The sequence below is a fragment of the Bacteroides sp. AM41-16 genome (genome assembly GCF_003603495.1).
Lineage (GTDB): Bacteria > Bacteroidota > Bacteroidia > Bacteroidales > Bacteroidaceae > Bacteroides > Bacteroides uniformis.
Genome location: NZ_QTNE01000013.1, coordinates 57,672 through 151,202, shown reverse-complemented (window position 1 = coordinate 151,202; position 93,531 = coordinate 57,672). Strand labels below are relative to the sequence as shown.

Here is a 93,531-nt window from a genome sequence, read left to right as displayed (position 1 = left end):
TAACTGAATCCCGTTTCTATTTACACAAAATTATGGATACTGCCAAAAAATCCCTGGCCTCAAAGAAGCCAGGGATTCTAATGTTATTTCAAGGTTTCTCTAAATAAGTCCTCCATAATAAAGGACTTATTTAGGAATACATTGATTAGCGTTTGTTTACAGTCATGCCAAGTTCGATAACACGTTCGTGCTTGTACATGTCAACAACTGTAATCTTCAATGTAGAAGGAACAGCAGCTGTCGGGTTAGTTGCCTTAGAATTTACGGTGAAACCAGTGATTTTACCTTCCTCGATGTTTACAGTGAAGTATTCATCCACTTCACCGTTGGCATTGGATACCAAGTGGGCTTCCTTAATTTCCAATGACTTTTCATAAGGTGCGCTCAAAAGTGCACTATATTCACTGTCACGAGAGCTGATACCCTTAATATACTTAGCATACTCTACAGTAACATCTTTACCATAAGTCAGTTCTGTGCTATAAGGTAATGTCGCAGTAGCTTTCAAACCAAGGTCATCCTTAGTAGCCCATCTCCAAGTGTATGTATCGTTGTAGATGCAATTGAATACAGTCGGGAAAGAAGCAGCGTCGATAGTGTAATTAACAAAGGCACCATCTTTCTTCTCAGAAGAAATCTTACCATAGTTGTACACTGCAGTTGTAGCATGCTGAGTCTTATTGTCAATGTACTTTTCAACTACAGACAAAGTTTCTGCACCAGTTACACCATTGTCAACAGTCTTATCACCGTTTACCATAGCAGCAGCAAATGTTATCAGATAATCCTTTGCTTCACCCTTACCGAAGTTGAATACTTGTTTCATTTCCATTGTACCTTCTATAGCCTTCTTAGCAGTCCAATCGTTAGGAATCAAGTAGCAGTTGTAAACGCCTTGAGCATCCAGCTGGTTAGTCTTGATAGAGAATCCTTCCGGCAATGTAGTCGGCAATACTTTCTGTACAGAAATGGTACTTTGTGACAAGAATGTACCTTCAGCATCAAAGAATTTAACGATACCTTCGTAAACCTTGTCATTCTTCATTGTCTGGAGGTCAACTGTAGCTGTCAATTTAGCGTTTGCGATATCTTCAATCTTAGTAGCCTCAGTCTTACCGTCAGCTTTGTAGAATGTGAATACAATACCATCAAGTACATTAGCAGTTTCTGTGATATTAATCTCATCCTTAGCATAAATGCTCAAGTCGAACTTGGCAGCACCGGCAGGAACTGTGAATTTAGCCAGGCCTGCATAAGCGTAAGTAGTCGGAGCATCGACATATGCAGTCGGAGTGATTACGTATTTAGCTTCACTAGCTATTTCAGAACCATTACCAGCCTTCACCCAAACGATTACTGATTGTTCAACTCCGGTATAGTCGATAGTAACCACCTTCAAAGGTACTACTACGCCCTTGGCATAAGCACCACTAATTGTGATATCGAATTTGTTGTCTTTGCTAACAGTTTCTACACCTGCAATAGTCAAGCTTTTGATAGCAGCTTTGTCTGTTGTAGAAAGAGCCTTATTATCAATATCAACAACAACATAGCTACCCATGATAGGGCTGGTTCCTTCTTTTGAAGCAACATTGATTTGGAATGCTTCACCACTTGCTACAGGGTAACATTTCTCTGTATTAGGTGTCGCAGTAGCAGATGGATTTTCATAAGCTGTCAAATCCTTTTTAACTTCTATCGTAGATTGAATAGTTGAGTTCTTTGCAATCTCATCTGCCTTAGTATAAGTTTTCAGTGCTGATTTCGCAGTAATATCATAAGTTGATGTTACAGTTCTTGCATCCTTAGTTGCTGCAAGTGCAAATAGGACGCTCTTATCCTCACTTACTACTTTTTTACCAAAAGCTTCGAGATCAGCCTCTTTGTTCAGTTCTACTTTAACTTCGTAGAGACCGTTAGAAACAGATCTGGTCAACAAGCCGTCGTATGCTTCTGTGCTGAGTGTAATATCACTGAGAGCTTCACCCTTGCTATTGATAAGAGAGAACATCTCGTTTGTCACAACAGCATTTACGGGAGCTACAGAAATCATGAAACTAGCCGGAGTTGTGTAAATCTCATTGGCATTGATTGTGAAGCTGCCAGTAAATCCTTTACCGAATTCGTATGATTTTGCATCTTTCACGCTGGCGTTCGGATTCAGCTTAGCAGGAAGCTGTGCATAGTTCAGTTCCAGTTTCGGATTTGCTGTCTGAAGATCCAGACTTGTAATCATCTCCGTAGTCAAGCCTGTCAGTTTCGTAACCTTTTCAGTCAAGTCATTGATTGTTGCCGCAAGTTCCTTCTTTGCAGCATCGAACTTAGAATCGATAGTAGACTCCAACTGTGCCTTTACTTTGGCTACTTCATCTTGAGCAGCCTTAATTGCCTCTGTTTTTGCATTGGCAGCATCAAGAGCGGCTTGAGCGGCAGCTTTCTCAGCTTCTGTTGCAGTAGATGCAGCGTCATTAGCTTTCTTCACAGCTTCTTCTGCTGAAGTCTTTGCAGCTGCAGCTTCTGTTTTTGCGGCATCCAAGGCTGCTTGCAAAGCTGCGATTTGAGAAGTCATATCTTCCTTAGTCGCAAGCTTGTCAATTTGTCCTTGCAAATTCTCGATGTCATCATCGTAGTCCTTACAAGACGTAAACGTTCCTGCAGTGCCCACCATTAAGGCACTGAACAGGATTACACTTAGAAACTTCTTGTTCATAATTGAAAACTTTAAATTTATAAATTTAAAAAATAAAAAAGTGAATAATCTCTCATTTTCATTCCCTTTCACATAGCTGTTGATTATATGATTTTTTCCGTTACTTCGCAGGTAATGAAATCTTGTTAATTCCATTAATAATCAAGGAATAAGGATAAAATAGGTTGGGTTTGTTCAAAATAGTAAAAATCAGCCCGTTAGGATATTGGAAAGAGGATTGAAAGTCCAGAAAAGTGACAGTGGGAAAGTGATGAAATGAGGCTTTCAAAGAATGAAAGTGTGTATTTTTCAGTTCAAAAGGTTGAATGACAGTATATTGATAGCACCGATTGGAGCTCCGTAAAGACAACGCCATTCCGTTCCTCAAAACTCATTTTGAAGACTCCGGAAAATGCGCAACAAATCTATTCTATCCTATCAAAAGAAGTAACGTTTTTTATACTGTACACGCTCCGCTTCTTACAAAAGAAATTACCCTCTGGTTGGCCTCGTCAATCTTTCTGTTGCTGAAAGGCTTCAGATAGGTTTCCGTCACCGTGATGGAGGAGTGCCCCATGGCTTCCGATATGATTCCGGGGTGTATCTCGCAATGGTAAGCCATTGTAGCCCAGGTGTGTCTGGCTGCATAGGTGCTGAGTGCCGACTGCATTCCCAAGCACTGCCTGAGTACTGCCAGCCGCTGGTTGAATGCCCTGAGTGCCGACTGGTATTCCCGGTATGCGGCTTCCGATCCTTCCTCACTTTGTAATATGGGGAATAAATAAGGAGAGTCCTTGTCCTTGTTTGCTATTATTCTCACCATCTGCATGGCTTCGGGTGTGAGTGACACGGTCAGCGCCCGTCCCGTCTTCCGTCGTCTGTACGATAGTATATTTCCCTGCAGGTCCCTTTTGTGCAGGTATGCCAGATCCACGAAAGGTATGCCCCTGAGCATGAACATGAGTACGAAGAAAATCCTTGTTTTTTGCTGTGCGTTTGGGAGCGTCCCTCCTTGCAGGCTCCTTTCCGTCTCCCTTACCAGGCTGCTGATGTCTGATGCTTCGAGCGCCTTCTTCCTGTCTGCCCGTGTGCCGGTATACACATGCTCAAACAGTCTGGGTACATACCGTATGTACTTTCTGTCCACCGCCCGATGATACACCGAGCGTACCGTCTTGATGTAGGTGGACACAGTGTTCCAACTGCAATTCCTCTGCCTGAGGAAGTTTTCGAACCTCTTCAGTACGGTCGGGCTCAGTTTGCGCATGGGCATCGGTTGCCATTTGGTGAATGCCGAGAATGCATTCACCGCTGACTGGTAGATGTGTGCCGTCCCCCACCTGCCGCCTTCCCGGAGTTCCCCGATGACTGAGGAGAACATCTCTTGTAAGGTAATTTCATTTCTATTCATTTCCAATTTATTTATAAAAGGTTTACCTTACAAGTATATACAATAAAATGAAGCAAAACAGAAGTTTATAATGTATTTCTTCATTTTAGCCAGTCTTTCAGAATGAACTCAAATATATTTCTTATATTTGCGAAAAAAGTCGCATTGAAAAAAGTCGCAATATGAATAATCCATTTAAATTCGGTACAATTGTAGACGGTGAATACTTTACGGATAGAGTAGCGGAACAAGAAAAAGTAAGAGAGATACTTGCAAGTGAGAATCACCTGATACTTATTAGCCCACGACGTTTCGGCAAGACCAGCCTCGTTCAAAAAGTAACGAAAGGATTGTCACGTCCCGTTTTTCAGTTGAACCTGCAGTTGGTAACAGGCACTGCCGACTTTGCCGCACGATTATTGTGGATTATGCTTCAGCAATATCCTATGGAACGTCTGAAACATCTTATCACTCACTTTCGTTTTATCCCCACCATTTCAACCAATCCCATGACGGATGGCATAGAAGTTTCATTTCAGCCGTCAATGGATGGCTTCATTCTGTTAGAGGATGTATTCACACTGATTGATAAACTGGGAATGAAGAATCCACACAAGAAACCGATTGTAGTACTGGACGAATTCCAAGAAATACGTACATTGGACAAGAATCTGGATAAAAAATTGAGGTCTATTCTACAGACTTACAACCATGCCAATTACATTTTCTTAGGTAGCCAGGAATCGATGATGCAGGAAATCTTCGAAAAAAAGAAATCCCCTTTCTATCATTTTGGATATTTGATGAAGTTGGGTAAGATTCCTCAAGATAACTTCTATGAGTTTCTCAAGAATGGCTTTCTTCTCTTGGGTGAGGATATGGATGCTGAAACGATAGGCCGCAGCATTCTGTCGTTCACCAATTGTCATCCCTATTACACCCAGCAACTGGCTTACCAGACATGGAATAACTGGAAACAAAACGGTTACAGTGATACTTTGGTGGAAACTGCCATTACGGAGTTGACCCATGTACACGATATGGATTATGAACGTTTATGGAGCACTTTCAATAAAACAGATAAAAAAGTCTTGATAGGCTTAACTATGCAGATGGGGACTCCGTCCAGTCTTCCTTTTCTACAAGCTGTCGGTATTGATTCTCCAAGTACAGCTTTCAGTAGCTTGAAGCGACTTGGACAACAAGGATATGTGATACGTAATGAGGGGTATGAACTGGATGACCCTTTCTTCAGAAGGTGGATTGAAGTAAAGAGAGAAGGGCGATAGAAAGAGGAAATCCTTGTTGGGTTTCGTATCATTTCAGCATATTGAGTTTTATGCTTATCATGTCTTTATATGATATTTGCATCTCCTCCGGTAGAAAAGAGAGACTGATGAACTCCATCCATTTGGTTTCTACTTTCAAGAGTTTCTTGAAGAGGTTTTCTATTACTTTTTCGTCCAATCCCGACGCCCGTATGGACGTGACAAAGTCAGCCTTCTTTAATTTACGTTTTTTGCCGTTTAGTGTAAGTGCAAGTTCTTCGGTGTCTTCAGGCATCACCAATGCGGTAGACAGCATGTCATATGCTGGTGTGAGCGTATATACCTCTTGTTGGGGACTATAAAGCGAGAAGTTCTTCAAATGCATGTCGGCATTACCGGTTATCCATGAAAAGACGACTTGCTCCCAGAAATTCACCAGGTCCAATTTGGGAGCGGATGAATATCTCAGCACTAACTTCGCAATCTGTTCATAAGAACCTTTGTATTTTTGTTCAGTGAGTTTTTCAGAAAGTTGGCACATGTCTTCCATAGCCAATTTCCCTCCTTCATTCGTGCGGTCTATGCGCCGGGTGATATAGCATAATTCACCATCCTCAAAGCGGATGAGGCTATGCGGCACAACTCGTATCTTGGCTATCTCCGCAAGATGCATTGTCAGATCCTCTAATTCGGGAAGATTGCCGAACCGTTCGGTTTGCGGCTTCAAAATATAGCGCCCCCATAAGCCTACAATCGTAAATCGTCCAGGCTCGTTTTTACTTCCTTTGTTGATATCCAATGATAATTTGGCCTGCACTCCGGTCAGTGTGGTCTGACTGCGAATTACCTGCCTTGCCAAATCGTTGAGATTATTGTGCGTATAAGGCAATATAGGCGCCTCTAGTGTCCCGAATATCTTTTTTGAGCAAGCCTTGTGGAAATCCCTCTCATTTCCATTCAGTTCTTTGTAGCAATACAGACATTTTGCCATTTTTAATCCTCCTCATTTATAGGTTCGATACCCACTGCACCGATACAGTCTTTACAGCACGCCAGCAACAGTGACATTCGGTCACGTGCATCTATTTTCCAGTTCTTTTCCGCAATGTCAAGCAGCCATCCTTCGGGTATCAGCCCGTCGAAAAAAGGAAACAGCACTTTGTCGTGATAGGCTTTCTCTGTCAAGGGTAATGTGAGACTGACAGCTTCTGCAACATCCGACTGCAGGAATTCCGTATCGTACTGGAAGGTATAGCCATCCTCATCCTCTGTGAGGATACCGGCTTTTATTCCTCGGAGATTTATCAATGCCTGCTTCATCATTCGTCAGTTTTAGTTATAGGTACTGCGCCAACTTCGCTGCCGAACAAAGACAGTAGCTGGTTTACCTTGTCCAACCGCAGCGTCTGTTTGCCTTGCTCCAATTCACGGACAAAGCGCAAGCCTACTCCTGACTTTTCCGAAAGTTCCACTTGGGTCAGATTGTACTGCTTACGCATCGCTTTTACATATTTGGATAATGTTGTTTGTTCCGTATATTCCATTTTTATACCCTTTGGGGTACAAAGATAGAATATATTTTCGTTATTACACCCATAAGGGTATAAAAAGATTAAAGGAGAAAGAGATTATATCTTTTCGGGTATAAATTAGCTAGAATAAGTTTATGAATCTATCCATTTCCTGTCTACCTATTTCTGGCTTTACTCTTAAAGCCTGCCAGTCCTTCACTGCTTCAACGGCCTCTGTGATAATTCTTTCAGTGGCTTTTGGGCTAAGCATATAATCTCTTATGAGAATCACACTATATTTCTAGGCCGGCTTTGCTTGATTCTGCTGAGTACATAAGAAGATAGCTTGTTATATTGTTCAAACTCTTATAAATTCTTGTCACTTTTGCTGCGTACAACTGTCTAAATGGTGAATTGCTGAAAAAAGCAAGAGGCTGTCTCAAAATGCACTTGAGATAGCCTCTTCTATGCAAATGTTTTACTCTTCAGTTTATTCCTGATATTTCACTTTTGTTCCCAAAGCATCGTGGCGCATTTCGCGCTCACTTCGGTAAAGCTTTTCATCTTTTAAATAATAGTATTCCTGATAACCTCCAAATTCGATATTGGCATACTCTAAGTGGTCTTCGGCCTTGCAAGACTTCCATGTACCTTCATACTTCACTGAATCAGAGAAAGTGATGAGGGTGGTTGAGTCTGCACGGAGTTCAAACCTCACGCCATTTTCCGTTATGAATGTACCGGCGAAAGAATGAGTAGACTCTGTACTGTTAGTATTGGTACAAGAATATAAAAAACCGAAAGCTATTGTCAACATAGCCAAAATCGTTCGTCTCATTGTTCTTTTGTTTTTATAGAAAAGAGAGTGCTTCTTTTCCGGAAACACTCTCTTTTATTAGTTATCTGCAGTGATGATTATCTTTGAGCAGGAGTACCAGAGTTCTTCTTAACATCAACTTCGAATGTCAAAGTGAATGTCTTCCACTTGTAACCGAACTTCACAGGGATGAACAATTTGTAATCCCAGTTAACCGGAGTACCGCTGTAGTTGTTGTAAGTCAGAGTTTCATCTGCCTGGTTGTAAACAACCTTGGTATTAGAAGGCAGAGGACCGTTTGTTACACCATCAGTCGGAACCAAGTTACCGTTAACCAGTTTCAAGTTAGACTTGATTTGGTCTGTCATCCATTCGCCCGGAACTACTTCGTAGAATTCCCACAAAGCTTTCTGCAAGCCGGTAGTATTGGCTACAATATACTTCTTGCCTGATTCGTCAGCATTCCAAGAAACATAAGTGAAAGCACCCTTAACGTCAATTGTACTACCACCTACAGTTGCATCAGTAAAGTTCTCAGTTTCACCTGTAGTTACTGTCAACGGTTCGATGATAAATGCATCATATTCCTTGATAGTTGCAGTGTGGGCAGCAGCCAGCAGAGAACCAGCAGCACAAGCATCTTTGTAGCATACGTCGGCAACCAACTTGATGGGGACATACTTGCCTACGAGAGCCTTGGCAGCTTCTGTCGGAGCGTCGCCGCTACGCGGTGCGTGAGTCGGGTTTACTTCTTCCAACTTGATGTTGTAAGTGATTTCATTGGCATCCAGCTTGTTGGGAGCGTAGTTCACAATCTCAGCAGCTTTCTTGCCGTCGATGTACAGGATTGTTCCGTCAGGACTTACAGTCGCAGTCTTTTCAACAACGCTTGTACCGTTGAAATATTCGTACTTGTAAGCAGAATTGGCAGCTTCCAGTTTTTCTTTGTCGAACACGAAGCGGGCACCTTCCTCTGAATAAGCACCACCTTTCACACCCTGGTGGCCGCTGGCAGCATAAGGATACAGTCCGGAATAGAAGAACTTCTTACCGGCACGCAGTGCATCGGCATACCAGATTGCGCCGCCCAAACCGGTTGTCGGTTTAACTCCGAGGTCGTTCAGGAAACCGTTCAGCAAGTCTGTGTAGATGTTACATGTCGGGTTATTCTCTGTATTGTTAGACCATGCCGGATTGGATTCCTCGGTATTGTAAACAATCGGGTTTACATTGAATGTGGACCATTCATTGTCGTTCTTCCAGTAGCGGCCATCGTAACCCCAGAGGTTGAATACCGGCTTGTAGATAGTACGTGTCAAAGTAATCTTCAATGTAGGATATGCACCTGTAGGATCGGAGTAGTAGCAAACCTTGCTGAAGCTCATCTTTTCCTGGTTGTTCCAGTTCGGATACTTCTTAACGATGTCTGCATGAGTCAGTGTCCAGATGATGTTGTAAGATTCTACACCAGCTTCAGAGTTGGCAATCACAGAAGCCGTACCTTCGCCGGCACCCTTTGTACCATCAAATTGAGTATAAACGGCGTGGAATTCCTGCTTGGTCATACCACCTTCTTTAGCCTTGTCGTAGATGTCCTCATTCATTTCCTGAGTACCGATGCGACCGGTGTAGTTGCTGCAGTAATAGATAGAATCAGCAAAAGCATGAGACAACTCTCTCTCGCCAGCTTCTTTCACCCATTTCACTTTCAGGTAACGCATGGCAACCAAAGCATTGTTTACTGTATCCACCAGTTCCACGCGAACGATAGGCTCACGACCTACAGCTGTTGCAGAAGTACCTTCGACAGTGTAAACCTTGGAAGACATGATACCGTTTTCGTGAGAATCCAGCTTGGCAAATTTCTGCTGGTCTGTCTTGTTGGTGTTACCATCTACGCCACCCAATGTGTTATAAGGAGCAGTAGGGATGTAGAAACGGAATGTCAGACCATAATCCTTGTAGTTTGCCAGATTTGCATGGTTAGCGTGGTTAGTTTTAGCATCTTTAGCGTCTGTAACACAAACCTTCACCAATTTCTTCAAATCAAGCGGCTCGTTATAAGGTTGCTTAAAGTCTACATATTCGTTGGCTTTAGATTCGTATACGCATACAGAGTCATGATAGTGTACATAGAAGTCTTCTTTGCCGTCGTTCTGGATTTCATCGGCAAACTTACCGGTCATAGTTTTGCTAAAGTCAGTTTTGCTATTAACCAGATACGGAACCTTAACCTCTTCGTGCAGACGTACATATTCAGAGTTCACATACACCTTAGTACCTTGTTCGTCAAAAGCTTTCTTTTCAGCAGCTGTATAGTTTTCAGCAGCGATAGGAGCTTTCAAAGATGCCATGTAGAACTTTTCCTTGTCGCCGGCAGTCGTTGCAGCGATAGAACCCTTGACTGTCTTTTTGAATTTTACTGTCAGCACGTCCTTATTGATGTCGTACTTAACCGGTTGAATCGGGCTGTTAGTCTTAATATCAGCACCGGTAGCCTTGGTCATAATATTTTCAGATGTGATGCAATCAAATGAGGGCAATTCAATATCTGAAGTACGGACACCTACGCTGGGGCTTACATGGAAATAAGCCTCGTTGTAATCTGTAGAAATAAAGTTAGCTGTAGCAGCAGCATTTACGTGGTCCAAAACCGGAGTCGTAGTGTGGTCTTGAGTTGTATGCTTAGCCATAGCCTGATACTTCTGCGGGGTATATTGCAGGGTAGTCAGCGTGATGGCGGCAATACCGTTGATGTGGCTGGTAGGGATTACGGCCAGGCTGGTCAGACGATGACCAATCAGGGACATCACCTCAGCACTTACCTTGTCAATTTCAGCAGCCAAGTCCTTCAGCTTCTCGTCTGTAACGAAGTCGCCTTTCAATTCTTCTTTCAGAGCCGCAATCTTTTGGTTTACGATGTCCAAAGAAGCCAACTTGTCGATTTGGTCTTGCAGTTCTTTCTTCAGAGCTTTCAAGTCGTCATCAGAAACACCACCTTCTGCCGAACCGGCCTTGTCCAAAGCTTCCTGAGCCTTGTCCTTAGCTTCGTTGGCAGCTGTTTTAGCATCGTTGACAGCTGTCTCCAAAGTCGAAACTTTTGCAGCCAGCTCTTCAAGTGAAGCTTTCTTGCCCAGTTGTTCCTGCAAGTTCTTGATGTCGTCATCATAGTCCTTACAAGACGTGAACGTTCCTGTCGCACCTATCATCAAGGCACTGAACAGGGTCACACTTAGAAACTTTTGTTCATAATTGAAAAACTTTAAATTTATAAATTTAAAAAATAAAAAGTGAATAATTTCTCATTTCCGGCATTCCTTTTCCCACAATGCTTTTGTTAAAAAATTCCGTTACTTCGCAGGTAACGGAGGAATTTTCCGTGCAAACATAATCGTTTTTCTATAAATGAGCAAATAATAATGCTGTTTTTTTATAATTAATCGAAAAATCTGCATTTAAGCGCACTTTTTTGTTAATGGAATTGTTGTTGCCCCAGCTATTAGCGTATTTGTACGTGTGTTCTGTATTACAGAGGAGTTACCCTTATACATATTATAAATAAGAAATGTATAATTAAAATTGAAGATGAAAGAGATTACCTTACAAGAAATGCTGTCAACTATTATTGGAGAGCTTCGGAAAAATGGAAGATGGGGAACAGCCCATATTTACCAATCCACATTGAATGTGTTTTCCGTATTCAACAACTATCAGAATTTGCATCTGCGCAAACTGAATTCAGTGGTTTTAAAACGTTTTGAAATGTACCTGCGTCAACGGGATTGTAGTTGGAATACCGTTTCCACCTATATGAAAGTCATTCGCTCGGCTTACAATCGAGCTGTAGATTTACGATGTGTCCGTTATACTCCTAGATTATTTGAACATGTGTATACAGGAACTAAAGCAGACAAGAAAAGAGCTTTGGAAGCTTCGGATATAGGAACTTTAGTTCGCGGGACAGAAATGGATTTGTCCAAAAGGATTCCTTCCTCAAGCCTTCAAAAGGCCAAAATGCTATTTGTTTTTATGTTTATGATGCGTGGTCTCCCATTTGTCGATTTAGCTTTCTTGCACAAGAAAGACCTGCAAGGGAATGTATTATCCTATCGTAGAAGAAAAACTGGTCACACCTTGCGGGTACTTCTGTCCCCTGAAGCCTTGCAGTTGGTACGCATGGTGTCCAATAAGGACGAAAACTCACCTTATTTATTTCCAATATTACATAGCAAGGAGGGTACCGAAGCGGCTTATAAAGAGTATCAATCAGCTCTGAGACGTTTTAACTATCAGTTATCAACTTTAAAAACACATTTAAACATGAGTTCACATCTTAGCTCGTATTCGGCAAGACACACATGGGCTACAATGGCATATTATTGCGAGATTCACCCTGGAATTATTTCTGAAGCGATGGGACACTCATCGATAAATGTTACTGAAACCTATCTCAAACCCTTCAACGACAAGAAGATTGATGAGGCAAATGAGAAGGTAATTTCTTTTGTGAAAAGCAATGGAATTTCGGCATAGTTTTTTTGCTTTTTATTGATAGAATAGTCTAAATATGTACTTATTTATTCCTCCCGCAAGAGACTTCTCTTGAAGGGAAGGATCGCCTTGTTTGTTTCTCAGCCACCTTTTCTTATATCAAAGTACTACAAAATAAGACTTTATATTTTCCCCTGTCTTGCAAACCTTTTGAGTCTCTTTCACCTCAATCTTATTTCTTAGTCCTATTATAAGAATTCCACCTATAAGCCCCTCCTTATCTTTATTCATTTAAAATATTATAAACAATTATAGATGTATCGAAACTGTATTAAACATCTTTTTATATAATTGATTAAATATAGATTCCCGTTACCTGCGAAGTAACGGAAAATTTTAACAAAAAAATAAGAGAAAGTAATACCAAATATGCGAGATTATTCACTTTTTATTTTTTTAAATTTATAAATTTAAAGTTTTCAATTATGAACAAAAAGTTTCTAAGTGTGATCCTGTTCAGTGCCTTAATGGCTGGTACTGCAGGAACGTTCACGTCTTGTAAGGACTATGATGATGACATCAAGGACTTGCAGGGACAACTGGACAAGAAAGCTTCACTTGATGAATTGAACTCTAAAGTAAGTGCTTTGGAGACTTCTATCGCTGAAGCCAAAACTGAAGCTTCTAATGCTAAAACAGCAGCACAAGAAGCACTGGACAAAGCTAAAGAAGCATTGGACAAAGCAGGACAAGGTGGATCTTCTTCTGAAGAAATTGCAGCCTTAAAAGCCGCTCTGGAGAAAGCGCAGGCAGACTTGCAGAAGCAAATTGACAAAATGGCCTCATTGGAGACTGTGGACAAGAAAATTGCAGATTTAAAGAAAGAGCTTGAAGGAGGCTTCGTTACAGACGAAAAATTACAAGCTTTGGCTGCAAAGGTTGATGCCCTGACCGCTGAGGTGGTTAAATTGATTGGACACCGTCTGACTAGTCTAGCTCTGATCCCGACTCAGCATATCAACGGTATTGCTGCTATGACTTTTACCACTTTGCAGTATACTCCTCAGAAGTATGAGGCAATGCCTACACATACGTCTGATCCTTCGGGCCACACTAACCGTCCTGTGTTAGACCACAAAGATGCCGGTACAGCCCGTTACATCGCTACTGAGAAGAATAAGGCTTATTTCCATGTAAGCCCGAGTGTAGGTGTTCGTACTCAAGATATCCTGACTCCGTCATTTGACTGCATCAAGTCTGAAAATATAATGACAAAGAATGCTGACGGTACAACAATTACAAACAATAGCCCGATCGAAGTTACAGGTCACAATATTGACAAGGAAGGTGTACTGGAAGTTACATTCAAAAAACATTCTGATTTCTTAGGTCAACAGCTCTCTACCACTAAGGAAGGCAATAAGGAGAAATTCTATATGGCTTCTTTGAAAGCTCCTATTTCTGCAGAAAACTATACAGAAGACGAAGCTAAGGATGTTGAAGCTGGTACTATTGATGGCGTTTATGTAAACTCTGAATATGCTCGTATTGAAGAGCTTATCAAATTGCCGTATTTGGCTAACAGCAGAACTGATTTTGGAGAAACCATAACAGGTGAATTCGCAGACGAAATACAGAATGATGGAAACGGTGATTTCTATGTTCACTATCATGACTCAGTATGTCTGTATGAATCAAATGCAAATGCTTTAGTTGACTATTACCAAGCTTATGACCAACCTCTTGATTTAAAGAAATTGGTAAAAGTTTGTGTTAGTGACAAAGCCAATGATCATGCCGCACATGAGGATTTGGTAGACTACAAGGACTATGGTCTGACATTCCGTTTCCGTCTGGCAGAAGCCGCTTATATTCCTGAAAACGACAATGACAACAAGACTGACCAACAAAAATTTGCAGAAATCGATTCTCCGATGAATGGTAAAATGTCTGCTAAAGTATATGACATCTCTGGATCTGCAACAGCCGTAGGTCGTGAGCCTATTGTTTGCGTAGAATTGATCGACTCTGTAAATGGCAATGCATTGGTTGCTCAACGTTACTTGAAGGTTAAATGGACAATGGAAGGAAAAGAACTGGCAGTTCCGTTCAACCCGGTATTGTTCTCTTGTAAAGTTAAGAACCTTGTCGATACAGAAATGATGAATACCATGATTTACGACAAGGCTAAAGAAGGTGGTATGACAAAGAACGAATTCCATGCTATCTATACTGAATTCATTGTAGGTGAGGGAGCTGGTACAGCTGAAGATTTGAAAGATCCGGAAGAAGGCGTTGAGTCTCACAATATTTTGTGGACATTAAACGAAGAAGATCTTGGTGTGTTCTGGCCTGGTCAGCAAGAGAAGACGTTCACGAAGACTGTTATCTACAAAGATCCTAAGGGTATCAATGCTGATATTACCGTTGTGATGACAAGAACTGTCTATATGCCTGCTTTAAATGTATGGGGCCACATGGGTACATACTGGAAAGGTGAAAAGGAATATAAGATATTCAACATCAACCCGATCGTTTATGGAACCAAAGAATCTAATCCGGCATGGAATGTTGTTGACGGTACTAACCCGACATGTAACATCTATACTGACTTGTTGAACGGTTTCTTGGATGACAGAGGTGTGAAACCTACTGAAGGTGCTGCTGGCGCTATCTATTATACAGATAAGAATGTAGCTAATACGAAGTTCTATTATCCTGCTTTTGGTCCGATGCAACCTGACCACACTATGCCTGAAAATGCTAACGGCATTTACTATGCAGAAGAAGGCGTAAGATTCGTATTCGATAAGGCAAGAATCGCCAACTATACTTATATTTGGAACGATGGTACTGAAGTGAAGGCTGAGTTGAGAAACAATGATACAGAATTGTGGATTAAGGGAGAATTAGCAGCAACAATCGTAAATCACAAGGCTAACCTTTTGAACGCAGACGAGCTGACGTACAACATCAAGTTGCAAGAAGCTGTTCCTGATCATGCTGTTACAGATTTCACTAATCAACCGACAGAAGCTGCTAAGGCATTGGTTGGTAAGATGGTTCCCATCAACTTGGTTGCTGATCTCTGCAATAATGCAAAGAATGTAGGCATTGTTAAGCAATACGAAGCAAATATTATTGAGCCGTTGCAAGTTAAGAAGGGCGAAATCGACAACTTCGTTGACGCCAAGAACGAAGGTAGCTCAATTGATGTAACTGGTGCATTCACTTACTACTCTTGGAATGACAACAAGCAGATTGTGGAAAACACAACTGGTCTGCCAAAAGCATTGTATGACTTCTATCAAGTAAGAGAAGCTGTTTGGCCGTTGAAGGCTGGTTCTGACAATATTCTGGATGTTACTAAGATCAAGACTAACTTGAAACTGACTGACGGTAACTTGGAACCAGAAGAAGGTTATACAAATGGTAAGTTGCCTGCAAACATTGAAATCAGATATGAAGAAAAAGATATCGATGGTGACGGTGACAAAGAAAAAGTCTTGACTTATTACAACTATAGCGGTACTCCGGTTAACAAAGCTTATAAGCTGTTTATCCCGGTTGAATACGGTTATAAGTGGAAAACTCTCATCAATGTTTATGAGATTACTGTAGCTCCTAACTCTGGAACTCCTGGTACACGATAAGTAAAGATCGTTAGATACTGATATATTAAAGGGTATTCCTTAATGGGATACCCTTTATTGATTAAATAAAAACAGATGAAGATGAAAAGATTTATTTATTCTTCAATGCTCTTGATGGGTATCTGTGTGTTAGTAGCCTGTACCGGAAAAAGCAGTAGCCATCCCTTTGGCGGCACTTTTTTTACGGAAGAAGGAGTACGCTTTGAACTTAAAGCGGATTCAACCACACTTATCCAGTTTAACGACTCGCTGACTTATGAAGGTACTTGGCAAGTCTGTAAAAGTGCAGATAATTTGGAATATGCTACAATTGAGTTTGCCGGATATCCTGCTTACTATTTCCTGAAAGACGGGAAGCTCTATCGTAGTGAACGGGAAATGCGCAATGACGTATTGGGCAGAAGAATCAATTACCCAAAATGATATAAGCTAGATATTCCATACTAGAAACGGCTATTTCCATTTTCCTTCTTAGGAAAACGGAAATAGCCATCTTTGTATATATCGACAAGAAAGAAAGGAGCATCCAGTTCATACTCTTCGTTGCGTATCACATATCTTGTTGCCCAAGCAGCTTTAAACTGCCAAAGGCAGTACTTGGAGAATCAATGCCGACACCTTGTAGAAAAGGAAGACTGGAACCCTCATCTCTACAGCTAAGCCTATCAATACCTTCTTGTCTGTTTCATCCATTGGCGGCTGAAATGAAACTTCTATGCCATCTGTCATGGATTGGTTGAAATGGTGGGAATAAAATGAAAGTGAGTGATGAGATACTCCAGGCGTTCCATAGGATATTGCTGAAGCATAATCCACAATAATCGTGCGGCAAAGTCGGCAGTGCCTGTTACCAACTGCAGGTTCAACTGAAAAACGGGACGTGACAATCCTTTCGTTACTTTGGTCTTGCCGAAACGTCGTGGACTAATAAATATCAGGCGATTTTCACTTGCAAGTATCTCTCTTACTCTTCCCTATTCCGCTACTCTATCCGTAAAGTATTCACCGTCTACAATGGTACTGAATTTAAATGGATTATTCATATTGCGATTTTTTTTCAATGCGACTTTTTTCGCAAATATAAGAAATATATTTGGGGGCATTCTGAAAGACTGGCTAAAATGAAAAATACATTATAAGCTTCTGTTTTTCTTCATTTTATTGTATATACTTGTAAGATAAACTCTTTATAAATAAATTGGAAATGAGCAGAAATGAAATTACCTTACAAGAAATGTTCTCCTCAGTCATCGGGGAACTCCGGGAAGGCGGCAGATGGGGGACAGCACACATCTACCAATCAGCGATGAATGCATTCTCGGCATTCACCAAATGGCAACCAATGCCCATGCGCAAGCTGAGCCCAACCGTACTGAAGAGGTTCGAAAACTACCTCAGGCAGAGGAACTGCAGTTGGAACACCGTGTCCACCTACATCAAGACGGTACGCTCGGTGTATCATCGGGCGGTGGACAGAAAGTACATACGGTATGTACCCAGACTGTTCGAGCATGTGTATACCGGCACACGGGCAGACAAGAAGAAGGCGCTCAAGGCATCCGACATCAGCAGCCTGGTAAGGGAGACGGAAAGGAGCCTGCAAGGAGGGACGCTCCCAAACGCACAGCAGAGAACAAGGATTTTCTTCGTACTCATGTTCATGCTCAGGGGCATACCCTTTGTGGACCTGGCGTACCTGCACAAAAGGGACCTGCAGGGGAATGTACTGTCTTACAGAAGGCGGAAGACGGGACGGGCACTGACCGTGTCACTCACACCCGAAGCCATGCAGATGGTCAGGATGGTGGCGGACAGGAACCCCGACTCCCCCTATCTGTTTCCCATCCTGCAGAGCGAGGAAGGTACGGAAGCCGCATACCGGGAATACCAGTCGGCACTCAGGGCATTCAACCAGCGTTTGGCAGTACTCAGACAGTGTCTGGGAATGCAGTCGGCACTCAGCACCTATGCGGCCAGACATACCTGGGCCACAATGGCTTACCATTGCGAGATACACCCCGGAATCATATCGGAAGCCATGGGGCACTCCTCCATCACGGTGACGGAAACCTATCTGAAGCCTTTCAGCAACAGAAAGATTGACGAGGCAAATCAGAGGGTAATTTCTTTTGTAAGAAGTGGAGCGTGTATGGTGTAAAAGACGTTACTGCTTTTGATAGGATAGAATAGATTTGTCGCACATTTTCCGGAATCTTCAAACAGAGTTTTGAGGAACGGAATGGTGTTGTCTTTACGGAGCTCACATCGGTTCTATCAATATGCTGTTATTCAATCTTTTGAGCTAAAAATACACACTTCCATTTTTTGAAGGCCTCATTTCATTACTTTCCCATTGTCACTTTTCTGGACTTCCAATCCTCTTTCCAATATCCCAACGAACAGATTTTTACTATTCTGGACAAGCCCCACCTATTTTCTCCTTATTCCCTGATTATTAACGAAATTAACAAGATTTCATTACCTGCGAAGTAACGGAATACTTGACAACAAAACAAGTATGCGAAAGGGATTTAAAATGAGAGATTATTCACTTTTTATTTTTTTTAAATTTATAAATTTAAAGTTTTCAATTATGAACAAAAAGTTTCTAAGTGTGATCCTGTTCAGCGCCTTAATGGTGGGCACTGCAGGAACGTTCACGTCTTGTAAGGACTATGATGACGACATCAAGGACTTGCAAGGACAACTGGACAAAAAAGCTTCACTTGATGACCTAAATGCAAAAGTTGCTACTTTGCAGACAGCCGTAGATGAAGCCAAAACTGCCGCAAACGAAGCCAAAGCCAAAGCTCAGGAAGCTCTGGATAAGGCTGGTTCAAGCGAAGGTGGAGTATCTGAAGCTGATTTAGAGAAATTACAAGATGCTTTGGAAAAAGAAATGGAAAAACTGGCATCTTTAGAGGTTGTTGACACTAAGATCAAAGAACTGAAGGAGAGTCTGGCAAGTGAGTTTATTTCTGAAGCTGATTTGAAGAAATTGGCTACAGATGTCGAAACTCTGAGTGTTAAAGTTATGGCTTTGATTGGTCACCGATTGACCAGCCTTACGCTGATTCCAACTACGCACATCAACGGCATTCCTTCAATTGAACTGCTGACACTGACGTATACACCGCAGGTTTTTGCTGCCAAGAACTATGCTGACCACGAAGCAGACCCGTCTAAGCACACTGATCGCCCGGTTTTGGACCACACTGCTGTAAAGGGCGCCAAGGCACTCAGCATTTCTACCGAAAAGAATGAGGTAAGCTACAAGATTAGCCCGAGCATCGGTGTGATGAAAGAAGATGTTAAGCTTCCTATGTTTGAATGCTTTACCTCTCAGAACGTAACAAAGGCTGCTCCTGAACTTTCTCAGAACAAGCCTCTCGAAGTTGTAGACTACGATGTAAAAGACGGTGTAATGACTGTTCTTTATAAGAAGAATGCAGATTACGTAGGCAAGAGCATCGGCACAACCGGTAGCGCTCACGGTGAAGGTAAACTTGAAAAGTTCTGGATGGCTTCTCTGAAGACTCCTATTGCTGACAAAAACCTGACAGATGCTGAGAAAGAAGCTGGTAAAGACGTATTTGTAAATTCCGAATACAGCCGTATCGAAGAATCTACTGTATATCCTTATTTGGCTAACAAGAAGATTGACTTCACGAAGGACTTCACGACTGATTTTGCAGACGAAATGCAGGATGGTAAATACGTTCATTATCATGACTCTCTCTGCTTGTATAAATCAGGCAACGAACAATTGGTTGATGTTAAGCAGTCATATGACAGTCCACTTGACTTGAGAACGTTGGTTACTGTATGCTATACTTATACTGACAAACAACACGCTTCTCACAAGGAATTGACGAACTACGCCGACTATGGCCTGGAATTCCGTTTCTCTTTAGCAAAAGCTAAGTATCTGCAAGGTGACCGTAAGACTGACGAACAGGCATTCGGCCGCATCTTGTCTGACGGCTACACGCTGAAGTCTGAAGTTTACGACGTAGAGTTGGGAGATACAGAATATTCCAAGACTTCCATCGGTCGCGAACCTATCATTCGTGCTGAATTGTGGGACAAGAATAATGGCAACATGATTGCTGTACGTTATATCAAGATTCGTTGGACCGGTGAAAAGGATCAAACGATTGCTGCCATTACATTCCCGAACGATACTGTAACTTGCAAGGATATGTTCCAGCAGTTGTTCTCTAAGGAAATGAACGAGAAGATCTATCATATGGTTAAGTTCGACGGTGGTCAGAGTATGAGTAAGACTCAGTTCCACAGCATCTATACAGATATGGAGATTCTTGAACTGAGAAAAGACGGCAAGAAGGTAGATTTGTCTAAATTAGCTGTTTCTAAGGTGGCTACTGACTGGCAAGAAGGTTCTGACAAAGTTGGCAAAGACGGTAAGGAAGCGATTAAAAACAATAAAGACCTTGTATTTGCTTTATTGCACGATGCTGAAGACAATACGTCTTACAACTTAGTTTGGGCTATGAACCCGAAGACTGTTGGTACATTGGCTTACAATGAGTCTACCAAGACTTATGCTTCTACATTCGAAATCGACGTTAAGTACATTGACGAAGCTGGTTTGAATGGTGATATCAAGCAGACATTCAAGCAGACAATCGTTGTTCCTGCACAGAAGTTTGCATACCAAGGTACATTCTGGAAGAATGGTAAGGGCGAAGGTGTCTTCAATGTGAATCCGATTGTTTACACTACTGCAAATGACGGTGGAACACAGAAAGACCCGCATGTATATCCGGGTATTACTGACGGTTGTACGCTGAAAGACTATAGCCACATCGAAGCTGACTTGGTTAATGGCTTTGTATACGAACCGACCAAAGAAAAGCCAGCCAACTTGGCTCAATTCATCCAGTATATTCGTGAGTGTGCAGGGGTTAAGTTTATCTTTGACGAAACACGCATGAAAGACTTGACTACTTATCCGCATTTGAAAGACTTTGTCACAAGCGATGACAAAACTCAATTGTGGTATAAGACTGAAGGTACAGCAGAAGACAAAGACAAGAGTGACAACAACAACATCGGTAGAACGGATGCAGATATTATGGATTACAAACAATCTAATGATTTGGCTGCCACTATCAATAACCTGATGGGTGCTGATGCTACAGAAAACAAGAAGAACTTGCCTTGGAATTATGATGAAACATTAGATAATAACGTAAATGAATGCTCCAGTATCATCCGTCTCCACGAAAAAGATAACTGGAACGGTACTGATGCCGCCCTCAAGTTGATTGGCAAGGAAGTTCCTGTACAGTTAGTTGTTGCATACAATGGCTTCAATGTTATTCCAGTTCAAGAATTTGAGGTACACTTCATCAACCCGTTGACTATTGACGGTTCTATCAGCGACAACTTCGTTGATGCTGAAATTGACGGTAGCTTCTTGAGCGTTGCCAAGAACTTCACATTCACTGACTGGAATAATAAGCCGGTAGCTGCTGCTGTAGCTGACAAGGCCACTGGTGATGAAGTTTATGCACATGCTTTGTATGACTACTATGCTGTGCGTGAAGTTAAGTTCTTGACTGATAAGACCACTACCAGCTTGGCTTGGAATGCTGCAACCAGCACTTATGAGCATAAGGAGGGTACTACTGACGGTAAGTTGCCGACCAATGCTTCATTGAAGATGATGAACTGGGATGAGACAAAAGCTAAGTCTACTGCTACAGAAGCTAAAGCTGACCCGACTCACTTGGCATACTTCAACAACCATGGTACTCCGGTTAACGTTGACTACAACATGTTCCTGACTGTAAATGTCAACTACAAGTGGGGTGTATTGAGCAAGGATAACCTGAAAGTCATCGTTAAGAAGGCTGCCGGTACACCGAGTGCCAAATAATTAAGAAGAGATTCTTGATATAATTTAATAAAAGGGACGTCCTCTTGCAGGGCGTCCTTTTTTTCAATCTTTCATTTATAAATATCAGATATGAAGAAAATACTATTCATTTTGACTGTGTCAGTTTCACTCATCTGCTTTTCTTCATGTAAGAAGTCAGCAGCTACACATCCTTTTCCAGGCAAATTCGTTACTGAAACCGGTATCCAATTCGACCTTCGAGCCGACTCCACCACCCTGATTCAATATGATGATTCCAGTTCGTACGAGGGTACATGGAAAGTCTATAATCAAGGAGATACACTAAAGTATGCCACTATTGAGTTTGCCGGTTACTTTAACTATTATTATCTGCGTAATGGTAAACTCTATCGCAATGAACATAATATGATACGTCAAGCTCTTGGTGAAGAAATTGAATATCAAGATTAAAACAGAAAATGGCTATTACTATTCCTCTATTCTTTGGATGAGGAAAAGAATAGCCATTTCATATGATAGTCAACCACACATTTCCAATAATAATCGTTTTATGATTATCATCTTATGATTATCGTGATATTTTCCTTATATTTGCGTGTAAACTCAATAATCATATGAAAAATCCATTTGTTACGAACGGCTATGTATCACCGGAATATTTCTGTGACAGAGAGAAAGAAACGGCTAAAATTGTCTCACTTTTGACGAATGAGAACAACATTGCATTGATTTCCCCACGCAGATTAGGCAAAACAGACTTGCTGCGGCATTGTTTTGGACAGCCGGAAATCAAGGAGCATTACCACACTTTCATCATCGATATTTATGCCACAAGCTCTGTACGCGATTTTGTGAATGTTTTCGGCAAGGCTGTACTGGATGAACTACGTCCAAAAGGAAAATCCGTATGGGGTACCTTCTTGAATGTACTGGCCTCCCTTCGTTCCGAAATAACATTCGACATGAATGGACAGCCTACCTGGGGAATCGGTCTGGGAGCTATAACTAATCCCTCTGCAACATTGGATGAGATATTCTCCTATCTGAATAATGCCGGGAAGCCTTGCCTAATCGCCATTGATGAATTCCAGCAAATAACCAAATATGCAGACGATCCCAACATAGAAGCGGCACTACGGACACATATACAACGCTGTTCCAATGCCCACTTTGTCTTCTCCGGGTCCCATAGGCATCTGATGGGGGCAATGTTTACTTCTCCGGCACGTCCATTCTATCAATCAGTCACATTGATAAACCTGCCTCCCATTTCTGTTGATAAATACGCAGAGTTCTGTCTTAAGCACTTTGAACGGGTAAGCAAACACTTGGACACATTAGTGGTAACAGAGCTATATGAGCGCTTCAATGGTATAACTTCGTATATGCAGAAGGTTATGAACATTTTATTTTCCATGACTGGAACTGGAGAAATATGTATCCCCTCAATGATAGATACTGCCATTAACGACCTTCTGGACTTTTCTGCCGACACCTATGATGCCTTATTATATCAGATGCCCGAAAAGCAACGTATTGTATTTATGGCAATTGCGGCAGAAGGGAAAGCCAAGGCCATCTCAAGCGGTGATTTTGTGCGTAAATACAAGTTGCAATCTGCCAGTTCTGTCTCTTCAGCTGTAAAAGGACTACTGGAAAAAGACTTTATTACCTATGATAAAGGCATTTACCAGGTATATGATCAGTTCTTCCAACTTTGGTTGCAAAGGAATAAGCTTTAATGGTTTCTTTCTTGAATCTTATATTCATTCTATAAACAATTTAGAAATGAGTAGAAATGCAGCAGGCTTTGCAAAATATAATTATAAGACTAAAGTAAATACCTTCAATATGGTTCCAACGGATAAAATGTTGTAGCAAATCATTGTTGTTTGAAGGATAATAACTATCTTTGTTCTAAAGACTCGAAATATGGATAGTAAAGTAACCTTATTGGATTGAGATGTCAGATTATGATTTGGAAACAGCGAATGCAATGCTGCTTACAGGCCGTTATCTCTATGTCGGTTCATGTGCCATCAAACAATAGAGAAAATTCTCAAAGCATATTGGACTAATTGCTTAATGGAAGTTCCTCTAAAGATACATTCACTATCCAGACTTGCGGAGAGAACGGGATTGGACAAGCAATTGTCGGAGGAGCAGTTAGACTTTATAGACAAACTTGAACCTCTTAATATAGAAGCCCGTTACCCCTCTTATAAAGAAAGATTAATGAAGAGCTTAACCAAAGAATACTGTGCTGAACTTTTGAGCCAAACTAAAGAGTTGCAATTATGGATAAAGAACAAGCTATAAACCTTGCCAAACGCTATAAGGAAATGGTAGCGGAGAAGTTACCATTAAAGGCCCTTTATCTTTATGGTTCGTACAGTAAAGGAAATTATAGAGCAGACAGCGATATAGATATTGCTGTGATAGTAGAACGCCTGGATGACGATTATTTTAAAGATACTCCTCTATTGTGGAAACTTAGACGCAAGATAAGTAACCTTATAGAGCCAGTCCTACTTACAGAAGATATGGACAATCCTCTTTATTGTGATATTAGAAAAACTGGAATTCTAATACAATGAAGTCTTGTTTATCACATGCCATCTATTTCTATAATTTATATTCTTTTTTACTTCCAACGCATATTCTTCTTCTAAATCTTCGTACCATACCAAGTACTGCGAAATACATACCTGAGCGTTTTTCTCTTACTTATTCCCTTCTTCATCCAATCCCTATCATGACTTAAACATTTTTCTCTTGCAGCAATAATCACTTGATATTGCAAAAAATGAAGAATATGAAATCATTGTATTTGCAGCTATAATTGTATATACTTGTAAGGTAAACCTTTTATAAATAAATTGGAAATGAATAGAAATGAAATTACCTTACAAGAGATGTTCTCCTCAGTCATCGGGGAACTCCGGGAAGGCGGCAGGTGGGGGACGGCACACATCTACCAGTCAGCGGTGAATGCATTCTCGGCATTCACCAAATGGCAACCGATGCCCATGCGCAAGCTGAGCCCGACCGTACTGAAGAGATTCGAAAACTTCCTCAGGCAGAGGAACTGCAGTTGGAACACCGTATCCACCTACATCAAGACGGTACGCTCGGTGTATCATCGGGCGGTGGACAGAAAGTACATACGGTATGTACCCAGACTGTTCGAGCATGTGTATACCGGCACACGGGCGGACAGGAAGAAGGCGCTCGAAGCATCAGACATCAGCAGCCTGGTAAGGGAGACGGAAAGGAGCCTGCAAGGAGGGACGCTCCCAAACACACAGCAGAGAACAAGGATTTTCTTCGTACTCATGTTCATGCTCAGGGGCATACCCTTCGTGGACCTGGCGTACCTGCACAAAAGGGACTTGCAGGGGAATGTGCTGTCTTACAGAAGGCGGAAGACGGGACGGGCGCTGACCGTGTCACTCACACCCGAAGCCATGCAGATGGTCAGGATGGTGGCGAACAGGAATCCCGATTCCCCCTATCTGTTTCCCATTCTGCAGAGCGAGGAAGGTACGGAAGCGGCATACCGGGAATACCAGTCGGCACTCAGGGGATTCAACCAGCGGCTGGCAGTACTCAGGCAGTGCCTGGGAATGCAGTCGGCACTCAGTACCTATGCAGCCAGACACACCTGGGCCACAATGGCTTACCATTGCGAGATACACCCCGGAATCATATCGGAAGCCATGGGGCACTCCTCCATCACGGTGACGGAAACCTATCTGAAGCCTTTCAGCAACAGAAAGATTGACGAGGCGAATCAAAGGGTAATTTCTTTTGTAAGAAGCGGAGCGTGTACAGTATAAAAGACGTTACTTCTTTTGATAGGATAGAATAGATTTGTCGCATATTTTCCGGAATCTTCAAACAGAGTTTTGAGGAACGGAATGGTACTGTCTTTACGGAGCTCCAATCGGTGCTATCAATGGACTGTCATTCAACCTTTTGAACTGAAAAATACATACTTTTATTCTTTGAGAGCCTCATTTCATCCCTTTCCCACTGTCATCTTTCTGGACTTCCAATCCTCTTTCCAATATCCCAACGGACTGTTTTTTACTATTCCAAACAAAACCGGTCTATTTTCTCCTTATTCCCTGATTATTAACGGGATTAACAAGATTTCATTACCTGCGAAGTAACGGAATACTTAGTAACAAAACAAGTATGCGAAAGGGGTTCAAAATGAGAGATTATTCACTTTTTATTTTTTTAAATTTATAAATTTAAAGTTTTCAATTATGAACAAAAAGTTTCTAAGTGTGATCCTGTTCAGCGCCTTAATGGTGGGCACTGCAGGAACGTTCACGTCTTGTAAGGACTATGATGACGACATCGAAAGCTTGGACAACCGCGTATCAGCAGTAGAAAAGCTGGTAAGTGACCTTCAAGCTAAGATTGACGCTGGATCGGTCATTACCGGCGTTGACAAAACAGAAGATGGCATTGTCATCAAATTAAGCAATGGCGAATCTTATCCTATCAAGAACGGAACAAACGGCACAAACGCTCCCGTTTGGAGTATTGTAAAAGACGCTAACGGTGACTATTGGTGGGCTAAAGACAATGTACAAACAGAGTTCCCTGCACGCGGTGAAAAAGGTGAACCGGGCAACGGTAGCGCTGGTCAAGACGCTAAAACCATCTATTACTACCCAGGTACTGAAGAAACTGGCAAGTTGCATGGCCAAGCAGAAGCTGGCTACTGGGTGAAAGTAACAGAAGAGAAGGGTAAAGATCCTTTATATGAAGTACAAACTACGAAATGGTTACCGGAAGGGACTCTTTCAGCAGTTTGGAATACAAAAGATGAAACTCTGACCCTTGGTAACATGAAGGATGAGAACGGCAAATTGGTTGAAAAGACTATTTCTCTGACTACTAAGTTGAAAGCATTGGTATTCATTCCTGATTTGTATGAAGACGGAGTAGAAGCTACTAAATACAAATATGCCAACGGTGATTTCATCGAAGCTGAAAAGAACGCAATAGAAAGTAAAGATGACCACAATGTAGCTTATGTAATCAAGAAAGGTACAAGTGCTACCAATTGGATTACTTTGAAAGATGCCACTAAGAAAACTTATTGGATGCCTTCAACCAGCGCAATGTACTATCACTTGAACCCGCTAAATGCCAAGCTGAAAGATATTGAGTGGAAATTCTTGGCAGCTACTCCGGAATATGTAGCTACAAAAGCTACTCCTGCTGTGGTAACCCCTATCTTCCAAAACGCAGGTAAGACCATTGACGGCGAAAAAATGTATGCTACATACAAACTCTCTGTAGAGGATTTGAAGAAGGGCAATTTGAGCACTCCCGGTGAAAACAACTATATTTCTATCGCAGCTCTGGAAGCAACATTGGTTAATGGCGAAAAAGAAGGTGAAGAAAAGTCTACAGTTACTTCTGACTATGCAGCCATCATGCCGATGATTCAAGGTTTTAAAGCCATTGCGTATACCGATGACAGCAAAATCGTAACAAAAAACACTTGTAAACCTGAACTGTATAAGACAGCTAAGGAAGCTATCGAAAACGTATATACTGTTCCTGCACAATACAATGGTGGTTCTATTGAATTGGCAGATTTACTGTGTATCCATCATGTAGAAAACTTTGGAGAGAAAATTACTGCAACCACTCACAAAAGCATGAGTCTTGCTGAAGCTGCCCAGCTATATAATCTGACTCTCAAGTTTGAAGCTGTTCACTATATCAGCGGTGACAATGATACAGAGGAAAATGCTTACTCTCAATTGGAAGAAGACGGTACTTTCACTCCTTGCTATGTAAACGACAAAGAAGAAAGTGTGGTTATTCCTGAAGGAAGCACAGAAAAGATTGGCAGAAGTGCTATCGGTCGTCGTCCGGCAGTATTGGTTAAACTGGTTGATGCAACAAATAATGTAGTATTAGCAGGTTACATCAAGTTGGAAATCACTGAAAAAGCCGCTACTCCTGATGCAATTGTTATTGACAAGAGCACTCCGCAGTTGCCGTACTTGTGTGGTGAACAAACTGTATCCATCACTTGGAAAGACATGTCCGGTAAGATTCTTGAAGAACTGGGTATGACCAAGGAAGAATTCACAAAGGGTTATACATTTGTAAAAGACGAAACTTATGTAGCAGACGGTAAGGGTGGCTTCATTCAAGTAACAGCTGCTAATAAATTTGCAGCAGACAATACTTACGGTGTAGTTACTGAAACTCCTGACGGTAACACTAGTACAAATGCTATCCTGAACTGGACTAGCAATAAGACTCAAAGAGACCAACTCATCAAGGATTACAAAGATCGCGCCTTGACACTTTATGGCAAGTACAAACCTGTAGCAGGTGGAACAACTTACGCTATTTACGTAGGTATCAAGATTTCCATAGCAGAATTGCCGACTACTGCAAGTTATGGTAACAAACGTGATGCGTTCTGGTATCCTGCTGAAACAGCTTTGGCTGACAGAGATACTGTACGTACCAATGTTCCTGCTCCGGATGCAGCAAACAATGTAGCAAATTATGTGAAGAATCTTGATGACTACTTCTATCACTACGTAACAGAAGCTGGAAAAGAAGTTGAAAAATCAGGCATCGAATTCATTGTATCAGAAGCTTCCAAGCCGGTTTATGGTGAAATCTGGAACAACAAAGACAAAGGTATGGAAATCAAGTACAGCTACTTGTTCTCTGCTAAGAACGATGGTCTGACTATAGGTGGAAAGAAGTTGTTTGTAAGTACAGTTGAAGCTGACAAGAGCAAGAGCAGCACTAAGTTATACTGGGGTGAAAAGAGAGCAACCGCTTCTCTCATCGCAACTCTTGATAAGACAGCCAAGACAATTACTTATGCAAACAACGATGAAGCAAAAGTATTCTTGAACCTTTTCGGTCATAACGAAAACAAGCCTAACCAACAGTTTGCCATCATCGAGGTATCCGCTGTTTATGGTGACTGCGAAATTGAACTGGCTCCCGCTTACAACTTCAACGCTCGCTTCTTGCGTCCGCTGGATATTGAAAGCAACGACAAAGCCAAGTTCTTGGATGCAGAGGCTAACGGTTCTTCCGTATTACTTGGTAACTTGTTCAAGGCCAACGACTGGCGCGACAAACCGGTTATCGTATACAATGATAAAGACAAAGTATATGAAGCTGCTAAAGAAAACAACGTTAACTTGTACGAATACTACGGTATCAGCGCAATAACTTTGGATATTGACAATGCAACTTGTGACGTTAATGTTATCGGTGAACAGAAGCCTATCAACAAGGACGTTATCAAGCTGACAATCCTTGATAAAGTAGGTGGTACTGCAATTTCTAACCCGATTGACATCAAAACTACCAACATCAGCAAGTTGAACTCTGTAGTATTGAACTACAAGAACAATATGGGTAACACTAAAGACTTCACCATCATGGTTCCTGTAAAGGTCACATACACATGGGGTACAGTAAGTGCTAAAGTTGCCATTGCTGTTGATGGTACTATTGCCAACAGATAATTTTGTAAAGAACTCATCGCATCCTAAAATGCGGTAATATAATAAAGGTGCGTCATAATAAGGTGACGCACCTTTTTATTTAACAATGCACGATTAATAAATATATCAACAATGAACAATAAACAAATCCTTTTTATGCTTCTTCTCTCAGCAAGCTTTCTACTCGGAGCATGTTCAACAAAAGGACACGAAGAGAAGATGAAGACACAGAAAGAGGCAGAAGATGAGTTTGTAGCCACTTTGACTGCTGCAGACTCAAGCGCTGTTCTTACATTATGTACACAGTGTATGGATCTTCTAAAAGCTAAAGAGACTGACAAGGCTCTTGATATGCTTTACTCCATTGATGACGCTGGTATAGCCAAACCCTTAACGATACAACAACGGGAAGCACTGACCAAACGTTTCCAGCGTTTCCCGGTAATTCGTTATCGATTGGATTACCTCAGCTTCTCTACACAAGGAAATAATGACGTGAAGTACAAAATAGAATTTACGCCACGTTCAGATTCTGACACTCCAGGTAGTAGTATGGGGTTCATGTTCAACCCCATAAAAGCAAATGGGGAATGGGTACTCGCCATCAAAGACGGTAGACAGCCTAGTCGCGAAGCTGCTACCCCACTCCATGATGATGCACCTGCCCCAGTAGATGTAATTGTAGAAAAGTAATCAAAAACACAAGAAAGGCCCTCCTTTTTGTAGGAGAGCCTTTCTTTATATTCCACAAATCGTTTTACTACATTTAGAAGAGATACGCCGCAGACACCTGCCAAGTCTTATTCTTGGCACCGATGGCATCACCCGCATTCTTCCACGTAAATGAGTCGCCCATCGGGAGCTGATAGGTCACGCCAACCTGGAGATGCTTCAGCAGCTTCACACCGGCACCCAGATTAAGTGCCACTTGAGCCTTCTTGCGGTCTACGTAATCCTTCTTCTTGAAGTCGAAGAAGAAATCGGGACCGGCTGCCACATAAATACCCAACAAACTACCCAAGCCAATGGTATATTTCAGATTTACGGGTACTTCCAGTCCTGTTTGCTTCACCTCGTCCTTGCCGCGCTGAGAGAACAGCAAAGCACCATCAACACCCAAGCCTACAATGGGAATGGTGAACTCAGCCATCGGACCAATAAAGAAACCGGTAGAATTATCCTTGTTTCCCTTATATCCGCCATCCCAATCTATTTTCGTCATATTCACACCACCCTTAACACCCCACTTCAATAGTTGGGCCTGGGCAGGCATAGCCATAAACATACAGCATACAGCTATCACGAAAGCACTAAAAATCTTTTTCATAATCAATTGTGTTTAATATTACGGGACAAATATATGCAAATTCTTCCTAAAGAAACAACGTATGTTAGCATTTGTTCATTTACGAGAACAATGAATCACAAAACGCATTACCTTTGCAACCTGAATCAAAGAAAGATACCACACAGATAAAATAAAAAGCTATGATAAAAATCAGAAAGACGCAACCCACAGACATTGCAATCCTTATGGACATCTTTGAACAAGCGAAGCACATCATGCGGAAAGACGGAAATATGCTGCAGTGGAGAGGCAACTACCCTTCCAGGGAAATCGTCATAGCAGACATCGAACAAGGAAACAGCTATGTGTGCACCGACGATACCGAAGAAATTATCGGAACCTTCGCCTTTATCCGTGGAAACGACCCCACATATACGCATATCTATGAAGGAAAATGGGTGGAAGATACGCTTCCTTACGGCGTCATTCACCGGCTGGCAAGTACAGAACACAGCAAAGGAGTGGCCAATGCCTGCCTGCAATGGTGCTACGAACAAATACCCAACCTACGTGCAGATACCCACCGGGACAATCATATCCTGCAATACATACTGAAGAAGCACGGATTCAAATATTGCGGCATCATCCTTCTGGCCAATGGAGACGAACGGCTGGCATTCCAAAAAGTAGAAGGATAGACAAGGAAACCACGAATCTTTCATTTAAAGGAGTTATCAGCCGACAAGTCGGCTTAGGAGTTAAAGCCAATACTCGTGCGTATGTATTCACAGAAGTATCGGCTTTAACTTCTTCAACTCCTGACGGAGCGGAGCGAAGTGATAACTCCTCCAATTCCTTTAAATGAAAGAACCGGGCAAGAAAACTCAAATAATCATAACCCTTCAAACATTATCTGCCATATAATTGTATATATAGCAGGTTTCCACAATGTTGTGGAAAACAAAAACAAGATAACATATGAAGGATTATAAACGTATGACAGTCGGCGAAATCGTAGCCGACAACTTCAACAATGCCGGGATATTTGATAAATATGGCATTGATTTCTGCTGCCATGGTTCCGCACTGCTTCCCGAAGCCAGTAAAACTGCCGGAGCCGATATGGAGAAGGTGATAGAAGAAATAGAGCATCTGGCTCCGACAACCTCCGAAAATATTGATTTCAAGAGTTGGCCTCTGGACTTATTGGTGGACTATATTCTCAAAATCCACCACCGTAATATCCGTACACAAGGTCCCGAGATTGAAGAACTGCTGGATAAAATATGTCGCGTACACGGTGAAAAACATCCGTCACTCTACAATGTGCAGGCTCTCTTTCATGATTCCCTCTCCGACCTCAATGCCCATCTCGACAAAGAGGAACTGGTACTGTTTCCCTACATCTATGAGATGGTAAAGGCTAAGCTGGAAAATACTCCCCTGCCCGAATTCCACTGTGGAAGCATCGAAGCTCCCATATCCGTCATGATGGCAGAACATGACATTGAAGGAGAACGCTATCGCCACATAGAGCATCTGACCAACGGCTATACAGCTCCAGAAGATGCCTGCAACAGTTACCGCCTCGTACTCCAACAGCTTAAAGCATTTGAAGAGGCCTTGCACCAGCACATCCATCTGGAAAATAATATCGTTTTCCCACGCTCCATCAAAATGGAAGCAAAATTAAGAGAACAGCCATGACACAAATCAGAATCAAACGGGTATATGAAGAACCCAATGCAACAGACGGCTACCGTGTATTGGTGGACCGGCTGTGGCCTCGCGGCATAAAAAAGGAACATCTGAAATACGATGTCTGGGAAAAGGATATTACCCCTTCACCTGAATTAAGAAAATGGTTTCACGAAGACCAAGCGGAACACTGGGAGGGGTTTGCAGCCATGTATCGCAAGGAACTGGAAAATTCGGAAGCCGCCCTTAGGTTCATTGACACCATAAAACACCACCATACCATAACCTTACTATATGCTTCCAAAGCACCGATATACAACCATGCACGCATCCTGCAACGGTTTCTGCAGGAGCACTTAGACTAATTACTCACAATCTTTACAGTAAAAGCAAAGATGAACTGTAACTCTGGAAAGGCTGTTCAACGAATTGGTGCTACAAGGACACAAACTTCTTTTTCAAGTCGTCCACTCCCATTCCCGTAAAATAATCCTCTATAAAGTCCCAGCGCTGTTCATCCGTCAGCTTATCTGTTCCGAAGAAGAAAGAGAACAAGTCAATCTGCTCCTGGAATATCTGCCCGTTGGTATCCAGAATCAGATTGCGGTAATCATCGCCAAGCGCAAGTTCCTGCAGAGTTTCGGGGTCATTGAAACGGACAAATACGCAAGGCGTACCGCCACCCTCCACACTGAACGAAAGGCAGTCAAGCATAGAAAGCAGATTAAGCAGCATATTCAAGTCCGAGAAAGGAGTGCAATAAAACACCAGGCGGTCTCCCTTACTGCCCACTATGCGTTGGCTAAACAGTTTTTGATAGCGCGACAAAAGCAAATCAAAGCCTTTGGTCACCGTAAAAGAGAGTTCATTGGAATCCTTCTTTTTCACACTGCTGATATAGCTTACACTGCGGCCTTCCTCCGTGCGACTCTCCAGCAGGGAACCGATAAAGCGTTTGGCAGAGCGCACGTCCATGCCATGCTCGGCAAAGACAGCCCGCAATTCTTCTTCATCAAAACGTCCTTTCGACTTTATCAATGACGTTTTCAGCATCGTTGTCAGGCTCTTGAACAAGGCATCCATCCGCTCACGGATGACAGTGGCATCTTCCTTCAACAACACCTCATGCTTGCCTACAGACACGGCACGGGCTCCCTCCCACAACGTTCCATTATTCAGTTTCTGTTTGAATTCCTTGTAGCCAAGCTCAGGGAAACGCTCTTCCCAAAGCGCTTCCAGACGTGCGACGTAAACCCCGTCCTCCCCTTCTACCTTTGTCAGATAGCTATGGAATTCACGGGCAAAGACATCACCCGTCTTGTCCTGGACATATCCTTCGGTCAACAGATTCTTGGGGCTGATTTCAAGCAGATGCCTTCCATAACGCTGCATCAAATCGTCTTCCAGCCAAAGCAAGGCGGTCTTGATGAGCTGTCCCAACTCCGCTTCATACTCCAGCTTGTTCTTTGTACGCGGCAGTTTCACCACAAACTCGAAATCGGACAAAGATACCATGATTTCCGGTTTTTCCCCTTTCATGCGGTACACTTCCATGAGTTTTCTCAGAATAAGCACCAGCTGTTCCTGGGCAATGTTCCCTGTCTGATGCAGACGCTTCATATAATAGAAATCCCGTTCATGGTAGTCGGTAGCGGCAATACCCTGTATCTCCGTATCACGCGCGGCACGCCCTATCTCCTGAATATAGTCGACAAACGTACTGGATGGCGCCACATGGTATACACGGTCTATATCACTGATGTCCACTCCCATACCAAAGGCTTTCGTAGCCACAATCAGTTTCTTGGTTCCTTCCTTGAACTCTTGTACAATGGCAGCTTTCTGTTCCTTGTCCTTCTTGCCATAATAGGAGGCAACCAGACGCCAGTCCGCCGGCTTCACCCACGTCTTCAAGCGCATGTCGATGCCACCCGCAAAAGGATAATAGAGCAATGTCTTGTGCCCGTCCAGGAAGTCCTCCACCCGCGCAGCCACCACGCGCTGCTTTGCCTTGTCGTATGTCTCCCCGTCCTCCATCTCCATCTGACGGATGTCAAAGCCAATATTCCGGCGCTTCACTGTACCTACATAAAGCACGCAAGGCTCCATCTGCAAGGAACGAATAGTCTCGAATATCATGTCATTACCTCCTTTCGGGTTCCAGACAGCCGTAGCAGTCAATGCAAACAACGGGAAATTATAGCCGAGAGTCTGTTTCAAAGCAGTCAGGTAGCGCCCCAAGAACCAATAGTCCACGCGGAACTCCTTGCCCCACGTAGTGACCGTATGCGCCTCATCGACCACCACCAGACCGATGCGGCGCTCGCCTACAAAATGCTTAATGTCGTAAGAGAGAAGCAATTCCGGCGAGAGATAGAACAAATCAATCTCCCCCTCACGCACCTGCCGGTAAACCTCCATCTTCTGTTCCGGCGATAAATCGGACGAGGCGTATGCCACACGCATATACCCCAGCTCTTGCAGACTTTCCACCTGGTCTACAATCAACGCCTTCAAAGGGGAAACCACAATGGTAAGCAGATTATACTCCTTCCCCAGATAGATGGCAGGAAGCTGGAACAACAAAGATTTTCCGGAGCCGGTAGGGGCAGTCAGCAAGATATTGTCTACCTGCGTTTCACCTTTCCAAGCCTTTTCAGCCTCCAGTATAACGTTCTCTATCAGCTGTCCCTGCGAAATGCAGAGTTTCTCTTTTCCCTTGGACAAGTCATCGTAAATCTCAAGATTACGAAACTGTTCGTAGCCGTAAGTCTCCTTTAAAATCGTGTTTATGGTTTCGCGGCAGTTTTCAGGCAGATGCCTTTCCTTCAAATCCGGTAACCGGCGTGTTGTTGCTTCTTGTACATTCATTATTATTGTAGTGTGGGGATATTAAAAAGAAAAGAAGTAATTCTTCAACCATAGTTATCGGTTTTGGAATTACTTCTCCCTATGTTTCAAAATATTACCAGACATACCGGTAAGTTTTTTCTTTTAAAGCGTATCAATATTCCTCCTCGTTAAAGAAAAAGTCCTCTTTGCTGGGATAATCGGGCCAAATATCTTCTATGCTTTCATAAATCTCGCCTTCATCTTCCATTTCCTGCAGATTCTCAATCACTTCAAGCGGAGCACCCGAACGCATGGCATAATCTATCAATTCATCCTTAGTTGCCGGCCAAGGAGCATCTTCCAATTTAGATGCTAATTCCAATGTCCAATACATAGTCTCTAGTATTAAAATTGTGAATATTAAGTCCTATTTCTATTTTTCGGCAAAAGTATAACAATTTATTTCACTTGCAACTATTATTCCAAAATATTTCACCTTTTTTGTCGTCTTGATTCATTTTACGGGAAAGAACGAACAAATAATCAGACAAGCGGTTCACGTAAGCCAGTAATTCCGAAGCGATTTCCACTTGTTCGGCCAGAGCAAGAATCCGACGCTCTGCACGACGGCAAACCGTACGGCAAACGTGGCAGACTGCCGCACCGCGACTTCCGCCGGGAAGAATAAAGGCTGAAAGAGGAGGCAAAAGAGTATCCAAACGGTCTATCTCCCGCTCCACCATTTCCACCTGCTCCGAGCTGATGATACTGGCTTCTTTCAGCTCCATTTTCTCCCGGTCTGTGGCCAGATGAGAGCCTACGGCAAAAAGTCTGTCTTGCACTTGCTGCAGAAAATCTTTATCCTTTCCGTCAAGCAGGTACGTGATGAGAAGACCCAGATTGGAATTTAGCTCATCCACCGTACCGTATGCCTCAAGGCGGATATGCGTTTTAGGTACACGGGTTCCACCTACAAGAGAGGTGGTTCCTTTATCTCCGGTTTTGGTGTATATCTTCATAAGGAATTAATGTTTAGGGGTTAGAGATTAATGTTTAGCAGCCAGTAAGTGGAGCTAAGCACTAATCACTAACCGCTAATCACTATTGAAACGCCTAAAGATAATCAAAAGTTGACAATATAGTCTTGTTTTATCTTTGTTTTATCGAAGAATATGATACCAAGGTCATAAAGGTCGAACGTAATACCCGCCCGCCCGTCCTGCTTCATACGTTTCCAGAGGGCAGACATCTGCGGAGTGTAACGGATACCCTCAATCACAAAAACAGACTTTCCCCTGGTACGGGTGGAACAGATGCGGAAGACCTCCTCTACAAAATCGGGATGACGATAATCGTGCAAATAAAGGAAATCAACGGGAACGCCACTCTCCAGAAAGAGCTCGGAAAGGTCGGAAGCCGAAGTATAATCTGCCCCCTCCTTCCCCGCTTTCAGATAGAGGGCAGAAGCGGCAAGCGTACCGGCATCTACAATAGTCTCCGGCTGGGTATAGTTTACCAGACGGAACAGAAGGCGTTTTACTTTCTTCGATTCGTACTTCCAACGTTTATCTTTCTCCAGCTCCAGTTGCTTCTGGGCCTTGGCCAGCTCTTCATATTTATAATAAGCCGTACTTTCGTAAATTACATGCGTAATCAGGTTAAAGGCAAAAGGAGAATGTACACCGTAGCCGCAACGGTGCCGGAAACGGTACAGCCAGATAAAAGGCCGTTTTAGAGTAAGCAAAATACGATTCATTATTTTAATGCGCTAATGTACCTTCGAAAGTCACCCCTTCACCCGAAGAATAATTCTCCGTAACAGTCAGGAGTACCTTGTTATCCTCAAAGCAGAGCGTAAGCCCAAGAGCGCTTATCCAGTTGACATAATGTACTTTCAGTTGCAAAGCATCAGGTGACGCCCACGCATAACTGCCTGCCACCTGGAAAGGGCCTTCTATACCCTTAAAACGCCCCTTTGCAGCAACCGAATACGGAGGATAGCCATCAATTGCCGCTTTCGACCATTGCTTATAGCCAAACGGAAGACTGTATGTCTTTCCGTCTTTCTCCACCACAGTCATCACTACTTCTTGCTGCTTGAATTGCAGCTCGATAGATTGCCATCCGTATTTGTTCTCTCCGAGCAGGATGCGCTTGCCTGCGTATTTCTGTGAAAGGGAGGAAGCAGCCTTTCCTTGCACTAACGGCAGTTGATAAGAACGCTGTTTCTTCTGCAGGCGCTTGTAGTCCTTACCGGGCGCTAATACCTGGTCACCGACCTCCGGCAACAAGCGGTTCCAGACCAGACGACGCTGCCGACGACCGTCTATCAATGTACATTCGGTAATAACCACTACCATATCCTTATCCGGAACAATCAGAATGTATTGTCCCAAAGCCCCGTCAGCACGTACAGCACCCGGATATTCGCAAAGCCACATCTGATAGCCATAATCTCCTATCTGTCTGGTCATCATCTGCTCCACCCAGGAAGCCGGAAGCAACTGCCTGCCTTCCCAAACACCCCGGTTCAGCAGCAGCAATCCGAATTTTGCCAATGACTCGCTCTGGATATGCAGTCCCCAGCCACCGGTATTGATGCCTTCGGGGCTTATCTCCCACGCAACGTCCGTGATATGCATCGGGATGAAAAGCTTCTGCTTCAGATAATCCAGCAAGGTCATGCCCGTCACCTTCTGCACAATGGCAGAAAGCATATAGGTACTAATCGAATCATATTCAAACTTCTTGCCCGGAGTTTTCACCGGTTTGGCAAGGAAGGTACGTATCCAGTCGGAAGTGAGGTTGCGCATATTCCAGTCGGGAGTGATACCCGACGTCATGGTAAGCAGGTCACGGACAGTCATGTCTGCCAGATTAGCGGAAACCGAATCCGGAAGAAATTCCGGGAAGAAAGCGGCGACGCGGTCTGTCAAACGCAAGCGGTTGTCTGCAATGGCAAGCCCTACGGCAGCCCCGACAAAGGTTTTGGAGCAGGAATACATGGTATGGCGATATTCCGGCGCGAACGGAGCCGGATAGATTTCTCCGATGACCTTGCCGTGACGCAGCACCACCACGCTGTGGATGTCTGTTTTCGGCAATGCCATCAGTGAATCAAACAAGGCAGTGACAGCCTTGGAAGGGACTCCTTCTGCCTCGGGTGTGGAACGTGGCAACTCATTGATTTGTGCATGAACTGCCAACGCTCCCAGCAAGCCGAGAAACAAGAAGAAAAAACGTACTCTATTTTTCATAATTATCTAAGATATTTGTTCTACATGCGCTGCAAATGTACAGCATTCGGGCGCGAAAGGCAAATTACTTGATAATTTTGTCGGGGAACTATTTTTAGACAGAAGAACAAAAGGACATATTTTACTTTATGACTTTTGTTCTTCTGTTCTTTTGTTCTTCTGTCTAAAACATCTTCTGTTCTTCTGTCCGAATCATCAGAAGAAACACACCGTCGCTTCTTCTCCCTTGTTCAAGTCCAACGAGAATGCCGGTTTCTTGTAAGTATATGTATGTCCTCCTACCGTCACTTCGGCACGGACAGCACTTGCGGGCATCTTTACTGTAAATTTACCCGGAACAAGAGCGGTAACAACAGCCCTCGTTGCCCGTCCATCCTTCCAGTCCAGGTCTATGGAAGCACCGCCACGTACGCGCATTCCACGGAAGTTGCCGGCAGTCCAGCTATCCGGCAGGGCAGGAAGCAGATGGATAAAGCCTTCATGACTTTGCAACAGCATTTCGCCAACTCCCGCCGCGCCACCATAGTTGCCATCAATCTGAAAAGGCGGATGCGAACAGAACAAGTTGGGGAAAGTGCCGCTACCATGACCTCCCGTCGCAGCATCGACAGCAGGATGCAGCAAACTCTTGAAGAGTTTCCAAGCACGGTTTCCGTCACCCAAACGAGCCCAGAAGTTTATCTTCCAAGCACGGCTCCAACCAGTACCCTCATCTCCACGACGGTTCAAGGTCATCCGGCAGGCTTCGGCAAGCTCGGGGGTGGACTCCGGCGAAATCAGGTTTCCCGGATGCAGGCCGTAGAGATGGGAAACGTGGCGGTGGTGCACATCCACTTCCTTATAATCTTCCAGCCATTCCTGCAAGTATCCTTCCTTACTGATTTGCATGGGTGGGAATCTCTTCAGGTCCACCTCAAGCTTCGCCACATAATCCGCATCACAATCCAGCAGGCGAGCGGCGGCGATGACATTAGTATAAAGCTCAGTGAGCAGTTGCACATCCATAGTGGGACCCATACAAATGCTGACGGGAGTCACGCTGTCACCCGGCACATAGAAACTGTTTTCCGGAGAAGAAGTGGGGGCAGTTACCAGCCAGCCATGCGAAGGCTCCTGCACGGTGGTGGAACTAAAGAACCGGGCGGCACCTTTCAAGACTGGATAGATACGGCGCAGATAATCCTTGTCCTGCGTATACAGATAGTGTTCCCACAAATGGGCACACAACCAAGCGCCACCGGTATTGGTAGCTCCCCAGGAGGGGTGTTCGCCGGGAGCGGTATAATTCCATACGTTGGTCATCATGTGGAGCACCCAGCCATCTGCCTCATCGCCATAGAAGGTACGCGCACTTGCCTCTCCCGAAGGGATAAGGCGCTCCATCAGCGTCGTCAGCGGCTGATAGAGTTCGGAAAGTCCGGCTTGCTCCAAGGGCCAGTGGTTCATCTGGATATTGATGTTCGTATGGTAGTCCCCGTTCCAGGGAGTCGATACTCCATTTGTCCAGAGTCCTTGCAGATTGGGCGGCAGACTGCCGGGACGGGTACTGCTGATAAGCAGATAGCGTCCGTAGTTATAGTACAGAGCAGCCAATGCCGGCGACTCCTGCTGTGTGAAGCGGAGGATGCGCTCGTTCGTCGGGAGCGTATCATCCGGCGTGGCAGGAAGCGTCAAGGAAACACGGTCGTAGAGGAAACGGTGGGCAGTGACATGGTTGGATAATGAAGAATGGAGAATGGAACATGGAGAATTAGCGGGGGTGGTGAAAGGACGGAGCAAGCTGTCGCAGACTTCCGCATAGCGTTCGCCCGGGAAGTCGGTACCGGCAGCGGCATAGGAGGTAGCGGCAGAAAGTATCAACCAGGCTTCCTGCCCGTTCTTCAAGCAGATACCATTTTCCGGGCTGACAGATGATTCACCACCGTTCTGCACGAGTTGCATCGCCACACGGTATTTCATACCGTCCAAACCGGGTTTACCGCTTTCCAACATGCCGTCCATCAAAAGGGTGTTCCCTTGGACAGTCACCAGGCTATGTTCTGCACGGCTCAAACGGGCAGAGAAGTTCAGAGTCCCTTCACGTCCGGCAACCAGATGAATCAGCATGACATCACGGTCACGGGAAACAAAATACTCACGGCGGTAATCGACATCTTCCAGCCTAAAAGCCGTGTATGCCACCGCATCGCGTAAGTTGAGCCAACGGCGATAGTTGTTTAATGGAGAATTGAGAATGGATAATGAAGAATTGTAGGTAAAATCTATATCCAAATCACCCAATACCTGATAGGTTCCATATCTCCCGTCAGTCTCCTGCTTCTTCGGAACGAAACTGCTGTACATCAGCTCCTGTGCTTCGCGGTTCTTTCCCTCAAACAGCAGTTGCCGGATGGCAGGCAGACTCTTCGAGGCATCCGGATTACTATAATCCGCCTCCATTCCGCTCCATAATGATATTTCATTCAGCACAATGTGCTCACGGAGAATGCCCCCGTCGGGCATCATGCCCAAGCGTCCGTTGCCCAAAGGAAGAGTCTCCTCCCAGATAGCGGCGGGCGATGTATAGTATAGCTGATGATTACAACTGTCGGCAGGGGTATCGGCAGCACGAAGCAGCAACGAGGCTGCAAGCAGAAATAGAGTGGCAAGTGTCTTCATATTGTTTTTTGATTCTGATTTCAGGCTACAAACTTACCGCATACATTTTGCAACATTACTGCATACACTTTGCAGCATTGCTGCATACCTTTTGCAGTGACGCTGCAAAGCAATTGCAGTAGCGCTGCAAAAGGTATGCAGTACCACTGCAAAATAGTTGCACTGATTTTGCAGTGGTTACGCACTGATTATAAGATTATTGCATTTCGAACGGAACTACACCACGGACGTCGGCAGACGAAGCGCAAACGTATGCCTTGAACTTGCCCGGTTCGTACTTCCAAGCTGCGGAAGCCTCATCGTAGAACTTCAAATCATCCGGAGTAAGGGTGAAAGTCACGCTCTTCTCCTCGCCCGGCGCCAAACCAACTTTTGCAAAATGTTTCAGTTCCTTTACAGGACGAAGCACACTGCATTTATCATCGCCTACATAAAGCTGTACAATCTCTTTTCCGGCAATGCTACCCGTATTCTTCACGGCAACTGTCACCGTCAGCGTACCGTCGGCAGCCATGGCCTTGGCAGAAGCCACCGGTTTGCCATATGTAAAGGTAGTATAGCTCAAGCCATGACCGAAGGGGAAGAGAGCCGGAATCTCCTTGGTGTCGTGCCAACGATAGCCCACCAGAATATCTTCCTTATACTCCTGCTTAATGCTGTCGCCCGGATAACTGAGTTCATCAAAAGCATGTGCACCGCAATCCGTCAACTTGGCAGGGAAAGAAAAGGGCAACTTTCCGCTTGGATTCACCGCACCACTCAGGATGTCAGCCAGAGACTTGCCACCCATGGAGCCTAAATACCAGCCTTGCACAATGGCAGGAACCCGGGATACCCACGGCATTTCCACCGCATTACCACTGAGAAGCACCAGAACCAGGTTCTTGTTTACCCCCAGCAAAGCTTCAATCAGTTCATCCTGCCCGAAAGGCAAGCCGTATTCCAGACGATCGCCGCCTTCACAATCCTGGAAGTGGTTCTTGTTCAATCCGCCTACCAGTACCACCAAGTCTGCCTTTTTCGCCATTTCCACGGCTTCTGCACGGAGTGAGTCTACCACATTCTGCGGAATTTCATCTGCACGGCCGTACATCGGACGACCGGCGGCATAGCCTTTCGCATAGGCTACCTTATCACCATAAACGGCACGCAAGCCATCCAGCGGAGATACCATATCCTTCACTTTCAGTTCGGAAGAGCCTCCTCCCTGATTCAGCAAGCGTACGGCATTATCGCCCACCACCAGGATATTCTGATACTTGGCTGCATCAATCGGCAGCAACGGGGCACCTTTCTTTATCACCGGAGCATTCTTCAACAGCACAATTCCCTCATTGCCTATCTCGCGGGCAGCGGCATAATGCTCTTCCGTAGCTACCGAACCATAGGGTTTCTGACGGTTCATCGCCGTACGGAATATCAAGCGAAGAATGCGGGAAGCCTTGTCATCTATTGTAGACATCGGCACTTTGCCATCTTTCAACATCTGGAGGTAAGGGTTGGCAAGGTAATAATCGTTATAGGTAAATACACTCTCGGACGTCAGACCGTTGGTGTAAGAACCCATTTCAATATCCAGACCGTTGACGGCAGCTTCATAGGTGTCGTGGGCACCGCCCCAGTCGGTAATGACACAGCCGTCGAACTTCCAGTCATCTTTCAGAATCTTGTTCAGTGTGAAATCGTTATGGCAAGCGTGCTGGCCACGAATCTTATTGTAAGCGCCCATAATGCTCCAGGCACCTCCCTCTTCTACTGCAGCCTTGAATGCCGGCAGATAGATTTCATACAGAGCACGGTCGCTAAGATTCACATCAATATGTCCGCGCCACAGTTCCTGGTTGTTCAGCGCATAGTGCTTGACACAAGCTGCCACTCCGTTCTTCTGCAACTCCTGGATGTAAGGTACGCACATCACACTGGCCAGATAAGGGTCCTCGCCCATATATTCAAAATTACGACCGTTCATCGGAGTACGGTAGATGTTGACGCCGGGGCCCAGCAACACATCCTTTTCACGATAGCGCGCTTCCTCACCGATGGCCTTGCCATACTTTGCAGACATGTCCGGATTCCAGGTAGCGGCCAGACAAGTCAAAGCCGGGAAAGCGGTAATGCTGTCATTGGTCCAGTTGGCATATCCCCAGTCATTCCAGTTGATTTCGGCACGGACACCGTGAGGGCCGTCGCTCATCCAAAGCTCGGGAATGCCGAGCCGCGGAACACCCGCACTGCTGAATTTACTCTGCGCATGGCAAAGGGCTACCTTCTCTTCCAGTGTCATCCGGCTGAGAGCATCCTTTACACGTGCTTCAATAGGTTGTGCATCGTCCATATAGACCGGTGTCTGTGCAGACACGGTACTGATGGAGCATGCAAGAAATAAGGTTGCTAAAAATTTATTCTTCATGTCTTAATTGGTTAATATGCTAATGTGCCAATTAGCACATCAAATTATCATTTAACTTTAATCGCCGTCGTCGCCTTCTCCAGTCCATCAGCCGTAGCCGTCACCTTGACACCACCCGGTTCACCGTTGTTCTGCAGTACCACCAGGCACTTTCCGTAGAAAGCCTTGCGGTGGTTGTCCTTGAACTTCTCCATAGAGATGGGGCTTCCGTTATCCACTCCAGCAATGAAGCCGGCACCTTCTACGGCAAAGGTCACATCGTTTTCGGCATTCGGACACAAATTTCCATCTTTGTCCAGAATCTCAACCGTAATGAAACTCAAGTCTTTGCCATCTGCCTGAATGGTACTGCGGTCGGGGCTGAGACGAATCTGCGCAGGTTCGCCCGCTGTCCGGATTTCCTGCTCGGCCACAGTCTTTCCTTCCTTGCGGGAAACAGCCTTTACCGTACCCGGCTCATACTTCACGCGCCACATGACGTGGAAATCGTCTTTTCCCTTGCTGCGCACACCCTGCGACTTTCCATTCACGAAAAGCTCCACTTCGTCGGCATTGTTATAATATGCCCACAAATCGATGTCTTGTCCCTCCGTCCAATTCCAATGCGGGAAAAGATGCAACACCGCCTTATCCGGACGCCACTCGGACTGATACATGTAGTAGACATCCTTCGGGAAGCCGGCCAAGTCGATAATGCCAAAGTAAGAGCTGCGTGCCGGCCAACCGTAAGGAGTAGGCTCACCGATATAATCGAAGCCCGTCCAGACGTATTGTCCACTGATAAAGTCGTTGTTCTTTACATGGCGCATAGTACCTTCGTGACGGTTGCCCCAAGGAACATGACAGTTGTCGTAGGAGGAGCAAGAGAACGAGGCATCATAGAAAGGCTTGTCCCAACGTTCGGGCCAGATGAACATCGAATCACTCGGCATCCGGTAGTAACCGCGTGTCATCAGGCCGGAAACACTTTCCGTTACGATGAACGGCTTACCGGGGAAGTTCACGGGAACACCTGCAAACCAGTCGTCATGGTAATTGAAGCCGATAATATCAAGCGCACCGGAACGGAACAAATGATTGTTCGGATTCGGCTCGTTGCAGCCTGCCGTCACGGGGCGCGTGGCATCGAGCTTTCTCACCATATCCGCCAGTTTCTTTGTCAGCAGTGAGTTGACGGACATTTCTCCGTCCTTTGCCAGCATATCCGCACTATGGCCGAAGTTCAAGACCAGGTTGGCCTCTGCCAGACTCAAGGTGTCGGCTTTGGCATCCGTCCACTGCTCCAGCACTTCGTTGCCGATGCTCCACATGAAGATGGAAGGATGATTGCGGTCACGCACGATAAGGTCAGTCAAATCGCGTTCATGCCATTCGTTGAAATAGCGTGAATAGTCGTGGCGGGTCTTTTTCTTGCGCCACATGTCGAAAGTCTCGTCCATCACGATGAAGCCCATACGGTCGCAAAGGTCGAGCAGCTCCGGTGCAGGAGGGTTATGGGAACAACGGATTCCGTTGCAACCCATTTCTTTCAGAATCTCCAACTGGCGCTCGATGGCGCGCGTATTCACCGCAGCTCCCAGGCAACCCAGGTCATGATGCATGCAGACACCGTTTATCTTCACTTGTTCACCATTCAGGATAAATCCTTTTTGTGCATCGAAGCGGAAAGTACGGATGCCGGTAGGAGTATAATAACGGTCGAGTACCTCGCCGGTCTCTTTATTCTTGAGGATGCTTTCTACCTTATACATATAAGGTGCATCAATACTCCAGAGATTAGGATTCTTCAATTCTATTTCCTGCTCCATTTCTGCCGGAGCGACAGGCATCAGCTGAGCTTCCGACACAGCCTCACCCACCACATGACCGTCGGCATCCACTAACCGGGATTGCAGGACGACATCAATCAGAGGAATAATTTCCGAATCGAACACAACATATGTACCGTCGGCCTGCTGCACGGAATCTTCCGTCTGCATCTCTACATCGTACTGTAAACTGGTACGTATCTTCAACCGGGCACTGTTCTTCGACACTTCTTCTGCCGTCACGTAGGTACCCCACTGTGCCACATGCACCGGATTCAGTTTCGTCAACCACACATTACGGTAGATACCGCAACCGGAATACCAACGTGAATTGGGTTGTTCGGCATTGTCCACTCTTACAGCAATCACATTCTTCTCCCCCCATTTGATATAAGGAGTCAAATCATAACTAAACGAGATGTATCCATAGGGGCGTGTTCCCAGTTCATGCCCATTAATATAAACGGTGGAGTTCATATAGGCACCATCGAAATCTATGCGATAGCGTTTGCCCTCATCGGCCTTATCGGCAGTAAAAGTCTTGCGATACCAGCCTATACCACCAGGCAGTGCACCTCCACCCGTTCCCGAAGGATTGTCTTTACTGAATTCTCCTTCAATGGCCCAATCGTGGGGCAAGTTCAGTTTCCGCCAGTCTGCGTCATTATAATCCGGACGGGCTGCCGCCGTATCGTCTCCCAAGCGAAAGGCCCAGTCGGCAGTAAAATCCAAGCTACGGTCATCGCCAGCTACCTCTTTAGGAGCATTGCAACCGGCCAGCAGGGACAGCCCGATGGCCAAAGACAATATGATTTTATTCATAGTAATAAATATCTAAAAGATTATCGAGTGCCTATTCCTCTCTCACAGCTATTCAGAAGTAGGGAAGTTCCTGGCACCGGGGAAGGCATCGTTCGGCACCGAGGAACGACGAGATCGGTACCGGGAAGATTTCTCTCCCTGGCACCGTCGTCTATCATTCTGATTATAATTTTACGGTTTGTGCTTTTCCGTCATACTTCACCGTTGTACCTTTAGCCTTTAAGTCGAACGGTTGCGGCTGGTCTTTGCTTACCTTCACTACATTGAAAGTACGTTCCTTCAGCATACCAGGGAAGTCACCCGTACGGTCGCCGATAACCAGTGTACCCTCAGCATCGTTATAGGCAAACGGTATAGTGGCATATTGTCCCTTCTCATAATTATAGTTCACACCTTCATCCTCATAGAGCGTAAATGCGCCGTCCTTACCCGTATAAACATAGAGGGTGATTTCCGAAGCCGGTTTTTCATCACTGTATTGCATGTCCGGACCATAAGGTACAATGGCACCTTCGCAAACGTAGAGCGGAATACGTTCATAAGGAGCATCCACTGTCAACTTCTGGCCACCGTTCACATACTTACCGGAGTAGAAATCATACCAACCGCAGCTTGCCGGGAAATAAACCTCGCGGCTGCGTGCGCCATATTCGTAAACCGGAGCCACCATCAGGGCAGAACCGAACATGAACTGGTCACCTATATTGTTGACGTTTGCATCAGCTGTGAAGTCCATTACGAGCGGACGCATGATGGTATAATCATTGAAGTAAGTCATACCAGCCAAAGAATAGATATACGGCATCATGTTGTAACGCAACTTCGTATAGTAAACGATGGAGTTGTAGCACGGATGTCCTGCCGGAGCAATGTTCCAAACCTCACGGTACGGATACTGGCCGTGTGCACGGAACAACGGGCAGAAAGCGCCGAACTGATACCAACGGGCATTCAACTCTCTCCATTCCTTATAATCGGCATTTTCACGTCCGGTCTTGTTGAATTCCATCTGACCAGCCACATAACGGTTCTCTACACAGAATCCACCGATGTCCATAGTCCAATAAGGGATACCGCTGACAGCAAAGTTCAAGCCGGCAGAGATTTGCGCTTTCATATCTTCCCAACGGGTAGCGATGTCACCACTCCAGGTGGCGGTAGAATAGCGCTGCAATCCTGCAAAGCCGGAACGTGTCAACAAGAAGACGCGTTTGTCCGGTTCCACGCCACGCTGTCCGTCATAGATGGCTTCGGCATTCATCAGTGCGTATGCATTGAAGAACTTGGCAGAGGGGCCGAGTGCTGTCGGACCGCAAAGGTCCTTGCGGTATTGCAAATCCGTACAGTCGCGTATGTTCGGTTCGCTGGCATCCATCCACCAAGCGTCAACACCCAGAGGATAGTAGTGGTCTTGCATCTGCTTCCAGAAGAGCTTGCGTGCATCGGCATCGTATGCGTCATAGAAAGAGCCCAGATAGCCAGGACCGACCCAGTCTTTGATGCTGTCTTTGATAGCCTGCTGATACATCCAACCTTTTTCGTCAAATTCCTTGAAGTGTTCGGTCGTAGCATAGAACTTGGGCCATACGGAAATCATCAGACGTCCGTTCATGGCGTGGATGGAGTCGACCATTCCTTTCGGGTCGGGGAAACGTTCGGGGTCGAACTCATGGCTTCCCCAAGAATCCTGCTTCCAGTGCAGCCAGTCGATTACGATATTGTCGATAGGAATCTGACGTTCACGGAATTCCTTCAAGGTGGAGAGAACCTCCTCACGCGTATTGTACTTCTCACGGCTCTGCCAGTAACCCATCGCCCATTTCGGCATAATCTGGGATTTACCTGTCAATGTACGGTAGCCGCTAATCACATCGTCCATATCATCACCATAAACGAAATAGTAGTCTATTTCATTCTGCATTTCACCCCACCAGGAGAGTTTGTTCTGTTCTTCATCAGCCACCGGACTCAATACCCGCAGACCGCAGTAAGAAACACCGGCATCAGGCTTCCACTCTATCTTCAACGGAACGCGCTTGCCCGCTTCCAGATTGACAGCAAACTTATAACTGTTAGGATTCCAAGCCGTACGCCAACGTTCGGGAACCACCAACTCATTATCAATATATACTTTCATGTAGCCTGCATAGTAAAGGATGAAACGGAATAAGCCGCTTTCTGCCGGTTCTATTTCTCCCTCATAAACTACATCAGACCCTCCGAACGGGAAACCCGCAGGCAAATTAATCACCTTACTCAGATGTGCGGCACGGTCCAGATGTTCAAAATAAAGAGAATCCTCACGACGTACAAGGGTTTCCACATCTTTCTTGCCCGGAATATATGTACCGGTCAAAGCACCTTCCTTGCCCTCTTTATCATAAAGTTTGAAGACATCACCCAGTTGTGAGTAGTCACGCGGGTCACCGAAACGGCAGAGCGAATAGCTGTCCCAAAGCACACCGTAGTTTTTATTAGACACGATGAAGGGTACAGACACCTTTGTATTGTACTGGAACAGTTCCTCATTCTTACCTTTATAGTTGAACTCATCCGCCTGGTGCTGGCCCAAGCCATAGAAAGCCTCATCATTGCCTGCCGACTGGAATACCTGACGTACTGTATATCCTTTCGTACCTTCCACTTCCACCGGAGTAAAGGTCCGCCCGTCAGAGTCTTCAGCCAGAATCTGCTTGCCGTCGGCATCCGTGAAGCGTACCTCACCCGTTGTCTTGGACACAATGGCACATAATTCCGATGTCTTGACAGTCACTTCATCGCCCTGCTCTTCGACCTTAAAGTCGGTCTTATTCTGTTGAGGGATCACAATGAGACTCTGCTCCTTTGAGAATTCCTTCTCAGGAGTAGCCGATACATGAATGAGCTTCTCGCCCATTACTTCTAATCTTACTTTACGCACATCCGTCGGTTGCTGCTGCTTGACTTCCACAACAACACCGTTCTCGGTCTTTTGGAATCCGCCTCCGGAACATGCGGCGAGCATCCATCCGGCAAGCAAATAAACTGAAGTGTTTTTCAATTTCATATTACTGTTTTTAAAGTGAATTTTCTCTGATGTAAAAATAGAAAATTTCCTCCAAAAACGAGCCCCCCTGATGTTGAAACAAAAGGGCGCTTTTGATTCCCCTAAAAAACAATATGTTTCCATAAAGGGTATCTTTTGTTATTTGCCCTCTCTTTCCTGATAAACAGAGGGCAAAACACCGAATTCATCCTTGAAATATTTGCTGAAATACTTGGGGTTGTTAAAGCCCAACTGATACGCTATCTCCGATACATTCTGCTGACTCTCGCGCAGCATCTGCGCCGCTCTTTTCAGACGGATGACACGGATAAATTCAATGGGTGTCTTACCGGTTATCTGCAAGAGTTTCTTGTAAAGATGTACCCGGCTCATACCCAATCCCCGGCTCAACTCTTCTACGGACAAGTCACACCGACCGATGTTCGCCTCCACATATTTGATGGCATTTTCCACCAACTTTTCGTCCAGCGAAGTAATGGCTATCTCGCTCGGTTCGGGGTCGATGAGCGACTTTGCCTTGCGCTTCTTGCTCAGGTCAATCAGCTTGCGCATACGCAGAATCAGGATTTCCACATTGAAAGGTTTCGTCACATAATCATCTGCACCGATGGTCAACCCCTCCACTTTATCTTCCACAGCCTGCCGTGCAGTGAGCAATATCATCGGAATGTCACTCGTGCGTTTATCGGTCTTCACCCAGCGACACAGTTCATTTCCATCCATCTCGGGCATCATTACGTCGCTGACAATAACATCCGGCATCAGTTCCGGTATTTTCTGCCAAGCTTCCCGGCCATTAGAAGCTGACTGTATACGGAAATACAAGCTCAGACTATCTTTCATGAAGGCAACCAAATCTTCATTATCATCCACAATCAGGGCCAACGGCTTCTCTTTTTCATCTTCATTATCCTCCTCCATATCGTCCGGCAAATCATCCGGAAGCGGTTCCTCTTCCATATCCGGCAAAAGTTCCTCATGCTCTTCCACCTCTTCTGCAAGCGGTGCAGGCTTGGAAGGACTTACATGCACATGTTTAACCGGAAGCTCAATCAGGAACACACTACCGGACCCCACATTGTCAACAACGCGCACCGTGCCCTCATGCAGCGTCACAAAGTCGCGTACCAGGCTCAAGCCAATACCGCTACCCGTTGACTGGTGTTCCGGTTCTTCCTGCTCCACCTGATAGAAACGTTCAAAAATTCGCTCCTTGTCTTCATCCCTAATGCCAACACCGGTATCCGATACCTTTATCAGCAATCTTCCGGACATCTCTTTCGACATTTCCAATGCCACATCCACACGTCCCCCGTCCGGGGTAAATTTGAAGGCATTGGATAGAAGATTCATCACAACTTTACCAATTTTATCCTCGTCGAATGACATATTCAGCGATTCCATGGCCGAAAAGAATGTCAGATGTACATGTTTCTTTTCAGAAAGCATCAGGAAAGAAGCACAGATGCTACGCACATACGCCACAATATCCCCCTCGGACAAAGTGAGATGCAATCCTGCCATCTCATTCTTACGGAAATCGAGCAACTGGTTGACCAAATTCAACAAACGCTGCGCATTGCGGTACATCAGTTGCAGCTTGCCATGCAGTTTTTCGTCCGTAATCTCCTTCATCATACTTTCCATCGGCGATATAATCAGCGTAAGCGGCGTACGCAACTCATGGCTGACATTCGTAAAAAAGCGAAATTTCATCTGGCTCAACTCCTCCCTCTTCTTCGCATCTTCCTCTATCTGGCGGATTCTGAACTTATTACGTTCCCTCCGTTGTACGGCATAAAGTGAAAAGGAAACAACTCCTACTATCAGAAGAGCATAAACGATATATGCCCACGGAGTCATCCAGAAAGGCGGAAGAATGACAATCTTGAGCGAAGCCTCTTCAGTGCCCGCATATCCGTCACTGTTTGTAGCCTTCACTTTTAAGATGTAAGTCCCCGGAGCCAGATTGGTATAGGTAACGCGATGCATATCGGACATACTCGTCAGCCAGTTCTCATTAAATCCTTCCAATTTATAGAAATACTGTGTCTTTTCGGGCAGCACGAAATTGTCCGACGCAAACAGCACCGTGAACACATTCTGCTTATAATCCAAGACAACTTCTTCTGTTTCATTCAAAGCTTCCTTCAAGATGACACGTCCTGCATACTCCTTGCCCACCTTCACGTCTTCATTGAACAACTGGAAACCGGTAAACATAACCTTGGGCAACGTACGGTTATACTTTATGTTGCCCGGCTGGAAGCGATTCAGCCCATACAGTCCTCCCACTACAATCTCGCCCGTATGCAGTCGTTTGAGGGAACGCTGGTTGAAGTCACAACTCTGCAACCCGTCCTTGTCATTATAGGTATAGCAACGGAACACGGGCTGCTCCGTCTTGCTGTCAACGGACAACACCACGTTTATCAGTTCTCCTCCGGTGCTGATCCATATACTTTTGTTTTCATCTTCCGTAATACCTAATATCAATAGTTTGGAGAAACCGGGCTTGATAGGCACTTCGTACAATTCATCCCGTTTGCTGTCATATACATTCAAGCCTTCACGCGTGGCTATCCATAGCAAACCGCGACTATCTTCGTAAACTTGATTGATATTTTGGTTGGAAAGTCTGGTCTTACCCGATTTTGTACCTGCAAAATTTGTAATCTCGCCGGTCCTCAGGTCCATGAAAGCCATCCCTGCCGAAGTACCGATAACCAGATTATTGTCACAGCTGATGCAGAGGGATGAGATATAGTCCGACACAAGGTTTGAATTACCTGTAGAATAGGTGGTAAATATCCCCGTCTGAGGATTCAGGCATTGCAATCCTCCCCCTAACGTACCGATCCAGATATTTTTGTCCGCATCTTCTGCCAATGCCCATACATTGTCATAGACCAGCGAGTTACTGTCTCCCTTACGGGACCGGTAATGGATAAAGCGGTTCCCATCATAGCAATTCAGTCCGCCCCAGAAAGTACCTGCCCACACTCTGCCGCTACTGTCCCGAAGAAGGCAGACTATGACATCACTCGAGATAGAGTGGGGATCTGCCGTATGCGAAAAAACCATACGTTCATCTGTCACGCTATTCCAGCGCACCAGCCCGCGGTCGTTGGTTCCCAGCCATACGATGTCACCGCCTCCGTCCTCCACGCAATTGATGTCGCCTACATCGGCAATACCGAACTTGAAAATGCTTTCATTATAGAAAGAGATGCCTTTCTTGTAGGTTCCCACCCACATCGTACCGGCCTCATCTTCATAAAGAGCCGTTATTGTATTGTTGGACAGAGTACGCCCGTTATTAGGTTCATTCGCCAGACGGATTTTCCGTCCCGCCGGTTCTATCAATTCAACGCCATCCTGATCCCTGCCTACCCATATACATCCGTATTTATCCTGTGCCACTGCACGTACGGTATTGTAGGTGTCCGTTCGGGGAGAACGCTGTTCCCAAACCTTCTGAGAAAGGCTATAAATCCACATCCCCTCCACACTGAATATCCACGCCCGCCCACTATGGTCGACAAACAAATCAAAGGTAGCATTCTTTACTTCCCTGCAATCTTCGGCAATGCCCGGATTGGTCCACTTGATATTTTGCTTTTCCTCATCTATACAAGCCAAGATACCGTTACTCAGAACCAGCAGGATTCCTTCGCCGCATTCTTTCATGTCGGACACTTCGGCTTTCGCAAGCAGTTCATCCGCCCCCTTTACTGCTACGGCATTTTTCTGTTCCTCTCTATAGCTGTAAACACCTTTACCATTAATATAGATCCAGAAAGTCTTTTCCTTATCAATATAGATAAGCGAAGGATTTCCGGTCAGACCGATGTTCCACATCCAGGCTTCCACATTACGGTCAAAAACATCGGAAGCCGAGTTGTAAATGGCATACCCGCCTCCCGTACGTATCCACAAATTACCGGACGTATCTTCTTGTATATCCTCGACATAACTATCGGGAAGAGATTTCTCATCATCTTTCTGGCTGCGATAAATCTTAATATTGTAACCATCATAGCGATTCAGCCCCGAAGCTGTACCAAACCACATGAATCCGTTTGAATCTTTATAAATAGCATTAACCTGATTATTGGAAAGTCCGTCTTTCACTTCCAAATGTTTAAACATGTAGTCGTGTGAAGCAGCAGAGAAACATACCATCCAAACCCACAAGAGCAGTAGTTGCAGTCTTTTCATACTATCAGAGCTAAGGGAAGTTATTTTTGTTGCAAATGAAGTGAAAAACGAACAGAAAAGCAAGGAAAGACAAGGATTTTTAAAGAAGGAGAAGCATATCCCTCGCGGACATACTTCTCCATAACCAATCAAAAAAAACTATATCAACAATCCTTGTAACCTATAAAACCTATTTATATGATACTTTTGAAAACTGTCTTTTATTCTATCCACCACTCAATTAATAAGGGTATTTACCGGCTGCGGCTCCCTTCATGATGCCCTCAATGGCATAAGCCTCCTTCGCCGTACCCGTACCACGGTTCATGTCACCGCCGGTTTCCCAATAGAAGGGGACACAACCGTGGTTTTTCGCCTCTCGGGTGACTACCTCATTCCAATAGGCGCGGCTCTTGTTATGCATCTCCTGGTCAATGTCGGGATAGGCAGGTTCGGAAGTACCCTCTATCTTGTCTTCTTTTGTACGCTTCATGGCGCTATACTCGCCTACAATCACAGGAATTCCCTTATCTGCATAGGCCGTTTTCATCTTCTGGAATTGCTGCTTCACATAATCTTCTTCGTAACCGGTGGCATTATGAATGGAACCGGATACATGATTATCCTTACCCCAATAAAGGAATACATTGCTCCAGGTTTCGTCATGGTTCATCATGGTGAACTGATAGGGATCATAGAAGTGAACTTCCACCATCAGACGGTCGGGTACCTCATCCTTGGGCATCGTGTAATCATTCACCGTCTTGTCAATATTGGTATAAGGGCCTTGCACAATCAGACAACGGCTCGCATTATTTCCTCCGGTGGCACGCACGGCATCAATGAAGGTCTGTTCATATTTCAAGATAACATCTATTGCCGATGTTCCAACGTTCCCCTGGTCTTGCTGTCCGGGTTCGTTACATCCGGCAAAGAGCAGGTGCTCGTCATAAGCATTCAGTTTATTGGCAATCTGTGTCCAGATAGCTTTCTGCTTGGCATCTACTTCGCTGCTGTAACCATGGGTGATACTCTCTTCAAGCCAACCGCCATCCCAATGGATATTGACAATGGCATACATATCATTGGCTACACAGTAGCCCACCACTTCGCTCACCCGGTCGAGCCATGCAGCATCTATCTCATAGGTCGATGGATTCACAATGTAGTAATCCCACGCGCAAGGGATGCGCACCGCATTAAATCCCAATGCCTTCAGCCCTTTGATATATGCCTCACTCACTTTAGGATTTCCCCATAACGTTTCGCCCGCTATCTTGTTCTTGTTATCACAAGCTTCCAGCGTGTTGCCGATATTGATACCTGCATACATCTTGGCGGCAAGTGTCCTGGCATCGCTTTCCATATTCCCGGTTTCGCCCGCACCCTGCTTTACGGTCACAGTCTCCGTCAGGCTACCCAAAGTAAAAGAAATATGGCCTTCGCGCGCTCCCAAAGGATTGGGAGAGACGGTAAACTTGAAAATCTTGTCTTCCATGGCACGGGTATTGACTGCCTTTATCCAAGAAACATCGGAAACGGCTTGTACGTCACCATTGGTTTCCACCACCACAGAAACATCTCCTCCCGCAGCTGGCAGGTCGAAAGAGGTAGAGTTGGATATGATTAATCCGTCCGCAGCCGTTTGTTTCACTGTGAAGCTCCCTACTTCGCTGCCTCCGGCTTTCACCGTTACCTTGGCTTCACGGTCACTCGTGTCCGTATTGGCTTCTGCCATAACGGTATACTTCAAAATACTACTCGAAGCAGAACTTTCGGCAGTAACCTTACACCACTCCGGTGCACTGCTGGTAACTTCCAATGCAACGTTCGACTTGATGTTCAGCGTACTTGTTCCTCCGGTCTTGGAGAAAGTCATTCCATCCGTCAGAATGTTCGCGGGAATCGTTATTTCTGGAGTCACAGTATCATCATTGCCGGAACATGCGGCAACGAAAGAAGAGAAAAGCAGTGCCGACAGCACCAGGCAAATTTGGAATTTTTCAATGATATTCTTCATCATGTCTTTACGTATTAAAAATAATGGTTAAATCAGTGAGAGCAAAAGTAGCGGAAAAGGCGGAAAACACACCGATGCCATGTTATCTGCAACGGTATCATTTGTTTCCGAATAGGGCTCAAAAGTTATCATTGAATGACATCAGACACATCCGGCTTGCTTGAACCGAAAGAATACTTTATTTTTGTGTATAAACACTTCCTTCAACTACCCTGATTCATATATCTGATAAACTATTTAAAATACAATGCATTTATGAGAAAGATGATGTTACTTTTAGGACTGGCGCTCAGCCTGTCCTGCTTTTCACAAAACCGGCAAGGTTATCAAAATCCCGTTATTCCCGGTTTCCATCCCGACCCGAGTATCTGCCGCGCAGGAGATGACTTTTATCTGGTCAACAGTAGTTTCCAATATTTCCCGGGCGTACCGTTGTTCCACAGCAAAGACCTCATCAACTGGGAACAAATCGGACACTGCCTGACGCGCCCCTCACAACTGCCGCTTCACGACGCCGGCCCATGGGGAGGAATCTATGCACCTACCATCCGCTACAACAGCGGTACATTCTACATGATTACCACCAACGTGTCCGACAAAGGCAACTTCCTTGTACACACTACCGACCCGCGTGGCGAATGGTCAGAACCCGTATGGCTCAAGCAAGGCGGTATAGACCCGTCCCTCTATTTTGAAGACGGCAAGTGTTACCTCGTCAGCAATCCGGGCGTAGGTATCTATCTGTGCGAAATCAACCCCAAAACCGGCGAACAACTCAACGAGTCCAAACGCATCTGGAACGGCACGGGCGGACGGCACCCTGAAGGGCCGCATATTTACAAGAAAGACGGATGGTATTATCTGCTGATTTCCGAAGGCGGCACGGAATACGGGCACAAAGTGACAATAGCCCGTAGCCGCGATATAGACGGCCCGTACGAAGAGAACCCCGCCAATCCCATCCTGACCCACATCAACAAGAATGCACAAAACAGCCCGATACAAGGAACCGGCCATGCCGACCTGATACAAGCCCCTGACGGTTCGTGGTGGATGGTGTGTCTCGCTTTCCGTCCGCAAAGCGGCAACCATCACCTGCTGGGACGCGAAACGTTCCTTGCTCCCGTGCGCTGGGACAAGAATGCCTGGCCGGTAGTAAACGGAGATGGTACAATAGCCCTGCAAATGGATGTGCCAACCCTACCGCAACATCCTCTTGCCCCCAAGCCTGCACGCACCGATTTCAAAAACGGCAAATTAGGTCCCGAATGGGTTCATATCAGAAACTATCATCCGGAAAACTATACCTTTGCTTCCGGTAACCTCCGTCTGAAAGCAACCTCCGTAAACCTGAACAACGGGAAAGGCAGTCCTACTTTTGTCGGCCGCCGGCAAGAACATATCGACTTCACAGCCACCACTTCCATGCAACTGAAAAAAGCCGCCAGTGGCGACGAAGCCGGCCTGACGGTCTACATGTTCGAACCGTCCCATTACGATTTATTTGTCAAGCAATTGGCAGACGGGAAACAAGCTGTAGTATTGCGCTACCAATTGAATGAATTGACCCATACGGAAAAGGAAGTTATTCTGCCCCAGGGGAAAGTACAACTCCGTGTAAAAGGCAGCAACGAAATCTATTCGTTCGAGTATGCCACAAACGGAAAGGACTTTAAAGAACTGGGCCGAATGAATACGCGCTATATCAGTACAGAAACTGCCGGTGGCTTTACGGGAATCATGCTGGGATTGTATGCCATCTCCGGTTCTCAAACCTCAAAAGCATATGCAGACTTTGAATACTTTGATTACGAAGGAAAATAGCAGCCAATCTTAGAGAAAGCCCCTGCTTTTCTCCGCTTCCGCCCTTTTGTCTGTCCGGTTCAGTACAAAGATTCATGAACGGCCCACTTAGGTGAACAAGTTTGTTCACCTAAGTGGGCTGATTTGTTCACTACTATGAACAAGGCGGACCACTTTAGTGGAGATACCATAAAATCACTATGTTTATCGCAATAAGTACCCATCCCGTCCGAACAAAGTACAAGGCAAAGAGCTATCAAAGCGCCGCCTTACGGACCACCTCCTTTATTTTATTCTCTCTATGGTTCTTCAATCTATATCAGAACGATGCACACCGGTGAGGGCAAAACAAAAAATCCGGGATGGCCTGCATCCCGGATTTCCTATCTAACCAGTATATTTCCGTCTATCCCTCTTACCATTCAGGAACAGAGAAAAGAGTGTGGAACGTGAACTTCACTTCCATAGAACTGCTGAAACCAAGTTCCTTGATAACATCACCATCAGGAGTACCGAAAGCGCACCCTTTATCCTTTGTTGCCCCATAGCAATTCCAAAGTTCCAGACGATACTTCGGGGATTCATTGGCATCGAGCACTTTGGATGCATCAAATGTCACTTCCTTGCCATCCAGATAGAGGTTGTCAAGCGTGGCATGCAAACCGGGGAAATACTTGTAGATGTCAGCCACTTCAACGAAGGTCATGATGGAACCTGCCGCATAGTCGGCAGATTCGTACTTAATGTCGAATTGAGAAGCCACAAGGCTGTACTGGAAGTTCTCGTATTTCACCTCGAACGCAGCTCCTGCGTTATATCCCCATGCACTTCCCCAATCCGGATTGACAGTAACCAGATTGGGCGTATAAATACCTGCACCGGTACCGTCGGTAATGACGGTGCAGACAATCTCAAGCTTCTCCTTGAAATGGATGGCAGGCTCGGTACCTTGATTTTCTACATTGCTGAACGGACTGAGGGGAACTGCATTGCCTACAGAACCAGCCCCATAAGCATTGAACAACTGAACACGGTACTTACCGTTTCCTTCAATGTCGCCATAATAGAAGCGGTTGGCATCAAACCGAATGGAAGTACCGTCCAGCTTAATCTCGTCAATGCGTACAAACGAATTGGGATAGCGCTTCGCCATACCGGCAAAGTCAAGCGTAAACACCATGGCATCGGTACAAGCTCCCTCGAAAACAAACGTGTGCTGTCCAGCCAAGTCTTCGGGTGAAATGGCTACAAGCAGTGCATCCCAACTTCCTGCCCATGATGAATCGGCGATATTGAGCAATACAGGAACCTGCGCATCGGCATCGGCCTTGGCCTGGCTGTAATAGTTCAACGAATAGCCATAGTCGCCATCGGGCAGGGCAATCTGCAAGCCGTCGGCAGTCAACGACAGAATGTTCAGCTTACCACTCTTCGTGCCAATCCAAGTATTGGCACAAAGCACATCTATGTCGATGTCAATCACTTTATTCGCCTCGTCAATCGTAAACTTACCGGTTTCATCGGTCACGGTGCCGTCTTCGGCAATGCGATGAATGTTCACCGTACCGTCTTCCTTGAGTTCCATATAGCCGTAGTCCTTTCCGTAGGTATAACCTATCCAGCCATTATCTGTACCCATCTCCCAATGAATCTGCTGTTCAATGTTGGGTTGTCCGTTGGAAACTGTGCTCCAGTTGTCCGTAACACCCCACTGCGTGAAAGGTCCTTCAAACACGTGCTGCTTACCGTCCTGGCCATTGTCAAGATACCACTTCTGATAGAGCAGAGCCTTGTTGAACGGTACGTTCTTGGCTGTGGAAACAGCGCGTACAGCCATACCTTGATAAACTGCGGCAGTGATACGGTGATTGACAGAAGCTGCAAACTGGTAACCTACCGCAAATTCTGTATTGGAAGAGTTGACAGTACCGGTGAGGTAATATCCTTCAGTACCCAGCGCTGTCACATCGTTTGCCACACGCGTACCGGCTGCAGGCAGGAAGATGGAATTACCATTAGGACCGGTGAACTTGAAACCTGTCACTCCATTCTGCTCAGTCCACTCTTTCTGGCACAACGTGAAGAGTTCCTCGAAATCATCGGCAGTAGGCAGTGTGGCACGCCCTTGAAATGCACGGAAAGCCAAGTCGGAAGCCGTTTTATAAGTATCGGCCGAAGCATAGTCGGCAGGGTCGATGCTATTGTTGCATCCGGTCAGGTCACCGAATCCGAAAAGGCCACCCAGTCCAGTCTCGCTCTTGGCACCCACATTGAAGCGAGCCCACTTCACGGAGAGTCCCAGGTCGACAAGGTCATTGTCGAGATCGAAGTCATAGGCAGGAGTAGTGAAGCTCTTCACCTCACCATACACAATGCCGCTACCCAGATTGAGGTAAGCCGCATAATAGTATTGCGTTTCGGGCACCAACCCTTCATGGACGAATGAATAGCTGTCCTTAAGTTCCTCACTCTTCACTATAAGGCCTGCACGAACCGCTTCTACATCGGATGAAGTAGAGATAACAACACCACAAGTAGCATCGGCCGTAGCATCGGTCAATGTCCCACCCAATACAGCCGAGGCGAAGTCGACAGATGCGGCATCGGCAGTAGCCACCTTGGCATCGGTGGTGAGCAAGCTTTTCACCTCACCTTTGTAATACACCTTACCCTGCAAGCATACATAAGCCTGATAATAGAGCGTAGAGTTATTGTTCAACCCGTTCAACTGAGCACTGAAGGCGCTGCCGTCATAAGCAGCCTGCACGTCCTCGGGCAGGTTGTCTTGCGCAAAACCATAGAAGAAGCCGGTCTTATAGCTTCCGGCATCCATGCCATCCAACCCGGAGAGCGTGGCATGGAGTGTAGCGGTAGTGGCGGTCACATCGGACGACCCCGTCACCACCGACGATTCGTTCAGAATCGGGGTGGTGTGGATAGTATAGTCGTCATCTTCACTGCACGAAGCCAGCGAAAGACCCAGTACAAATGAAAGTATTCCTAAATATATCTTTGTCTTCATATATACTAAATTCATTTAAGTGGTTATTCAATGGTCATCGAAATTATCTCAACCTTCACATCCGGCTGTCCGTCTTCGGTGGCAGCCACAGTAGCAAGTCCCTTATTCTGGATACCGATACAGATACAACTGCTTCCTTCGTAAGTCACAGTGGCACCGGTGGTATTGGTCACGGACACAGTCTGTACAGCTCCTTCGGCAGTATCAAAGGCCACGGCATGAGCCAGGTTGTAGCAGTCATCTTCCCAAGCATTTCCGATGTTATTGTCCATAATCACGGTCTTAGGAGTCGCGCCCTCGTTCCAAGTGATTCCACTCAGCACTTTGTACTGTATCTTCAGCGTCTGGTTCTTTTTCAACTTCACCTTCGTGATGTCGATCGGCCATCCCGCGTCACCACCGCCCCAAGGATTGTAGAACTGCAAGCGCAAACGATCGGGATTTCCGTCACCGAAAAGAATTTGTACCTTGCTGTTGTCTACCTTGATTTCAGTAGGCCCGGTAGGTCCGGTAGCGATAGGTTTGTAGTTGAGGTTGGCACAAAGATAAGAATCCACGGCTCCCTTGTCATTGGTCGTTGCAGGCACACCCATCTGGAAAGAGCTGGTGACATCGCAAGCCATTACGGTAAACTCGCTTCCCTTCACTTCCACCGTGCGCTTATCACCGGTAGCGGTGAGGACGGTTATCTCAACCGGATTGCCGTCGGCATCCATAAATTTCAATTTGCCGTCTTCAATGGCAAGCTTACCGGCATTGGTACCGTCATCCCATTTGTAGCCATCGGCCGTGCTGCTCAATACCAGCTCATAGTCGGCAATGGAAGCATCGGCCACAGGTGCCCATGAAGAACCGTACTGTCCCTTCACTACGCTTTCCCAAGCAGCAGAGCCACCATTCCACCATGTCCAGTCATAAGGTTCTTCATCATTGATGAGGAAGCGTGCCTCATTGCCCACATAGGTGACACCGTTGATTTCAGTAGTGAACAGTTTGGTTGCCAAATCTTCAATGGCAGGCTGTTGTACTTCGGCAGGCTGAAGCAAACCCGGATCTTCAGTCGGTATGATACTGGGGTCATTATAAGCCTCTTCGGAAATGAAGTTCCACACCAGCCACCACGGACCTTCGCTATTGGTACGCATCGTAGCTACCTGCAGCAGATAAGGAGTACATTCTATAATCTTGATGTCGTTGGTATAGTTGGAACAGACATCATCAAAACCCTCGTTATGCAATGAATAGGTACCGCCATAGAAAGATATGACAGGGCGTTTCGGGTCAGACACATTCAAGTTGAAAGTTCCGGTGGCATCCGTCGTGCCCGAAGCAGCCACCCGATGAAGTTCCACCGTACAGCCTTTCACAGCATCCAGGCCGAAAGTGATGTACGACTGGAAATAGGGGTCGTCTGCCGGAATGAGCCACGATTGGATACCCGGATCCCAGTTGGGAGCCCAATTGGCGCTACCAATCATAAGGTCGGTAATATTGCTTCCATCATTTTTCACATCAGTGTGGCTCATGTACATCACCGGTCCCGAACAACGGCCAATACCAAAGTTCTTGTCAATGGGAACCCACTTACGGCTCTTGCCCACTCCACCAGCAAGGTTAGCCCAGATAGGGTCTTCGAGCATGGCAAAGTTATTGGTCTCTACCTTGAAGGTATATGGTTCGCCATATACCGGACCTGCCGGTGTGGAAGCGCCGAAAGTCACGCTATATTCTCCGGCAAAAGGAAGTGCCAAGTCAAGAGTGGTCCTTTGAGAAGGACCGCTTGGAGTGACCCACAAGGGAGTGGCTCCCTTGATGAGCGAAGTCAGATGAATCGTATTAGGATCATTGGCATCAGGGGTCACCGTATAGGCGATACCTTCCACCAAATCATCGGAAACATAGGTTTTTGCCCCCATCTCGTACTCTTCGGGCGAGCAAGCGGAAAATATCAAAGCCGCTCCTGCCAATATGGAAAAGAATGATTTAAGTCTCATATCTTATTGTTTTTATTTTTTATTTACTCTATTAATGGTACTCACCATCCGGGATTCTGCACAAGTACACTCTGTGAAAGGTTAATTTGATTATAAGGAATCTGGCTCAAGCCTTTGGTGGCTTTCACACGGTCGACCCGTATGGTTATTGCATCATCAGCGCCTCCACTCTTCACCTTGACACCATTCAAGGCGAGCTTCTCGGCTGCCACGTCTATACCTTGACGCAGGAGATCCCAATAATTAATGCTTTCAAAAGCAAATTCAAGACGACGTTCTTCCATAATAGCTTGTTGAGACACACTCTTAGCTTGATAGTTGGCCGATACTGTTCCGTTGTCATCAACCTGATAAGCACGCTTACGCACTTGGTCGAAATAAGTTTGCGCATTGGGGCTACCCAGTTCTGCGGCCATCAACAATACGTCGGCATAACGGATAATAACGTAGTCTTGGCGGTTCTGTGTCTGGAAGTCACCGCTACCATCCTGCTTACCGGCATGGCTTCCATCGGCATAGCAAAGGGGAGCATACTTCTTCACAGCATAGCCGGTATATTCACGCCAGTCATTAAAACTGGTGGTAAAGTCGGCCGAACCGGTGATTCCTTCCCCTACCAAATCAATGATAGAAGCCGAACGGCGGAGGTCACCAGTGGGAAACGCTTCCACAAAATCAGGATTTACCGTCAATGCGCCCCATCCCTTGCAATAGGGAGCAGCATTAAGCTGGCGCATACCCAACATCACCTGCCAACGGTTGGAGTCATTATTCCCGTTATAATCCTGAGTAGCGGTAAATTTCAACGCAAGAATGGTTTCCTTGTTTCCATCACCGGCATATGTACCCTTCAAAGTTTCATAGTCTCCTTTTTCGGCCACTTTTGCAGAAGAAGCCGGCCATAAATTCTTGAATTGCGGTACCAAACCATATTCTCCTGAAGCGATTACGTCTTCTACAGCAGCCAAAGCTTCGGCACGAGTCACCTCTACAGGTTCTTCACCGTAATATCCGGTATAGAAAAGATAGGCACGTGCCAGCAAAGCCTCGGCGGCATATTTTGTAATATGTCCGTCGTTCTTGGTATAGTCGGCCTTGGGATAAGCGTCACCGGGAATATTCTCGATAGCATATTTTAAGTCAGTAAATATGGCACTGAACACCTCTTTGGCAGGTGAAGGAGCGCGATTTTCGTTTACCGGTTCCAGAAAGAGTGGGATATTCCCCCATAAACGAACCATATCCAGATAAAGCAATGCACGCAACGTACGACATTCGCCCATATAGATACCACGTTTGCTATCCGATTCATTCCATACAATCTGCTCTTCATGAGCTATCAGCTCGTTGCAACGATAGACGCCCGCATAATAATTTTTCCAGTCACCTTCGTATAGGTTGAGGTCAGCCGGCGATTGGGAGATGTCAAAACGGTCAATGGCCTGATAGCCACGTCCATCGGCATTTCCGGTAGCGCCAAAACACTCGGCACTCATCACCTCGGAAGCTATATAAAACCCTACCATCATGGCTGATGAAGTCTGGCGCCAACCATCATAACAACCTATCAGAGCACGATAAGCATCTTTTTCAGTCTTATAGAATGTACCGGTTGAAGATTCAGTCTTCGACGTAACATCGAGAAAACTGTCGGTACACGAAGCCAGTCCCAAACTCAGGAGCAGGACACTTGCCATAAATATATTTTTGTTTTTCTTCATATCAGTCTATATTTTAAAATTTCAAGTTAACACCAAACAATACGGTACGGGGACGGGGGTAATAACCTAAATCAACGCCCGACACCCAACCTTGTCCGTTATCTCCTTCGGGACCATAACCTATTTCCGGATCCATGCCGTCATATTTGGTAAATGTGAACGCATTCTGTACCTGAGCATAGATACGACACTGACTGATGACCTTACATCTCAGTAGCTTGGCAAAGTCGTAGCCCAAAGTAATGTTACTGATTCGCAGGTAATCACCATCCTGCACATAGAGGTCTGAGAACTGCCAGTTGAGATTCTGGTCTGTGACACGAGGTATGCGATTGCTGGTTCCCTCTCCTGTCCAACGTCCTAAAATTGCAGTAGTATAATTGGCTTGCTTGGAGGTATGGTTACGATAGCTCTGGACAATCTGCTGTCCGAAAGCACCGTTGGCCACTACAGAGAAATCAAGTCCTTTCCAGTTGAAACCGAGATTGAAGCCCATAGTGAAATCAGGAATACCGTTACCAAGATCGGTCTTGTCAAGCTCGTTCACCCGTCCGTCATGGTTGATGTCCACAAACTTCACGTCACCTGGTTGTACGTCAGCTTGCAGCACACCGTTACCAGCCTTAATCCAATCCTCTATTTCTTGATTGTTTTGGAATATGCCTGCTGTCTTGAAACCATAGAAATAACCGATAGGCTTACCATTCTCGGCACGATAGAATTCAGGAGTATTGTCATACAACTGGTTGGTAGAGCCATGAATGATACCATCGTCGTTAGGAATCTCTCCGACCTTATTCTTATTGTAGGCACCGTTGATACCGATATTGTAACTAAAGTCTTTGCCTATTTGGTCATTCCAAGTAAGATTGAGTTCCACACCGGTGTTTCTCACTCCACCGCCATTAATATAAGGAGCACCTGCTCCGGCAGTAGCAAGAATAGGAGCCACCACGAGCCAGTCTTTAGTATCTTTAATGTAGAAATCGAAATTAACACCCAGGCGACTGTTGAGGAATCGGGCATCAAGACCGATATTGGTCTGCTGTGAAGTCTCCCACTTGATGTCAGCATTAGCCAGACGACTAGGGTAAGCTCCCCAGTTGGTTCCGAGCTGTGCCGCAGCATCCGAGTCGCCGTAACCGCTGCCGAAAAGATAGTGTGTATTGGTACTCTTGATAGGAGCCAGATATTGGAATGCGTCAATGTTGGCATTACCCACTTGTCCCCAGCTGGCACGTATTTTCAGGAAGTCGAGCCAGTTTTGCGTACTTTCCATGAATTTTTCGTTAGTAATGGTCCATCCTGCCGATACCGAAGGGAAGTAACCAAAACGGTTGCCTTTGGCAAAGTTGCTCGAACCGTCTGCACGCAAAGTAGCATTGACCATATAAGTTTCTTTCCAGTTCCAACCCAATCGGCCGAAATAGGACACCTTGCGGCTCTCGGTATGCGGATTGCCACTGACACCCAAGCCGTTGGTCGAATCGGAGGCCGTTCCGTTGCCCACAAAAGCATGCTCCCAATCATCAAAACCTTCTTTCAACATACCATTTTTAGCTTCGATATAAGTGCCCTCGTAACGATAGGCTTCCATACCCAGCAAGGCGTTGAACGAATGTTCTCCCATAGTCCAGTCATAAGAAGCCGTATTGGTCCATGTCATACCCAAAGAGTGATTGGCATTTTGAGATACGGTAGTACGTTCTTCATTATATATATATTGGCTGAACTTGTAGAGAGGCTTGAAACTACGGTATTCGCTGGAACCATAAACCACACCGAATACAGACTTTATCTTCAAATTCTTGACAGGCTGCAATTCAGCATAAACATTACCGGAAAAAGTAGCCGTTTTGTTCTCATTGTTGCTGTCGGTCATCATTAAACCATAAGGGTTTCCATCACCTTTATTCCAGTCACTGGTACTGGTGTCATTGTAAGGCGAATCATAAAGATTATTATCGCTATAGACAGGAGCGATAGGCGATGTTCCGAATGCACCGCGTAAGGTATTATTATATTGGTTGCCTACACTGATACCGTTATTCATCTTATATACAAAACTCACCTGCTCGCCCACTTTCAAAATATCCTTGAAAAGTTTGTGCTCGCTGTTCACACGGAAATTGTAACGCGAATAGTTAGACACATCCGAACCGCCGACAATACCTTCCTGACTCATATATCCTAACGAAAGGGCATAAGTGGAAGTTGCGCTTCCACCAGTGACACCCAGCGTATAGCTCTCCGTTGTGGCATTATCTTTGAACATAGTATCTACCCAATCCGTATCATACACATTGCCATTGGCATCGTAAATAGACTGGTATTGGCTCCAATCGTAAGCCGAAAGTCCGCTATTCAAAGCCTGCTCATCCATAATGGCCATATACTCTTTTGCATTCAGCATATTGGCCTTACGAGCTACATTCTGTATTCCATAATAAGCATCGAAACTAATCTGCGCTTTACCTTCGCGCCCTTGCTTGGTAGTAATAAGCACTACACCATTAGCACCGGCCGAACCGTAGATAGCCGCACTAGCCGCATCTTTCAGTACATCTATACTTTCAATATCGGCAGGATTCAAAGTAGAAATATCACCACCCACACCATCAATCAGATAAAGAGGAGCACTATTTCCCACGGTACCAAGACCACGGATACTCACTTTCATGTCAGCACCCGGTTGACCGGAAGTCGAAGCAATACTTACACCCGGTGTCTGTCCCTGCATAGCCTGCAAGGGATTGGTTGTATTCATCTTGGCTATTTCGTCACCCTTCACCTGAACAGTGGCACCCGTCACCAATTTCTTCTTCTGGACACCATAGCCCACTACAACCACTTCATCCAACATTTCCGTGTCCTCCTTCAGCACCACATTGATGACGGAAGAAGTACCTACCTTGATTTCCTGTGATTGATAACCGATGTAAGAAAACACCAGTGTCTGTCCTTGTTGGGCACTTACCGAATACCGGCCATCAATGTCGGTAATTCCACCCGTAGCGGTTTCTCTCACCTGCACGCTGACACCTATCAACGGCTCACTATCCGTAGCCGATGTCACAACACCCGAAATGGTCTTGTTTTGAGAAGGATTAGCCTGCAGGCTACTGATTGCAGGTACAAGAAACAAAAGTACCAATGCAACACGGCATAAACGCAGATTTATGCACTTTTCCAAGAATGTTTTTCTCATTGTACATTATTTAATGGTTAATATCAAAGATTCATTGTGTTCTTCAATTAATACCAAAGAACTCGGATGCAAATGTATGGAGGAACAAGAAAAGAATGTCGAGAAATTGTTACGAAGAGTATATGATTTCGTTAATCAAGGCTTCTAAAATGTTACTAAAAAAGGTATAATTTGTTTTCCGTCCCTTCTCTAAGCCTTTTGAAGAGGGGCTATTCTTCCCATTCCCCTCAATACCGGAATTGGTTTCACCTCACTTTTCCATCCCCAATATACTTTCTCCGGAGTACAAAGAACCATTTCTTTCTAAAAACGTTCTCAAGGAAGAACAACCTAAAGCTTAACAGATAATGAAAAAATTAGTAGTATTTGCAGTACTTGCCGCAATCGTGGCAAGCTGCGCCGATGACAATCCGCCCCAGATAGAAAAAAGCAGTGAGTTGGTATCACCACGACTTTTGATGGACGTGTCCACAGAAAGCGGACAAAGCCCGCTGACCGGCATACTGACCATCATGCCCTGCAAGGCGGGCACCTCTATTTATTATGGAAACTACATAAACCGGAAGCTGACACCTTTTTACGGTTACTACCAAGTTAAAGACGGAGCTTTCTATAACGATGGCGTCAATCGAGAGTTATCCTTACCCGCAGGTCTCTATAACATGATTTATTGGGGAACCCCTAAATACGAGGAGCCGATTTATGCACATCCTCTCATGAGGGACCCGGTCTACATCTTAGGCGAAGACATGTCCCGGCAACACTTCTCCCTATTCAAAATGGAAGCGGACACAACCTATTATCCGGTATTCGACCTGGTACACGCCGTCCAGCCTGCCAACATTGGAAGTGAGGACCTGAAAGCATCCCTCAAACGGGTAGTGACCGGACTGAAAGTAATCATCAAGGACAAGAACAACGGCATCCTCAGTTCGAGCATCGACAGCATGGTGGTGCGCATCACCAATATTGCTGGAGAACTGAATTTCTACACCGCCGCTCCTCAAGGAAGCCCACGCACAGTAGCCTTCCCTCTGGTCCGTTCCGTCGACGGTACACAAATGAGCAACGCCACCGTCATGCTCTTCCCTTCTTTCGGGAAACCGGAATTCCAGATGAGCATCATACTGAAAAATGGAAACGTGAAAAGTTTCAAGCAAACATTGAACGGACCTTTGGAAGCAAACTCCAAACTGACCCTGACCCTCACTCTGGGAGACATCTTTTCCGAAGAATCATCCGGAGAATTCACCCTTGACAACTGGAACGAGGAAAGCCAGACAATCGATGTCCCTTCATTGGATTGAGCTTGCAGCATCAAGGAAAGATAGAACGGTGCGCGTCCATCTTATAAAAAGGCAACGTGAACCAGAAAGTGGAGCCCTTGCTCAACTGTGACTCCACCCCTATCTCTCCTTTCAGTTCCTTCACAATGTTTTGCGAAATGGCCAGTCCCAGTCCGGTACCTTGCTTAAAGGAATCCAGCTTCACAAAGCGGTTAAAAATCCCCTGCGCATTCTCAGATGATATCCCCGTCCCGGTATCGGTGACATAAAAACGGATATAGCTATTTTCGGGCATTCCGTAACCAATGGTAATGCTACCGGCAGCAGTAAACTTCAGCGCATTACTGATGAAGTTATTGAATACCTGAGTAATTCTGCGCTGATCGGTATACAGCAGCAAACCGGGCAATGGCGTAACCGTGACCAGACGCACGTCTTTATTGGTCAGCCTGATACTTGTAGCCTGCTCTATCTCGGACACCATTTTATTGATATCCACGTTAGCATAGACATACTCCAATGTACCGGCTTCTATCTTCGACAAATCCAGAATGTCATTGATGAGCTGCAACAGCAGTTCATTATTCCGCTCTATAATATCGAGATACTCCACCCGTTCTTCCTCAGACACTTCCGTGGTCAAAATACTCGAAAAACCAACTATTGCATTGAGCGGAGTACGTATCTCATGACTCATATTGGCCAGGAAAGCCGATTTTATCCGGTTGGACTCCTCAGCCTCCTCTTTGGCCAGACGTAGCTTGCGCTCCATGATTTTCAAATCAGTAATGTCCCAAGCAGTATAAACAATCCACTTGCGACCATCAGAAAGCTTTATAAAATTATTGTTCTGGAAGGTAAACCGCTCCTCGTTCTTCTTGGTAAAAAAACGTCGTATACCTTCTTGTGGAATCCCCGTCTTGACCAACTCTTCATCCTCCTTCCTAATTAAAGCCGCAGCCTCTGGCATTGTTTCAAAATCCGTCTTGCCTATAGCCTCTCTGGCCGAACATTCAAAGAGTTCCTCTGCCTTTTTATTCCAAAAAGTATAGCGCATCCCATCATTCACATCCTTCACTTTTGCCGCAATGGGAAGATTATCAAGAATGCCTTCCAACAGTTGCAGATACCTCTCCCGGTCCCTTTCCCTCAATTTCTTCATCCGCCTCTGCATGAAGAAAAAGAAGAGGCACAGCACCAATGTACCTAAAAGAATGGAAATATAGACCATCTCTCTTTGAACAAACCCGTCGGGAATATCAAGCCTTTCCTGCAAGGTGAAAGCAGTATCGAAAAGTTCGGGGCTTTCAGCCATTTTGTCAGCCAATGCCGGATGAACAAAGATTATACAAAAAGAGAAGAATATCGTCAGTAACCGAATACTTCCGAGAGGTAAAAAAAGAGGAACATGTTTTGTCATAATTGGCAAACATTTAATAATTAAATAGTTAGATAAGATTCCAGCTACTGCAAATTTAGAAAAAAATAAATGCGAAAACAGTATCTACGAAATAAATTTGCATTTTACACCCATTATTTTGTATTTAATGCCGAGAAGAGAATATTTTGAGAATAACCCAATACAAAAGGATGATACAGCACAATCAGCTAATGCCTATATGAGCTTATCAGGAAGGAATCGTCGCTTTTCAAAACATGAGATTAAAACCTTTTTTACGTCCAGTATTGTATTTCTCAATCTCTGACGCAAATGATTTTTTCAGCTGCGCTGCCATAAAGTCCAAGAAAGGCTGACTGTTCTCATCTTCTTGCGACTGCCGCAAAGAAAGAATATAGTCGCCCCTATCTTCTTTAAAGATTTTCGTCGGAAAAAGATGATGGCAGAACTGGATATAGTTCATCAACAAACGAGCCGTTCTCCCATTGCCATCTACCCACGGATGAACGGTTACCAAATTGAGATGAGCATTGAAACTCAATTCATATCGTTCCCGAAATGTTTCCATATTCTTTTGCTTTTCTCTCAATATAGAACAAAGTTCTTCTACTTTAGCGGGAACTTTAGGATAGCTCATATAAGAACACCCGCCCACCCCAGCAGTAACGCCGCACAAACGAAATTCACCTTTAGAAGAATCAAAAGAACCGCCCATTACATTATATACACTCCCAGTAGTACGCATTAGAGCAGCATTCAATTTTTGTAAGAAAACAGGCGTAATTTCCGCATTTTGTGCACTTTCTTCTTTGGCGAGTTCGTATGCCTTCTTCAAATCCTCATTCATCAGATGATAGACCAACGGCTTTCCTTTAGCTGTTACCCCCTCATCAAAAAGCAACTGGGTATCCAATTCGGTAAGTGTAGAGCCCTCAATAGCAGTAGAATGGGTAATAAGCGAATAGAGGTAGTACTTTTCATAGTCTACCGACTGACTGATACCAAGCCTCACAAATTCTTGATTCAGTACTTCTATCTCTTGCCAGATATCTGTTCCCATGAGCAAAGGGCATAAAAGATAAGTATAAAAAGAAAGCGGGAAAAGCATTAAAACTTTCCCCGCTTCTTTATTTCGTACCCAGACCCGGGGTCGAACCGGGATGGAAGTGAATCCACTGGTGTTTGAGACCAGCGCGTCTACCGATTCCGCCATCTGGGCATGTTTGACTTCTCAAATGCGGTGCAAAGATACAGCTTTTTTCTAAACCTGCAATACTTTTCCTAAAAAAAGGCGAAAAAAACGATAAAACCTGCTTGAATCATTCCTTGTTTGTAAAATATGCAGTACATTAGCAGAAACTTTTAAAATCAATAGCATGGTAACCAATAAGGATAATTTCTGTGTAATTATGGGCGGAGGAATCGGCAGCCGTTTCTGGCCATTCAGCCGCAAGACACTTCCAAAACAGTTTCTGGATTTCTTCGGTACAGGACGTTCCTTGCTGCAGCAAACCTTCGACCGCTTCAAGCAGGTAATCCCCATGGAAAATATACTTATCGTAACAAATGACTTGTATGCCGACCTTGTAAAAGAACAGCTTCCCGAACTTAAACCCGAACAGATTCTACTGGAGCCGACACGCAGGAATACAGCCCCCTGCATTGCGTGGGCTTCCTATCATATCTGCGCCTTGAATCCGAACGCCAATATAGTGGTAGCTCCTTCGGACCACTTAATCCTGAAGGAAGGCGAATTTCTGGCAGCTATCGAAAAAGGGCTGGACTTCGTTTCCCAATCGGACAATCTGCTGACACTCGGCATCAAGCCCAACCGTCCGGAAACCGGATATGGCTATATACAAATAGCCGAAGCCGCCGGTGATAATTTCTACAAGGTAAAAACCTTCACTGAAAAGCCCGAACTGGAACTGGCAAAAGTATTCGTGGAAAGTGGAGAATTCTATTGGAACTCTGGTCTGTTCATGTGGAACGTAAATACCATCATCAAGGCAAACGAAGCCCTGCTGCCCGAGCTGACTTCCAAACTGGCCCCCGGCAAAGATGTGTATGGAACAGTCCAAGAGAAACAATTCATTGATGAGAACTTCCCTGCTTGCCCCAATGTCTCCATAGACTTCGGCATCATGGAAAAGGCAGACAATGTATATGTGTCATTAGGCGATTTCGGCTGGTCTGATTTAGGAACCTGGGGGTCTTTGTATGATTTGTCTCCCAAAGATGAAGCAGGCAATGTAGCCTTAAAATGTAAATCCCTCATCTATAATAGCAAAGACAATATCGTGGTGCTGCCCGACAACAAACTTGCAGTTATCGACGGTTTGGAAGGTTATCTCATAGCCGAGTCGGACAATGTATTACTGATTTGCAAGAAAGATGAAGAACATACCATCCGCAAATATGTGAATGATGCCCAGATAAAACTGGGAGAGGAATACATTTAAATTAAAAATTAAAGGATAGGTGCCGAAGGCAAAAAAATAGCGGGAGCTGGATGAAGTCCAACTCCCGCTTCCGTTTATTTAGGGGAGGAAAATAAACCGATTAAAGCACTGCACGGATAGCTTCTGCCACAGCCTTGAATTCTTCGTCCGTCAGTTTCAGTTTGGGATTGGAGAAAAGCATATCTTTTTCGTTCTGCATAGGAATCAAATGTATGTGCGCATGAGGCACTTCCAGCCCCAATACCGCTTCTCCTACCTTTCTACACGGAAAGGCCTTGCCGATGGCAAGTGCCACTCTCTTGGCGAAAACATGCATCGCCGCCAAATCCTCATCGTTCAAATCGAAGATATAATCCACTTCCTGCTTGGGAATGACTAATGTATGACCTTTTACCAACGGATTGATGTCAAGGAACGCAAAGAATCTGTCATCCTCCGCCACCTTGTAGCAAGGTATTTCACCTGCGATAATTCTACTGAATATTGTTGCCATAGCTATAAATTATAAAATAAGGCAAGCCCGTATGCGGACCTGCCTTCCTTTAAAAGGATATGTTCACTACTTCCAGGTTAATCATGCCCTGCGGAACTTTAATTTCTGCGATGTCACCTACTTTCTTGCCAAGCAGACCTTGTGCAATCGGAGTATTGACGGAAATCTTTCCTTCCTTCAGATTGGCTTCACTTTCGGAAACGATAGTATAAACCATCTTCATGCCATTCTTCACGTTCTTAAGCTCTACCTTATTGAGAATCTGTACAGAATCGGTTTTCAACTTCGACTCATCAATAATCTTAGCGTCGGCAATGGTCAGCTTCAAGTTGTTAATTTTCATCTCAAGCATACCTTGAGCTTCCTTAGCAGCGTCATACTCTGCATTTTCCGACAAATCACCTTTGTCACGCGCTTCGGCAATGGCAGCCGATATTTTGGGACGTTCCACCGTCTCCAGGTGTTTCAATTCGGCCATCAATTTCTTGTAGCCGTCTTCTGACATATAAGCCATACTTTTTCCTCCTTAAATGTTATGTTAGTTTTTAATGGTACTATAAACAAAAAAGAATTCCAACATGGTCAGCATGCTGGAACCCTCTTTCCGATTTTCCTTTGCAAAGATAGCCTTTTATACAATGCGTGTCAAGCATAAAAGGCTGCTTTGTAACATATTTAAACGAAAACTTCTTATTTATAACATGTTACAGCAATGCTTTCACTGCCGCCTCCAGGTCTTTAATGCTCTCTCCACGGGCACTCAACTCATTGTTCTTGTTGACCAGGAACACAGAAGGCACATTCTTCACATTATAAGAAGCCGCTATAGACGAATAAATTCCATTGCCGTCGCGCACACAAATCCAAGGTAGATTGTCGGCAGTTGTTTTCCAATAGTGCTCGTCTGCATCCAGAGAAACCTGATAGATTTCCAATCCCTGGGCGGCATACTTGTCGTACAAGTCGCGCAACATATAATTATGTGTAGCAGAAACGGCACTCTGATAAACAGTGAAGTCCACAATAACAGCCTTGCCCTTCAGTTCGCTCAACTTACGTGTATTGCCCTTCATGTCACGCAGGTTAATGTCGATAATGCCGGTTTCGGAAATTGCCTCTTCGGGGATTTCCACCACCTTCTGCTGCGGAGTACGGGTATTCTTCATTCCCTTTATCACAATATTGTAGAGGTTCTTGGAGCGGTCGGCATCCGGATAATAATTGTTTAGGCTGGTTGCCACGGCTGCAAAACACTTAATGTCTTCCTTATTGTTCAGAGGGTCGAAAATCAAATAATTATTCAACTTCTGGAACAAGGCGAAATAGGCAGCAGCCGTATTGGGAGCGGCAAAAATATAGCTGATTTTCACTTCATCCTTATAGTTCTTCAATAAAGAGGCAAGGCTGTCCTCAAAAACATCGGCACCTATCTTATGTGCCTGCACCGACTGCAGCAATGCATTCACATTATCCTGAAGCTTCATCTGCTTCAGCGTCAAGTCCTTTATCTTCGAGCTATTCGGAGAACCTTCCACTGTATAGGCAGTGGCGAAATCGGTATAAGGTGCCTTTACCAAAACCGTTTCCGTCGAATCTACCGAGAAATTAATAACCTTGTCGTCTACCCGCAGACGGTAAAATTCCGGAGACACCGGACGTACCTGCTTGAAGTGGAAAGAGCCATCCCCTTCCAGCTTTACAGAATCCAAAGGAACAATACCTTCCAATGCCGAGGCTTCCAAATAAAGCATCTTGCCGTCGGCACCAGACACTTCACCCTCTACTTTGAATTTCGGTTCGGAATTACATGCACCCAATGCTATTGCAGCAAGTGCCATAAAAAAGATTTTCTTCATATCGTATCTTCAGTTTTGTTTTGCAAACGTGCCTGCAAATATACTTCTTTTCAAGTTCAGTCAAAGCATTTTCCCTCGTTCTTCCATATAGAAAACTGCAAAAAACAACTAAATACAAACTTTTTATCTCATTCCCACCATTTTACATGAATAAATTATGTATCTTTGCACGAATTTTGAAAGAAAATTAGATATAAAACATTTTTTATGATTAACCCAATTGTTAAGACGATCGAGCTTCCTGATGGCAGAACCATCACGCTCGAAACGGGAAAGCTGGCAAAACAGGCAGACGGTTCTGTAATGCTTCGTATGGGCAACACCATGCTTTTAGCTACTGTTTGTGCCGCCAAGGACGCAGTTCCCGGAACAGATTTCATGCCATTACAGGTAGAGTACAAAGAAAAATTCTCCGCATTCGGACGTTTCCCCGGCGGTTTCACAAAGCGCGAAGGACGCGCTTCTGACTACGAAATCCTCACTTGCCGCCTCGTTGACCGTGCTCTCCGCCCCTTATTCCCTGATAATTTCCATGCAGAGGTATACGTAAACATCATTCTTTTCTCAGCAGACGGCGTAGATATGCCCGACGCTCTGGCCGGACTCGCAGCTTCTGCCGCACTTGCAGTTTCAGATATCCCCTTCAACGGACCTATTTCCGAAGTACGCGTAGCACGCATCAACGGACAATTCGTCATCAACCCTACCTTCGAACAACTAGAACAAGCCGATATGGACTTGATGGTGGGCGCCACTTATGAAAACATCATGATGGTGGAAGGCGAAATGGACGAGGTTTCCGAGCAGGACTTGCTGGAAGCGATGAAGGCCGCACACGAAGCCATTAAGATTCAGTGCAAGGCACAGATGGAACTGGCAGAAGAAGTAGGCTCTACCGTGAAACGCGAATATTGCCACGAAGTGAACGACGAAGAACTCCGTAAGGCCGTTCACAACGCTTGCTACGACAAGGCTTATGCCATTGCCGCTTCCGGAAACAAGAACAAGCACGAACGCATGGATGCTTTCGATGCCATCCGCGAAGAATTCAAGGCACAGTTCTCCGAAGAAGAACTGGAAGAAAAGGCAGCCCTCATCGACCGTTACTATCACGATGTGGAAAAAGAGGCGATGCGCCGTTCCATTCTGGACGAAGGCAAGCGCCTTGACGGACGTAAGACGACCGAAATCCGTCCTATCTGGTGTGAGACCAGCTACCTGCCCGGCCCTCACGGTTCCGCTATCTTTACACGTGGCGAAACACAGTCTTTGTCTACTGTGACTTTAGGCACCAAGTTGGACGAGAAGATTATCGACGACGTATTGGAACACGGAAAAGAACGTTTCCTTCTGCACTACAACTTCCCTCCGTTCTCTACGGGCGAAGCCAAGGCACAGCGCGGTGTAGGCCGTCGTGAAATCGGCCACGGCCATCTGGCATGGCGTGCATTGAAGGGTCAGATTCCTGTAAACTATCCGTATGTAGTACGCGTGGTATCCGATATCCTCGAATCAAACGGTTCTTCTTCCATGGCTACCGTATGTGCCGGAACTCTGGCATTGATGGATGCAGGTGTGAAAATCAAGAAACCGGTATCAGGTATCGCCATGGGATTGATTAAGAATGCAGGCGAAGACAAATATGCCGTATTGTCCGACATCCTCGGTGATGAGGACCACTTGGGCGACATGGACTTCAAAGTGACCGGAACAAAAGACGGTATCACCGCCACTCAGATGGACATCAAAGTGGACGGTCTGTCATACGAAATCCTCGAAAAGGCATTGCTGCAGGCTAAAGAAGGCCGCGAATATATCTTGGGCAAAATCACCGAGTGCATTGCCGAGCCTCGCGAAGACCTGAAACCTCACGCTCCGCGTATCGAGACAATGACCATTCCCAAGGAATTCATCGGTGCTGTCATCGGCCCTGGTGGAAAGATTATCCAAGGTATGCAGGAAGAAACCGGTGCTACCATTACTATTGAAGAAGTGGACAACATCGGTAGAATCGAAATCGCCGGTACCAACAAGAAGAGCATCGATGATGCTATGCGTATCATCAAAGGGATTGTAGCTGTCCCCGAAGTAGGCGAAGTCTACAAAGGCAAGGTACGCTCCATTATGCCTTACGGTGCATTCGTTGAATTCCTGCCGGGTAAGGACGGCTTGCTCCATATCTCCGAAATCGACTGGAAACGTCTGGAAACAGTAGAAGAAGCCGGTATCAAGGAAGGTGATGAAATTGACGTAAAACTTCTCGACATCGACCCGAAGACCGGAAAATTTAAGCTGTCACGCAAAGTATTGCTTCCGAGGCCGGAAAGACAAGAAAGACCGGAAAAGAAATAAGAAATCTCTTATTCTTTAAGTATATAAAGCCTGGTGGAACCCCATCAGGCTTTCTTTTTGTCAATACTGCCAGAAATGGCTCTGAAAAAACAAGGCATAATGCTTGCATATTCCAAAAAGATTATGTTTTTTTGCTATGTAAAGCCTTATATTCCATAAAGAACCTCAATTAATGTCCGGTTTAAGGAGCCTACATACTATGAATCTTTTCTCACGCTTTTTCCAGGAAAACCAAGAAAAGTTTCTGGCTTTTGCTTATTCTTATCTCAGGGATAAAGCAGAAGCGGAAGACGTTGTGATGGAATCCATGATTGCCTTATGGGAAAACCGAGACCGCTGGGAAGAAAACAGTAACCTGCATGCCCTGCTGCTGACCATCATAAAGAACAAAGCCCTGCACGTACTCGAGCACAAGCAGGTGCGTCTGCGAGCGGAAGAAACCATCAGCAGCCACAACCTGCGCGAACTGGACTTACGCATCTCCACCTTGAAAGCCTGCGAACCGGACCAGATATTCAACACGGAAATACAGCATATCGTAAATAAGACCTTACAGGAAATGCCCGAGCAAAGCCGGAAGATATTCATGTTGAGCCGATACCAGAACCTGGCAAACAAGCAGATTGCCGATAGTCTGGACATATCACTTAAAACCGTAGAGGCACACATCACCAAAGTACTGCGGATTCTCCGGCTGAGACTGAAAGATTATCTTGTTACCATACTCATAATATTAATATCCTAAAAAATGCTTCTACGGAATAGGGTTACCGCCCACTTTCCGGTTATATATACAAAAGGTAAAAAGAGCACGTTTTAGAAAAGAAATAAATTATTGACAATGAACCAAGAGCTATTATATAAATATTTCAAAGGTATTACTTCCGTTGAAGAAGAAAAGATGATACTCGACTGGATAGACGCCTCGGATGAAAACCGGAACATCTTCCTGAAAGAGCGCATGATATACGACATTTCTTTGTTCTCGGACAAGCAGGGAAACAATGAAAAGAAAACGGTGCGCATCATGCCGATGCTCCGCTGGGCGGCCCGTATAGCCGCCGTCACCATTGTCGCCATTGCCGGTTATTTCATCACCTCCGACTTTTTATATAACAAGGAGGTGCAGTTGCAAACAGTCACTGTGCCTGCCGGACAACGGGCCCAAATTACCCTCGCCGATGGAACACGCGTATGGCTGAACTCCAAGTCCACCATGAAATATGCCGCCAACTTCGGACGCAACGAACGAAATGTGGAATTGGACGGAGAGGCCTACTTTGAAGTAGCCAAAAACAAGAATATCCCATTCTATGTACATACAGAAACGAACAAGGTAAAAGTTGTAGGAACGAGTTTCAACGTCTGTGCCTACAGTGGGAGCCATGAGTTCGGAACCACATTGGTGGAAGGTATCGTCGATATCTATCCGGCCAACAGCAGCCAGATAATCACCAGGTTGCAGAAAGACGAGGTATTTCTCAATGAAAACGGAAAATGTAGAAAGGCCGTCCTTCCTTCCTATGAATATCTACGCTGGAAAGAGGGACTATACTGTTTTGACGACGCTCCATTCAGCGGTATCCTCGGTAGACTGGAGAAATACTATAATGTAAAGATAACCGTTGCCAGTCCTCAACTGCTGAACTACGGCAGCTTTACCGGCAAGTTCAGAGAGCAGGACGGCATCGAACATATACTGCGGACCATCTCGAAAGACCATCCTTTCAAGTTCCGCATCAACGAAGAAAAGGATTCAATTGTTATATATGAGTAAGAAAAAAAGATCGGAAAGTACCCCCATACTTTCCGATCCGAAACAGTCAAAAATCGACCTTAATCAATTTATTAACTTAACACAGTGACAAAGATATGAGAAAAATTTTGTTGATGAGGCTTTTTTATCTAAAAAAATTAGATTTTAAGCAATTATTGCAAACCTATGAAAATCACATTATTCCTTCTCCTGCTTGTTATATTTCAGGTGTACAGCGGGAACTGCTACTCTCAGAATGCCAGGGTCAGCATTCAAAATGCCCGGCTGAGAGTAGGGCAAGTTCTCGAGCAAATTGAATCGCAAACAGAATACTTATTTGTATATAACAAACAGAACGTCGATGTACGCCGTACCGTCGACATCAATGCAAGCAACCAAACTGTTTCCGAAGTACTTGACCAAATGTTCAAAGGGACAGACATCAAGTATGTGATGGAAGGCAAAAACATCGTTTTAACCAAAAACAGCAGGAGTGCTGAGGATAAGACAGACACTCTGCAGGAAATGGCTACTGTAAGAGGAAAGGTGACGGACTCCAAAGGCGAACCGATTATCGGTGCCAACATTCTTGAAAAAGGGACCGCCAATGGTGTTATCACCAATACCGAAGGAGAATTTAGTATGAATATCCCTCCTTATGCCACTATTGTCGTATCCTACATCAGTTATGAACCGCAAACCATTGCCCTGAACGGTAGAAATAATCTCCACATCCGGATGGAAGAAAAGAGCCTCGCCCTGGAGCAAGTAGTGGTAACCGCCATGGGTATCCAGAAGAAAATGTCCTCATTGACCTATTCTACCCAACAAATAAGCAGCAGTGAGCTGACCCGTGCCAAAGAGCCGAACATGATTAATACACTGGCAGGAAAGACGGCCGGAGTACAAATCAATAAAACCGCCAATTTAGGAGGTTCTGCCAAAGTCGTCATTCGCGGTGCACACTCTGCATTTGCCAGCGGCAACAACCAGCCCTTGTACGTAATTGACGGTGTTCCTATGCTGAACAGCTCAACAGAATCCACCTCCACCGTAATCGGCGGTAACTACGATGGATTGAACCGTGATGCCGGTGACGGGATTTCCAACCTGAATCCGGACGACATAGAAAGCATCAACATCCTGAAAGGTTCTTCTGCCGCCGCGCTTTATGGTTCGCAGGCAGCTAATGGCGTCATTCTGATCACCACTAAAAAGGGAAAGGCCGGACTGCAGCGCGTTACATTCTCCTCCAACCTGACCGTAAGTCACGCCATCAGTACCCCCGAATTCCAAAATACATACGGCCGGAACGAAGATGGCGGTACGGCAAGCTGGGGTACAAAAGGCAATGTAACGGACTATGACAACATAGGCGAATTCTTCAGCAATGGCATCACCACTTTCAATTCGCTGGCCATCACTACCGGAAATGAAAAGGTACAAACTTATTTCTCATACGCCAACACCACGGCTAAAGGAATTGTGGACAATAACAAACTACAGAAGAATAACCTGAACCTACACGAAACGGCCAGCCTCTTCAACAACAAGCTGAAACTGGACGGCATTGCAACACTAATGACCCAAACCGTCAAGAACTCCCCTGCTACCGGCGGCTATTATCTGAATCCGCTGGTCAGCTTGTACAGTTTCCCACGTGGCGTAGACATGAGCACTTACAGAGAAAACTTTGAAACGTGGAATGCCGACCGCAATATGATGACACAAAACTGGATTGAAAAGAATGGAGATGGTACCGTCAGTGAATGGGGACAGAATCCCTACTGGCTGAAAAACCGCGTGCTCAGTGGCTACAAGCGTTATCGCGCTGTGGCATCGGCCAGAGCCAATCTGCACATTACGGACTACTTCAACCTGCAGGTACGGGGTAATGTGGATTATATCAGTGATAAATTCGACAATAAGATGTATGCCACTACAGCTCCCAACATCGCCGGCAAATACGAGGACAAGGAAAACGGACGTTACATCTGGTCGGACAGCCAGGAAATCCAAGTCTACGGTGACGCAATGGTCTTGTTCAACAAGGAATTTGATGACTTTTCCCTCAATACGGCACTGGGAGCCAGCATCAACATGAGTAAAGTCAATTCACTGACAATAGACTCAAGGCTTGCTTCCCTCTACAAACCGAATGTATTTACCGTCCCCAATGTAGTGATGGACTCCAAAGCAGCCGTAAATCAGAGCATCGACAGCAAACGCACGCTCCAATCAGTATTTGCCACCATGCAGTGGGGCTGGAAAGGACTACTATACTTGGACATTACCGCACGTAACGACTGGTCATCCACATTAGCCCACACAGACAGCAAGAATACCGGATTCTTCTATCCCTCCATAGGAGCTACCTGGATTCTTAACAAAACCTGCTCCCTGCCCAAATGGATAAGTTTTGCAAAAGTGCGCGCTTCATGGGCGGAAGTCGGTAATGACCTCCCGATAGGAATCACCAATCCGGTAGACATCATCATGGTAGGCGGCAGTATCAATGTAAATACCGTAGAACAGCGCGGTGACCTAAAACCGGAAATCAGCAGCTCCATCGAATTCGGTACAGAATGGCGCTTCTTCCATCACCGCTTCGGGATAGACTTCACTTGGTATCAGACCAATACCAAGAACCAGTTGTTGAGAATGGACAATCCTACGGGCTCCACCTATAAATACCGGTATGTCAATGCCGGAAAAATACGTAACCAGGGTTTTGAGCTGACGGTAGACGCCACTCCGCTACTATACAGAAACTTTTCGTGGAAGAGTCTCATCAACATGTCCGCCAACAAGAACAAAGTAGTGACCCTGCATCCTGACTATCCGGAATTTTCCTACTACGAAGAAGGTTTCAACGCAGGCTATCAGATGCGCGTCAAAGAAGGAGGCAGCCTGGGGGATATTTATGGAAATGCTTTCCGCCGTAACGAGGATGGCAGCATCATGGTTGATGAAACCAGCAAAAGACCTTTAGGAAATACCGGAAACAAGGATTTGCTTGGGAATGCCAATCCTGACTTCACCATGGGATGGAGCAACACACTTACCTACAAGAACCTGGAGCTCTATTTCCTGATAGATTTCCGCTTTGGCGGCGAAGTCATGTCACTGACACAGTCTGAGTTGGATGCCAACGGCGTGACCAAAGTCACCGAAGATGCCCGCGCCCGAGGATATGTAGAATACCAGGGACAGAAGTTCAACGACCCGAGAGCATTCTACAGCGCAGTAGGCGGCAGAAATGCCATCTCCGAATATTATATGTACGACGCAACCTGCATCAGACTCCGTGAAGTATCACTGAGCTATTCTTTCCCGAAAACGATACTGGAAAACAGTAGATTCATAAAGGGAATCGACGTATCATTGGCAGCGCGCAACTTGTGTTTCTTAAAGAAGGAAGCACCGTTCGACCCCGATGCAGTAATGTCCGTAGGCAACAACAATCAAGGAGTAGACGTGTTTGGCATGCCTACTACCCGGAATATCGGCTTTAACCTAAGATTAACCTTTTAAAATGAATACCTTATGAAAAACAAGTGCATCATATTCCTTTTCTGCCATAGCATATTGCTGCTTGCAGCTTGCACCGGCGGTTTTGAGAACGACAACGAAATCAAGGGAGGTTTCTCGGACGACAAAAAGGAAATAGATTTCCAGAACCTGACTGCTCCATTCGAACCCATACAGTCGGGTATCTACTTCAATATAGGTTCTGTTGGCTTAAATTGGGTATGGCAGATGACACAATCCCTGAACCATGACATGTTCTCCGGCTACTTCATGGACCCTATTCCTAAATTCATGAAATCCAACGCCTGCTACAACCTGAACTCAGGCTGGACCAATGCCGCATGGCAATGTACTTACGGATATGTCTACACGGAGGTGCAGAAGGCAGAAAAGAACTTTTATGGCAATGACAACTTGAAAGGCTACCTCGGCATTACCGAAATTTTGAAAGTGGAACTGATGCACCGCATTGCCGATACATACGGTCCGCTGGTCTACCATCAACTGGGTGAGACACCCCGGGTTTACGGACTGCAAGAAGCCTATACACGCTTCTTTGCAGACCTGGACGAAGGGCAGCAATTGATAAGGGAATACCTGGACGAGGGCGGTGACAACAACAAATTCAAAGAGTATGATATGCTGACCAACGGCAAGACCTTGAAGGAGTGGTTAAAGTTTGCCAACTCACTACGTTTGCGCCTTGCCATGCGCATCTCCAATGTGGATGCAACACTTGCCAAAGACCAAGCAACCAAAGCACTGAATGACAATCAAGGTGTACTGGAAGGTGCAAGGGAAACCATCGCTGTAATGGGCAAGAACTATATCAATCCTTTGTGTGCCGTTGCCGGTTGGGGTGAAGTCTACATGAATGCCTCGATGGAATCCATTATCAACGGTTATGAGGACCCGCGTGGCAAGAAATGGTATAACACCGCCCTTCTCGAAGGTTATCAAAAACAGTTGTTAGGCATTCCCATCGGGTTACCCATGAAAGACGGTGACGCCAACATTTACAGTTTTTGCTCTTCCCTCAACACAAGTACCATCGGCGAAAAGACCGGAGCCGTATTGATGAGTGCGGCAGAAGTCTGGCTGCTCAGGGCCGAAGCAGCCCTCCGTGGCTATACCAAAGAGAATCCCCGCACATGCTATGAATACGGGGTAAGTACTTCATTTACACAGTGGGACTGTGCCGGTGCCTCCGAATATCTGGAAAGCGACAAAACCCCTGCCGATTATAAAGATGTAGTCTCAGGCGGCAAGGTAGGCAAGGACATGAAAGCCTTGATTACCATATCCCCCAAATGGGAAGAAGATGCAGACATAGAGACGAAACTCGAAAAGATTATTACCCAGAAGTGGCTGGCATGCTGGCCCGAAAGTTATGAGGCATGGGCTGAGCAACGCCGTACCGGATACCCCAAACTTTTCAAGGTCCAAAACAACACCGGAAAAGTGATTGATACGGATATCATGATCCGCCGCCTTCCGTTCTCAACGGACGCCGCCACTGCCGACCCGGCACAATACGCCACCCTCACGGAAAAACTGGGTGGCGCAGATAACGGCGCCACCCGCCTTTGGTGGGATACGGGGAAAAACTCTTTCTAGAACAGACTCCACGCAACCGTAAGCCCTGCCATCACAATGGCTACCATGCTCATCAGCTTGATTAGGATATTCAAGCTCGGACCGGATGTGTCCTTGAACGGGTCTCCTACGGTGTCACCCACGACTGTAGCCTTGTGGACTTCACTGCCTTTGCCGCCAAAGTTGCCTTCTTCCACATACTTTTTGGCATTATCCCATGCACCACCGGCATTTGCCATGAAGATGGCAAGCACGAAACCACTGCTCAATCCGCCAATCAGCAGGCCGAGCACACCGGGAACACCGAAAATAAGTCCCGTCGCAATCGGAGCAATGATAGCTATCAGTGACGGAATCACCATCTCGCGTTGCGCCCCTTTCGTCGAGATTGCCACACAACGCTCATAATCAGGCTCCGTTTCTCCCGTAAGGATTCCCTTGATTTCGCGGAACTGGCGGCGCACTTCGTCTACCATATGGGCCGCTGCACGCCCTACCGCATTCATCGTCAATCCACAGAAAAGAAATGCCATCATCGAGCCCAGAAACATACCGGAAAGAACTTTCGGATTCATCAGCGTCACATCGTAGTGATGCATAAAGTCGAAGAAAGTGGCATCTTGAAGAGCCACGGCATCGCCATGAGGAAGCGACAGTTCGGTAGTCCCGAGGCGGGTCAGCCCGATACGGATTTCCTCGACATAAGAGGCCAGCAAAGCCAATCCCGTCAAAGCGGCGGAACCGATGGCAAAGCCTTTGCCCGTAGCGGCTGTAGTATTGCCCAAGGAGTCAAGCGCATCGGTACGCTTACGCACCTCTTCACCCAGACCGGACATTTCCGCATTGCCACCCGCGTTGTCAGCTATCGGTCCGTAAGCATCTGTAGCAAGCGTGATGCCCAATGTAGAAAGCATACCTACTGCGGCAATGCCAATACCATAGAGCCCCAGACCCACATTAGAGAAGTCGAAGCCCGAAGCAAAGAGATAAGAAGCAATGATACCTATCACCACGGCAATCACCGGAATAGCCGTAGAAAGCATTCCCAAGCCTATACCGGAAATTATGACTGTCGCCGGACCGGTCTTTCCGCTTTCACTCAGCTTTTGGGTAGGACGGTAGGATTGGGAAGTATAGTACTCCGTAGACCGCCCGATGATGATACCTACTATCAAACCCACTATCACGGAGCAGGAAATCCACAGCCAGTTGTCCAACTTCAGCAACCACAGGATAAAGAAAGTGGCGACAACTATCAAAATAGAGCTGAGATTAGTACCGAAAGCCAGTGAGTTCAGCAAGTCCTTCATCTTCGCATTCTCTTTGGTACGCACGGAGAAGATACCGATAATGGAAAGCAATATTCCGACGGCTGCAATCAGCATCGGAGCGATTACGGCCTTGAACTGCATCAGCGTATCACCCGAGTGGATAAAAGCCGCAGCACCGAGGGCAGCCGTAGCAAGGATAGAACCGCAATAACTTTCGTACAAATCAGCCCCCATACCTGCCACGTCGCCTACATTGTCGCCTACATTATCCGCAATCGTGGCAGGATTACGCGGGTCGTCTTCGGGAATACCGGCTTCCACCTTTCCCACAAGGTCGGCACCTACATCGGCAGCCTTTGTATAGATACCGCCACCTACGCGTGCAAACAATGCCTGCGTGGAAGCGCCCATACCGAAAGTCAGCATGGTAGTGGTAATGATGCAGAGTTTATGGGTGGGAGTCATTACATCTTCCGGAATTACAGCATTCAGCAACAGATACCAGAAAGATATATCAAGCAAGCCAAGGCCAACCACTACCAGTCCCATCACCGCACCGCTACGGAAAGCCACGCGTAGTCCGGCATTCAGCGATGTGCGTGCCGCATTGGCAGTGCGAGCCGATGCGTAGGTGGCCGTCTTCATACCCAAAAAGCCGGAAAGTCCGGAAAAGAATCCTCCGGTAAGGAAAGCAATCGGCACCCAGGAGTTCTGCACTCCGAAACCGTATGCCATAATGGAGAAAAGGATAACCAGCCCCAGAAATACCCAGCCCACAATCTTGTATTGTTGGCGAAGGTAAGACATAGCACCTTTGCGCACAGCAGCGGCAATCTTAATCATCTGAGGCGTACCCTCACTCTCTTTCATCATCTGACGATGGAAATACCAGGCAAAACAAAGTGCCATAATAGAAGCGGCTGGAACCAGCCAGAATAGGATTTGGTCCATAGCATTTATTCGTATTAAAAGGTTGAACGAAAGCCTAAAAATATTGATTTGAAACGAAATAAGCAAATGAAAAAGAAAAGAAATCCAAGCAAGCATGTATTTATACTGGCGAATAAAACAACAAGCAGTACCCTTTTTTACCTATTTTTTGTATTTAATGAGAAGAACAGAGCACATATAGATATATATTACAACTTTTATAGTACCTTTGCAACAAGTAAACAAGCTAAAAACAAAGGCATTATGAAACCAATCTATTCTAACCTGACATGCAAGATGCTGGCTTTGACATTATGCAGCATTATGCTGGCATTCCTATCCATAGGATGCGAACATGACGTCTACAATCCCGATAATGGAAAAGACGATGAGAAGACTCCCAACTCTTTTGATTTTTCTACGACATCTTCCATCCAAGTAAACGTAAAGTATGATGTCCCCGAAGGCTATAAAGTACTTTTTGAAATCTATCTTGAAGACCCGTTCACGATTGACAAAGATGGCCAGATTATAAAACGCACAGACCTGGAACCGGTCATCAGACGCATGACAGACGGTAACGGTGCATATAGCGGCAAGGAAATCATCAATTCGGACCATGGGGACGAAGCATATATCTATACTTCTTATATAGGGGTCCCCACCCTCTTCAAAACAGTTATTGCAGGAGATGCCATTACTGCCGACATCAAATGGGATTCCACCGATGATAATCCGCAAACACGGGCGGAGGGATGGCAGGCACCCAAAGGATACCATGTATTAGGAACATGGAGCTCCAAAGGATATCCTCATTATTTAGACACAGACAACAAAATCACAATTCCCGGTGATGTATTGACAATCATCAATACGACCTTGAAGGAAGGAGGCACATGCCCTAAGCAATACCGACAAGCCATAGATTTTGAAATCAATGATCCGGAAGGGCGCAATGCGGAAGTATCCATCCGGATAATTGGAGGAACCAGCGGTGCAGCGAGCGCCTTTGGCTATTATTGCTATAGGGCAGACGCATCTTTAAGTGAAATTAAAAAAGCCCCCAAATGCATTGTTTTTCCAAACACTCTGATGGATAATTATTATAATAAAAAGGCTTCCGGACTACAAGGCGGTGAAAGTGTAAAGCTTCATTACATAGACCCCGACGGAGTGGACCAAGGCACCGTATTTCCCAATGGAGTAAAAATCGGATGGTTCCTATTGAATGACAGCTTCTATGGCGGAAACAATAAGCCTTTCTACTCTACTACAAAGCTGAATGGGGACGGCCGTACACATACAGCCGCATTCCGCATCGATGATTTTGTCGTATTGTCCTTTGAAGATTGGACAGACCAAGACTATAATGATATACAATTCAACGTATGGTCCAACCCCATCGAAGCCATCATCAATCCGGATATTCCTGATATCAAACCTGACGGTGGCAACGAGGATAAGAAATACAGTCTGGAATACAAAGGAATCATCGCTTTCGAAGATAATTGGCCCAGAAAGGGTGACTATGACTTGAATGATGTTATTGTAAAATACCAGTCCGTATTGAACTTCAATGATGCCAATCAGGCCCTTTCTACAGAAGACACCTATGAGTTGCTTTGGTCCGGTGCCACTTTCAAAAATGGTTTCGCTTACCAACTGAATACAGAACGCAGCAATATGTCAACTGAAATATTGGAAGCCCCCACAACTTTCAACGGACAAGGACTGGATACAGACCTTTCCAAAGCTACCGTCAATGTATTTCTAAGTGCGCTCGATGTAACAGAGAGAAATACAAAAACCGCTACATATAAGATAAAGAACACCTTCAAGACTCCACTATCACACGAAACGCTTGGAATTCCCCCTTATAATCCATTCATCATGGTACATGACGAATTGAAAGAATCACGCATCGAAGTGCATTTGGTCAACTATCCTCCTACTGAAAAGGCAGACATGGCTCTATTCCATACCGAAGAGGATTTGTCCTCTGTACCGACAAGCTATTATGTAGCCAATGGCAACTATCCTTTTGCCATTCATCTAAGTGGAGCCACAAACTTCAATACTCCTGAAACCCACCCGATAGACAAGAGCTTTGAACATTTTATGGATTGGGTCAATTCCAATGGAACAGATTATAAGGATTGGTACAAATAACCGATAAAAGATACTCCTTATAAAGAAAATGGCAACCATTCACAGGGTTGCCATTTCTTATATCTTCCTATGTTGTAATATAGTAGAGCGAACTTATTCCACCGTTACAGCCGTACCGCATGCCGTAACCATCAACATGCTGCCACTGCCTCCTACCGTTTCATAGTCCAAGTCTACACCAATCACGGCATTGGCACCCATAGCACGGGCATGTTCTTGCATCTCGCGCAAGGCTATATCTTTAGCTTCGCGCAGCACTTCTTCATAAGAGCCACTTCGCCCACCCACCACGTCGCGGATGCTGGCAAAGAAATCGCGGAATACATTGGCACCGATAATCGTTTCACCGGAAACGATGCCATAATAGCGGGTGATACGTCCACCCTCAATAGTCGGGGTTGTTGTTACTAACATAATTCATTTTTTTAGTTGTTGACATATTAGACGCAAGGAATGAAAGAAAGGTTGCAAAGCTTTGCTTTGGTCAGAACATCCGGCTGACACGAACTATACCTGCCACCAGCACATCTATCTCCTCCCGGGTATTGTAAAGCCCGAAAGATGCACGCACTGTTCCTTCGATGCCAAGACGCTGCATCAATGGTTGGGCACAGTGATGTCCCGTGCGTACGGCAATGCCAAGACGGTCGAGCAATGTACCCATATCAAAATGATGGATATCACCTACCAGAAACGATATGACACTACCCTTGTCTTCTGCCTCGCCGAAGATACGCATACCGGGAATCTCTTTCAGCCGTTGCATGGCATACTGGGTCAATTCGTGTTCATAGGCGGCAATCTTGTCCATCCCAACCAGCGAAACGTAGTCCAAAGCTTTGGCAAGTCCGGTAGTACCGATATAATCCGGCGTACCGGCTTCAAACTTGAAGGGCAATTCATTGAAGGTAGTCTTTTCAAAAGATACATGCTGAATCATCTCTCCACCGCCCTGATAGGGAGGTATTCTATCCAGCCACTCCTCTTTACCATAAAGCACCCCTACCCCCGTAGGACCATACACCTTGTGCGCAGAGAAAACGAAGAAATCGGCATCCAGATCCTGCACATCTACCGGCATGTGGGGAATGGACTGGGCACCGTCCACAAGCACCGGAACACCCTGCTCATGGGCAAAAGCAATCATCTCCTTGACGGGATTGACCGTACCCAGCACATTGGAAACATGCGCCACACTGACAATCCTGGTACGTTCGGAGAACAACTGCCTATATTCGTCCAATAAGAGTTCGCCCTTGTCATTCATCGGAATCACCTTGATGGTAATTCCACGCTTGGCGGCAAGCAGCTGCCAGGGAACAATGTTGCTATGGTGTTCCATCACAGAAAGAATCACCTCATCCCCCTCCTGCATAAATTCCTCACCAAAGCTGGAGACAAGCAGGTTGATACTCTCCGTCGTACCACGGGTGAAGACAATCTCATTCGTGCTGCGAGCATTGATGAAACGTCTCACCGTCTCACGCGAGGCCTCGTGCAGCTCTGTAGCCTGCTGCGACAGGAAGTGCACTCCGCGATGCACATTGGCATTCACCGAATAATATTCGTCCGTAATGGCATTTACTACCTGGCGAGGTTTCTGCGTAGTCGCGCCGTTGTCCAGATAGACCAACGGCTTGCCATATACCTCACGGGAAAGGATAGGGAAATCAGCTCGAAGCCTCTCCCCCAGCCCCTCTCCCATAGGGAGGGGAGCCAAGATACTACTCTTATTTATATCGTTGTTCATAATGAATCGAAATTATAAGCTATCACTTGCAGATGGCGCACCCCTGGCATTTGTTCAGTTCCCCCCGGAAACGCTTCTCTACCAGCAGATGCAGACGGTCTTTCAAAGCATCCAAACGGATGGTGTCGATAACTTCGTTGACAAAAGCGAACATCAGCAACAGGCGCGCCTCGCGCACCGGGATACCACGCTGCCGCATATAGAAGAGAGCGCTTTCATCGAGCTGCCCCACCGTAGCGCCGTGACTGCACTTCACGTCATCTGCATAAATCTCCAGCTGAGGCTGGGTGTACATATGTGCATCTCGGGTGGCACAAAGATTGCGGTTGGTCTGTTGCGAACTGGTGTGCTGTGCGTCAGGGCGCACTAAAACCAGACCGGCAAAGGCACCTACAGCCTGCTCGTCAAGGACATACTTATAAAGCTCATTGCTGGTACAGTTGGGCACGGCATGGTCGATTGTCGTATGATTGTCCACATGCTGATTCTTGTCTGCAATGGCCATACCGCACAGATTCAGCTCCGCATGTTCACCGACAAGCGTCACACGGGTTGTATTCCGTGTAGTTCCGTTGTGCAAGGTCATACCATTCAGCAATACATTACTATTGGCTTCCTGCTTTACATACATATTGCTGATACGTACCGTACTGGTGTGTGTCTCTTCGAGTTCATAAAAATCGAAAATGGCATTCTCACCGGCAAAGATTTCTATCACCTGCGTTGCCAGGAAGTTCACGCCGTCCATCGCATGATCACACACCAACAAGCGGGCTTGTGCACCCTCCTCCAGAATAATCAGCACACGGCGGTTCACCATAAAATTGACGTCACCACGCAGGATATTCACCAGCTGAATAGGTTTCTCTACCACCACGTTCTTAGGAACATAAAACAGAACGCCGTCTTGTGCAAAAGCGGTGTTGAACGCCGTCACCCCATCCTCTGCCGTATCAGCCAACTTGCCATAATATTTCTTCACCAAATCGGGATGTTTCCCGGCCACCTCCTTCAGGCTGCCGAAGATAACCCCTTCAGGCAGATGGGACTTGGGCAAAGCCCTGCCATAAAAAGCATCGTTCACCACAAAATAAAGAGCAGTGCTCATATTGGGAACATCGCACTTGAACACTTCATAAGGGTTCACCGGAATTTCCAACCGGTTCAAGTTCAAGCCATAATCCGGCTCAAAGAACTTGCTGATATCCGTATATTTGTATTTCTCCTCCTTACGGGTGGGAAAGCCCAAGCGCTCAAAGTCAGCAAAAGCAACGGCACGCGGCGCATTCAGCACCTCGGCACTATGCCGGCATATCATCGCCTCCGTTTGGGAGAAAAGGTCTATGTATTGTTGCTCTACACTCATGTTTTCAGATTATGAGTTTATAATTCACCTGCTTCTTTCCTTATCCAATCGAAGCCACGTGTTTCAATCTCCTTCGCCAATTCCGGTCCACCGGTCTTTACGATACGTCCACCCAGCAGTACATGTACCGTATCGGGTTTGATATAGTCCAACAACCGCTGGTAGTGGGTAATGACCATAGCACTGGTTTCCGCAGTCTTGAGTTTGTTGAAACCGTCGGCCACAATACGCAAAGCATCCACATCCAATCCGGAATCCGTCTCGTCCAAAATAGCAAAAGTCGGTTCCAACATCGCCATCTGGAATATCTCGTTACGCTTCTTTTCACCGCCGCTGAAACCTTCGTTCACGCTACGGTTGGCCAGCTTGTTGTCCAACTCCACAATGGCACGCTTCTCGCGCATCAGCTTCAGGAACTCACTGGCCGACAAAGCAGGCAGATGGCGGTACTTGCGTTGCTCATTCACAGCCGCACGCATGAAGTTCACCATCGACACGCCCGGAATCTCTACCGGAGCCTGGAAAGAAAGAAAGATTCCTTCATGTGCACGGTCCTCAGGACTCATGGCAAGCAAGTCCTTGCCATTAAAGGTAATTGAGCCGCGCGTCACTTCGTAAGCAGGATGGCCAACCAACACATTACTCAACGTACTTTTACCAGCACCGTTCTGTCCCATCAGTGCATGTACTTCTCCATCACGTATGGTCAAGTTGATGCCTTTCAATATTTCTTTGCCATTGATGCTGGCATGCAGGTCTTTTATCTCTAACATCTTTATATTTACTATTTGACTATTTACAATTTACTATTTATAAATCACCCCACGCTTCCTTCCAGCGAAATGGCAAGCAATTTCTGCGCTTCTACGGCAAACTCCATCGGAAGTTTATTCAAAACTTCTTTGGCATAACCGTTCACAATCAGCCCCACGGCATCTTCCGTAGAAATACCGCGCTGATTGCAGTAGAATATCTGGTCCTCACTGATTTTGCTGGTAGTGGCCTCATGCTCCACGATGGCCGTTTCATTGTGAATATCCATGTAGGGGAAAGTATGCGCGCCGCATTTGTCACCAAGTAGCAAGGAGTCGCACTGGCTGTAATTACGAGCATTGTCCGCTTTCTGTGCCACGCGCACCAAGCCGCGGTAAGAGTTTTCGCTCTTTCCGGCAGAAATGCCTTTGCTCACAATGGTGCTCCGGGTATTCTTGCCCAGATGAATCATCTTTGTTCCCGTGTCTGCCTGCTGATGGTTATTGGTTACTGCCACACTATAGAACTCCGCTGTCGAATTGTCGCCGGAAAGGATGCAAGACGGATACTTCCAGGTAATGGCCGAACCTGTTTCCACTTGTGTCCAAGACAGTTTACTGTCCACCCCTTTACAATGGCCACGCTTCGTCACAAAGTTATAGACACCACCCCGGCCCTCGGCATCACCGGGATACCAGTTCTGCACGGTGCTGTATTTCACTTCTGCACGGTCGTGCACCACAATTTCCACAATGGCCGCGTGCAACTGGTTCTCGTCACGCATCGGAGCCGTACACCCTTCCAGATAAGAAACGTACGAATCATCATCCGCCACAATCAAGGTTCTTTCGAACTGCCCCGTATTGCGGGCATTGATGCGGAAATAGGTGGACAACTCCATCGGACAACGTACCCCCTTCGGGATATAGACAAAAGAACCGTCGGAGAACACCGCCGAGTTCAGTGCCGCAAAGAAGTTGTCACGATAAGGCACCACCGAACCGAGATATTTCTGTACCAAGTCGGGATGCTCGCGTACAGCCTCGCTGAATGAGCAGAAGATGATTCCTTTCTCCATCAGCGTCTCCTTGAAGGTAGTCTTTACAGACACCGAGTCCATAACGGCATCCACAGCCATACCGCTTAACGCCATCTGCTCTTCCAGCGGAATGCCCAGCTTATTGAAAGTCTTTATCAACTCAGGGTCCACCTCATCCATGCTTTTCGGTCCTTCCTTCTTCTTCGTAGGGTCGGCATAGTAGGATATGGCCTGATAATCTATTTCGGGAATGCGGAGATGTGCCCATGTAGGCATCTCCAATGTCAGCCAGTGGCGATATGCCTTCAGGCGGAACTCCAGCAACCATTCCGGTTCTCCCTTCTTCTCAGAGATAAGCCGCACTACATCTTCATTCAGCCCGCGCTCAATGATGTCTGTATGCACGTCGGTCGTGAAACCGTACTTATACTTCTCCTGAGTGAGTTCCTTTACATATTTATTGGGTTCTTCTTGTTGCATCACTTCTATAATTACAAATTATGAATTAC

The 93,531-nt window shown here is 45.6% G+C and carries 60 protein-coding genes and 1 tRNA gene; 25 read left to right on the top strand and 36 right to left on the bottom strand.

Annotated features, from left to right (window positions below):
- Positions 1 to 145: 145 nt before the first annotated feature.
- Entirely contained in the window at positions 146 to 2,845 is a 2,700-nt protein-coding gene (locus tag DW896_RS12865; RefSeq protein WP_165860119.1) for a hypothetical protein, read from the bottom strand.
- A 301-nt stretch (positions 2,846 to 3,146) separates the two neighbouring features.
- Positions 3,147 to 4,100 carry a site-specific integrase gene (locus DW896_RS12855; protein ID WP_005824461.1) on the bottom strand — a complete coding sequence of 318 codons (954 nt, stop codon included), beginning with the start codon at positions 4,098 to 4,100 and terminating at the stop codon, positions 3,147 to 3,149.
- 161 nt (positions 4,101 to 4,261) lie between these two features.
- Here DW896_RS12855 and DW896_RS12850 point away from each other — a divergent pair, with 161 nt between their 5' ends.
- Positions 4,262 to 5,368 (top strand): ATP-binding protein, encoded by a 1,107-nt coding sequence (locus tag DW896_RS12850; RefSeq protein WP_008661903.1) that lies wholly within the window; start codon positions 4,262 to 4,264, stop codon positions 5,366 to 5,368.
- 28 nt (positions 5,369 to 5,396) lie between these two features.
- Here DW896_RS12850 and DW896_RS12845 read toward each other — a convergent pair whose 3' ends face one another.
- The 5 genes from DW896_RS12845 to DW896_RS12825 all read right to left on the bottom strand — a co-directional run bounded on the left by DW896_RS12845 (position 5,397) and on the right by DW896_RS12825 (position 10,905).
- Entirely contained in the window at positions 5,397 to 6,338 is a 942-nt protein-coding gene (locus DW896_RS12845) for a HipA domain-containing protein (protein ID WP_005824466.1), read from the bottom strand.
- A 2-nt stretch (positions 6,339 to 6,340) separates the two neighbouring features.
- Entirely contained in the window at positions 6,341 to 6,667 is a 327-nt protein-coding gene (locus DW896_RS12840; protein WP_022401131.1) for a HipA N-terminal domain-containing protein, read from the bottom strand.
- The gene (locus DW896_RS12835; RefSeq protein ID WP_005824474.1) at positions 6,667 to 6,891 is read right to left on the bottom strand and encodes a helix-turn-helix transcriptional regulator; all 225 of its coding nucleotides are present in this window, start codon (positions 6,889 to 6,891) and stop codon (positions 6,667 to 6,669) included. The genes DW896_RS12840 and DW896_RS12835 overlap by 1 nt, the downstream gene beginning before the upstream one ends.
- Before the next feature lie 457 nt (positions 6,892 to 7,348).
- Positions 7,349 to 7,696, bottom strand: coding sequence for a hypothetical protein (locus DW896_RS12830; RefSeq protein ID WP_022401132.1), 348 nt, complete (start codon positions 7,694 to 7,696; stop codon positions 7,349 to 7,351).
- 77 nt (positions 7,697 to 7,773) lie between these two features.
- Entirely contained in the window at positions 7,774 to 10,905 is a 3,132-nt protein-coding gene (locus tag DW896_RS12825) for a PspA/IM30 family protein (protein ID WP_034525381.1), read from the bottom strand.
- A gap of 355 nt (positions 10,906 to 11,260) precedes the next feature.
- Between DW896_RS12825 and DW896_RS12820 the strand changes: the two genes are divergently transcribed.
- The 3 genes from DW896_RS12820 to DW896_RS12810 all read left to right on the top strand — a co-directional run bounded on the left by DW896_RS12820 (position 11,261) and on the right by DW896_RS12810 (position 16,242).
- Positions 11,261 to 12,208 (top strand): site-specific integrase, encoded by a 948-nt coding sequence (locus DW896_RS12820; RefSeq protein WP_119993333.1) that lies wholly within the window; start codon positions 11,261 to 11,263, stop codon positions 12,206 to 12,208.
- A 443-nt stretch (positions 12,209 to 12,651) separates the two neighbouring features.
- Positions 12,652 to 15,819 carry a hypothetical protein gene (locus tag DW896_RS12815; RefSeq protein WP_005825757.1) on the top strand — a complete coding sequence of 1,056 codons (3,168 nt, stop codon included), beginning with the start codon at positions 12,652 to 12,654 and terminating at the stop codon, positions 15,817 to 15,819.
- 81 nt (positions 15,820 to 15,900) lie between these two features.
- Positions 15,901 to 16,242, top strand: a complete 342-nt coding sequence (locus DW896_RS12810; protein WP_008661937.1) for a hypothetical protein — start codon at positions 15,901 to 15,903, stop codon at positions 16,240 to 16,242.
- A gap of 153 nt (positions 16,243 to 16,395) precedes the next feature.
- On the opposite strand, the gene DW896_RS21490 is transcribed toward DW896_RS12810, so the two are convergent.
- Complete coding sequence (locus DW896_RS21490; protein ID WP_005825762.1) at positions 16,396 to 16,548, bottom strand: hypothetical protein; 153 nt, start codon at positions 16,546 to 16,548, stop codon at positions 16,396 to 16,398.
- Between the two features lie 475 nt (positions 16,549 to 17,023).
- Between DW896_RS21490 and DW896_RS12805 the strand changes: the two genes are divergently transcribed.
- The 9 genes from DW896_RS12805 (at position 17,024) to DW896_RS12755 (ending at position 29,919) form a co-directional block, all read left to right on the top strand.
- Complete coding sequence (locus DW896_RS12805) at positions 17,024 to 17,977, top strand: site-specific integrase (RefSeq protein WP_117967188.1); 954 nt, start codon at positions 17,024 to 17,026, stop codon at positions 17,975 to 17,977.
- A gap of 435 nt (positions 17,978 to 18,412) precedes the next feature.
- Complete coding sequence (locus DW896_RS12795; protein ID WP_119993331.1) at positions 18,413 to 21,724, top strand: hypothetical protein; 3,312 nt, start codon at positions 18,413 to 18,415, stop codon at positions 21,722 to 21,724.
- A 90-nt stretch (positions 21,725 to 21,814) separates the two neighbouring features.
- Complete coding sequence (locus DW896_RS12790; protein WP_005825747.1) at positions 21,815 to 22,156, top strand: hypothetical protein; 342 nt, start codon at positions 21,815 to 21,817, stop codon at positions 22,154 to 22,156.
- A 164-nt stretch (positions 22,157 to 22,320) separates the two neighbouring features.
- Positions 22,321 to 23,448, top strand: coding sequence for an ATP-binding protein (locus tag DW896_RS12785; protein ID WP_008661922.1), 1,128 nt, complete (start codon positions 22,321 to 22,323; stop codon positions 23,446 to 23,448).
- 289 nt (positions 23,449 to 23,737) lie between these two features.
- Positions 23,738 to 24,025, top strand: a complete 288-nt coding sequence (locus tag DW896_RS12780) for a HEPN domain-containing protein (RefSeq protein ID WP_009037333.1) — start codon at positions 23,738 to 23,740, stop codon at positions 24,023 to 24,025.
- Complete coding sequence (locus DW896_RS12775) at positions 24,004 to 24,303, top strand: nucleotidyltransferase domain-containing protein (protein WP_008661919.1); 300 nt, start codon at positions 24,004 to 24,006, stop codon at positions 24,301 to 24,303. The genes DW896_RS12780 and DW896_RS12775 overlap by 22 nt, the downstream gene beginning before the upstream one ends.
- 288 nt (positions 24,304 to 24,591) lie before the next feature.
- Positions 24,592 to 25,545, top strand: coding sequence for a site-specific integrase (locus DW896_RS12770; RefSeq protein WP_005825755.1), 954 nt, complete (start codon positions 24,592 to 24,594; stop codon positions 25,543 to 25,545).
- A gap of 435 nt (positions 25,546 to 25,980) precedes the next feature.
- The gene (locus DW896_RS12760; RefSeq protein WP_227212783.1) at positions 25,981 to 29,247 is read left to right on the top strand and encodes a PL29 family lyase N-terminal domain-containing protein; all 3,267 of its coding nucleotides are present in this window, start codon (positions 25,981 to 25,983) and stop codon (positions 29,245 to 29,247) included.
- A 111-nt stretch (positions 29,248 to 29,358) separates the two neighbouring features.
- Positions 29,359 to 29,919, top strand: coding sequence for a hypothetical protein (locus tag DW896_RS12755; protein WP_034532595.1), 561 nt, complete (start codon positions 29,359 to 29,361; stop codon positions 29,917 to 29,919).
- A gap of 73 nt (positions 29,920 to 29,992) precedes the next feature.
- Here DW896_RS12755 and DW896_RS12750 read toward each other — a convergent pair whose 3' ends face one another.
- The gene (locus tag DW896_RS12750) at positions 29,993 to 30,553 is read right to left on the bottom strand and encodes a porin family protein (protein WP_035447725.1); all 561 of its coding nucleotides are present in this window, start codon (positions 30,551 to 30,553) and stop codon (positions 29,993 to 29,995) included.
- A gap of 161 nt (positions 30,554 to 30,714) precedes the next feature.
- On the opposite strand from DW896_RS12750, the gene DW896_RS12745 reads away from it, so the two are divergent.
- From DW896_RS12745 to DW896_RS12735, 3 genes are all read left to right on the top strand, one after another.
- Positions 30,715 to 31,212, top strand: a complete 498-nt coding sequence (locus DW896_RS12745) for a hypothetical protein (protein WP_008661945.1) — start codon at positions 30,715 to 30,717, stop codon at positions 31,210 to 31,212.
- Between the two features lie 280 nt (positions 31,213 to 31,492).
- Positions 31,493 to 32,221, top strand: coding sequence for an iron-sulfur cluster repair di-iron protein (gene ric / locus DW896_RS12740; protein ID WP_005824443.1), 729 nt, complete (start codon positions 31,493 to 31,495; stop codon positions 32,219 to 32,221).
- Complete coding sequence (locus DW896_RS12735; protein ID WP_035447724.1) at positions 32,218 to 32,577, top strand: DUF488 domain-containing protein; 360 nt, start codon at positions 32,218 to 32,220, stop codon at positions 32,575 to 32,577. Before ric ends, DW896_RS12735 begins: the two co-directional genes overlap by 4 nt.
- 70 nt (positions 32,578 to 32,647) lie before the next feature.
- Here DW896_RS12735 and DW896_RS12730 read toward each other — a convergent pair whose 3' ends face one another.
- From DW896_RS12730 to DW896_RS12680, 11 genes are all read right to left on the bottom strand, one after another.
- A complete protein-coding gene (locus DW896_RS12730; RefSeq protein WP_009037345.1) occupies positions 32,648 to 35,083 on the bottom strand; it encodes a DEAD/DEAH box helicase in 2,436 nt (811 codons plus the stop codon).
- A 133-nt stretch (positions 35,084 to 35,216) separates the two neighbouring features.
- On the bottom strand, positions 35,217 to 35,438 hold the full coding sequence (locus DW896_RS12725) for a DUF2795 domain-containing protein (RefSeq protein WP_002558131.1): 222 nt from the start codon (positions 35,436 to 35,438) through the stop codon (positions 35,217 to 35,219).
- Between the two features lie 70 nt (positions 35,439 to 35,508).
- On the bottom strand, positions 35,509 to 36,063 hold the full coding sequence (locus DW896_RS12720; RefSeq protein WP_005824436.1) for a cob(I)yrinic acid a,c-diamide adenosyltransferase: 555 nt from the start codon (positions 36,061 to 36,063) through the stop codon (positions 35,509 to 35,511).
- Between the two features lie 104 nt (positions 36,064 to 36,167).
- Positions 36,168 to 36,800, bottom strand: coding sequence for a hypothetical protein (locus DW896_RS12715; protein ID WP_008661954.1), 633 nt, complete (start codon positions 36,798 to 36,800; stop codon positions 36,168 to 36,170).
- A 4-nt stretch (positions 36,801 to 36,804) separates the two neighbouring features.
- The gene (gene bas-suc, locus DW896_RS12710) at positions 36,805 to 38,301 is read right to left on the bottom strand and encodes a 3-succinylated cholic acid synthase (RefSeq protein ID WP_057258765.1); all 1,497 of its coding nucleotides are present in this window, start codon (positions 38,299 to 38,301) and stop codon (positions 36,805 to 36,807) included.
- 195 nt (positions 38,302 to 38,496) lie between these two features.
- Positions 38,497 to 40,959: a glycoside hydrolase N-terminal domain-containing protein gene (locus DW896_RS12705; RefSeq protein WP_119993329.1), complete on the bottom strand. Its 2,463-nt coding sequence runs from the start codon at positions 40,957 to 40,959 to the stop codon at positions 38,497 to 38,499.
- A gap of 196 nt (positions 40,960 to 41,155) precedes the next feature.
- Positions 41,156 to 43,369: a glycoside hydrolase family 3 C-terminal domain-containing protein gene (locus DW896_RS12700; protein WP_009037350.1), complete on the bottom strand. Its 2,214-nt coding sequence runs from the start codon at positions 43,367 to 43,369 to the stop codon at positions 41,156 to 41,158.
- A 47-nt stretch (positions 43,370 to 43,416) separates the two neighbouring features.
- Entirely contained in the window at positions 43,417 to 45,999 is a 2,583-nt protein-coding gene (locus DW896_RS12695) for a glycoside hydrolase family 2 TIM barrel-domain containing protein (protein WP_057256742.1), read from the bottom strand.
- Positions 46,000 to 46,162: 163 nt separating this feature from the next.
- Positions 46,163 to 49,045: a TIM-barrel domain-containing protein gene (locus DW896_RS12690; protein WP_119993326.1), complete on the bottom strand. Its 2,883-nt coding sequence runs from the start codon at positions 49,043 to 49,045 to the stop codon at positions 46,163 to 46,165.
- 138 nt (positions 49,046 to 49,183) lie between these two features.
- Positions 49,184 to 53,266, bottom strand: a complete 4,083-nt coding sequence (locus DW896_RS12685; protein WP_229075246.1) for a hybrid sensor histidine kinase/response regulator transcription factor — start codon at positions 53,264 to 53,266, stop codon at positions 49,184 to 49,186.
- Between the two features lie 220 nt (positions 53,267 to 53,486).
- Complete coding sequence (locus tag DW896_RS12680) at positions 53,487 to 55,268, bottom strand: cellulase family glycosylhydrolase (protein ID WP_119993322.1); 1,782 nt, start codon at positions 55,266 to 55,268, stop codon at positions 53,487 to 53,489.
- A 252-nt stretch (positions 55,269 to 55,520) separates the two neighbouring features.
- On the opposite strand from DW896_RS12680, the gene DW896_RS12675 reads away from it, so the two are divergent.
- Positions 55,521 to 57,089, top strand: coding sequence for a glycoside hydrolase family 43 protein (locus tag DW896_RS12675; protein WP_119993319.1), 1,569 nt, complete (start codon positions 55,521 to 55,523; stop codon positions 57,087 to 57,089).
- Between the two features lie 394 nt (positions 57,090 to 57,483).
- On the opposite strand, the gene DW896_RS12670 is transcribed toward DW896_RS12675, so the two are convergent.
- The 4 genes from DW896_RS12670 to DW896_RS12655 are packed head-to-tail and all read right to left on the bottom strand — an operon-like array spanning position 57,484 to position 67,013.
- Positions 57,484 to 60,105 (bottom strand): hypothetical protein, encoded by a 2,622-nt coding sequence (locus DW896_RS12670; RefSeq protein WP_119993317.1) that lies wholly within the window; start codon positions 60,103 to 60,105, stop codon positions 57,484 to 57,486.
- Between the two features lie 8 nt (positions 60,106 to 60,113).
- On the bottom strand, positions 60,114 to 62,084 hold the full coding sequence (locus DW896_RS12665; protein ID WP_034529142.1) for a hypothetical protein: 1,971 nt from the start codon (positions 62,082 to 62,084) through the stop codon (positions 60,114 to 60,116).
- A 41-nt stretch (positions 62,085 to 62,125) separates the two neighbouring features.
- Entirely contained in the window at positions 62,126 to 63,805 is a 1,680-nt protein-coding gene (locus DW896_RS12660; RefSeq protein WP_009037356.1) for a RagB/SusD family nutrient uptake outer membrane protein, read from the bottom strand.
- Between the two features lie 13 nt (positions 63,806 to 63,818).
- A complete protein-coding gene (locus DW896_RS12655) occupies positions 63,819 to 67,013 on the bottom strand; it encodes a TonB-dependent receptor (RefSeq protein ID WP_119993314.1) in 3,195 nt (1,064 codons plus the stop codon).
- Positions 67,014 to 67,360: 347 nt separating this feature from the next.
- On the opposite strand from DW896_RS12655, the gene DW896_RS12650 reads away from it, so the two are divergent.
- On the top strand, positions 67,361 to 68,320 hold the full coding sequence (locus tag DW896_RS12650; RefSeq protein ID WP_005833650.1) for a FimB/Mfa2 family fimbrial subunit: 960 nt from the start codon (positions 67,361 to 67,363) through the stop codon (positions 68,318 to 68,320).
- Between the two features lie 10 nt (positions 68,321 to 68,330).
- Here DW896_RS12650 and DW896_RS12645 read toward each other — a convergent pair whose 3' ends face one another.
- From DW896_RS12645 to DW896_RS12635, 3 genes are all read right to left on the bottom strand, one after another.
- Positions 68,331 to 69,719, bottom strand: a complete 1,389-nt coding sequence (locus tag DW896_RS12645; RefSeq protein WP_009037358.1) for a PAS domain-containing protein — start codon at positions 69,717 to 69,719, stop codon at positions 68,331 to 68,333.
- Between the two features lie 229 nt (positions 69,720 to 69,948).
- Positions 69,949 to 70,758 carry a Fic family protein gene (locus DW896_RS12640; protein WP_034525383.1) on the bottom strand — a complete coding sequence of 270 codons (810 nt, stop codon included), beginning with the start codon at positions 70,756 to 70,758 and terminating at the stop codon, positions 69,949 to 69,951.
- A gap of 75 nt (positions 70,759 to 70,833) precedes the next feature.
- Positions 70,834 to 70,917 (bottom strand) — tRNA-Leu (locus DW896_RS12635).
- Between the two features lie 157 nt (positions 70,918 to 71,074).
- Between DW896_RS12635 and DW896_RS12630 the strand changes: the two genes are divergently transcribed.
- Positions 71,075 to 72,160, top strand: a complete 1,086-nt coding sequence (locus DW896_RS12630; protein ID WP_008661978.1) for a mannose-1-phosphate guanylyltransferase — start codon at positions 71,075 to 71,077, stop codon at positions 72,158 to 72,160.
- A gap of 100 nt (positions 72,161 to 72,260) precedes the next feature.
- On the opposite strand, the gene DW896_RS12625 is transcribed toward DW896_RS12630, so the two are convergent.
- The 3 genes from DW896_RS12625 to DW896_RS12615 form a co-directional block, all read right to left on the bottom strand.
- The gene (locus DW896_RS12625; RefSeq protein ID WP_005824396.1) at positions 72,261 to 72,653 is read right to left on the bottom strand and encodes an HIT family protein; all 393 of its coding nucleotides are present in this window, start codon (positions 72,651 to 72,653) and stop codon (positions 72,261 to 72,263) included.
- A gap of 49 nt (positions 72,654 to 72,702) precedes the next feature.
- Positions 72,703 to 73,167 carry a transcription elongation factor GreA gene (gene greA, locus DW896_RS12620; RefSeq protein WP_005824394.1) on the bottom strand — a complete coding sequence of 155 codons (465 nt, stop codon included), beginning with the start codon at positions 73,165 to 73,167 and terminating at the stop codon, positions 72,703 to 72,705.
- Between the two features lie 190 nt (positions 73,168 to 73,357).
- On the bottom strand, positions 73,358 to 74,509 hold the full coding sequence (locus tag DW896_RS12615; RefSeq protein ID WP_005824390.1) for a thioredoxin-like domain-containing protein: 1,152 nt from the start codon (positions 74,507 to 74,509) through the stop codon (positions 73,358 to 73,360).
- 207 nt (positions 74,510 to 74,716) lie between these two features.
- Here DW896_RS12615 and pnp point away from each other — a divergent pair, with 207 nt between their 5' ends.
- The 5 genes from pnp (at position 74,717) to DW896_RS12590 (ending at position 83,765) form a co-directional block, all read left to right on the top strand.
- Positions 74,717 to 76,861 (top strand): polyribonucleotide nucleotidyltransferase, encoded by a 2,145-nt coding sequence (gene pnp, locus DW896_RS12610; RefSeq protein WP_009037364.1) that lies wholly within the window; start codon positions 74,717 to 74,719, stop codon positions 76,859 to 76,861.
- Positions 76,862 to 77,033: 172 nt separating this feature from the next.
- A complete protein-coding gene (locus tag DW896_RS12605; protein ID WP_005833682.1) occupies positions 77,034 to 77,606 on the top strand; it encodes an RNA polymerase sigma-70 factor in 573 nt (190 codons plus the stop codon).
- A gap of 96 nt (positions 77,607 to 77,702) precedes the next feature.
- Positions 77,703 to 78,638: a FecR family protein gene (locus tag DW896_RS12600; protein WP_005833683.1), complete on the top strand. Its 936-nt coding sequence runs from the start codon at positions 77,703 to 77,705 to the stop codon at positions 78,636 to 78,638.
- A gap of 165 nt (positions 78,639 to 78,803) precedes the next feature.
- Entirely contained in the window at positions 78,804 to 82,151 is a 3,348-nt protein-coding gene (locus DW896_RS12595) for a SusC/RagA family TonB-linked outer membrane protein (RefSeq protein ID WP_119993312.1), read from the top strand.
- Positions 82,152 to 82,163: 12 nt separating this feature from the next.
- Positions 82,164 to 83,765, top strand: coding sequence for a SusD/RagB family nutrient-binding outer membrane lipoprotein (locus DW896_RS12590; RefSeq protein ID WP_009037366.1), 1,602 nt, complete (start codon positions 82,164 to 82,166; stop codon positions 83,763 to 83,765).
- Here the strand turns inward: DW896_RS12590 and DW896_RS12585 are convergent.
- A complete protein-coding gene (locus tag DW896_RS12585; RefSeq protein ID WP_009037367.1) occupies positions 83,762 to 85,966 on the bottom strand; it encodes a sodium-translocating pyrophosphatase in 2,205 nt (734 codons plus the stop codon). The two genes, DW896_RS12590 and DW896_RS12585, sit on opposite strands and share 4 nt — an antisense overlap.
- Positions 85,967 to 86,032: 66 nt before the next feature.
- Here DW896_RS12585 and DW896_RS12580 point away from each other — a divergent pair, with 66 nt between their 5' ends.
- On the top strand, positions 86,033 to 88,114 hold the full coding sequence (locus DW896_RS12580) for an LruC domain-containing protein (RefSeq protein ID WP_055288448.1): 2,082 nt from the start codon (positions 86,033 to 86,035) through the stop codon (positions 88,112 to 88,114).
- A gap of 93 nt (positions 88,115 to 88,207) precedes the next feature.
- On the opposite strand, the gene DW896_RS12575 is transcribed toward DW896_RS12580, so the two are convergent.
- From DW896_RS12575 to sufB, 5 genes are all read right to left on the bottom strand, one after another.
- Positions 88,208 to 88,528: a heavy metal-binding domain-containing protein gene (locus DW896_RS12575; RefSeq protein ID WP_005824368.1), complete on the bottom strand. Its 321-nt coding sequence runs from the start codon at positions 88,526 to 88,528 to the stop codon at positions 88,208 to 88,210.
- 70 nt (positions 88,529 to 88,598) lie between these two features.
- Complete coding sequence (locus DW896_RS12570; RefSeq protein ID WP_050756854.1) at positions 88,599 to 89,819, bottom strand: cysteine desulfurase; 1,221 nt, start codon at positions 89,817 to 89,819, stop codon at positions 88,599 to 88,601.
- Positions 89,820 to 89,886: 67 nt separating this feature from the next.
- Positions 89,887 to 91,230 (bottom strand): Fe-S cluster assembly protein SufD, encoded by a 1,344-nt coding sequence (gene sufD / locus DW896_RS12565; RefSeq protein WP_009037370.1) that lies wholly within the window; start codon positions 91,228 to 91,230, stop codon positions 89,887 to 89,889.
- Positions 91,231 to 91,247: 17 nt separating this feature from the next.
- Positions 91,248 to 92,003 (bottom strand): Fe-S cluster assembly ATPase SufC, encoded by a 756-nt coding sequence (gene sufC, locus DW896_RS12560; RefSeq protein ID WP_005824362.1) that lies wholly within the window; start codon positions 92,001 to 92,003, stop codon positions 91,248 to 91,250.
- A 44-nt stretch (positions 92,004 to 92,047) separates the two neighbouring features.
- Positions 92,048 to 93,502 (bottom strand): Fe-S cluster assembly protein SufB, encoded by a 1,455-nt coding sequence (gene sufB / locus DW896_RS12555; RefSeq protein WP_005824359.1) that lies wholly within the window; start codon positions 93,500 to 93,502, stop codon positions 92,048 to 92,050.
- Positions 93,503 to 93,531 lie beyond the last annotated feature (29 nt).

What these genes read in the sequence shown, in the direction of transcription:
- sufD (WP_009037370.1), bottom strand. Translation starts at nt 91,230, where the DNA reads ATGAGTGTAGAGCAACAATACATAGACCTTTTCTCCCAAACGGAGGCG.
- DW896_RS12590 (WP_009037366.1), top strand. Translation starts at nt 82,164, where the DNA reads ATGAAAAACAAGTGCATCATATTCCTTTTCTGCCATAGCATATTGCTG.
- pnp (WP_009037364.1), top strand. Translation starts at nt 74,717, where the DNA reads ATGATTAACCCAATTGTTAAGACGATCGAGCTTCCTGATGGCAGAACC.
- DW896_RS12805 (WP_117967188.1), top strand. Translation starts at nt 17,024, where the DNA reads ATGAGCAGAAATGAAATTACCTTACAAGAAATGTTCTCCTCAGTCATC.
- DW896_RS12690 (WP_119993326.1), bottom strand. Translation starts at nt 49,045, where the DNA reads ATGAAATTGAAAAACACTTCAGTTTATTTGCTTGCCGGATGGATGCTC.
- DW896_RS12715 (WP_008661954.1), bottom strand. Translation starts at nt 36,800, where the DNA reads ATGAATCGTATTTTGCTTACTCTAAAACGGCCTTTTATCTGGCTGTAC.
- sufB (WP_005824359.1), bottom strand. Translation starts at nt 93,502, where the DNA reads ATGCAACAAGAAGAACCCAATAAATATGTAAAGGAACTCACTCAGGAG.
- DW896_RS12725 (WP_002558131.1), bottom strand. Translation starts at nt 35,438, where the DNA reads ATGTATTGGACATTGGAATTAGCATCTAAATTGGAAGATGCTCCTTGG.
- DW896_RS12575 (WP_005824368.1), bottom strand. Translation starts at nt 88,528, where the DNA reads ATGTTAGTAACAACAACCCCGACTATTGAGGGTGGACGTATCACCCGC.
- DW896_RS12785 (WP_008661922.1), top strand. Translation starts at nt 22,321, where the DNA reads ATGAAAAATCCATTTGTTACGAACGGCTATGTATCACCGGAATATTTC.
- DW896_RS12660 (WP_009037356.1), bottom strand. Translation starts at nt 63,805, where the DNA reads ATGAAGAAAAACAAAAATATATTTATGGCAAGTGTCCTGCTCCTGAGT.
- DW896_RS12810 (WP_008661937.1), top strand. Translation starts at nt 15,901, where the DNA reads ATGAAAAGATTTATTTATTCTTCAATGCTCTTGATGGGTATCTGTGTG.
- DW896_RS12850 (WP_008661903.1), top strand. Translation starts at nt 4,262, where the DNA reads ATGAATAATCCATTTAAATTCGGTACAATTGTAGACGGTGAATACTTT.
- sufC (WP_005824362.1), bottom strand. Translation starts at nt 92,003, where the DNA reads ATGTTAGAGATAAAAGACCTGCATGCCAGCATCAATGGCAAAGAAATA.
- DW896_RS12665 (WP_034529142.1), bottom strand. Translation starts at nt 62,084, where the DNA reads ATGAGACTTAAATCATTCTTTTCCATATTGGCAGGAGCGGCTTTGATA.
- DW896_RS12840 (WP_022401131.1), bottom strand. Translation starts at nt 6,667, where the DNA reads ATGAAGCAGGCATTGATAAATCTCCGAGGAATAAAAGCCGGTATCCTC.
- DW896_RS12855 (WP_005824461.1), bottom strand. Translation starts at nt 4,100, where the DNA reads ATGAATAGAAATGAAATTACCTTACAAGAGATGTTCTCCTCAGTCATC.
- DW896_RS12695 (WP_057256742.1), bottom strand. Translation starts at nt 45,999, where the DNA reads ATGAATAAAATCATATTGTCTTTGGCCATCGGGCTGTCCCTGCTGGCC.
- DW896_RS12865 (WP_165860119.1), bottom strand. Translation starts at nt 2,845, where the DNA reads ATGGAATTAACAAGATTTCATTACCTGCGAAGTAACGGAAAAAATCAT.
- DW896_RS12720 (WP_005824436.1), bottom strand. Translation starts at nt 36,063, where the DNA reads ATGAAGATATACACCAAAACCGGAGATAAAGGAACCACCTCTCTTGTA.
- DW896_RS12830 (WP_022401132.1), bottom strand. Translation starts at nt 7,696, where the DNA reads ATGAGACGAACGATTTTGGCTATGTTGACAATAGCTTTCGGTTTTTTA.
- DW896_RS12670 (WP_119993317.1), bottom strand. Translation starts at nt 60,105, where the DNA reads ATGAATTTAGTATATATGAAGACAAAGATATATTTAGGAATACTTTCA.
- DW896_RS12780 (WP_009037333.1), top strand. Translation starts at nt 23,738, where the DNA reads ATGTGCCATCAAACAATAGAGAAAATTCTCAAAGCATATTGGACTAAT.
- DW896_RS12580 (WP_055288448.1), top strand. Translation starts at nt 86,033, where the DNA reads ATGAAAAAGAAAAGAAATCCAAGCAAGCATGTATTTATACTGGCGAAT.
- DW896_RS12750 (WP_035447725.1), bottom strand. Translation starts at nt 30,553, where the DNA reads ATGAAAAAGATTTTTAGTGCTTTCGTGATAGCTGTATGCTGTATGTTT.
- DW896_RS12685 (WP_229075246.1), bottom strand. Translation starts at nt 53,266, where the DNA reads ATGAAAAGACTGCAACTACTGCTCTTGTGGGTTTGGATGGTATGTTTC.
- DW896_RS12705 (WP_119993329.1), bottom strand. Translation starts at nt 40,959, where the DNA reads ATGAAGACACTTGCCACTCTATTTCTGCTTGCAGCCTCGTTGCTGCTT.
- DW896_RS12745 (WP_008661945.1), top strand. Translation starts at nt 30,715, where the DNA reads ATGATAAAAATCAGAAAGACGCAACCCACAGACATTGCAATCCTTATG.
- DW896_RS12605 (WP_005833682.1), top strand. Translation starts at nt 77,034, where the DNA reads ATGTCCGGTTTAAGGAGCCTACATACTATGAATCTTTTCTCACGCTTT.
- DW896_RS12650 (WP_005833650.1), top strand. Translation starts at nt 67,361, where the DNA reads ATGAAAAAATTAGTAGTATTTGCAGTACTTGCCGCAATCGTGGCAAGC.
- DW896_RS12625 (WP_005824396.1), bottom strand. Translation starts at nt 72,653, where the DNA reads ATGGCAACAATATTCAGTAGAATTATCGCAGGTGAAATACCTTGCTAC.
- DW896_RS12760 (WP_227212783.1), top strand. Translation starts at nt 25,981, where the DNA reads ATGAACAAAAAGTTTCTAAGTGTGATCCTGTTCAGCGCCTTAATGGTG.
- DW896_RS12645 (WP_009037358.1), bottom strand. Translation starts at nt 69,719, where the DNA reads ATGACAAAACATGTTCCTCTTTTTTTACCTCTCGGAAGTATTCGGTTA.
- DW896_RS12680 (WP_119993322.1), bottom strand. Translation starts at nt 55,268, where the DNA reads ATGATGAAGAATATCATTGAAAAATTCCAAATTTGCCTGGTGCTGTCG.
- DW896_RS12570 (WP_050756854.1), bottom strand. Translation starts at nt 89,819, where the DNA reads ATGGGAGAGGGGCTGGGGGAGAGGCTTCGAGCTGATTTCCCTATCCTT.
- bas-suc (WP_057258765.1), bottom strand. Translation starts at nt 38,301, where the DNA reads ATGAAAAATAGAGTACGTTTTTTCTTCTTGTTTCTCGGCTTGCTGGGA.
- DW896_RS12595 (WP_119993312.1), top strand. Translation starts at nt 78,804, where the DNA reads ATGAAAATCACATTATTCCTTCTCCTGCTTGTTATATTTCAGGTGTAC.
- DW896_RS12735 (WP_035447724.1), top strand. Translation starts at nt 32,218, where the DNA reads ATGACACAAATCAGAATCAAACGGGTATATGAAGAACCCAATGCAACA.
- ric (WP_005824443.1), top strand. Translation starts at nt 31,493, where the DNA reads ATGAAGGATTATAAACGTATGACAGTCGGCGAAATCGTAGCCGACAAC.
- DW896_RS12795 (WP_119993331.1), top strand. Translation starts at nt 18,413, where the DNA reads ATGAACAAAAAGTTTCTAAGTGTGATCCTGTTCAGCGCCTTAATGGTG.
- DW896_RS12790 (WP_005825747.1), top strand. Translation starts at nt 21,815, where the DNA reads ATGAAGAAAATACTATTCATTTTGACTGTGTCAGTTTCACTCATCTGC.
- DW896_RS12700 (WP_009037350.1), bottom strand. Translation starts at nt 43,369, where the DNA reads ATGAAGAATAAATTTTTAGCAACCTTATTTCTTGCATGCTCCATCAGT.
- DW896_RS12755 (WP_034532595.1), top strand. Translation starts at nt 29,359, where the DNA reads ATGAACAATAAACAAATCCTTTTTATGCTTCTTCTCTCAGCAAGCTTT.
- DW896_RS12675 (WP_119993319.1), top strand. Translation starts at nt 55,521, where the DNA reads ATGAGAAAGATGATGTTACTTTTAGGACTGGCGCTCAGCCTGTCCTGC.
- DW896_RS21490 (WP_005825762.1), bottom strand. Translation starts at nt 16,548, where the DNA reads ATGACAGATGGCATAGAAGTTTCATTTCAGCCGCCAATGGATGAAACA.
- DW896_RS12775 (WP_008661919.1), top strand. Translation starts at nt 24,004, where the DNA reads ATGGATAAAGAACAAGCTATAAACCTTGCCAAACGCTATAAGGAAATG.
- DW896_RS12640 (WP_034525383.1), bottom strand. Translation starts at nt 70,758, where the DNA reads ATGGGAACAGATATCTGGCAAGAGATAGAAGTACTGAATCAAGAATTT.
- DW896_RS12655 (WP_119993314.1), bottom strand. Translation starts at nt 67,013, where the DNA reads ATGAGAAAAACATTCTTGGAAAAGTGCATAAATCTGCGTTTATGCCGT.
- DW896_RS12770 (WP_005825755.1), top strand. Translation starts at nt 24,592, where the DNA reads ATGAATAGAAATGAAATTACCTTACAAGAGATGTTCTCCTCAGTCATC.
- greA (WP_005824394.1), bottom strand. Translation starts at nt 73,167, where the DNA reads ATGGCTTATATGTCAGAAGACGGCTACAAGAAATTGATGGCCGAATTG.
- DW896_RS12820 (WP_119993333.1), top strand. Translation starts at nt 11,261, where the DNA reads ATGAAAGAGATTACCTTACAAGAAATGCTGTCAACTATTATTGGAGAG.
- DW896_RS12630 (WP_008661978.1), top strand. Translation starts at nt 71,075, where the DNA reads ATGGTAACCAATAAGGATAATTTCTGTGTAATTATGGGCGGAGGAATC.
- DW896_RS12730 (WP_009037345.1), bottom strand. Translation starts at nt 35,083, where the DNA reads ATGAATGTACAAGAAGCAACAACACGCCGGTTACCGGATTTGAAGGAA.
- DW896_RS12585 (WP_009037367.1), bottom strand. Translation starts at nt 85,966, where the DNA reads ATGGACCAAATCCTATTCTGGCTGGTTCCAGCCGCTTCTATTATGGCA.
- DW896_RS12815 (WP_005825757.1), top strand. Translation starts at nt 12,652, where the DNA reads ATGAACAAAAAGTTTCTAAGTGTGATCCTGTTCAGTGCCTTAATGGCT.
- DW896_RS12615 (WP_005824390.1), bottom strand. Translation starts at nt 74,509, where the DNA reads ATGAAGAAAATCTTTTTTATGGCACTTGCTGCAATAGCATTGGGTGCA.
- DW896_RS12835 (WP_005824474.1), bottom strand. Translation starts at nt 6,891, where the DNA reads ATGGAATATACGGAACAAACAACATTATCCAAATATGTAAAAGCGATG.
- DW896_RS12600 (WP_005833683.1), top strand. Translation starts at nt 77,703, where the DNA reads ATGAACCAAGAGCTATTATATAAATATTTCAAAGGTATTACTTCCGTT.
- DW896_RS12845 (WP_005824466.1), bottom strand. Translation starts at nt 6,338, where the DNA reads ATGGCAAAATGTCTGTATTGCTACAAAGAACTGAATGGAAATGAGAGG.